This window comes from Pseudomonas sp. StFLB209 (genome assembly GCF_000829415.1).
Lineage (GTDB): Bacteria > Pseudomonadota > Gammaproteobacteria > Pseudomonadales > Pseudomonadaceae > Aquipseudomonas.
The window spans coordinates 4,812,928-4,928,270 of record NZ_AP014637.1; the positions used below are offsets into that span (position 1 = coordinate 4,812,928).

The 115,343-nt window shown below is 62.0% G+C and carries 89 protein-coding genes, 3 pseudogenes and 2 riboswitches (2 of these 94 only partly in view); of the genes and pseudogenes, 46 read left to right on the forward strand and 46 right to left on the reverse strand.

Annotated features, from left to right (window positions below; all coding sequences use genetic code 11):
• The 5 genes from PSCI_RS21700 to PSCI_RS21720 all read left to right on the forward strand — a co-directional run.
• Positions 1–772, forward strand: partial view of a response regulator gene (locus PSCI_RS21700; RefSeq protein ID WP_045490913.1) — the end only. It extends 2,750 nt beyond the left edge of the window; 772 of the gene's 3,522 nt are visible here — the last part of the coding sequence; its start codon lies beyond the left edge, outside the window; its stop codon occupies positions 770–772.
• Between the two features lie 48 nt (positions 773–820).
• Positions 821–1,642, forward strand: coding sequence for a CheR family methyltransferase (locus PSCI_RS21705; protein ID WP_045490914.1), 822 nt, complete (start codon positions 821–823; stop codon positions 1,640–1,642).
• Positions 1,639–2,250, forward strand: coding sequence for a chemotaxis protein CheB (locus tag PSCI_RS21710; protein WP_045490915.1), 612 nt, complete (start codon positions 1,639–1,641; stop codon positions 2,248–2,250). Before PSCI_RS21705 ends, PSCI_RS21710 begins: the two co-directional genes overlap by 4 nt.
• Positions 2,244–3,443: a hybrid sensor histidine kinase/response regulator gene (locus PSCI_RS21715; RefSeq protein WP_045490916.1), complete on the forward strand. Its 1,200-nt coding sequence runs from the start codon at positions 2,244–2,246 to the stop codon at positions 3,441–3,443. The genes PSCI_RS21710 and PSCI_RS21715 overlap by 7 nt, the downstream gene beginning before the upstream one ends.
• A gap of 167 nt (positions 3,444–3,610) precedes the next feature.
• Positions 3,611–3,988, forward strand: a complete 378-nt coding sequence (locus tag PSCI_RS21720) for a response regulator (RefSeq protein ID WP_045490917.1) — start codon at positions 3,611–3,613, stop codon at positions 3,986–3,988.
• A gap of 44 nt (positions 3,989–4,032) precedes the next feature.
• Here the strand turns inward: PSCI_RS21720 and PSCI_RS21725 are convergent, their stop codons facing one another.
• Together PSCI_RS21725 and PSCI_RS21730 are read right to left on the reverse strand one after the other, a co-directional pair.
• Positions 4,033–6,057, reverse strand: coding sequence for a response regulator (locus PSCI_RS21725; RefSeq protein ID WP_045490918.1), 2,025 nt, complete (start codon positions 6,055–6,057; stop codon positions 4,033–4,035).
• The gene (locus tag PSCI_RS21730) at positions 6,054–7,538 is read right to left on the reverse strand and encodes an ATPase domain-containing protein (RefSeq protein ID WP_045490920.1); all 1,485 of its coding nucleotides are present in this window, start codon (positions 7,536–7,538) and stop codon (positions 6,054–6,056) included. The genes PSCI_RS21725 and PSCI_RS21730 overlap by 4 nt, the downstream gene beginning before the upstream one ends.
• A gap of 221 nt (positions 7,539–7,759) precedes the next feature.
• Between PSCI_RS21730 and PSCI_RS21735 the strand changes: the two genes are divergently transcribed.
• Positions 7,760–8,572 carry a crotonase/enoyl-CoA hydratase family protein gene (locus PSCI_RS21735; protein WP_045490922.1) on the forward strand — a complete coding sequence of 271 codons (813 nt, stop codon included), beginning with the start codon at positions 7,760–7,762 and terminating at the stop codon, positions 8,570–8,572.
• Positions 8,573–8,597: 25 nt separating this feature from the next.
• Complete coding sequence (nudC, locus tag PSCI_RS21740; protein ID WP_045490924.1) at positions 8,598–9,428, forward strand: NAD(+) diphosphatase; 831 nt, start codon at positions 8,598–8,600, stop codon at positions 9,426–9,428.
• On the opposite strand, the gene PSCI_RS21745 is transcribed toward nudC, so the two are convergent.
• From PSCI_RS21745 to PSCI_RS21755, 3 genes are all read right to left on the reverse strand, one after another.
• Positions 9,396–10,175: a TSUP family transporter gene (locus tag PSCI_RS21745; protein WP_045490926.1), complete on the reverse strand. Its 780-nt coding sequence runs from the start codon at positions 10,173–10,175 to the stop codon at positions 9,396–9,398. The genes nudC and PSCI_RS21745 overlap by 33 nt on opposite strands.
• A gap of 105 nt (positions 10,176–10,280) precedes the next feature.
• Positions 10,281–11,048: an SDR family oxidoreductase gene (locus tag PSCI_RS21750; protein WP_045490928.1), complete on the reverse strand. Its 768-nt coding sequence runs from the start codon at positions 11,046–11,048 to the stop codon at positions 10,281–10,283.
• Positions 11,049–11,240: 192 nt separating this feature from the next.
• The gene (locus PSCI_RS21755) at positions 11,241–11,558 is read right to left on the reverse strand and encodes an SCP2 sterol-binding domain-containing protein (RefSeq protein ID WP_045490930.1); all 318 of its coding nucleotides are present in this window, start codon (positions 11,556–11,558) and stop codon (positions 11,241–11,243) included.
• 248 nt (positions 11,559–11,806) lie between these two features.
• Here PSCI_RS21755 and sohB point away from each other — a divergent pair, with 248 nt between their 5' ends.
• The gene (gene sohB, locus PSCI_RS21760) at positions 11,807–12,832 is read left to right on the forward strand and encodes a protease SohB (protein ID WP_045490932.1); all 1,026 of its coding nucleotides are present in this window, start codon (positions 11,807–11,809) and stop codon (positions 12,830–12,832) included.
• Between the two features lie 487 nt (positions 12,833–13,319).
• Here the strand turns inward: sohB and PSCI_RS21765 are convergent, their stop codons facing one another.
• On the reverse strand, positions 13,320–13,814 hold the full coding sequence (locus tag PSCI_RS21765; protein ID WP_045490934.1) for a DUF934 domain-containing protein: 495 nt from the start codon (positions 13,812–13,814) through the stop codon (positions 13,320–13,322).
• Positions 13,798–15,456 (reverse strand): nitrite/sulfite reductase, encoded by a 1,659-nt coding sequence (locus tag PSCI_RS21770; protein ID WP_045490936.1) that lies wholly within the window; start codon positions 15,454–15,456, stop codon positions 13,798–13,800. Before PSCI_RS21770 ends, PSCI_RS21765 begins: the two co-directional genes overlap by 17 nt.
• Positions 15,457–16,050: 594 nt before the next feature.
• Here PSCI_RS21770 and PSCI_RS21775 point away from each other — a divergent pair.
• Complete coding sequence (locus PSCI_RS21775; RefSeq protein ID WP_045490939.1) at positions 16,051–17,121, forward strand: ABC transporter substrate-binding protein; 1,071 nt, start codon at positions 16,051–16,053, stop codon at positions 17,119–17,121.
• On the opposite strand, the gene PSCI_RS21780 is transcribed toward PSCI_RS21775, so the two are convergent.
• The gene (locus PSCI_RS21780; protein ID WP_045490941.1) at positions 17,103–17,333 is read right to left on the reverse strand and encodes a DUF2970 domain-containing protein; all 231 of its coding nucleotides are present in this window, start codon (positions 17,331–17,333) and stop codon (positions 17,103–17,105) included. The two genes, PSCI_RS21775 and PSCI_RS21780, sit on opposite strands and share 19 nt — an antisense overlap.
• Positions 17,334–17,642: 309 nt before the next feature.
• Between PSCI_RS21780 and PSCI_RS21785 the strand changes: the two genes are divergently transcribed.
• Positions 17,643–19,589: a putative bifunctional diguanylate cyclase/phosphodiesterase gene (locus tag PSCI_RS21785; protein WP_045490943.1), complete on the forward strand. Its 1,947-nt coding sequence runs from the start codon at positions 17,643–17,645 to the stop codon at positions 19,587–19,589.
• A gap of 114 nt (positions 19,590–19,703) precedes the next feature.
• Here PSCI_RS21785 and metH read toward each other — a convergent pair whose 3' ends face one another.
• The gene (gene metH, locus PSCI_RS21790; protein WP_045490944.1) at positions 19,704–23,423 is read right to left on the reverse strand and encodes a methionine synthase; all 3,720 of its coding nucleotides are present in this window, start codon (positions 23,421–23,423) and stop codon (positions 19,704–19,706) included.
• Between the two features lie 173 nt (positions 23,424–23,596).
• Between metH and PSCI_RS21795 the strand changes: the two genes are divergently transcribed.
• The 3 genes from PSCI_RS21795 (at position 23,597) to nfuA (ending at position 27,796) form a co-directional block, all read left to right on the forward strand.
• On the forward strand, positions 23,597–25,906 hold the full coding sequence (locus tag PSCI_RS21795) for a fatty acid cis/trans isomerase (RefSeq protein WP_045490946.1): 2,310 nt from the start codon (positions 23,597–23,599) through the stop codon (positions 25,904–25,906).
• Positions 25,907–26,094: 188 nt separating this feature from the next.
• On the forward strand, positions 26,095–27,114 hold the full coding sequence (locus tag PSCI_RS21800) for an acyltransferase family protein (RefSeq protein ID WP_045490948.1): 1,020 nt from the start codon (positions 26,095–26,097) through the stop codon (positions 27,112–27,114).
• An 88-nt stretch (positions 27,115–27,202) separates the two neighbouring features.
• The gene (nfuA, locus tag PSCI_RS21805) at positions 27,203–27,796 is read left to right on the forward strand and encodes a Fe-S biogenesis protein NfuA (RefSeq protein ID WP_045490950.1); all 594 of its coding nucleotides are present in this window, start codon (positions 27,203–27,205) and stop codon (positions 27,794–27,796) included.
• A gap of 175 nt (positions 27,797–27,971) precedes the next feature.
• Here nfuA and cobM read toward each other — a convergent pair whose 3' ends face one another.
• The 4 genes from cobM to PSCI_RS21825 all read right to left on the reverse strand — a co-directional run bounded on the left by cobM (position 27,972) and on the right by PSCI_RS21825 (position 30,108).
• Positions 27,972–28,718 carry a precorrin-4 C(11)-methyltransferase gene (cobM, locus tag PSCI_RS21810; RefSeq protein ID WP_045490952.1) on the reverse strand — a complete coding sequence of 249 codons (747 nt, stop codon included), beginning with the start codon at positions 28,716–28,718 and terminating at the stop codon, positions 27,972–27,974.
• Positions 28,719–28,798: 80 nt separating this feature from the next.
• Positions 28,799–29,200 (reverse strand): cobalamin biosynthesis protein, encoded by a 402-nt coding sequence (locus tag PSCI_RS21815; RefSeq protein WP_231906454.1) that lies wholly within the window; start codon positions 29,198–29,200, stop codon positions 28,799–28,801.
• A gap of 7 nt (positions 29,201–29,207) precedes the next feature.
• Complete coding sequence (locus PSCI_RS21820; protein WP_045490956.1) at positions 29,208–29,909, reverse strand: CbtA family protein; 702 nt, start codon at positions 29,907–29,909, stop codon at positions 29,208–29,210.
• A 13-nt stretch (positions 29,910–29,922) separates the two neighbouring features.
• Positions 29,923–30,108 (reverse strand): CbtB domain-containing protein, encoded by a 186-nt coding sequence (locus PSCI_RS21825; RefSeq protein WP_045490958.1) that lies wholly within the window; start codon positions 30,106–30,108, stop codon positions 29,923–29,925.
• 95 nt (positions 30,109–30,203) lie between these two features.
• A riboswitch (cobalamin riboswitch) is annotated at positions 30,204–30,415 on the reverse strand.
• A gap of 56 nt (positions 30,416–30,471) precedes the next feature.
• A riboswitch (cobalamin riboswitch) is annotated at positions 30,472–30,679 on the forward strand.
• An 89-nt stretch (positions 30,680–30,768) separates the two neighbouring features.
• Between PSCI_RS21825 and cobW the strand changes: the two genes are divergently transcribed.
• The 4 genes from cobW to PSCI_RS21845 are packed head-to-tail and all read left to right on the forward strand — an operon-like array spanning position 30,769 to position 37,313.
• Positions 30,769–31,836, forward strand: coding sequence for a cobalamin biosynthesis protein CobW (gene cobW, locus PSCI_RS21830; protein WP_045494723.1), 1,068 nt, complete (start codon positions 30,769–30,771; stop codon positions 31,834–31,836).
• A 3-nt stretch (positions 31,837–31,839) separates the two neighbouring features.
• Positions 31,840–35,604: a cobaltochelatase subunit CobN gene (gene cobN, locus PSCI_RS21835; protein WP_045490961.1), complete on the forward strand. Its 3,765-nt coding sequence runs from the start codon at positions 31,840–31,842 to the stop codon at positions 35,602–35,604.
• A 27-nt stretch (positions 35,605–35,631) separates the two neighbouring features.
• Positions 35,632–36,648: an ATP-binding protein gene (locus tag PSCI_RS21840; RefSeq protein WP_045494726.1), complete on the forward strand. Its 1,017-nt coding sequence runs from the start codon at positions 35,632–35,634 to the stop codon at positions 36,646–36,648.
• Between the two features lie 53 nt (positions 36,649–36,701).
• Positions 36,702–37,313, forward strand: a complete 612-nt coding sequence (locus PSCI_RS21845) for a vWA domain-containing protein (RefSeq protein ID WP_045490964.1) — start codon at positions 36,702–36,704, stop codon at positions 37,311–37,313.
• A gap of 138 nt (positions 37,314–37,451) precedes the next feature.
• Here PSCI_RS21845 and PSCI_RS21850 read toward each other — a convergent pair whose 3' ends face one another.
• The 3 genes from PSCI_RS21850 to PSCI_RS21860 all read right to left on the reverse strand — a co-directional run bounded on the left by PSCI_RS21850 (position 37,452) and on the right by PSCI_RS21860 (position 39,550).
• Positions 37,452–38,630 (reverse strand): AAA family ATPase, encoded by a 1,179-nt coding sequence (locus PSCI_RS21850; protein WP_045490967.1) that lies wholly within the window; start codon positions 38,628–38,630, stop codon positions 37,452–37,454.
• 5 nt (positions 38,631–38,635) lie between these two features.
• Entirely contained in the window at positions 38,636–38,818 is a 183-nt protein-coding gene (locus PSCI_RS21855) for a hypothetical protein (protein WP_045490969.1), read from the reverse strand.
• Positions 38,819–39,283: 465 nt separating this feature from the next.
• Positions 39,284–39,550 (reverse strand): hypothetical protein, encoded by a 267-nt coding sequence (locus PSCI_RS21860; protein ID WP_045490971.1) that lies wholly within the window; start codon positions 39,548–39,550, stop codon positions 39,284–39,286.
• Between the two features lie 391 nt (positions 39,551–39,941).
• On the opposite strand from PSCI_RS21860, the gene PSCI_RS21865 reads away from it, so the two are divergent.
• Complete coding sequence (locus tag PSCI_RS21865; protein ID WP_045490973.1) at positions 39,942–41,267, forward strand: sigma-54 dependent transcriptional regulator; 1,326 nt, start codon at positions 39,942–39,944, stop codon at positions 41,265–41,267.
• Here PSCI_RS21865 and PSCI_RS21870 read toward each other — a convergent pair whose 3' ends face one another.
• Both PSCI_RS21870 and pnuC read right to left on the reverse strand, forming a co-directional pair.
• Complete coding sequence (locus tag PSCI_RS21870) at positions 41,268–41,792, reverse strand: AAA family ATPase (RefSeq protein WP_045490975.1); 525 nt, start codon at positions 41,790–41,792, stop codon at positions 41,268–41,270.
• Positions 41,789–42,352 (reverse strand): nicotinamide riboside transporter PnuC, encoded by a 564-nt coding sequence (gene pnuC / locus PSCI_RS21875; protein WP_045490978.1) that lies wholly within the window; start codon positions 42,350–42,352, stop codon positions 41,789–41,791. Before pnuC ends, PSCI_RS21870 begins: the two co-directional genes overlap by 4 nt.
• Positions 42,353–42,605: 253 nt before the next feature.
• Between pnuC and PSCI_RS21880 the strand changes: the two genes are divergently transcribed.
• The 5 genes from PSCI_RS21880 to PSCI_RS21900 all read left to right on the forward strand — a co-directional run bounded on the left by PSCI_RS21880 (position 42,606) and on the right by PSCI_RS21900 (position 46,489).
• Positions 42,606–43,436 carry an undecaprenyl-diphosphate phosphatase gene (locus tag PSCI_RS21880; protein WP_045490981.1) on the forward strand — a complete coding sequence of 277 codons (831 nt, stop codon included), beginning with the start codon at positions 42,606–42,608 and terminating at the stop codon, positions 43,434–43,436.
• Complete coding sequence (locus PSCI_RS21885) at positions 43,436–43,882, forward strand: DUF1294 domain-containing protein (protein ID WP_045490984.1); 447 nt, start codon at positions 43,436–43,438, stop codon at positions 43,880–43,882. The genes PSCI_RS21880 and PSCI_RS21885 overlap by 1 nt, the downstream gene beginning before the upstream one ends.
• Before the next feature lie 119 nt (positions 43,883–44,001).
• Positions 44,002–44,793: a 3-oxoadipate enol-lactonase gene (gene pcaD, locus PSCI_RS21890; protein WP_045490987.1), complete on the forward strand. Its 792-nt coding sequence runs from the start codon at positions 44,002–44,004 to the stop codon at positions 44,791–44,793.
• Between the two features lie 74 nt (positions 44,794–44,867).
• Positions 44,868–45,812, forward strand: a complete 945-nt coding sequence (locus tag PSCI_RS21895) for a LysR substrate-binding domain-containing protein (protein ID WP_045490990.1) — start codon at positions 44,868–44,870, stop codon at positions 45,810–45,812.
• A 71-nt stretch (positions 45,813–45,883) separates the two neighbouring features.
• Complete coding sequence (locus PSCI_RS21900; RefSeq protein WP_045490993.1) at positions 45,884–46,489, forward strand: FMN-dependent NADH-azoreductase; 606 nt, start codon at positions 45,884–45,886, stop codon at positions 46,487–46,489.
• Between the two features lie 2 nt (positions 46,490–46,491).
• Here PSCI_RS21900 and PSCI_RS21905 read toward each other — a convergent pair whose 3' ends face one another.
• Positions 46,492–47,517: an AraC family transcriptional regulator gene (locus PSCI_RS21905; protein WP_045490996.1), complete on the reverse strand. Its 1,026-nt coding sequence runs from the start codon at positions 47,515–47,517 to the stop codon at positions 46,492–46,494.
• Between the two features lie 292 nt (positions 47,518–47,809).
• On the opposite strand from PSCI_RS21905, the gene PSCI_RS21910 reads away from it, so the two are divergent.
• The 6 genes and pseudogenes from PSCI_RS21910 to PSCI_RS21935 form a co-directional block, all read left to right on the forward strand.
• Positions 47,810–49,051: a dienelactone hydrolase family protein gene (locus tag PSCI_RS21910; RefSeq protein ID WP_045490999.1), complete on the forward strand. Its 1,242-nt coding sequence runs from the start codon at positions 47,810–47,812 to the stop codon at positions 49,049–49,051.
• A gap of 1 nt (position 49,052) precedes the next feature.
• Positions 49,053–49,856, forward strand: coding sequence for an SDR family oxidoreductase (locus tag PSCI_RS21915; protein WP_045491002.1), 804 nt, complete (start codon positions 49,053–49,055; stop codon positions 49,854–49,856).
• 84 nt (positions 49,857–49,940) lie between these two features.
• The gene (locus PSCI_RS21920) at positions 49,941–51,179 is read left to right on the forward strand and encodes a styrene monooxygenase/indole monooxygenase family protein (protein WP_045491005.1); all 1,239 of its coding nucleotides are present in this window, start codon (positions 49,941–49,943) and stop codon (positions 51,177–51,179) included.
• 33 nt (positions 51,180–51,212) lie between these two features.
• Positions 51,213–51,749, forward strand: a complete 537-nt coding sequence (locus tag PSCI_RS21925; protein WP_045491008.1) for a flavin reductase family protein — start codon at positions 51,213–51,215, stop codon at positions 51,747–51,749.
• A gap of 40 nt (positions 51,750–51,789) precedes the next feature.
• Positions 51,790–52,731, forward strand: coding sequence for a SphA family protein (locus PSCI_RS21930; RefSeq protein ID WP_045494727.1), 942 nt, complete (start codon positions 51,790–51,792; stop codon positions 52,729–52,731).
• A 416-nt stretch (positions 52,732–53,147) separates the two neighbouring features.
• A pseudogene (locus PSCI_RS21935) lies at positions 53,148–53,642 on the forward strand (methyl-accepting chemotaxis protein); the annotation flags it as partial.
• A 56-nt stretch (positions 53,643–53,698) separates the two neighbouring features.
• Here the strand turns inward: PSCI_RS21935 and PSCI_RS21940 are convergent.
• Complete coding sequence (locus PSCI_RS21940) at positions 53,699–54,538, reverse strand: AraC family transcriptional regulator (protein WP_045491011.1); 840 nt, start codon at positions 54,536–54,538, stop codon at positions 53,699–53,701.
• Between the two features lie 99 nt (positions 54,539–54,637).
• Between PSCI_RS21940 and PSCI_RS21945 the strand changes: the two genes are divergently transcribed.
• Positions 54,638–55,573, forward strand: a complete 936-nt coding sequence (locus PSCI_RS21945) for a DMT family transporter (RefSeq protein WP_045491014.1) — start codon at positions 54,638–54,640, stop codon at positions 55,571–55,573.
• Between the two features lie 165 nt (positions 55,574–55,738).
• Positions 55,739–56,779, forward strand: coding sequence for an alpha/beta hydrolase family protein (locus PSCI_RS21950; RefSeq protein WP_045491017.1), 1,041 nt, complete (start codon positions 55,739–55,741; stop codon positions 56,777–56,779).
• Positions 56,780–56,842: 63 nt separating this feature from the next.
• On the opposite strand, the gene PSCI_RS21955 is transcribed toward PSCI_RS21950, so the two are convergent.
• The 10 genes from PSCI_RS21955 to glgA form a co-directional block, all read right to left on the reverse strand.
• Entirely contained in the window at positions 56,843–57,502 is a 660-nt protein-coding gene (locus PSCI_RS21955) for a glycosyltransferase (protein ID WP_045491020.1), read from the reverse strand.
• A complete protein-coding gene (locus PSCI_RS21960) occupies positions 57,471–58,097 on the reverse strand; it encodes a class I SAM-dependent DNA methyltransferase (protein ID WP_045491023.1) in 627 nt (208 codons plus the stop codon). Before PSCI_RS21960 ends, PSCI_RS21955 begins: the two co-directional genes overlap by 32 nt.
• A complete protein-coding gene (locus PSCI_RS21965) occupies positions 58,094–58,864 on the reverse strand; it encodes a PIG-L deacetylase family protein (RefSeq protein ID WP_045491026.1) in 771 nt (256 codons plus the stop codon). The genes PSCI_RS21960 and PSCI_RS21965 overlap by 4 nt, the downstream gene beginning before the upstream one ends.
• The gene (locus PSCI_RS21970) at positions 58,861–59,871 is read right to left on the reverse strand and encodes an acyl-CoA dehydrogenase (protein WP_045491028.1); all 1,011 of its coding nucleotides are present in this window, start codon (positions 59,869–59,871) and stop codon (positions 58,861–58,863) included. Before PSCI_RS21970 ends, PSCI_RS21965 begins: the two co-directional genes overlap by 4 nt.
• Positions 59,868–62,039 carry a glycogen debranching protein GlgX gene (glgX, locus tag PSCI_RS21975; RefSeq protein ID WP_045491030.1) on the reverse strand — a complete coding sequence of 724 codons (2,172 nt, stop codon included), beginning with the start codon at positions 62,037–62,039 and terminating at the stop codon, positions 59,868–59,870. The genes PSCI_RS21970 and glgX overlap by 4 nt, the downstream gene beginning before the upstream one ends.
• 155 nt (positions 62,040–62,194) lie before the next feature.
• On the reverse strand, positions 62,195–62,614 hold the full coding sequence (locus PSCI_RS21980; RefSeq protein WP_045491033.1) for a DUF2934 domain-containing protein: 420 nt from the start codon (positions 62,612–62,614) through the stop codon (positions 62,195–62,197).
• Between the two features lie 22 nt (positions 62,615–62,636).
• Positions 62,637–65,414 (reverse strand): malto-oligosyltrehalose synthase, encoded by a 2,778-nt coding sequence (locus tag PSCI_RS21985; RefSeq protein ID WP_045491036.1) that lies wholly within the window; start codon positions 65,412–65,414, stop codon positions 62,637–62,639.
• Entirely contained in the window at positions 65,411–67,489 is a 2,079-nt protein-coding gene (gene malQ, locus PSCI_RS21990; RefSeq protein WP_045491039.1) for a 4-alpha-glucanotransferase, read from the reverse strand. The genes PSCI_RS21985 and malQ overlap by 4 nt, the downstream gene beginning before the upstream one ends.
• Positions 67,479–69,293 carry a malto-oligosyltrehalose trehalohydrolase gene (gene treZ / locus PSCI_RS21995; RefSeq protein WP_045491041.1) on the reverse strand — a complete coding sequence of 605 codons (1,815 nt, stop codon included), beginning with the start codon at positions 69,291–69,293 and terminating at the stop codon, positions 67,479–67,481. The genes malQ and treZ overlap by 11 nt, the downstream gene beginning before the upstream one ends.
• Before the next feature lie 15 nt (positions 69,294–69,308).
• Positions 69,309–70,904 (reverse strand): glycogen synthase GlgA, encoded by a 1,596-nt coding sequence (gene glgA, locus PSCI_RS22000; protein WP_045491048.1) that lies wholly within the window; start codon positions 70,902–70,904, stop codon positions 69,309–69,311.
• A 633-nt stretch (positions 70,905–71,537) separates the two neighbouring features.
• Here glgA and PSCI_RS22005 point away from each other — a divergent pair.
• The gene (locus PSCI_RS22005) at positions 71,538–72,029 is read left to right on the forward strand and encodes a GNAT family N-acetyltransferase (protein WP_045491051.1); all 492 of its coding nucleotides are present in this window, start codon (positions 71,538–71,540) and stop codon (positions 72,027–72,029) included.
• Positions 72,030–72,171: 142 nt separating this feature from the next.
• Here the strand turns inward: PSCI_RS22005 and PSCI_RS29570 are convergent, their stop codons facing one another.
• Positions 72,172–72,342 carry a DUF6026 family protein gene (locus PSCI_RS29570; RefSeq protein WP_144403304.1) on the reverse strand — a complete coding sequence of 57 codons (171 nt, stop codon included), beginning with the start codon at positions 72,340–72,342 and terminating at the stop codon, positions 72,172–72,174.
• A 295-nt stretch (positions 72,343–72,637) separates the two neighbouring features.
• Here PSCI_RS29570 and gnd point away from each other — a divergent pair, with 295 nt between their 5' ends.
• Genes gnd through PSCI_RS22025 form a run of 4 tightly spaced genes read left to right on the forward strand, consistent with a single transcriptional unit; the run spans position 72,638 to position 77,842 of the window.
• Positions 72,638–73,633, forward strand: a complete 996-nt coding sequence (gene gnd / locus PSCI_RS22010) for a phosphogluconate dehydrogenase (NAD(+)-dependent, decarboxylating) (RefSeq protein ID WP_269451217.1) — start codon at positions 72,638–72,640, stop codon at positions 73,631–73,633.
• The gene (gene zwf, locus PSCI_RS22015; protein ID WP_045491057.1) at positions 73,634–75,160 is read left to right on the forward strand and encodes a glucose-6-phosphate dehydrogenase; all 1,527 of its coding nucleotides are present in this window, start codon (positions 73,634–73,636) and stop codon (positions 75,158–75,160) included.
• Positions 75,153–75,974, forward strand: coding sequence for a Cof-type HAD-IIB family hydrolase (locus tag PSCI_RS22020; protein ID WP_045491060.1), 822 nt, complete (start codon positions 75,153–75,155; stop codon positions 75,972–75,974). The genes zwf and PSCI_RS22020 overlap by 8 nt, the downstream gene beginning before the upstream one ends.
• Before the next feature lie 50 nt (positions 75,975–76,024).
• A complete protein-coding gene (locus PSCI_RS22025; protein WP_045491063.1) occupies positions 76,025–77,842 on the forward strand; it encodes a glycoside hydrolase family 15 protein in 1,818 nt (605 codons plus the stop codon).
• Positions 77,843–77,885: 43 nt separating this feature from the next.
• Here PSCI_RS22025 and alkB read toward each other — a convergent pair whose 3' ends face one another.
• The 3 genes from alkB to PSCI_RS22040 all read right to left on the reverse strand — a co-directional run bounded on the left by alkB (position 77,886) and on the right by PSCI_RS22040 (position 79,152).
• Entirely contained in the window at positions 77,886–78,533 is a 648-nt protein-coding gene (gene alkB, locus PSCI_RS22030) for a DNA oxidative demethylase AlkB (RefSeq protein WP_045491066.1), read from the reverse strand.
• A gap of 109 nt (positions 78,534–78,642) precedes the next feature.
• The gene (locus PSCI_RS22035) at positions 78,643–78,822 is read right to left on the reverse strand and encodes a hypothetical protein (protein ID WP_045491068.1); all 180 of its coding nucleotides are present in this window, start codon (positions 78,820–78,822) and stop codon (positions 78,643–78,645) included.
• 24 nt (positions 78,823–78,846) lie between these two features.
• The gene (locus tag PSCI_RS22040) at positions 78,847–79,152 is read right to left on the reverse strand and encodes a DUF1883 domain-containing protein (protein ID WP_045491071.1); all 306 of its coding nucleotides are present in this window, start codon (positions 79,150–79,152) and stop codon (positions 78,847–78,849) included.
• A 168-nt stretch (positions 79,153–79,320) separates the two neighbouring features.
• Here PSCI_RS22040 and PSCI_RS22045 point away from each other — a divergent pair, with 168 nt between their 5' ends.
• Positions 79,321–79,674 carry a hypothetical protein gene (locus PSCI_RS22045; RefSeq protein ID WP_045491073.1) on the forward strand — a complete coding sequence of 118 codons (354 nt, stop codon included), beginning with the start codon at positions 79,321–79,323 and terminating at the stop codon, positions 79,672–79,674.
• A 105-nt stretch (positions 79,675–79,779) separates the two neighbouring features.
• On the opposite strand, the gene PSCI_RS22050 is transcribed toward PSCI_RS22045, so the two are convergent.
• On the reverse strand, positions 79,780–80,061 hold the full coding sequence (locus PSCI_RS22050) for a hypothetical protein (RefSeq protein ID WP_045491076.1): 282 nt from the start codon (positions 80,059–80,061) through the stop codon (positions 79,780–79,782).
• Between the two features lie 245 nt (positions 80,062–80,306).
• On the opposite strand from PSCI_RS22050, the gene PSCI_RS22055 reads away from it, so the two are divergent.
• From PSCI_RS22055 to PSCI_RS29870, 5 genes and pseudogenes are all read left to right on the forward strand, one after another.
• Positions 80,307–81,668, forward strand: coding sequence for a UDP-glucose dehydrogenase family protein (locus PSCI_RS22055; RefSeq protein ID WP_045491079.1), 1,362 nt, complete (start codon positions 80,307–80,309; stop codon positions 81,666–81,668).
• Between the two features lie 44 nt (positions 81,669–81,712).
• The gene (galU, locus tag PSCI_RS22060) at positions 81,713–82,552 is read left to right on the forward strand and encodes a UTP--glucose-1-phosphate uridylyltransferase GalU (protein ID WP_045491081.1); all 840 of its coding nucleotides are present in this window, start codon (positions 81,713–81,715) and stop codon (positions 82,550–82,552) included.
• A gap of 112 nt (positions 82,553–82,664) precedes the next feature.
• Positions 82,665–84,023 carry a glutathione-disulfide reductase gene (gene gorA / locus PSCI_RS22065; protein ID WP_045491083.1) on the forward strand — a complete coding sequence of 453 codons (1,359 nt, stop codon included), beginning with the start codon at positions 82,665–82,667 and terminating at the stop codon, positions 84,021–84,023.
• A gap of 70 nt (positions 84,024–84,093) precedes the next feature.
• Positions 84,094–85,380, forward strand: a pseudogene (locus PSCI_RS22070) (ATP-binding protein); the annotation flags it as partial.
• A gap of 81 nt (positions 85,381–85,461) precedes the next feature.
• Positions 85,462–85,809: pseudogene (locus PSCI_RS29870) on the forward strand (response regulator); the annotation flags it as partial.
• 117 nt (positions 85,810–85,926) lie between these two features.
• Here PSCI_RS29870 and PSCI_RS22075 read toward each other — a convergent pair.
• Complete coding sequence (locus tag PSCI_RS22075; RefSeq protein WP_045491085.1) at positions 85,927–86,922, reverse strand: DNA-binding protein; 996 nt, start codon at positions 86,920–86,922, stop codon at positions 85,927–85,929.
• Positions 86,923–87,090: 168 nt separating this feature from the next.
• Between PSCI_RS22075 and PSCI_RS22080 the strand changes: the two genes are divergently transcribed.
• The 3 genes from PSCI_RS22080 to ahpF all read left to right on the forward strand — a co-directional run bounded on the left by PSCI_RS22080 (position 87,091) and on the right by ahpF (position 90,469).
• A complete protein-coding gene (locus PSCI_RS22080) occupies positions 87,091–88,050 on the forward strand; it encodes a site-specific integrase (protein WP_045491087.1) in 960 nt (319 codons plus the stop codon).
• A 114-nt stretch (positions 88,051–88,164) separates the two neighbouring features.
• On the forward strand, positions 88,165–88,728 hold the full coding sequence (ahpC, locus tag PSCI_RS22085; RefSeq protein WP_045491089.1) for an alkyl hydroperoxide reductase subunit C: 564 nt from the start codon (positions 88,165–88,167) through the stop codon (positions 88,726–88,728).
• A 178-nt stretch (positions 88,729–88,906) separates the two neighbouring features.
• The gene (gene ahpF / locus PSCI_RS22090; protein WP_045491090.1) at positions 88,907–90,469 is read left to right on the forward strand and encodes an alkyl hydroperoxide reductase subunit F; all 1,563 of its coding nucleotides are present in this window, start codon (positions 88,907–88,909) and stop codon (positions 90,467–90,469) included.
• A 78-nt stretch (positions 90,470–90,547) separates the two neighbouring features.
• Here ahpF and gloA read toward each other — a convergent pair whose 3' ends face one another.
• Positions 90,548–91,069 carry a lactoylglutathione lyase gene (gene gloA / locus PSCI_RS22095; RefSeq protein ID WP_045491092.1) on the reverse strand — a complete coding sequence of 174 codons (522 nt, stop codon included), beginning with the start codon at positions 91,067–91,069 and terminating at the stop codon, positions 90,548–90,550.
• 135 nt (positions 91,070–91,204) lie between these two features.
• Here gloA and PSCI_RS22100 point away from each other — a divergent pair, with 135 nt between their 5' ends.
• Positions 91,205–91,753 carry a DUF4946 domain-containing protein gene (locus PSCI_RS22100; RefSeq protein WP_045491094.1) on the forward strand — a complete coding sequence of 183 codons (549 nt, stop codon included), beginning with the start codon at positions 91,205–91,207 and terminating at the stop codon, positions 91,751–91,753.
• Between the two features lie 588 nt (positions 91,754–92,341).
• On the opposite strand, the gene PSCI_RS22105 is transcribed toward PSCI_RS22100, so the two are convergent.
• The 9 genes from PSCI_RS22105 to tauB form a co-directional block, all read right to left on the reverse strand.
• Positions 92,342–92,707, reverse strand: coding sequence for a histone-like nucleoid-structuring protein, MvaT/MvaU family (locus tag PSCI_RS22105; protein ID WP_045491097.1), 366 nt, complete (start codon positions 92,705–92,707; stop codon positions 92,342–92,344).
• Positions 92,708–93,042: 335 nt separating this feature from the next.
• Positions 93,043–94,125, reverse strand: a complete 1,083-nt coding sequence (locus tag PSCI_RS22110) for a tetratricopeptide repeat protein (protein WP_045491100.1) — start codon at positions 94,123–94,125, stop codon at positions 93,043–93,045.
• Positions 94,126–94,198: 73 nt separating this feature from the next.
• A complete protein-coding gene (locus PSCI_RS22115) occupies positions 94,199–95,401 on the reverse strand; it encodes an HlyD family type I secretion periplasmic adaptor subunit (RefSeq protein WP_084710067.1) in 1,203 nt (400 codons plus the stop codon).
• Positions 95,398–97,590, reverse strand: a complete 2,193-nt coding sequence (locus PSCI_RS22120) for a type I secretion system permease/ATPase (RefSeq protein WP_045491103.1) — start codon at positions 97,588–97,590, stop codon at positions 95,398–95,400. The genes PSCI_RS22115 and PSCI_RS22120 overlap by 4 nt, the downstream gene beginning before the upstream one ends.
• Positions 97,587–98,966, reverse strand: a complete 1,380-nt coding sequence (locus PSCI_RS22125) for a TolC family outer membrane protein (RefSeq protein WP_442965478.1) — start codon at positions 98,964–98,966, stop codon at positions 97,587–97,589. The genes PSCI_RS22120 and PSCI_RS22125 overlap by 4 nt, the downstream gene beginning before the upstream one ends.
• Before the next feature lie 95 nt (positions 98,967–99,061).
• Positions 99,062–112,573, reverse strand: coding sequence for a BapA/Bap/LapF family large adhesin (locus PSCI_RS22130; protein ID WP_045491106.1), 13,512 nt, complete (start codon positions 112,571–112,573; stop codon positions 99,062–99,064).
• A 552-nt stretch (positions 112,574–113,125) separates the two neighbouring features.
• Positions 113,126–113,959: a taurine dioxygenase gene (tauD, locus tag PSCI_RS22135; RefSeq protein ID WP_045491109.1), complete on the reverse strand. Its 834-nt coding sequence runs from the start codon at positions 113,957–113,959 to the stop codon at positions 113,126–113,128.
• 14 nt (positions 113,960–113,973) lie between these two features.
• A complete protein-coding gene (gene tauC, locus PSCI_RS22140; RefSeq protein ID WP_045491112.1) occupies positions 113,974–114,822 on the reverse strand; it encodes a taurine ABC transporter permease TauC in 849 nt (282 codons plus the stop codon).
• Positions 114,819–115,343 carry the 3' portion of a taurine ABC transporter ATP-binding subunit gene (tauB, locus tag PSCI_RS22145; RefSeq protein ID WP_045491114.1) on the reverse strand. The gene runs 270 nt beyond the window's last position, so only the last 525 of its 795 coding nucleotides appear in the window; its start codon lies off the right edge, out of view; its stop codon occupies positions 114,819–114,821. Before tauB ends, tauC begins: the two co-directional genes overlap by 4 nt.

Genomic DNA, 115,343 nt, shown 5'->3' on the forward strand with positions numbered 1-115,343 from the left:
CATTGCCCGGCTGATCGGTGACGACGACGTGGAGATCACCGCGGTGGGCTTTGCCCAGGAGGCGCTGGACCTGCTGCGCGAGCACGTCTACGACTGCATGATCATCGACCTGAAGCTGCCGGACATGCTCGGCAACGAACTGCTCAAGCGCATGGCCGGCGAAGGCATTCGGTCGTTCCCGCCGGTGATTGTCTACACCGGGCGCAATATGACCCGTGATGAAGAAGCCGAGCTGATGAAGTATTCGCGCTCAATCATCATCAAGGGCGCACGCTCGCCGGAGCGGCTGCTCGATGAAGTGACGTTGTTTCTGCACAAGGTCGAGTCGCAGTTGTCCAACGAACGGCAGAAGATGCTGCTGACCGCCCGCAGCCGCGACAAGGTGTTCGAGGCGCGGCGCATCCTGGTGGTCGATGACGACGTGCGCAATATCTTCGCCCTGACCAGCGCCCTGGAGCACAAAGGCGCGGTGGTGGAAGTGGCGCGCAATGGCCTGGAAGCCATCGACCGCCTTAACGAGGTCCCGGATATCGACCTGGTGCTGATGGATGTGATGATGCCCGAGATGGACGGCTTCGAAGCCACTGCGCAGATTCGCAAGGATCCGCGCTGGCGCAAACTGCCGGTCATTGCAGTCACCGCCAAGGCAATGAAGGACGATCAGGAGCGTTGCTTGCAGGCCGGGGCCAATGATTATCTGGCCAAACCTATCGATCTGGACCGGCTGTTTTCGCTGATCAGGGTATGGCTGCCGAAAATGGAACGTATTTGAGTGCGTGCGGCCAAAGCAGCACGCTGATTTACCTGCTCAGGTTTGTACATGTCCTATGACAAAAACGTCGATATCGAGCTGCGCTTGTTGATTGAGGCGATTTACCTCAAATACAGCTACGATTTTCGCGAGTATTCCGGTGCTTCGATCAAACGCAGGGTGCAACATGCCCTGCGTCAGTTCGAGTGCGGCACCATCTCGGCCTTGCAAGAGCGTGTGCTGCACGACCCGGCCGCGTTCATGCAACTGCTGCAATGGCTGACCATCCCGGTCAGTGAGATGTTTCGTGACCCGTCACACTTTCTGGCGATCCGTCAGGAAGTGGTGCCGCTGCTGCGCACTTACCCATCGCTGAAAATCTGGATTGCCGGTTGCAGCACGGGTGAGGAGGTGTACTCCATGGCCATTTTGCTGCGTGAAGAAGGCCTGTTGGAGCGCACCATTATTTACGCCACCGATATCAATCCCTATTCGCTGGACAAGGCCAAGCAAGGCATCTTCTCGCTGGACAGCGTACGCGGCTGGGCGCAGAACTACCGACTGGCCGGCGGTCAGGGCGAGCTGTCGGACTACTACACCTCGGCCTACGATTACGCGATCTTCGACAAGAGCCTGCGCGAGAACGTCACCTTCGCTGACCATAGCCTGGCGACCGACAGCGTATTTTCCGAAACGCACCTGATCTCTTGTCGCAATGTGCTGATTTATTTCAACAAGAAGCTCCAGGATCGGGCTTTCGGGCTGTTCCATGAATCGCTGTGTCATCGCGGTTTCCTGTCGCTGGGCAGTAAGGAAACACTGGACTTCTCGGCCTACAGCGACGTGTTCGAGACGCTGATCAAGCCGGAACGGATCTACCGCAAGTCATGAAAACCCACTTCGATGAGCACGCTGCTGGCGGGCTGCCGGTTGTGCAGGCGGTGGTGATTGGTGCGTCAGCGGGTGGGGTCGAGGCCTTGCTCACACTGACCCAAGGCATCGCGGCCGGCTTTCGCCTGCCGATTCTGGTGGTGCTGCATTTGCCGGAACAACGCAATAGTCAGCTGGCTCAGGTATTCCAGAGCCGGTTGCCGATTGCGGTCCGTGAGGCGCGGGACAAGGAAGCTATCGTTGCCGGCACTCTGTATTTCGCGCCGGCGGGCTATCACCTGTCGGTGGAGGATGATCTGAGTCTATCGTTGAGTCAGGAAGACAAAGTGTTTCACTCGCGCCCCAGTATCGACATCCTGTTCGAGTCGGCAGCCGACGCCTATGGCCCAGGGCTTGCCGGTGTGTTGCTGACCGGTGCCAATGATGATGGTGCCCGTGGCCTGGCGCGGATCAAGACGTTTGGCGGCCTGACCGTGATCCAGAACCCGCAGACCGCTGTAGCGCGGGCCATGCCTGAAGCCGGGCTGCGTTTGCAGACCCCCGATTACCTGTTGCCCTTGTCCGAGATCAGGGCCTTGCTGACCCAATTGGAACGAATTGCATGCTGAGTCAGATCCAGGCAAAACTGCTGATCGTCGACGACCTGCCGGAGAACTTGCTGGCCCTCGAAGCGTTGATCCGCCGTGAAGACCGCATCGTTTATAAGGCGCTGTCGGCCGATGCCGCGTTGTCGCTGCTGTTGCAGCATGAGTTTGCGCTGGCGATTCTGGATGTACAGATGCCCGGCATGAACGGTTTCGAGCTGGCCGAGATGATGCGCGGCACAGAAAAGACCAAGAGTATTCCCATCGTGTTCGTCACCGCTGCCGGTCGCGAGATGAACTATGCGTTCAAGGGCTATGAAAGTGGTGCGGTGGACTTCCTGCACAAACCGCTGGACATCCATGCGGTCAAGAGCAAGGTTAATGTGTTCGTCGAGCTGTACCGCCAGCGCAAGGCCATGAAGCAACAAGTCGAGGCGCTCGAACAGGCCCGCCAGGAACAGCAGGTGCTGCTGGAGCAACTGCAGAGCGCCCAGGCCGAGCTGCAGCGCGCCGTGAGCATGCGCGACGATTTCATGTCGATTGTCTCTCACGAAGTGCGTACGCCGCTCAACGGGCTGATTCTGGAAACCCAGTTGCGCAAACTGCATCTGGCCAAGAACAACGAAGCGGCGTTCAGCATGGACAAGCTGCGCGGCATGGTCGAGCGTGACGAGCGGCAGATTCAGAGCCTGATCCGGCTGATCGAAGACATGCTCGATGTCTCGCGGATCCGCACCGGCAAATTGTCGATCCGCACCAGCGCGTTTGATCTCGGTGAACTGGTCGGTAACTTGCTGGAAAGTTTTGCCGCGCAAGTGGCGGCAGCCGGCTGCAGCCTGCAGTTGACCACCTGTGAGGCGGTCATCGGCGTGTGGGACGAGTTTCGTATTGAACAAGTGCTGGCCAACCTGCTGACCAATGCGTTGCGTTATGGCGCCGGCAAGCCGATTGTCGTCAGGGTCTACGTCGACAGCCGCCGCAACCAGGCGCGGGTCGATGTGACGGACCAGGGCATTGGTATTTCCGCCGAGAATCAGGCGCGGATCTTCCAGCAATTCGAACGCGTCAACGCCGGCCATGCAGTCGCCGGGCTGGGGCTTGGACTATTTATCTCCGAACAGATCGTCATGGCCCATGGCGGTGAGCTACTGGTGGAGAGCGAGGAGGGCAAGGGCTCGACGTTCAGCCTCTGCCTGCCGTTGCAGCCGGTCGTTTAACAGGCGGTTATATGCCTTGGTGGTGCGCAGGGTCATAGCCCTGCCGCAGGCGTAACAGGCTGGGGGCCGGTTTTTGCACGGCAATCGTAAATTGTCAGGCAATCTGCGCAACCTCCGCCGTGCACCGTGGTCGTATTGGCAGCTATTTGAAGATTGAAGGCCGTTCCATGAGCGTTGATGCGCAAGACGTTGTACTGATCGTCGAAGACGAACCCCTGATCATGATGCTGCTGGCCGATTATCTGTCCGGCGAGGGCTATCGTGTGTTACAGGCCGAGAATGGCGAGCAGGCGTTCGAGATTCTCGCTACCCGGCCACACCTTGACCTGATGATCACTGACTACCGCCTGCCGGGCGGTATTTCCGGGGTGATGATTGCTGAGCCAGCGGTCAAGCTGCGCCCGGATCTGAAGGTCATTTTCATTAGTGGCTACCCGGCGGAAATCGCCGAGTCCGGCAGCCCGATTGCTACCCGGGCGCCGATTCTGGCCAAGCCGTTCACGATGGAAACCCTGCATACGCAGATCGAGAAGCTGCTGGCCTGAGCCGGCCAGCAGAGACCGGCGACGGTCTCGGGCTGGCGTGGGGGTCAGACCTCGATCATCTCGCGCACTTTGGCGGTCAGGTGGTCGAAGGCGAAGGGCTTACTGATCATCTGCATATCACTGCCAAGAAACTCGCCTCTGACTGCCGCATGTTCGGCATAACCGGTAATAAACAGCACCTTCAGGCCAGGGCGTAGCTGGCGGGCAACTTCCGCCAGTTGGCGGCCGTTCATGCCTGGCAAGCCGACATCACTGATCAACAGATCAATACGCGTCTCTGACTCCAGCAGCGGCAGTGCCGAAGGTGCGTCTGCGGCCTCGACGAAGGCATAGCCCAATTCGCTGAGTACCTCGCTGACCAGCCGCCGTACGGCCGGGTCGTCCTCGACAATCAGCACGGTTTCTCCGGCCCTGGCATAGCTGGCGGCGCTTTGGAATGTCAGTTGATCGTCCTCTTGCTGGCCTCTGTAGCGCGGCAGGAACAGTTTCACCGTGGTGCCACGGCCAACTTCGCTGTCGATGGCAACATGGCCGCGTGATTGCTTGCAGAAGCCATAGATCATCGACAAGCCCAGGCCGGTGCCTTGGCCGATGGGCTTGGTGGTGAAAAACGGGTCGAAGGCGCGGTTGACGATGTGCTCGGGCATGCCACTGCCGCTGTCACTGACGCTGAGTAATACATAGTCACCGGGCAACAGGTTTTCATGGGCATCGGTGAAGCGCCGCTCCAGGCGTTGGTTGCGCGTTTCAATGCGCAACCGGCCGCCGTTCGGCATGGCATCGCGGGCATTGAGCACCAGATTGAGCAGTGCACTTTCCAGCTGATTCGGGTCGGCCTCGGCGGTCCATAACCGGGGTTCAAACTGCATATCGAGCTGAATGCTTTCGCTGACGCTGCGCTGGATCAATTCATCCATGGCCTTGATCAGATGATTCATCTCAACCGGTTTGGCGTCCAGCGACTGGCGCCTTGAGAATGCCAGTAAGCGGTGGGTGAGGGCGGCGGCGCGATTGGCCGACGTCACCCCCAGATCGATCAGGCCGCCGAGATCATCGGTGCGCCCGCGAGCAATACGCCGACGCAGCAGTTCCAGGCTGCCGATGATGCCGGTGAGCATGTTATTGAAGTCATGGGCGATGCCGCCGGTAAGCTGGCCGACCGCTTCCATTTTCTGCGACTGGCGCAAGGCTTCTTCATTCTGGCGAAGCTGGACGGTGCGTTCTTCGATCTGTTGTTCAAGGGTCTCGTTAAGGCGCCGCAGTTGTACTTCGGCCTGCTTGCGTTCGCTGATATCGGAGGTGACGCCGACCAGCGCGGTGATCTGGCCGTTCTCGCCGCGGATCGCCCGGGCCCGCACATCCACCCAATTCAGCGAGCCGTCTGGCCACAGGTTGCGATACTCGATAATGAAATCGGCGCCGGTATCGAGACTGCGCTGCAAGGCTGATTGCATGCGTGGCTGGTCTTCGGCATAGACCGCATCGAGCCAGTCGTCATAGCTGAACAGGGTATGCTCGTGACGACCGTAATGCGCCAGGGTGATCGCCGAGCAACTGAGTTGCAGAAATTCGGTCTCCAGTTGCCAGGACCCCAGACGGCCTGCGGTCAAGGCGTTCTGCAAGCGCTTTTCGCTTTCCAGCAGATCATCCATACGCCCCCTGGCCTCGTATTGGCGGCGGCGCCCGCGTACGGCGGTGGTCACCAGGCTGACCAGGGTCATGGGGTGAAAGGGCCGTTCGAGGAAGCTGACGTTGCCCAGTTGCGTACCCAGCCGGGTCGAGGGGTTTTGCTCCGGGCCGCCATGGCGGGTCAGCAAGACCACCGGCAGGTCCGACCAGGGCGGTTGTCTGGCCAGCAGCTCAAGCAACGGGTTGAGGTCGGCGCCGCGCAGCGCCTCGTCGGCAATGATCGCCAGCCCCGCACCAAGGCTCAGCTCAGTGGCCAGTTCATTAAGATCTTGCACGGCTTTGGCGCGTAAACCCGCCTCGCTGAGGATGTTGATCGCTATCTGGCTGTCGCGCCCGTTAGGGGCCAGGATGATCGCACGTTCGGAAAAGGCCGGGATCACGTCTGGTCATCCTGCAACAGCGGATGGTTGTCGCCAAAGTAGCTGGGTACCCCGCGTAATACGCCTTGAAACGCATGCAGGGGAGTGCCGATGCGCAGGCCGGCCTGGCCGATCTTGTATTCACGGATCGTTGACTCATGGGTGCCGGTACGTTTTTTGATAATGGAAATCGCCCGGCGTACTTCGCCCATGGCTTCGAAGTAACGCAGCAGGATGACCGTATCGGCCAGATAGGTGATATCAACGGGGGTGCGCATATCGCCGACCAGGCCATGCTGGGCAATGGTCATGAACGTCGAAGCGCCCTGGCGATTGAGGTAGAGCAACAGCTCGTGCATGTGCAGCACCAGCGCGTTCTCTTCCGGCATCGCGGCCTGATAGCCATTGAGGCTGTCGATGATGACCGTCTTGATCTGCTGCTGGTCAACGCAGCGGCGTACCCGATGGGAGAATTCACCGGGCGACAGCTCTGCAGCATCCACCTGTTCGACCCAAAGCCGGTTTTGATCCTGAAACGCCTGCAGGTCGATGCCCATGGCGCGCATGCGTTCGTACAACAAACCCAGCTCTTCATCGAAAACGAACAGGCCGACGCGCTCGCCACGGGCCATGGCCTGCACGGCGAATACCAGCGCGGTCAGCGACTTGCCGGTGCCGGCCGGCCCCAGAATCAGGGTGCTGGATCCGCTGTCGATGCCGCCACCGAGCAAGTCGTCAAGTTCCTGAATGCCGCTGGTGTACTGCTGGCGCTGATAATTGCTGCGGTGTTCGGCCGCCACCAGGCGTGGAAACACCTGGATGCCGCCCTGGGCAATGGTGAAGTCATGAAAGCCGCCACGGTATTTCTGGCCGCGGTATTTGATCACTTTGAGTCGGCGCCGCTCGGCACCGTAGGCCGGGGTCAGTTCCTGCAGGCGAATCACGCCATGGGCAACACTGTGCACGGTCTTGTCCAGAGCATCAGTGGTCAGGTCGTCAAGCAGCAGCACCGTGGTATCGAAACGGGCAAAATAATGCTTCATGGCCAGTACCTGGCGCCGGTAGCGCAGCGAGCTCTGGGCCAGCAGGCGGATTTCAGAGAGGCTGTCGATCACCACCCGCGACGGCTTTATCCGCTCGACGGCTGCAAATACCTGAGCCACGGTTTCACCCAGCTCCAGGTCCGAGGAATACAACAGGCTTTGATGTTGCTCGGCACTGAGCAGGCTTTCTGGCGGGGTCAGCTCGAAGACTGCGATCGATCCGTCCAGCTCCCAGCCATGGGAGCGGGCGCTGTCGCGCAGCTCACCCTCGGTTTCAGAGAGCGTGATGTACAGTGAGGTCTCGCCAGCCTGCGCACCGGCCAGCAGAAACTGCAACGCCACGGTGGTCTTGCCGGTGCCGGGTTCGCCTTCGAGCAGAAACACATGCCCGCGGGAAAGTCCGCCGCTGAGGATGTTGTCCAGACCATCAATGCCGGTTGCTGCCTTGGATGTACTCAATGAATGCCCTCTCGATACTCGGCGCGATCAGCCACTACCTGGCCAGTTTAGCTGCGTAGTCTCTGGACACCGGGCGCGGGTACGGGTTCCGGGCAGTCGCCAGGTTGTTTTGGGTGAGGCGCTTGAAGCGGTCCGGCAAATGGCACAAGCGTCGCCTTACGACGGTCATGGCTGCCTTGTTATAGTCCGGCGACGTTGCCTAGCCCGCCAGAGGTTCATTCATGTCTGACTATCAAGCTTTCAATGTCCAGCTCGTTGATAAGGTCGCTCATCTGCAGATCAATCGGCCAGACAAGCTCAATGCGATGAATGCGGCGTTCTGGCGCGAGATCGTCGAGATCTTCCACTGGGTCGATGAACACGATGAGATCCGCGCCGTGGTGATCAGTGGCGCCGGCAAGCACTTTTCTTCCGGGATCGATCTGGCGCTGTTGGGCGCAGTGGCGGGCGAGCTGGGCGCTGACGCCGGGCGTAACGCGCGGCTGCTGCGGCGCAAGATCGAGCAGTTGCAGGCGTCTTTCACGGCTGTGGCCGAATGCCGCAAACCGGTACTGGCGGCTATTCAGGGCTATTGCCTGGGCGGTGCCATCGACCTGATCGCTGCCTGTGACATGCGTTACGCCGCCCAGGACGCGCAATTTGCCATCCGCGAGATCGACATGGGCATGGCCGCCGACGTCGGCACCTTGCAGCGTTTGCCGCGCATCATCGGCGATGGCCTGTTGCGCGAGCTGGCTTACACCGGGCGCACCGTCGATGCTACCGAGGCCGAGCGTATTGGCCTGGTGAACCGGGTTTTTACCGACCCAGCGCAATTGCTTGAAGAAGTCATGGCCCTGGCCCGGCAGATTGCGCAAAAATCGCCGCTGGCCATTGAGGGCACCAAGCGCATGATCGATTACATGCGCGATCACCGGATCAATGATGGCCTGGAACACGTTGCCATCTGGAACGCGTCCATGCTGCAATCGCCCGATCTCAAGCTGGCCATGCTGGCACAGATGAACAAGCAAAAGCCGGTGTTCGACGATTGAACCCGGCCTGGAAAGGAGTGTGTTGATGACCCGCCGTTGGACCACCGCCGTGCTCGACCCGCAATTGCCTGACGGACGTGCCGTGGTATGCAGCCCGCAGGGCTTTTTACTGAGTGAAGAGGGCGTGCTGTTTTCCAGGCAATGGCTGGCCGGCCTGCAATTGCCGCTGCTCAGTGAGCATGGCATCGGCCATTTCGATGGTGAGCCGGTGTATGTCTGGGTGCTGCAGCGCGCCGTAGAGCTCGAAGGGCTGGCCTGGCAAGGTCTGCGCCAGTTCATGCTGGAGGGCGATCTTGCGGTCTACCAGAAGCTGGGTTACGCCGCGCAGATCGCTACCTGGGCTCGCGAGCACCGCTTCTGCGGCGCCTGTGGCAAGCCCACCGTGCAGGTGCCAGGCGAGCGCGCGATGTACTGCGCCGATGATGAGCTGCGCTTCTATCCGCGTATTGCGCCGAGCATGATCGTGCTGATCACCCGCGGCGATGAAGTGCTGCTGGCGCGCTCGCCGCGTTTCGTCAGCGGCGTGTACAGCACCCTGGCCGGGTTTGCCGAGCCGGGCGAGTCTGCAGAAGACTGCGTGCGCCGTGAGGTGATGGAGGAGGTGCAGCTCAAGGTGCGTGACATTCAGTACGTGGGCAGCCAGTGCTGGCCGTTTCCGCACTCGATGATGCTTGGCTTTCATGCCGAGTACGAGAGCGGCGAGATTGTCCCGCAGCCCGACGAGATCGAAGATGCCCGCTGGTTCAGCATCTTTGATCTGCCGCCGCTACCGGCCAGCCGCTCGATTGCCCGCCACCTGATCGAGCTGTACCTGGCGCGCCGCTCAGGCGCCGCCGAACCAGTGCTGCCAGGCTAGCCGCACGGTCAGCGCCAGGACCATGATGATGAACACCGGGCGGATGAATTTGGCACCGCCCTTGATTGCCGTGCCGGCGCCGAAGTAAGCGCCGGCCATGACCGCCAGGCCCATCAGCACACCAAGAATCACATCCACCTGACCCGAGACGGCAAACACGGTCAGGGCCATGGCGTTGCTGACGAAGTTCATGCTGCGCGCCACGCCACTGGCCTTGACCAGGTCGATGGGGTATGCCATCAGCGTACTGACCGTCCAGAACGCACCGGTGCCGGGGCCGGCCACGCCATCGTAAAAGCCCAGGCCCAGCCCTTGCGGGATCTGGCGCAGTTGTTTGATCGGCGCGTTGCTGTCGGTCGGCGCCTTGGGCGTACCGCCGAACAGCAGGTACAGGCCACAGCCGAAGACGATCAGCGGCAGCATCTGGTTGATCCACTCGGCAGGCAGGTAATGGGCGATTACCGCACCCAGCAGTGCGCCGATGGCGGTGCTGATCAACGCCAGCTTCCATTGCGAGGGATCGAACAGCTTGCGCCGGAAATAGGTGAAGCTGGCGGTGGCCGAGCCGAAGGTGGCACACAGCTTATTGGTGCCAAGCACCATATGCGGCGGCAGGCCGGCGGTCATTAACGCAGGCGTGGTAAGCAATCCGCCGCCGCCGGCAATGGCATCGATGAAACCGGCCACAAAAGCCACGACGGCGAGCACGGCAAGCGTGAGGGGGTCAACACTGAGTTCAAAAGGCATGGCAAGGACTTGTCGGCAGAGGGGCGCAATGGCTGCCCTGAAGGGCCGACATTCTACCTCTCATAACCGGCCGCTGTCAGATTGACGTCAGTTATTGCACCCCGATCAGGACAGAAACCCACCATCGACATTCAGTATCGCGCCAGTGGTATAGCTTGACCCGGCGCTGGCCAGATACAGCACCGCACCGGCCATTTCATCAGGCGCGGCCACACGCTTGAGCGGGATATGACCCAGCGCCTGGTCGAGAATCGCCGGGTTGCTGACCAATGCCGAGGCGAAGCGGGTGTCAGTCAGGCCTGGTAGCAGGGCATTGCAGCGGATGCCAAACGCCGCACACTCCTTGGCGAACACCTTGGTCATATTGATCACCGCCGCCTTGGTGATCGAATAGATACCCTGGAACTCACCGGGCGAAACACCATTGATTGAGGCCACGTTGATAATGCTGCCGCCGCCGTGCTCGCGCATCAGCTTGCCGGCCTGCACCGACATGAAGAAATAGCCGCGAATGTTGACGTCGACGGTTTTCTGAAAGGCAGCAGGGTCAGTGTCCAGTACATGGCAGAACTGCGGGTTGGTGGCGGCGTTGTTGACCAGGATGTCCAGCCGCCCGAAGCGTTCGCGAATCATGGCGAACAGTTGCTCGATCTGCTCCGGTTCGCCAATGTGGCAGGCCAGCGCAGTAGCCATGCCGCCGTCGGCGATGATGCTCGCGGCTACCTGCTGACAGCCTTCCAGGCGCCGGCTGCTGACAATGACATGAGCGCCCTGGCTGGCCAGCAGCCGGGCGATCGCCTCACCGATACCCCGGCTGGCCCCGGAGACCAGAGCAATCTTGCCGTCGAGATCGAACAGGGTGGTTCTGGCCATGGTTACTCCCGGATTTCAGCGATTGTGTGGATGCGCGTAATAGTGCGTAGGAGCGACTTTAGTCGCGAACCACCATTTGCGCATCCTTCGCGGCTGAAGCCGCTCCTACGGGCGAACTGCTCTTCATGCCCGTTAAGCAGGCATAAAAAAACCGAAGCACGCAGGCTTCGGTTTTTTGTTTTCCCTGCCAAATTACTGCGGGAACAGCTCGCTGAGCTTCATCGACAGCATCATGTCGCCTTCAATGCGCAGCTTGCCGCCCATGAACGCCTGCATGCCGTCGGTCTCGCCGCTGACGATGCCTTTGAGGGTTTCGCTGTCCATGATCAGGGTGACGTTGGCGTCAGGGTTTTCGCCTTCCTGCAATTGGCAGGTGCTGTCCTTGATGATCAGGGCAAAGTGTTTGTCTTCGTCGGTGACGTTGAAACCGAAGATCAGATCCAGGCCTTTGGCGGCGTCAGGATTGAACTTGGCGTGCATTTTCTGGACTGCATCGGCTACTGAGGTCATGTGTCGATCCTTATTGGAAGTGGGCTGCGCTCGTGCGAGCGGCTGCCATCGGTATCGTCCCGCAATGTGCAGGTGCAGGCGAGGTTAGGGGCATGGCACGGGCCTGTCAACCTGAAATCATACAGCTGTTTGAATTAGCTGTTTCAATGTTTGCACACGTTTGTCGGCTGGTGGTTGATCGGCCTGCTCGGTATGCTTGTTCATCGCGTGCCCGCTATAGAGAGCGCGCCAGCAATCAAGGAGTCGCCGTGGATTTTTTTGCCGATTACGCCAGCTTTCTGGCCAAGACCGTCACGTTGGTGGTTGCCATTGTGGTGGTACTGGTTGCCATCGCTTCGCTGCGCAGTAAAGGGCGTGGCAAGACGGCCGGGCAGTTGCAGGTCACCCGGCTCAATGATTTTTACAAGGGGCTGCGTGAGCGTCTGGAGCATTCGCTGCTCGACAAGGCCCGGCTCAAGGCATTGCGCAAAGAGCAGAGCAAAGCGCTGAAGAAGGAAAAGAAGCAGCCCGAGGCCAGGTCGCGGGTCTATGTGCTGGACTTCAATGGCGATATCAAGGCCTCGGCCACCGAGAGCCTGCGTCATGAAATCACCGCACTGCTGAGCCTGGCCACTGACCAGGATGAAGTTGTCCTGCGTCTGGAGAGCGGCGGCGGTCTGGTGCACAGCTACGGTCTGGCATCTTCGCAACTGGCGCGGGTGCGTCAGGCCGGCATCCCGCTGACCATCTGCATCGACAAGGTCGCGGCCAGCGGCGGCTACATGATGGCCTGCATCGGCACCCGGATCATCAGCGCGCCGTTCGCGATCCTCGGCTCCATCGGTGTGGTGGCGCAACTGCCCAACGTCAACCGCCTGCTGAAAAAACACGACATCGACTTCGAGGTGCTGACCGCCGGTGAATACAAGCGCACCCTGACCGTGTTTGGCGAAAACACCGAAAAGGGCCGGGAGAAGTTCCAGCAGGACCTGGAAATCACCCACGAACTGTTCAAGGGCTTTGTCGCCAGCTACCGCCCGCAACTGGACATCGATGAAGTGGCCACCGGCGAGGTCTGGCTGGGGATGGCGGCGCTGGATAAGCAACTGGTCGACGAACTCAAGACCAGCGACGAGTACCTGGCCGATAAGGCCAAGGATGCCGAGGTCTTCCACCTGCATTACGCCCAGCGCAAGAGCCTGCAAGAGCGGGTCGGCATGGCGGCGGCGGTTTCGCTGGATGGCATTGCGCTGCGCTGGTGGGAGCGGTTGAGCCAGCAGCGGTTTTGGTCCTGACTTATAGGTGGATTGTGTTGTTGTTGGTGTACATCCTCCACATTGATGTTGGTCTTTAGTCAGCTTTCCACTTTTACAGCGGGTCACTTTTGGTTTCTTTGAGCACAGATGGCACAGACGACGCCAATCGCGACTTGGGCGCTGGCCGAGTGGAGGTGTCGATTTGGTGGGAAAACCGGCAGGGAAGCCGGTTTTAGGCACGCTGGGCAGGGATGCCCATCGTGCCGACCGCCAAATCGGCACCGGAGCGAGGGAACCCGAAGGGCCAAGCCAGGAGCAGGCGGTTTTGCCTACTTTTTCCAAGAAAAAAGTAGGTCGCCCGGCAGGGCGAAACCTGCCGCCCAGACGCTGCGAAAAGGGATTTTCCATCGCTCGAAATGGCAAGAGTGCTTCGCCAGCAGAGCTGCCTCCCACAACAGCAAAACATCCAACAAAAAAGCCCGGCCCCTTCAACAGGGGCCGGGCTTTTGCAGTACAGCAACAGCGATCAGCGACGACGGAACAGCGGCAGCGGTTCGTCGGTGGCGGCCTGATAAGTCACCGAGAAGTCCTTCAGACTCTCCAGCGCCTCATAGGGGTCTTTGTCCGGGCGAATGGCAAAGGCATCGAAGCCGCAGCGGCGCAGGTAGAACAACTGGTCACGCAGCACATCGCCGATGGCGCGCAGTTCACCCTTGAAACCATAGCGATCGCGCAACAGTCGGGCATTGGAATAGCTGCGTCCGTCGGTAAAGGCCGGGAAATTCAGGGCGATGACCTGGAAGTGCTGCACGTCATCACCGATTTCCTCGGCTTCTTCATCGCTGTCCAGCCACACGCCCAGGCCGCCGTCGCGGGCTTTGAGGGCATGGCCGTGCTCACGCCACAGCACCAGCGGTACGATCAGATCGTCGCAGTTCGACAGGCTGTCAAAGGTCGTGTCCTTGGGCAGCAGGTGCCAGGTTTCATCGACGACTTCGTTGTTCTTAATGATTCGCTGCATAGACGCGCTCCTTGAAAGGGTCGATGCCAATACGGTTGTAAGTGTCGATAAAGCGCTCGTCTTCGGTACGTTTTTCGATGTACACGTTGATCAGCTTCTCGATCACGTCAGGCATGACTTCCTGGGCGAAAGACGGGCCAAGGATCTTGCCCAGGCTGGCGTCACGGCTGGCGCTGCCGCCGAGCGACACCTGGTAGAACTCTTCGCCTTTTTTGTCCACGCCCAGGATGCCGATATGACCCACGTGGTGGTGACCACAGGCGTTCATGCAGCCGGAGATGTTCAGGTCCAGTTCGCCGATGTCGAACAGGTAGTCCAGATTGTCGAAACGGCTCTGGATCGATTCGGCGATCGGGATCGACTTGGCGTTGGCCAACGAGCAGAAATCACCGCCCGGGCAGCAGATCATGTCGGTGAGCAAGCCGATGTTCGGCGTTGCGAAGCCGTTTTCGCGCAGCACGTTCCACAGCTCGAACAGTCGCGATTGTTCAACGTCAGCGAGAATGATGTTCTGCTCGTGGGAGGTGCGCAGGAAACCGAAGCTGTACTGGTCGGCCAGGTCGGCGATGGTGTCGAGCTGCTTGTCGGTGACATCACCTGGTGCTACGCCGGTAGGCTTGAGCGACAGCGTAACAGCCACATAGCCGGGTTTCTTGTGCGCGAGGGTGTTGCGAATACGCCAGCGAGCGAAGCCCGGATGCTCGGCTTCCAGTGCGGCCAGTTCCGCATCCTGGTTGCTCAGCGTTTTGTAGGCCGGGTCGACGAAATGTTTGGCAACGCGCTGCAGTTCGGCTTCGGTCAGGGTGGTCTGGCCGCCACGCAGGTGGGCCATTTCGGCCTCGACCTTCTCGGCGAACACTTCAGGCGTCAATGCCTTGACCAGGATCTTGATCCGCGCCTTGTACTTGTTGTCACGACGGCCATAGCGGTTGTAGACCCGCAGGATGGCGTCCAGGTAACTCAACAGGTCCTGCCACGGCAGGAACTCGTTGATGAACGCGCCGATCACCGGGGTACGGCCCAGGCCGCCACCCACCAGTACCCGGAAGCCCAGCTCACCGGCTTCGTTGCGCACCGGCTCCAGGCCGATGTCGTGCATCTCGATCACCGCACGGTCGCTGGCCGCGCCGTTGATGGCAATTTTGAATTTGCGCGGCAGGTAGGCGAACTCAGGGTGGAAGGTGGTCCACTGGCGCACGATCTCACACCAGGGGCGCGGGTCGATGACTTCATCGGCCGCCACACCGGCGAACTGGTCGGTGGTCACGTTGCGCAGGCAGTTGCCGCTGGTCTGGATGGCGTGCATCTGCACGGTGGCCAGCTCTTCGAGAATATCCGGGATGTCTTCCAGTGCCGGCCAGTTGTACTGGACGTTCTGGCGGGTACTGATGTGGGCGTAGCCCTTGTCGTAGTCACGGGCGATCTTGGCCAGCATGCGCGCCTGGCGCGAGTTCAGCTGACCATAAGGAACCGCCACGCGCAGCATCGGCGCGAAACGCTGGACATACAGGCCGTTCTGCAGCCGCAGTGGCCGAAACTCTTCTTCGCTCAGCTCACCGGCCAGGTAGCGGCGGGTCTGGTCACGGAACTGCTTGACGCGGTCCTCGACGATTCGCTGATCGTACTCATCGTATACGTACATATAGGTCCTGCTCTCAGGCTTCAATAATGCTGCGCGGTGGCCGGTCACGTCCCATTCGGGTGGGGCTGCTCCGGGTCCGGCACCATCTGGACAATTCTGCTTCTGCGCGCACGGTCGCGCACTCCATGCGGAGCGGTGGCGAAGATACCAGCTTGCTGATATCGGTAAAAGTGATGTTTATATATATGCAAATCGCTAAAAGCGATATGCATCACGCCATCGGTCATGCCCGCACTTGAAGTATGGTTAAAGGACGTCTTAACTGCACCTATCTCTTATTTTTCCATCTGCATTCCTCCACAAGACCGATAAAAGGCGATGCGATGAGCAACCCACACAAAGCTGGAAAATCCGACAGTTCAGTCGATGCCTGGGCGATCTTCTTTCTTATATTGCTGGTAGCGGGGGCGGGAGTCTTCTGGGTCAGTGGTCAGTAGCGCGCCGGCTCTGCTACCGCCGCTCTCAGCTTTTGCCGTGCCCCGCCGATAAACAGGGTTCAACCCCCCGTGGAGCGGACGGCCACCCTTGGTAAAGGATTTATCGGCGGTCAAGGTTTCAACAGCGAGAGCGGGCTGGCTGGCCCGCTCACTGGTGATGCTGTGCGCGCTGGGCTGTGGCTCTGGCTGGGCGGCGTCAGTGGTATTTCTAAGCCCGGGCCCTGCGTCTGATGGTTACTGGAACAGCTACGCGCGAGTCATGCAGGCCGCTGCGGATGCAACCGGTATGGCATTGCGCGTGGAGTTCTCCGACCGCGACACACGCACCCAGGTCGATCTGGCGCGGCAGACCCTCAAAGGCGATCAGCGCCCCGATTATCTGGTGTTTTCCAACGAATTGAACGTGGCCCCGGAAATCCTGCGTCTGGCCGAAGGCAGCGGGGTGAAGTTGTTGCTGGTCAACAACACCCTGAGCCTCGATCAGCGGCGGATTCTCGGTGATTTGTCGCAACGTTACCCGGACCTGCTCGGCAGCCTGCTCGGCAACGACGAGCAAGGCGGGTATCTGACGGCCAAGCGTCTGATCAAGCAACTTGGCCCGCTGGCGCCAGGGCAGAGTGTCGACATGCTGGCCTTCTCCGGCACCAACGCCACCCCGGTGTCGCTGTTGCGGGAAAAAGGCATGCGTCGGGCAGTGGCTGAACACCCTGAAGTGAACCTGCGTCAGGTGGTGCTGGGTGTCTGGCGCCGCGACCGGGCGCTGGAGCAGGCGCGCACGCTGTTCAAACGCTATCCGGACACCCGGCTGGTGTGGGCCGCCAACGAGCAAATGGCCTATGGCGCCATGGACGCTCTGGCAGAAATCGGCGGCGTCGCCGGTCGAGACGTGTTGTTCAGTGCGATCAACGGCACTCCCGAATCATTGCAGGCGTTGCTCGATGGTCGCCTGTCGGCAGTGGCCAGTGGGCACTTCACCCTGGGAGGCTGGGCACTGGTGTTGCTCAGTGACTATGACCGCCAGCGGGTGGGCGGGCCAATGCCACTGGGTGAGCGTGAGATCGATGTACTGCAACTGGTGGAACCAGGCGAAACCGTGCGCCTGCTGGAGGCGGCCAGAGGCGACAGTTACCGGGTCGACCCGCAGGTGTTTACCAGGCCTGCCACGCCCGGCGATTCGCCATTCGCCTTGCGGCATATGCTGCCTGCCAGTCAGGCCCCGACGAAATAAAGCACCAGCCGCGCAATCAACAACAACCCCAAGACAAACACCAGCGTGAAGCCGGCACCGAGCACGATAAAGTGCCAGGGCTTGTCGTGGGCGAAGTCGCGCTCGCGGTTGCGGTTGCTTTGCACGCCGAAGGCCGCGGCCAGAACGCTGTGCAGCATCTGCCAGAAGCCGGGCGGGTCGGGTTCTTCAGGTGGCGGAGTCTGGAGGTGCATAGAGAGGTACATGGGATTGCCCTGCGCAGGCATGTGTCAGGCAGGGTAGTCGCGCAGAGGAGGTATTGCCGGGGCAGGCGACGTACAACCGCTGCCGGATGCCCGACGGTAACAAACCGTACCACTTCGATACCTGCGATGCGGGCAGGAAGGGAACGAAATCAAAGTGCCACTAGTCTTAAGGGTTGCAGAAACCACAGGATCGGCCGATACGATCCCATGAGGGCAGAGTTCAGTCCTGCTCGATCCAGGCTGGAAAGGATCATCCGCTCGGTTATTTATCTGGCTGTATTTTCAGAGCGTCGCCTGATGAAAAAAACACTGCTGGGCGTGCGAGCGTTGATGTCCGTACCCAAGGACAACCCTGGTCTGGTCAAGGCGCAGTACATCGCGCTGTCTCGCCAGTTGCCCATGATGTATTTCATCCTGCTGATCAACACCCTGATGCTGGCCGGCACTCACTTTGCGGTCGCGCCGCGCTGGTTGGTGGTGTATTGCCCGTCGATCATGACCTTGTTCGGCGTGGTTCGTGCGGCGCAATGGATATGCACGCGCAAGCGCACCTGCAGCCCGGCGCAGATGCTGACGGCGCTCAAGCGCACCAATATGCTCGCGCCGTTTGTCGCCGTGGCGTTTACCGCCTGGTCGCTGGCGCTGTTTCCCTATGGCGACAGCTATACCCAGGCGCATGTCGCCTTTTATATGGCGATCACCGTCATCGGCTGCATTTTTTGCATGATGCACCTGCTGCCAGCCGCGCTGGCCACCACAGCAGTGGTCAACACAGCGTTCGTGGTGTTCTTCGCGTCCACCAATATCATTACCTTCGTTGCCACTGCGATTGACGTCCTGCTGGTGTCGATCGCCATGCTGGTCATTCTCAAGGCGCAGTACGCCGACTTCACCCGGCTGGTGAACATGCAGGCGCATACGGCAAAACTCAGCGAGGAAAACCTTCACTTGGCCAATCAGGACAGCCTGACCGGGCTGGCCAACCGGCGGCAGTTCTTTTCCCGCCTCGATACGCTGCTGTCCCGCGCTCGCGAGCAGGAGATTCGCCTGGCCGTGGGGCTGATCGACCTGGATGGCTTCAAGCCGGTCAATGATCTATATGGCCATAGCATCGGTGACAAGCTGCTCTATCAGGTTGGCCAGCGCCTGACCGGGCTGCTTGATGAAGAGGTGCACCTGGCCCGGCTGGGCGGTGACGAGTTCGGTCTGATCTTCACTCAGTCCATGAGCGACGATCAGTTACTTGGGGTTGGCGAGAACATTTGCGCCAGCATGCGCGAGCCGTTTCTGCTGGTCGACATTCCGATTCAGATCAGTGCTTCACTGGGCATTGCGACGTTCCCGGATCACGCAACCTGCGCCACGCAAGTGTATGAGTACGCCGACTACGCCCTGTATCAGAGCAAGCGCCACCGCCCCGGCACGGTCTGCCTGTTCAGCGCAGCCCATCGCCAGCAGCTCAATCGCGAAGGGCTGACCGAGCAGGCCCTGCGCAGGGCCGATCTGGAGGGTGAGTTTTACGTGGTGTTCCAGCCCATCGTGGACATTCGCCGTGAGCAAACCGTCGCGTTCGAGGCCCTGGCACGCTGGGAAAGCCCGGAGTTGGGTAACGTGCCGCCCGGCGATTTCATCCCGATTGCCGAGCGCGTCGGCATGGTCAATCGCCTCACGCTGCCGTTGCTCAGCAAGGCGCTGGAGGCGGCCGCGAGATGGCCTGCGGGCATGCGCCTGTCATTTAACCTGTCCGCCCACGACTGTGGTTCCGAGGACGCCGCCCAGCAGATCGTCGAGCTGATCAGCAACAGCGGCTTCGACCCGGCCTGTCTCGATCTGGAAATCACCGAAACCGCGGTCATCCAGGACCTGGCGCAGACCCAGCGAGCGATCAGCCGGTTTCGTGAACTGGGTTGCGGTATTTCTCTCGACGACTTCGGCACCGGTTATTCCAGCCTGAGCCAGATCCACGCGCTGTCGCTGACCAAACTGAAGGTGGACCGCACCTTCGTCACCAACATCCACCTCGACCCGGCCAGCTTCAAGATCGTCAAGTCGCTGATTGCCCTGTGCCAGGACATGCAGCTCGAATGCATCGTCGAAGGCGTGGAAACCGCCGCAGAACTCGATGCCCTGAAAAACCTTGGCTGCGCCTGGGCCCAAGGCTACCTGTTCTCCAGACCCATGCGCGCCAGCGACATCGGCGCCTGGCTTGACGGCGAGCAACTGGCCACGGTCCAGGCGGTTTGATCCGCCGCCCCGGCGCCACGCTGTCGTGCAACAAACCCGCAACCCCCGTAGGACCGGCTTTAGCCGGGAAGCCTTCGCGGCTAAAGCGGATCGCCGCCCGGCCACTCCTACGGGTTATTCGTCATAGCCAAGGTTCGGTGCCAGCCACCGCTCGGTGACTTCCAGCGACTGCTGCTTGCGGGCGGTGTAGCTTTCGACCTGATCCTTGTCGACCTTGCCCACGGCAAAATATTGCGCATCCGGATGGGCGAAGTACCAGCCGCTGACCGCCGCGGCCGGGAACATGGCGTAGTGTTCGGTGAGGAACACCCCGCTTTTGCCAGCCGTGTGGATCGGCGTGCCGGCCGGCAACGGGTCGAGCAGGTTGAACAGGCTGCTCTTCTCGGTGTGGTCCGGGCAGGCCGGGTAGCCGGGGGCAGGGCGGATACCGCGGTACTGCTCGCGGATCAGCGCTTCGTTATCGAGTTGCTCGTCGGCGGCATAGCCCCAGTACTCTTTACGCACCCGCTCGTGCAGCCACTCGGCGCAGGCCTCGGCCAGTCGGTCGGCCAGGGCCTTGACCATGATCGCGTTGTAGTCGTCGCCATTGTCCTGATAGGCCTTGGCCACTTCTTCGGCACCGATGCCGGCGGTGGTGATGAACCCGCCCATGTAATCGGTCACGCCGCTGCTTTTCGGTGCCACGTAGTCAGCCAGCGAGAGGTTCGGTTTGTCATCGGGCTTGATGGTTTGCTGGCGCAGGTGATGCAGGGTCGCCAGAGTCCGGCCATCGTCAGCGTAGACTTCCAGGTCGTCATCGTTGATCTGGTTGGCCGGCCAGAAGCCGAACACCGCGCGCGCGCTGATCAGCTGTTCGTCGATCAGTTTACGCAGCAGTTGCTGCGCATCGTCGAACAGAACGGTGGCCGCTTCGCCGACCACTTCGTCGGTGAGGATGCGCGGGTACTTGCCGGCCAGGTCCCAGGAAATGAAGAACGGCGTCCAGTCGATGTACTCGGCCAGCACATTGAGGTCGATGTTTTCCAGCACCCGGGTGCCGGTGAACGTCGGCACTGCCGGGGTGTAGCCGGCCCAGTCAAACTTCGGCTTCTTGGCCACGGCGGCGGCGTAGGGCAGGCGCTCGGTGCGGCTGCTGCGCGCTGCGGTGCGCTCACGCACCTGGACATATTCTTCGCGGGTTTTCTCGACAAAGTCCGGCTTCAGCTCTTTGGACAGCAACTGGGTGGCCACGCCGACGGCGCGCGAGGCGTCGGTGACGTAGATCACCGCGTCGTTACTGTAACGCGGCTCGATCTTCACCGCGGTGTGCGCCTTGGAGGTGGTGGCGCCGCCGATCAGCAGCGGCAGGTGGAAGTCCTGGCGCTGCATTTCACGGGCGACGTGGACCATCTCGTCCAGCGACGGGGTGATCAGCCCGGACAGGCCGATGATGTCGCACTTCTGCTCTTTGGCGACCTGCAGGATCTTCTCGGCCGGCACCATCACCCCAAGGTCGACGATGTCGTAGCCGTTACAGCCCAGCACCACGCCGACAATATTCTTGCCGATGTCATGCACGTCACCCTTGACCGTGGCCATCAGGATTTTGCCCTTGGCTTCGGGCTTGTCGCCTTTCTCGGCTTCGATAAATGGAATCAGGTGGGCCACGGCCTGTTTCATTACCCGGGCGGATTTCACCACTTGGGGCAGGAACATCTTGCCTGAGCCGAACAGGTCACCGACGGTGTTCATGCCGGCCATCAACGGGCCTTCGATCACCTCGATCGGCCGATTGAACGACAGCCGCGACTCTTCGGTGTCTTCCACGATAAACGCGGTGATGCCTTTGACCAGGGCGTGCTCCAGGCGCTGGTTGACCGGCCAGCCGCGCCACTCTTCGGTTTCAGCTTCTTTGGTGCTGCCGTCGCCACGGTAGTCATCGGCGATGGCCAGTAGCGCGTCGGTGCCTTCCGGGGTGCGGTTGAGCACCACGTCTTCGACCTTCTCACGCAACGCCGCCGGGATCTCGTCATAGATCTCCAGCTGGCCGGCGTTGACGATGCCCATGGTCAGGCCGTTCTGGATGGCATGATACAAAAACACCGAGTGGATGGCTTCGCGCACCGGGTTATTGCCGCGGAACGAGAACGACACGTTGGAGACCCCGCCGCTCGACAGAGCGAATGGCAGATGGTCGCGGATGTAGGCGCAGGCTTCGATGAAGTCAACGGCGTAGTTGTTGTGTTCTTCGATGCCGGTGGCCACGGCAAAGATGTTCGGGTCGAAAATGATGTCTTCCGGCGGGAAGCCCACTTCATTGACCAGAATGTCGTAGCTGCGCTGGCAGATCTCGCGCTTGCGTGCGGCGGTATCGGCCTGGCCGACTTCGTCGAAGGCCATCACCACCACGGCAGCGCCGTAGCGCTTGCACAGCCGGGCGTGATGCTTGAATGCCTCGACGCCTTCTTTCATCGAAATCGAGTTGACGATGCCCTTGCCCTGAATGCATTTGAGGCCGGCCTCGATGACTTCCCATTTCGAGGAGTCGATCATGATCGGCACTCGCGAGATATCCGGCTCACCAGCGATCAGGTTGAGGAACCGGACCATGGCCGCCTGGGAGTCGAGCATCCCTTCGTCCATGTTGATGTCGATCACCTGGGCACCGGCTTCGACCTGTTGCAGGGCCACTTCCAGTGCTTCGGTGTAGTTCTCTTCACGGATCAGCCGGGCGAACTTGGCCGAGCCGGTGATGTTGGTCCGCTCACCGACGTTGACGAACAACGACTGGCGATCGATGGTGAACGGCTCAAGGCCCGAAAGGCGGCAGGCTTTGGGAATCTCGGGGATCACGCGCGGCGCATGCTTGGCCACGGCCTCGGCGATCGCCTTGATGTGCGCAGGCGTACTGCCACAGCAACCGCCGATGATGTTCAAAAAGCCGCTGGCGGCGAACTCTTCGACCACTTCGGCCATCTGTGCCGGGGTTTCGTCGTATTCACCGAACGCGTTTGGCAAGCCGGCGTTAGGGTGCGCCGAGACGTGGGTGTCGGCTTTGTTCGACAGCTCTTCGAGGTACGGACGCAGGTCCTTGGCGCCCAGCGCGCAGTTCAGGCCGACACTGATCGGGTTGGCATGGCGCACCGAGTTCCAGAATGCTTCAGTGGTCTGGCCTGACAGGGTGCGGCCCGAGGCGTCGGTGATGGTGCCGGAAATCATGATCGGCAGTTCAACGCCGTCTTCTTCGAACACCTGCTGCACGGCGAAGATCGCCGCCTTGGCGTTGAGGGTGTCGAAGATGGTCTCGATCAGAATCAGGTCGGCGCCGCCTTCGATCAGGCCACGGGTGGCCTCGGTGTAGTTATCGACCAGTTCGTCGAAGGTGACGTTGCGATAGCCGGGGTCGTTGACGTCCGGTGAAATCGAGCAGGTGCGGCTGGTCGGGCCGAGGACGCCGGCGACGAAGCGCGGGCGGTCCGGGGTTTCGAGGGTTTTCGCATCGGCCACCTGGCGGGCGATACGTGCGCCTTCTACGTTGATCTCGTAGACCAGCGCTTCCATGCCGTAGTCGGCCTGGGACACTTTGGTGGCGTTGAAGGTGTTGGTTTCAAGGATGTCGGCACCGGCATCCAGATAAGCCTTCTCGATGGCACCAATCACGTCCGGGCGGGTCAGAAGCAGCAGGTCGTTGTTACCCTTGACGTCGCTGGGCCAGTCGGCAAAGCGCGCGCCGCGATAATCCTGCTCTTCGAGCCGGTAGCTCTGGATCATGGTGCCCATGCCGCCATCGAGGATCAGGATCCTCTGTTGCAGAGCATTCAGGAGAGCTTGATGGCGGGCGCTGCGATCAGACATTGAGGGCTACCTAGCAAAGGCCACAGATGAAAAGGCCGTATAAAGAAAGGCCGAAATAATACCAAAGCACGACCGTTTTAGCGTTGCTCGGGCATTTACATGAAAATTGCTCATCTTGGCGACCTTGAACCGTTATAGACTGATGGCCATTGGCCTTGGGGAATCAACCGGATATGCCGTACCGTCTGCTGGCAGGACTTGCCTTGTTGCTGTCATGCTGCACGCTCCAGGCGCGTGATTTGCCTGCACCTGCTGCCTCACCTGTTTCCTACACCCGTGATATCCAGCCGATCCTCACCGACAAGTGTGTGGCCTGCCACGCCTGCAACGATGCGCCGTGCCAGCTTAATCTGGGCAGCGGCGAGGGCGTGTTGCGCGGGGCCAATAAAGTGCCGGTGTATCAGGGCGAGCGCTCTCGGGCGGTTGACCCGACCCGGCTGTTTTACGATGCCAATGGCACGGCGGCCTGGCAGCGCAAGGGCTTTTATTCGGTGCTTGAGCCACACGGCGGGCAAGCGGCGTTGATGACCCGGATGCTGGAGTTGGGTCAACAAAAGCCGTTGCCGCTCAACAGCAAGATTCCGGATGACATCGTGTTGGGCCTGAACCGCGAAAACCTTTGCCCGTCGCCGGAGGAGTTCAACGGCTACGCTGGCGCGCACCCGACCCAGGGCATGCCCCTGGCGGTGACCGGCCTGACCGCCACTGAGCACCAGACCCTGCAACGCTGGCTGGCGGCCGGCGCGCCGATAGACCAGCAGCCGCTGCAGGCCAATGCCGTGGAAGCGGCGCAGATCAAAGAGTGGGAAGCGCTGCTCAACCGCCCCGGTGCCAGCCAGGCGCTGGTCGGCCGCTGGCTGTATGAGCATCTGTTTCTGGCGCACATTTACTTCGACAATGGCGACCCCGGACATTTCTTTCAGTGGGTGCGCTCGCGCACCCCAAGCGGCAAACCGGTGGACATCATCGCTACCCGGCGGCCCAACGACGATCCTGGTCGCACCGAGTTCTACTACCGTCTGGTGCCGGTGCAGGGTGTGATCGTCCACAAGACCCACATCACCTACGCGCTGAGTGCGCAGAAGCTCAAGCGTGTGCAGGAACTGTTCTATAACAACGACTGGCACGCCAGCGCTGTGCCGGGTTACGGCCCAGGGCATCGGGCCAATCCGTTCCTGACCTTCGAGGCAATTCCGGCCAGGGCGCGCTATCAGTTCATGCTCGATAACGCCCAATACTTTGTGAACAGCTTCATTCGCGGGCCAGTATGCCGGGGGCAGATCGCCACCGATGTGATCCGCGACCACTTCTGGGTGCTGTTCCAGGAGCCGGCCAGCGACCTGTACGTCGACGATGCCCGTTATCAGGGGCAAGCTACACCGCTGCTGGCCATGCCGGGGCAGAACGATGACGTCGGCAGTGTTCTGAGCCTGTGGCTGTCCTACAAGGATCGGCGTAACGACTATGAAAACCTGCGGCGCGATCACTACGCCGATGCGCCGCCGGCCGATTGGTCGACGCTGTGGAAGGGCAACGACAATGCCTTGTTGACGGTGTTTCGCCACTTCGACAGTGCCACGGTAAGCAAGGGCCTGATTGGCGATGTACCGAAATCCACCTGGCTGTTCGACTATCCGCTGCTGGAGCGCACCTATTACCAGTTGGTGGTCAACTTCGATGTGTACGGCAATATCGCCCATCAGGCCCAGACCCGGCTGTATTTCGATCTGATCCGCAACGGCGCGGAAATCAACTTCCTGCGCCTGATGCCGGCCAACCGGCGTGAAGCGTTGCTCAGCGACCTGTATCAGGATTCGGGCAAGATCAAGATGTGGCTCGATTACCAGCGCATCGATGACGACACGCCGAGCCGTCTGCAACTCGATGAAAAGCACACGGTGCGCGACTTTGCCCGGCAATTGATCCAGCGCATGGGGCCGCTGAATGCGGCTGCGGACCCGATCAACCGTTGCCCGGCTTCCGGTGCCTGTGTGCGTGCCGGGCTGGCACCGCAACTGGCCCATGCCGAGCAGGTGCTGAGCCGGCTGGCGGCAAAACCTGCGGGGCAACTGAAGGTCATCGAGTGGATGCCCGAGGCCACCATGCTGCGGGTGGCCGACAGCAGCGGCCAGCGCGAGGTGTACAGCGTACTGCGTAACCGCGCCCACAGTAATGTGGCGTTCCTGCTGGGGGAATCGTATCGCTATCAACCCAGGCTCGACACCCTGACGGTCTACCCCGGGGTACTGAGCAGCTACCCGAACTTCATGTTCAACGTGCCGGCCGGCGAGGTTGAGGCCTTTGTCGAGGCGATGCGCCAGGTCAGCGATCAGCCAGGCTTCGAGAGGCTGGTCGAGCGTTGGGGTGTCAGGCGTACCCACCCGCAGTTCTGGAGCCTGTTCCATGACCTGAGCCGCTACATTCAGGAGCATGACCCGCGAGAGTTCGGGGTGCTGGATATGAATCGTTACGAGAACCTCTGAGGTCCGGTTCTGATCGCTGGTTTTCAGCTGCAGGCCACGCCAGACATGGCCTGCAGCCATTATCGATTGACCGGCGGTACGGGTTTTTCAAGACCTTTTGTGATTTGCGGCTGTCAGTAAACCTGCGTGTCCCGCCAACCCGGTGCGGACGATTCAGTGAGAGCACAGCGCACACACGAGGTTCAGGAATGCTGATTTCGGTTCAGGCCCTGCGGGCAGTCGCGGCATGGGTAGTGGTATGTCATCACTTCATGCAGATCTTTTTTGATTTCAAGGCCAGCGGGCCGATCGGCGAGTTTTTCGTCGCCAAGGGCGCGGTAGGCGTCGATATCTTTTTTGTCATCAGCGGCTTGGTCATCTACCTGTCGACCCACGAGCGGGACATGCCTGCCTCGCGCTTCATTGCCTTGCGCCTGTTACGTATCGTGCCGGCCTATTGGTTGTACACCCTGGCCATGGGCCTGTTATTGCTGTTCGCTGCGCCGTGGCTGCCGCATCAGGTGATCGGCTGGCAGAACTTTCTGCTGTCGCTGTTTTTCATTCCTTCGGAAAACCCCGGCGGCTACGGCCTGTATCCGACCCTCAATGTCGGCTGGACGCTGAATTACGAGATGCTGTTCTACCTGTTGTTCTCGATGGTGTTCCTGTTCGAGCGTCGCCATCGGCCGCTGATCATTGCCAGTGCGTTGTTCGTGGTGACCGAGGTGCTGGCGCGCAGTGGCCTGATCAGCCGCTTCTACGGCAATGACATCGTTTATGAATTTCTGCTGGGTATCGGTATTGGCATGGCCTATCAGCGTGGCTGGATTCGCCAGGCGGTGTGGCTGCCGCTGGCCGGTGTGGCGCTGGGGCTGTTGCTGATCCAGAACCTCGACAATAGCCAGCGCCTGCTGCATTGGGGGCTGCCGAGTGCCTTGATCGTACTGTGTTGCGTATCGCTCGAACCACTGTTTCGCGGCAGCAAGCTGCTCAAGAGCCTGGGCGACTGTTCTTATTCGGTCTACTTGCTGCACGTGTTGGTGCTGTATGGCGGGCTGCTGTTGGCCCAGCGTTACAGTCTCAACCCGTACGTGGTGTTTGCCTGCTGCGTGCCGGTGATTGCGGTGGGGGCCTGGCTGAGCTACGAGTGGGTCGAGAAGGGCCTGTATCAGCGCATGCGCGCCAGGCTGGACGCACGGCGCAGCGGGCGCGAGGCGCAGGCGGTCTGATGAATCGGTGCTTTCCTGACAACAGCACTAGGTTTTGTGCGCCGCCCTCGATTGGCGTAAACTCCCGGCAAGTCTGCGAGGAATGTTCATGACCGCCATAACCATAACTGATGCTGCCCACGACTACCTGGCTGATCTGCTGGAAAAGCAGAATACCCCCGGTATAGGCATCCGTGTTTTCATCACCCAGCCCGGTACTCAATATGCCGAGACCTGCATCGCCTACTGCAAGCCCGGCGAAGAGAAGCCAGAAGACAAGGCTCTGGGCCTCAAGCGTTTCACCGCCTGGATTGACGGCTTCAGCGAAGCCTTTCTGGACGACGCGGTGGTCGATTACGCCACCGACCGCATGGGCGGCCAGCTGACCATCAAGGCACCCAACGCCAAGGTGCCGATGGTCAATGCCGACAGCCCGATCAACGAGCGCATCAACTACTACCTGCAAACCGAGATCAACCCGGGGCTCGCCAGCCACGGCGGCCAGGTCAGCCTGATCGACGTGGTGGAAGAGGGCGAGCAGAACATTGCCGTGCTGCAATTCGGCGGTGGCTGCCAGGGCTGTGGCCAGGCGGACGTAACCCTCAAGGAAGGTATCGAGCGCACCTTGCTCGAGCGCATTCCCGAGCTGCACGGCGTGCGCGACGTGACCGACCACACCCAGAAAGAAAACGCCTACTACTGATTGTTGTCTGGTGTTTCCCATGCTCGTAGGAGCGGCTTCAGCCGCGAAGCATTAAGCATGTTTTCGCTGCTAAAGCAGCTCCTACGTCAGCCTCAATACAGTTCACTTAAGCACTGAATGCCCCCGGCGGCTCCCACCGGTCCAAATAAACAGTATTGACGTTACTTCCGTGCCCTCAAGGCCGGTACAGATGCGCATGCCCGGCCCGATACAGCGCCGATTCGGCAAAGCTGTCCGCCGCCAGCACCCGCCCCACAACGATCAATGCGGTGCGCCGAAAGCCTTTGGCCTGCACCTGTGCCTCGATATCGGCCAGCGTGCCGCGCACCCAGTCCTGGTCCGGCCAGCTGGCGCGGTGCACCACTGCAATCGGGCAGTCGACGCCATAATGCGGTAATAGCTCTTCAACAATCCGCCCGATATTCTTGATCCCCAGGTGGATCGCCATGGTCGTGCCGTGGCGTGCCAGGTCGGCCAGTGCTTCGCCGGCCGGCATCGGTGAGGTGTCGGCGTAGCGGGTCAGGATCACGCTTTGGGCGATGTCCGGCAGCGTCAGTTCGGTTTCCAGCAACGCCGCGCAGGCGGCGGTGGCGGTGACGCCGGGGATGATTTCGAATGGAATCTGCAGTTCGCGCAGGCAACGAATCTGCTCGCCGATCGCGCCATACAGGCTCGGGTCGCCGGAGTGCACGCGGGCCACATCCTGGCTCTGTGCATGAGCAGATTTCATCAAGGCAATGATCTGTTCGAGGTGTAATTCGGCGCTGTTGACCACTTGGCTGGCGCCATGCCCCTCCAGGACCGCCACCGGCACCAGTGAGCCGGCATAAATAATGACCGGGCAGCTACGAATCAAACGCTGGCCTTTGACGGTAATCAGCTCCGGATCGCCGGGGCCGGCGCCGATGAAATAGACAGTCAATCGTTACTCCAGAACAAGACGGCGAGTACTTTGTGGGAGCGAGCTCTGCTCGCAAAAGGGCCCTCACAGGCTATAGAAATTCAAGGGTGCTGGTCAAAGGCGCTAATCGCCAAGGCAAATGTCGCCTGGCGAGTCTTGCGGTACTCGATCAACAGCCGCGCAGGGGCATTGCCCAGCTGGCTGGCAAGGGCCAGCGCCGCGCTTTCAGCCACCCCATAACAGCCGGTATGGGTCAAAGTCAGCGCCGAGCGATGAGTCAACTGCGGCTCGAACGCCTGCAATTGCGCAGCGCTGAAAAATACCAGTGGCAACTGCAACTGCCCGGCCAATTGCAATAAGCCTGGGGTCTGGCGGCGTTTGTCGATTGAAGCCAGGCCGCTGACGGCGTCCAGGGTCAGGCCGTGTTGCGCCAGGCTGGCTTCAATCAACGCCAGCAGCGCCTCGGCCGGGCAGTCCTGATGACAGCCCAGCCCGATCGCCATGCAACTGTCAGGACTGGCGGGCATGGCTGCGGCGGAACAGCCAGGCACTGACGGTGCCCAGGGCAACCCAGAACACTACGTTGGTCACCAGCGAGGCGATGATGAACTGCGCTTCCAGCGCCTCGGGTGCCAGGCTCGAATGCTCGGCCGGCTGCGGCGCACCGAACAGATGCGGGGCGATCAGCCAGGCAGCGCCCAGCAGTTTCAGCCATAGGCTTTGGCCAAACACCATCAGTGCCAGACCTGCGGCCGTGGCGGCAGCGGTGGAGATCCACCAGGTCTGGCGCTGGCCCAGTTCGGCCGCCGCGGTGCCCGGCAATTCAGGCGGCAGGCCGAGGGTCGGGGCCAGGACGAATACGGCAAAGCCGGCCAGTCCCCAGAACGCGCCCTGCGCCGTGCTGTTCGGCGCGCGCAGGGTATACAGGCCTGCCAGCATCAGGGCAAACCCGACCGCCACCACCAGATTACCGCCGGTGGTCGACAGCAGCCGCTGCCAGCCGTCTTCAGGCTCCCAGGCTTCGGCGTCGTGTTCGTGGCTATGGGCCGCCACTGGTTCGCCCGCATGGCTGTGCTCTTGGGCGGCTGGGGCTTGCTCGAAGGTTTCTGCCTCAAGAATCAGCGGCGTGACCCACAGGCTTTGCACCAGGGTCAGCAGCAGGGCGGCGAGCAGGCCGCTGAAACCTGCGGTGTGCAGGATGCGCTTGAACATGACGGGCTCTCGATCAATGGCACGGGAAGGCGGCGCTGTGGCGCGTATCGTGGGCGGCGTTGTGCACCGCATCGATATGCGAGAAACCGGCGAAATACACCAGGCTGCAACCGATGACGACAGCGCCGATGGCGGCCGTCAGGCGCTGGCTGAGAGTGGCGGGGGTGGTGACCGACTGGCTGCTGCTGATGCTCGACATGACACTGGCCTCTTGTTGTGAAACGGGCAGGCATGCGCACCAACCCCACCATGAAAATGGCAGGCATCGACGGCGCCCGCCCACCGCGGGGTTGTCCAATAAAGTGATTGCGGGCCGGTCTCCGGGCTTGCGAGGGACACACAGGGTGTCTGACAAAGATCGCCTTCCCGCGCGTACGCACAGTGGATAGACCTTTCGCTCGCTTACCGTTGCGGGGGCAGCACCGGACTTTGTCTGGTCAATGGACCTGAGCAGCACCGGTTTCCCGTTTCACCCCGTGAGGGGCACCCGTAACAAGGTGTGTAGCAGAGCATGGGCGGTCAGTAACGTCAATCTCGGCGTTGACCTGTCGGTGCCCACTGCGTAGCCTTGCGGCCTTGAGGTTCCTTACGCGAGTGAGGCTAAGACGGGAATGCGGTCCCAGATCTGGAAAGTCCGCAGCTGCCCCCGCAACTGTAAGCGGTCATGTTCGCTGCCGTGCCACTGCTCAACGAGCGGGAAGGCGCAGTGAATGCCTTGAAGTTCAAGGCTCCCCGCAAGCCAGGAGACCTGCCTCTAAGCATTCTCACTACAACCGGGCGGGGTGATCCGGTGGCGATCTCCAGCGAGCCATGCGCCGCTGTCGTCCTGCTTGCCCGCCGTATTGCCAAAGGGCATCCGATGAAAACACTGGCCAAGCTTCCCGTCACCATCGTTACCGGCTTTCTCGGCTCGGGTAAAACCACCTTGCTGCGGCATATGCTCGACAACGCCGAAGGGCGCCGTATCGCGGTTATCGTCAACGAATTTGGCGAGTTGGGCATCGACGGTGAAATCCTCAAGCAGTGCACCATCGGTTGTACCGAAGAAGAAGCCAGCGGTCGGGTTTACGAACTGGCCAATGGCTGCCTGTGCTGCACCGTGCAGGAAGAGTTCTTCCCGGTGATGCGCGAACTGGTCGAGCGGCGTGGCGACCTGGACCATATCCTGATCGAAACCAGCGGCCTGGCGCTGCCCAAGCCGTTGGTACAAGCTTTCCAGTGGCCGGAAATCCGCAACGCCTGCACCGTTGACGCGGTGATCACCGTGGTCGACAGCCCGGCGGTCAAGGCCGGCACTTTTGCCGCCTACCCCGATCAGGTCGATGCGCAGCGCAAGCTCGACCCTAACCTGGACCATGAGTCGCCGCTGCACGAGCTGTTTGCCGACCAACTGGCCAGCGCTGATCTGGTCATCCTCAACAAGGCCGACATGATCGACGCTGACGGTCTGGCCGCCGTGCGCGCCGAAGTGGCTGAAGAACTGCCGCCGGCGGTCAAGGTCATCGAAGCCAGCAACGGCCGCCTGCCGCTCAACGTTCTGCTGGGGGTTGGCGCCGAGTCTGAACTGCACATTGACGGGCGCAAGACTCACCATGATTCTCACCATGATGGTGAGGAGGATGACGATCACGATCACGACGCTTTCGATTCGATCTCCATCAAGCTGCCGCAAGCCGAAGAGGCTGTGTTGCTCAGTGCCCTTAATCAACTGGTGGTCGAATACGGCATCCTGCGCGTCAAGGGCTTCGCGGCCATCCCTGGCAAACCGATGCGCTTGCTGATTCAGGGCGTGGGTACGCGCTTTGACAAACACTTCGACCGCGCCTGGCGAGCCGATGAAGAGCGCGCCACGCAACTGGTGCTGATTGGTCAGGAACTGGACGCCGCTCAGCTTGAAGCGCGTCTGAACGCGGCACTGGCCGGCTGACCCATGCACCTGCTGCGAACCCAGCCCGGCGGCTTTGTACCCGACGACAGCATTGCCGATCTCGGCCAGACCCCCGCCGAGCTGGTGATTCTCTGCAGCGGTGACTCCAGCCTCGCGCTGCTGGCCGAAGCCGCCCGGCAACTGCCGGATGACTACCCAAGCCTGCGCCTGGCCAACCCGATGCAGGTCCAGAACCATGCGTCGGTCGATCTGTATGTCGAAGACGTGCTGCAGCATGCGCGGTTGATCCTGATCTCGCTGCACGGCGGCATTGGCTACTGGCGCTACGGCGTCGAGCGGCTGATGGAGCTGGCCGGGCGCGGCGTGCAGGTGATCCTGGTGCCCGGTGATGATCGCCCGGACCCTGAGCTTGCCGATCTTTCCACTGTGCCGGCCGCCGAGCGTGACCGACTCTGGCAGTACCTGCGTCAAGGCGGGCTGGATAACGCGCTGAACCTGTTCCATTGCGTGGCCAGCCACTGGTTGCAGCGCCGTTACCCTTGGCAGGAACCGCAGGCCTTGCCGCGCACCGCGATTTATCATCCGCAGCACGGCACCACCGAGCTTGCCGGTTGGCAAGCCGACTGGGACAGCGACGCGCCGGTGGCGGCGCTGCTGTTCTACCGCTCGCACTTGCAGGCAGCCAATACCGGTTTTATCGACCTGTTTTGCGCCCGTTTAAAGGCCCAGGGCCTGAATCCGCTGCCGATTGCCGTCGCCAGCCTGAAGGAGCCTGGCTGCCTGAGCGTGGTCGAAGACTGGCTGGACCAAGTCGATGCCGCGCTGATTCTGAATACCACCGGCTTTGCCCAGTCCAGCCCGGAAGCGCCGCATCTGCGCCCGTTTCGCCGCAATATCCCGGTGATCCAGGCCATTTGCGCACAAGACAACGAGCCGGCCTGGCAGGCCAGCGAGCTGGGCCTGGGGTCCCGCGACCTGGCCATGCACATCGCCTTGCCGGAACTGGACGGGCGCATCATCAGCCGACCTATCAGTTTCAAGGACCTGGCCTGGCGCAGTGAGCGCAGCCAGTCTGATGTGGTCTGCTACCGCGCCCAGCCAGAGCGCATGGACTTTGTCGCTGCCCTGGCGCACAACTGGGCGCAACTGGCCCGGCTGGCCAATGCCGACAAGCGTGTTGCACTGATTCTGGCCAACTACCCGACCCGCGATGGGCGTATCGGCAACGGTGTCGGTCTGGATACCCCGGCGGCGGCGCTGAATATTTTGCGCGCCATGCAGCAGCAGGGCTATCCGGTGCAGGACCTGCCCGCCAGCGGTACCGAACTGATCCAGCAGTTGCTCGGTGGCGTGACCAACGACCTGGAAACCCTGGACCTGCGCCCCTGCCAGCAAAGCATGGCGCTGGACGAGTACCTGCAGGCCTTTGCGCAACTGTCGAGCGCCAATCAGGCGGCCGTGACTGAGCGCTGGGGCGCGCCGCAGGCTGACCCGATGTTTCGCAGCGGACGGATGATGATCGCCGGCATCCGCCTGGGCCTGACCTTCGTCGGTATTCAGCCGGCGCGGGGTTATCAGGTCGATCCGAGCGCCGTTTACCACGACCCCGACCTGACACCGCCGCATGGTTATCTGGCGTTCTACTTCTGGCTGCGCAAGGCCTATGGCATGCATGCGGTCATTCATGTCGGCAAACACGGCAACCTGGAATGGCTGCCGGGTAAAGGCGTAGGGCTGTCGGCCGAGTGTTGGCCTGATGCGATTCTTGGCCCTACGCCCAATATCTATCCGTTCATCGTCAATGATCCGGGCGAGGGCGCCCAGGCCAAGCGGCGTACCCAGGCGGTGATCATCGATCACCTGATGCCGCCATTGACCCGCGCCGAGACCTACGGGCCGTTGCGCGACCTTGAGCTGCTGGCTGACGAATACTACGAAGCGCAACTGCTCGACCCGCGCCGTGCCCGCGAGCTGCAAAAGCAGATTCTGCAACGGGTGCGCGACACCCGGCTGGATCAGGAATTGGGGCTGGAGGCGTCGAGCAACGCCGAAGAGGATGCCGCGCTGTGGTTGCCGCGGCTGGACACTTATCTGTGTGACTTGAAGGAGTCGCAGATCCGCGACGGCCTGCATGTGTTTGGCGAGTCGCCCAGTGGCCGCCTGCGGACTGACACTTTACTGGCTTTGCTGCGCATCCCGCGGGGTGACGGTCGCGGCGCACGCTCGAGCCTGTTGCGCGCCTTGGCCAAGGCCTTCGGCCTGGGCTTTGACCCGCTCGACTGTGCGTTGGCCGAACCGTGCGAGCATCCGCGCCCGGCCGCCTTGCTGACGCTCAGTGATGATCCATGGCGCACCTTGGGTGACAGTCGCGAGCGGCTCGAATTGTACGCCGCCGGCCTGATCGAGCGGGTCACCGCCGGCCAGGCGCTGCTTGATGTGCCGCAGCACGAAGACCTGCAGTTGATTCTGGAGCACCTGCGCGAGCTGGTGGCGCCGCGCCTGGATGCTTGCGGGCCGGCCGAGATGCAAGGGCTGCTCGACGCCCTGGCCGGGCGTTTCGTGCCGGCCGGCCCTAGCGGTGCGCCGAGCCGCGGGCGGCTGGACGTACTGCCGACCGGGCGCAATTTCTTCAGTGTCGACGTGCGCAATCTGCCGACCCCGACCGCCTGGCGCATCGGCTTTCAGTCCGCCAGCCTGTTGCTGGAGCGGCATCTGCAAGACCATGGCGACTACCTGCGCCAACTGGGCCTGTCGGTATGGGGCACGGCGACCATGCGCACCGGTGGCGACGACATCGCCCAGGCCATGGCCCTGATGGGCGTACGTCCGGTGTGGGCGACCGGCAGCCAGCGGGTCGATGACTTCGAAATCCTGCCGCTGAGCTTGCTTGATCGGCCGCGGGTGGATGTGACCCTGCGGGTATCGGGGTTCTTTCGCGATGCGTTCGCCAGCCTGATCAAGCTGTTCGATGCTGCCGTGCAGGCGGTGGCGGCGCTGGATGAGCCAGACGACATGAACCCGCTCGCTGCCCGGGTGCGCCAGGAGCGTCTTGAGTTGCAAGCCAGCGGTATGGATGCCGAGCAGGCTGCACGTCAGGCCGGCTGGCGGATTTTCGGCGCCAAGCCTGGCGCTTATGGGGCAGGCGTGCAGGGTGCTATTGACGCTCGCCTGTGGCAGAGCCGTGACGACCTGGCCGAGGTATACCTGAACTGGGGCGGTTACGCCTACGGCGCCAGTGATGACGGCACGCCGGCACGCCAGGATTTTGCCCGACGCCTGTCGCAGGTCGAGGCGGTGCTGCAAAATCAGGACAATCGCGAGCATGACTTGCTCGATTCCAATGACTATTACCAGTTCCAGGGCGGCATGCTCGCCGCTGCCGACACCCTGCGCGGCGCCAAGACTGCCAGCTACCACGGCGATCATAGCCAGCCCGACTTGCCGAAGATCCGTACCCTCAAAGAGGAGCTGAACCGGGTGATCCGTTCTCGGGCGGCTAACCCGAAGTGGATCGACGGCGTGAAGCGCCATGGTTATAAAGGCGCCTTCGAGATGGCTGCGACCCTGGATTTCCTGTTCGGTTTCGATGCCACCACTGAACTGATCGACGACCACCAGTACGAGTTGCTGGCCGACGCTTATCTGCTGGACGGCGCAACCCGTGAGTTCATTCAGCAACACAACCCTGACGCGCTGCGCGACATGACCGAGCGCATGCTCGAAGCCCAGCAGCGCGGCCTGTGGCAGGCGCCGGGCGACTATCGTGAAGCGCTGGAAACCTTGCTGCTGGATATTGAAGAGAATTGAATCGTGCTTAATACCACCCCTATTGATCTGGCCGATGTCGCCCCACACTTCCCGCTGGCGGCGGTGGTTGGGGCCGATCAGCTAAAGCTGGCGTTGTGTCTGACCGCCATCGACCCGAAAATCGGTGGAGTACTCATCGAAGGCCCACGGGGCATGGCCAAATCGACCCTGGCCCGTGGCCTGGCTGACCTGCTGGCAGGCGGTGCGTTTGTCACGCTGCCGCTGGGCGCCAGTGAAGAGCGTCTGGTCGGCACCCTCGACCTGGACGCGGCGCTGGGCCAGGGCAGGGCGCAGTTCTCTGCCGGTGTATTGGCCAAGGCCGATGGCGGGGTGCTGTATGTCGATGAGGTCAACCTGCTGGCCGATCACCTGGTGGATTTGCTGCTCGACGTCGCGGCCAGTGGCACTAACCTGGTGGAGCGTGACGGCATTTCCCATCGCCACGCAGCGCGCTTCATCCTGATCGGTACGATGAACCCGGAGGAGGGCGAGTTGCGTCCGCAACTGCTCGACCGCTTTGGCCTTAACGTAGCCCTCAGTGGCCAGACGCCACCGACCGAGCGTGGGCAGATCATCCGCCGCCGTTTGCAGTTCGACAGCGACCCGCAGGCTTTCTGCGCTCAATGGCAAGGCGAGCAACAGGCGCTGCAACAACGCTGTGCAACGGCCCGTGAGCGGCTCAACCGCATTGAGCTGGACGAACAGAGCCTGAACCAGATTAACCAACGGTGTTTTGCCGCCGGGGTCGATGGCTTGCGGGCCGACCTGGTCTGGCTGCGCGCTGCCCGCGCTCACGCCGCCTGGCGCGGCGGCGAGGCGATTAGCGAGGAAGATATCGACGCAGTGGCCGAGTTCGCCTTGCGTCATCGTCGTCGTAATACCACCCCTATCGAAGATTCTGCTACCGAGTCCAGATTGCATTCCAACCCCGGTAATCAGCCAGAACAGCAGGATTCAGGCCAGGGCAGTTGGGGTGAATTACCGGCGCAGAATGTGCCCACCGCGCAGCGCCGGCAAGTGCCGAGCTGGCCAAAAAAGCCCTAGGCATTCGTCCCCGCCAGGCCAAGGGGGCGGATGCCAGCCCCAGGCGCGGCACACTGGCCGGTGGCCGACTTGGCGCCGCACGGGCAGGGCAGCATGGGCCAATTGCCTGGCTGCCGACGTTGCTCCGTGGCCGGCCCAAAGCCGCCCGCGACCTGATCCGCCAGCCGCGTAGCCAGCGCCCGCAAGAACTGCTGCTGGTGGTGGTCGACGCCTCCGCCTCGACCCGGCGCAATCAGGGGCTGAGCCTGGCCAAAGGCGTCTTGGCACAGACCTTCGACGATGCCTACCGCCGCCGGGCTCGCCTGGCATTGCTTACCGCCAGCGGCAGTCAGCCACGCTGGCAGCATCAAGGGCTCAAGGCTTCACGCGCTTTGCAACCCTGGCTCGACAGCCTGGGCGCGGGCGGCGGTACCCCGCTGGCTGAAGCGCTACACCAAGCGGCGCAGTGGCTGAGCCAACGGCGCAAGTGTCATCCTGCAGAGCAGCAACGGTTGTTGGTGCTGACCGATGGACGTCTCGCGCAGTTGCCAGCCTTGCCGGTGTTCGATTGCCCGGGGTTGCTGGTGGATATCGAGACCGGGCCGATCCGGCTGGGGCGGGCAAGGGCGCTGGCGGATGGGTTGAGGGTCGAGTACCGGCACGTAGAGGATCTGCGATATGCCTGATACCGCGTCTTCGTATATCAGATAGTGCACATGTGGGAGCGACTTTGGTCGCGAAGGGGTCATGACATTCACAGCAAATGTCCTGGTTTTACTGGCCTTTGCGTCGGAGTGCCGCCACACCAAGGTCCATCCCCGCGTTCACGCCGGCCACTGCCACGCCGGCCCATCCAGCAAACCATGCTGCCCTTGCACTCGGGTCTGGCCCAGCTCCTTTTCCAGCACCAGACTGACACAATCCGGCGATTGCTCCAGCGCGGCGACCAGGCGGCTGGAGTGCGACACCACCCAGACCTGACTGCGCGTCGCCGCTTGAGCGATCAGCCGGGCCAATGCTGGAAGCAAGTCCGGATGCAGGCTGCTTTCCGGTTCGTTGAGCACCATTAGCGCGGGCGGGCGCGGGGTGAGCAGGGCGGCGACCAGCAGCAGATAACGCAGGGTGCCGTCGGAAAGCTCACTGACCAGCAGCGGACGCAGCATGCCCGGTTGTTGCAACGCGAGGATGAACAGACCATCGCGCACCTGGATTTGCATGGTGGAGCCGGGAAACACATCGTCGATGGCGGCATCCAGCGCTTGCGGATCGCCAATCTCACGAATGGTCTGCAGCGCTGCGGCCAGATCGCGGCCACTGTGGTGCAACACCGGGGTGCGGGTGCCCACCTGTGGCTGGCGTGCCGGCGCCGCGTTGTCGGTGCGGAAATGATCGTAGAAACGCCAGTCGCGCAGCTGATTGCGCAGGGCTTCGATCTCCGGGCAGTCCAGGCTGCCACCGGTATCGAACAGGCTGTAAAACTCTGGCAGGCGGTTGCTCAAGCTGCGCCATTCGCGGTTGTCACGCATCCGCACGTTCGGGCCTTTGCGCTCCACCAGTACGGCGGCCGGGCGATACACGGGACCTGCCCAGATCACCTCGCGCTTGATCTGTGGGTCGCGGCTGAACAGTGACGGGCTGAGACGGCCTTCGCCGGAATTGGACTCCGGCAGACCCAGGCTTAGCGCGTAACTGAAGTCCTCACCGGCAAACCCCAGGCGCATGCGTTGTGGCGTACGGCGGTGCAGGCCTTGCACCGGAGCCTCACCGCGTAACACGGCCTTGGAAAACGTCTCCGGTCCCGCCCAGAAACATGAATCCAGCCCACCCTCGCGAGCAATACCTTGCACCACCCCGTCCTGGGCGGTCTCTGCCAGCAGGCGCAGGGCGCGATACAGGTTGGACTTGCCGCTGCCGTTGGCTCCGGTGACCACCGTCAATTTGCCCAGCGAGAGTTGCAGGCTGTGCAGGGAGCGATAGTTTTCGATGGCGAGGGTATGTAACAAGGGCGTCAGACCGGCGAGTTGGTGTTGTGTGCTGCGCGGATAGCGTTAGCCTTATCGATGATTTGCTGCTGCTCAGCCGCGGCACGACGCTGCACCTCGGCATAAAACGCTTCGCGCTCGGCATGAGAGGTGTATTTGTAAAACTGTGCCAGTCGGGCAAGTGGTTTTTCAGTCGGCTTCTGCATCATCGCCGTGCTCTGACGGTGAGGACCTTCATAAGGTGCTTCTCACTGTAGGGCTCAGGGATAAGCAGGTCAATCAAGCCGCCAATGCGCGATCCAACAGGTTTTGAGTGTTGGCAGTGGATTGTCTTGCAAAAGCTGGCTGTTGCTGGATGGGATTAGATCCGAGGATACGCAATGATTGCAGCGCACCTTTGATGGTGCGCTGGCAGATAAGGCGTCTTGGGTGATGCGATTCAAGTTCGCCCTGTTTTGCGTTGTTGCACGCAGGCAGTCCTGATCAAAAATCGTAACGCAGACTCACCGTCGCGCTGCGGGGTTCGCCCCAGGTATAAGTGCTGTCGATGATGGGGGGGTACTTTTTGTCCAGCAATGTGCTGTTTGATGGCGCGTAAACGTGGCACTAAAAGTGGCGTTTGATCATTGCCAAACGCCACTTTTAAAGTAACCGAGTCGTCAGTTACTTGAACTTCAGGCTGGCATGGTCCAAGGCTGAAGTGCGTGGCCATCGCGGCTTAGTTCTTCACGAGCCTGTTGCAAGGCATTGGCCAGTTGCACGGGATCGGAGTAGGTGCCGCGTGGAAGTTGTTGGCGTCCGATACGTGCGCTGAAGCGGTCGAGCACGGTCAGGCTGATTTCGCCGCTGCCATCTTGCGGGCCCCAGGCCACGCATTTGAAGGGATGGAAGGCTTTGCCAGCAATCAACAGTGCATCATTAAAGCGCAGTGGGGCGTTCATGGTCTATTCCTCAAAAGAGCCCAATCAGTCCAATGCAGTCTCGTCGGTGGGCTCACCAATCGGCTGCTTATTGATGTTGATGTCTGTCGAACATCACAAGTCACACATCTCGCGATTTATTTTCAGATTTTTTACGTGAGTAGCGTCATGTAGTAATCCTACGCAATTTTATCGCTTGTGCTGGCGCAACTAAGACTGTGGCTATCGCGCAAGGTTCCCCGCCGCATAAGTGTATAAGCGCACAAACAGTCGCTGGTTATGAGGCTTAGATCCAAACGGTACAAGGCACTGTCAAATTTTTGCTAATGTAACAATCCAAAGCTTCAACATCCTGTTTACAAAGCGAATTTTGATAAATCTCAGCGACGCCGTGCGCCAAGGAATACACCCCATGAATGAACCGGCCCCTACGCGACGTCTGTTGATCGTAGATCCCTGTGACGATTGTCATCAGCTGATTCCCGTGCTGCACGCGGCGGGCTGGGCGGTTGACAGCAGTTCACTGGAGTCTGCGCTGAACCTGGGTTGTGATGTCGGCCTGATCCGCCTGATGCCTTATCACTTTGAACATCCTGAAGCCGTGCGGGAGCTGATTACCCGCAGCAATACCGAATGGATCGCGGTGCTGACCGCCGAAGATCTGCGCCGCGAGAAGGTCGGTGATTTTGTCTGTGAATGGTTTTTCGACTTCCACACCTTGCCGTTCGACATTACCCGGATGCAGGTTACCTTGGGGCGGGCATACGGGATGGCCCGCTTGCGTGCGCAGGGCGCGGCGCAGGTTCAGGTTTCTGACCAGGAAATGCTTGGCGAAAGCCGGCCGATTCGCGAATTGCGGCGGCTGCTCGGCAAGCTGGCACCGACCGACTCTCCGGTGCTGGTGCGCGGTGAGCGCGGGACCGGCAAGGAGCTGGTGGCGCGAACCCTGCACAACCAGTCACAACGCCGTAACCAGCCGTTTGTGGCCGTGCATTGCGGGGCGATTGCCGAGCATCTGGTGCATGCCGAACTGTTCGGCCACGAGAAGGGCGCCTTCAACGGCGCTCAAGAGCGCAAGATCGGCAAGATCGAGTCGGCCAATGGCGGCACGCTGTTTCTGGATGAAATTGGCGACCTGCCGCTTGAGGCGCAGGGGCAGTTGCTGCGTTTTCTTCAGGACCGGCAGATCGAGCGGATAGGTGCCAGCGAACCGGTCGCGGTGGATGTCCGAGTGATTGCCGCTACCCATGTCGACCTGGAAGCCGCGATTCGCAAGAAGCGCTTTCGCGAAGATCTCTACTACCGGCTCAATGTGCTGCAGGTCGGCACCGCGCCGTTGCGCGAGCGGCATGGCGATCTGGCGATGCTGGCCAACTACTTTGCGCACTTCTACAGCCAGGAAACCGGGCGTCGGGCGCGTAACTTCAGTCAGGACGCATTGATCGCGATGGGCAAGCATGACTGGCCGGGCAATGTTCGTGAGCTGGCCAACCGGGTGCGACGGGGTCTGGTGCTGGCCGAAGGGCGGCAGGTAGAGGCCAGTGACCTGGGGCTGCTGGGCGAGGAAGAGATCTCCAGCACCATGGGCACCCTTGATGATTACAAGTCACGGGCCGAGCGTCAGGCGCTGTGCGATGTGCTGACCCGCCACAGTGACAATCTCAGCGTGGCGGCCAAGGTGTTGGGCATTTCGCGACCGACCTTCTACCGGTTGCTGCACAAGCACCAGATTCGCTGATCAGCGTCCCAGCAGTTCGCTGACGGCCTGCATGACCCGCTCATGGCGCAGTTGCCAGTCACCTTCAATCACTTGATAACGCTGGTCGTTGGCGTGCAGCCACTGGCGGCTGGCCTCGAAGAATGCCAGGCGCTCGTTCAGGTCGGGCTGGCAGCGCTGACCATCGTCACACCAGGGCACATCCTTGGGGCTGAGCAGCAGGTGCAGATCGTACTGGCGGGCCAGCAGTTGAGCTTCCAGCCAGGCCGGGCAGTCATTGAAGATCGTGCGGCTCCAGAGCATGTTGCTCAGCAGGTGGGTGTCGAGAATCAACAGCGCCGGGGCACTGGCGCGGGCGGCATCCTCCCAGGCCAGCTGGCCTTGCGCGATGGGCGTGATGTCGGCATAAACCGTGTCACGGCCTTCGCGGTCGATGAAGTGGCGCACGTACTCGCCCACCTGTACACCGCCGAAACGCGCGTGAATTTCACCGGCCAGCCAGCTTTTGCCGCTGGACTCGGGGCCTGCCAATACCAGAACCTTCATCGCGCCGGCACCATCGCAGTGCGCCACTCACGCCAGCCCTGGATGGCCAGCAAGGTAAACAGTGCGTACAGCGCTGCGGTCAGGTACAGCGCTTTATAAAGGAACAAACCAACGAAAATGACATCAAGGACGATCCACAATGGCCAGCATTGCAGGCGCTTCTGGGCCATCCACACTTGTGCCACCAGGCTGAAGCCAGTGAGCGCAGCGTCCAGCCACGGCTGGGCAGCGTCGGTAAAGTGGGCCATGCCGGCGCCGAGTGCGGCGCTGATCAACGCCCCGATTGCCAAGCCCGTCCACACGGCGCCATTACCCAGCGCAGTGACTGCACGCACCGGCAGCCCCTCGCCATGCCGGGTCCATTGCCAGAACCCATACACCTGAAGCACGGCGTACACCAGTTGCAAAAGCATGTCCGAGTACAGCTTCACATCGAAAAAGATCCAGCTGTAGATAAGCACCATCACCAGGCCGATCGGCCAGCACAGCGGGTTTTGCCGTACGGTCAGCCAGACCGCAAGCGCGCCCAGTGCGGCAGCGAACAGTTCAATCCCGGACATGCAGGCTCCTTGCAGAAGGCGGGTAAATGGAAACGGGCGGCGATTGTAAGCCGTTGTCAGACTTTGAGGGAGCCTGCCGAACCCAAATGTGTGGTAACAGTCGTACAGCCAGCCGACAGGCGAACTGATTCAGCCTCTGCTAGGATTTGCCCGCTTTGCGCGCAGCGGTCCATGGCAGTACGGCTTTCGCGCATCGCTTACCAACCACAAGACTGACCGGCGTGCCGCACGGCGACGCCGCTATGGGGGAATGATGGATGTATGGGCCGCCGTCCAGGCGTTGATTCTGGGCATTGTGGAAGGTTTGACGGAATTTTTGCCGATCTCAAGTACCGGTCACCAGATCATTGTGGCTGACCTGATCGGCTTCGGTGGTGAACGGGCCATGGCGTTCAACATCATCATCCAGCTCGGTGCGATTCTGGCGGTGGTCTGGGAGTTTCGCAGCAAGATCTTCGAGGTGGTTCTCGGCCTGCCGCGTCAGCGCCAGGCGCAGCGCTTCACCGGCAACCTGCTGATTGCTTTCATGCCAGCGGTGGTGCTGGGCGTGCTGTTTGCCGACCTGATCCATCACTACCTGTTCAACCCGATTACCGTGGCCGTGGCGCTGGTGCTTGGCGGGATCGTCATGCTCTGGGCCGAACGCCGTGAGCATGTGATCAAGGTCGAGCAGGTCGATGACATGAAATGGACCGACGCACTGAAGATCGGCTGTGCCCAGTGCCTGGCGATGATTCCGGGCACCTCGCGGTCCGGCTCGACCATCATCGGCGGCCTGCTGTTTGGCCTATCGCGCAAGGCGGCCACCGAGTTCTCATTCTTCCTGGCCATGCCGACCATGGTCGGTGCAGCGGTGTATTCAGGCTACAAGTACCGTGACCTGTTCCAGCCGGCTGATTTTCCGGTGTTCGCCATCGGTTTCGTGGTGTCGTTCATCTTCGCCATGATCGCCGTGCGCGGTCTGTTGAAGTTCATCGCCACTCACAGCTACGCGCTGTTCGCCTGGTACCGGATCGCCTTTGGTCTGCTGATCCTGGCCACCTGGCTGTTCGGCTGGGTCGACTGGTCCACGGCGCAAGGCTGATGAGCCGCACACGCAGCCCGGCGCCTGCGCGTCAGCAACCACGCCGACAGCCCCACCAGCCAGTGCGTGCGCTACGCATCAAACTGCTGGTGGGGCTGGGGTTGTGTGCGCTGCCGGTGGCAGGCATCGCCGGCAGGTGGCCGCAAAGTGCCATGCTGGTCTGCGCGGCGCTGTACCTGCTGATGAGCCTGCTTGCCTTGCTGCTGTATCGGCACGACAAGCGTCAGGCCGGGCAGGGCGGTCAGCGCGTTGCCGAAAATACCTTGCACCTCATTGAACTGCTCGGTGGCTGGCCCGGTGCGTTGCTGGCCCAGCAGCTGTATCGACACAAGACCCGCAAACTGTCCTTCCAGATCGTATTCTGGCTGATCGTGATCGCGCACCAGATCTTCTGGGTTGACTGGGTATTGCTGGAGCGGCAGCTGTCGGCGTTTTTGCTGGTCTGAAGCCGATTGAACTGCCAGGCGTCGAAGCTGTTCGATAGTCGCACGAATAATCGCCCCGTGGATTGTCTCAGCCCGGTGCCCTCGCTAGTGTGCAGCTTTTGACTGATCTGGAGCCGCGAATGTCTGCCGTGCAACTTGCCGATGGCGAACTCAACTACCTGCTCGAAGGCCCGGCCAATGCCCCGGTGCTGGTGCTGTCCAATTCACTGGGCACTGACCTGCACATGTGGGACAACCAGATCGCGGCGTTCACCGAGCACTTTCGCGTGTTGCGCTACGACACTCGTGGGCACGGCCGTTCGCTGGTCACCGAAGGCCCGTACAGCATCGAGCAGAACGGCCGTGACGTACTGGCCTTGCTTGACGCGCTGGATATCCGCCAGGTGTATTTCTGTGGCCTGTCGATGGGCGGCCTGATCGGCCAATGGCTGGCGATCAACGCCCCGCAGCGCCTGCACCGGGTGGTGCTGTGCAACACCGCAGCGAAGATCGGCAGTGCCGAGATCTGGGATCCGCGTATCGAGACAGTGTTGCGCAACGGACCTGCGGCCATGGTTGCGCTACGTGATGCCTCGATTGCCCGCTGGTTCACCGCGCAATTTGCCAGCCGTGAGCCGGGCAAGGTCGAACCGGTGGTCGGCATGCTGGCCCAGACCTCGCCGCAGGGTTACGCCGCCAACTGCGCGGCGGTACGCGACGCCGATTACCGTGAGCAGATCGCCTCGATCAGGTTGCCGGTGCTGGTGGTCTGTGGAACTCAGGATGCAGTGACCACCCCTGAACATGGCCGCTTCATGAGCGAGCGCATCGTCGGTGCGCAGCAGGTCGACCTGCATGCCGCGCACCTGTCCAGCGTCGAAGCCGGTGCGGCATTCAGTGAGCCGGTGCTGGCGTTCCTCACCGCGCAGTGAACGCGCGCGCCAGGCCTGCCTGTCCGGGCAGGCCGCTGGCATAATGGCCGCTTCGACCTGTTCAAGGTGCTGCGGTGTTCGATCTCAACGATCTCTACTATTTCGTCCAGGTGGTCGACTGCCAGGGCTTTGCCGCTGCCAGCCGCAAGCTGGGCATTCCCAAATCCAGGCTTAGCCGGCGCATTGCCGGGCTGGAAGAGCGCCTGGGTGTACGTCTGATCCAGCGCTCCACGCGCAAGTTCGCGGTCACCGAGAGTGGCCGCAGTTATCACGCCCATTGCCTGGCGATGCTGGTCGAAGCCGAGGCGGCCGAAGAGTCGATCATGCGCTCGCGCGCCGAGCCACAGGGGCGGGTAAACATCAGTTGCCCGCCAATGCTGGCAACCATCGGGGTCAATCAGGCGATTGCGCGCTTTATGGCCGAGCATCCCAAAGTCGAGGTCCATGTCGAAAGCACTAACCGGCGCGTCGATCTGCTCGCTGAGCAGGTGGATATCGCGCTGCGCGTGCGCTTCCCGCCATTGGAGGACGACGGGCTGGTGGTCAAGACCCTCGGCCACAGCGGCCAGGCGCTGGTCGCTCATCCGGATCTGGCCGCCCTGCTGGCGGCCGATGCGGGCATTGAGGCGTTGTCCGGGTTACCCAGTGTCAGTCAGGGCGCAGCCAGCCATGAGTATTGCTGGCGGCTGCAGACCGGACCAGGCCGGTACCGCGAGGTGCGGCATAGCCCGCGGCTGGTCAGCTCGGACCTGAATATCCTGCGCGATGCGGCTTTGCAGGGGGTGGGCATCGCCCAGTTGCCGCAAGTCATGATCGAACAAGACATTGAGCAAGGGCGCTTGGTGGAGTTGTTTGCCGATCATCCACCTGCCTGCGGCGTCGTGCATGCCGTATTCGCTTCCCGACGCGGCTTGCTGCCAGCCGTTCGGGGGCTGCTGGATGCCTTTGCCCAAGTGTTTGCCGATATCCAGGTTGATTGTTCCGGCAGTAGAACGAAGCGTCGCATTTACCCCGACTAATCAATTATTGTTACTGCCGCTAGGATGCTGCCCACGTATCGCCATCAGGCGAATTTCATTTCGGAGGCATCATGACTATTCTGCACATCGATTCGAGCATCCTCGGCGAGCACTCGGCTTCTCGCCAGCTCAGCCTGCGTGTCGCCCAGGCAATTCAGGCCGCTGAGCCTGACAGCCAGCTGGTGTACCGCGATCTGGCCCGTGATGAACTGGGGCATTTCTCCGCTGCCAGCCTGGCCGCCGCCGGCACCCCTGAGCAAAGCCGTAGCGCGGCGCAGCAACAAGAGGCCGCGCACAATCAGGCGATTCTCGACGAGTTCCTCGGCGCCGACGTGCTGGTGGTCGGTGCGCCGATGTACAACTTCACCATCCCCAGCCAGCTCAAGGCCTGGTTCGACCGCATCATGGTGGCGGGCAAGACCTTTCGTTACAGCGAGAGCGGGCCTGAAGGTCTGTGCACCGGCAAAAAGGTGATCGTGGTTTCTACCGCCGGCGGTCTGCATGTCGGCCAACCCACCGGCGTCGGCCATGAAGAACTGCTCAAGGCGCTGTTTGGCTTCATTGGCATTACAGAGGTGAAGTTCGTCCGTGCCCATGGCCTGGCTTACGGTGACGAACCGCGCGCCCAGGCGTTGCACGCGGCGCAGCAAGACATTGAAGAGACGCTGCTGGCCTGATGTCACTGGGCGCGAAAACGCAGGGTCGCTGACGGCAACTCACCGTAGCGCTTGCGGTACTCCTGCGAGAAGCGTCCCAGATGGGCGAAGCCCCATTTCATCGCAATATCGGTCACTGATGCCTCATGGTTGGCGCACAGTTCACTGTGCACCCGCTCCATGCGCACATCGCGCAGGTACGCCATGGGGCTGGTGCCGGTGAACTCGCGAAAACCGGCGAACAGGCTGCGCACACTGACCTGCGCCTGTTCGGCCAGTTGCTCGATGCTCAACGGCTCGTGGGCATGGGCGCGGATGAACTCCTCGGTGCGCTTGACGAACCAGGGCGACACCCGGCGCCGGTCGCCCGGCGTCTCCAGGCTGCGCAGGTTGTTTGGCTGACCATAGATCAGGGCATTGAGCAGGGTCGACTCGAACTGCTTGAGCACCAGTGGCTGGTGGATCGGGTGGGCGTCACAACTGAGCGCCTCGATCAGGGTCGCGAGCAATTGCAGAAAGTAACTGCCCCCGGGTGTGTCCAGGCAAATTTGCGGGGCAAACTGCAGCGGGCGATCGAGGTGGTGGCCCAGGTGCTGGCGGCAATGGCGTTCCAGGTCGCTGCGCTCCAGGCGCAAGGTCAATTGCGGTGAGTCCGCTGCCCAGCGCATCTGCACCGGGCTGTCTGGCGATATCAGCGAAGCACAGGCGGGCGATGAGGTGAAGGTCTGGCCTTCACAGTGAATCTCGGCGCTGCCACGCATCGGCATCTGCAGTAAAAAGAAGCTCTCCAGCCGACCGGGGTCGATGATGACCTGCGCGCCGTATTCCAGGCGGCTAAGCGACAGGCTACCGCGCCGCAGGTGGTGCATCGAGGCGCTGATTGCCTGTGACGCCCTGGCCGAGCGCAATTCATGGGCCTTGAAAACGGTGCTGACGTTATTGCGGATGCTGTCGGCATCATTAAGCAGAAACAGCCTGTTCGCCGGGGTGAACAGCCGGGTGTCTGCAAAACGATCGCTGCCGGTCGCCAATCGGGTCTCGGAGTTCATGGGGTACCTCTCGCACGCACGGTTTGCGAGCAGAGTGTGCAACCCTGTTACCGGGCTTTTGCACTATCCGGATACTGCATGCAGCCAGCGGACAGCGGTGCACTTCTGCTGTTTCTTATGACCACTTGAAGCGGCCTTTACACCAGAATTAGCAATAGCTGCGCCAGTTTTGCCGGGGTTCGTGCATTTTCAGTTTTCTGCACGCAGCGGACAGCCCTGCGCTGGGTGGATAGTTAGCCGCAGCCGCCCGCCGCAAGAATGTTTCCAACTTCCCCATGTTGGAGACATGCACATGAAAGGTCGCTATATCGAGATCAGCGCATCAGGCGGCGAAAGGTTCAGTGGTTACCTGGCGCCTGCGGTGGGCGGTAAAGGTCCGGGTGTGGTGCTGTGCCAGGAGATTTTCGGCGTCAACCTGGCCATGCGTGAAGTGGCCGATCAGTTGGCCGAAGAGGGCTATACGGTGCTGGTGCCGGACCTGTACTGGCGGCAGGTGCCGGGCATCGAGCTGGGTTACACCGACAAAGACTTCGCCATTGCCTACTCGCTGTACCAGGGCTTTGCTGAAAACCTTGGTGTTGACGATATCGCCAGCAGCCTGGCGGCCCTGGTGCAGTTGCCGGAGTGCACGCCGGGCGCCCAAGCGGTGGTCGGTTACTGCCTGGGCGGCAAGCTGGCCTATCTGGCCGCCTGCCGCTTGCCGCAAGTGGCCTGCGCAGTGGGTTACTACGGGGTCGGCATCGAAAATGCCCTGGCTGAACTCGAAGGCTTGCAAGGCCGGCGGCTGGTGCTGCATCTGGCCGGCAATGATCAGTTTTGCCCGCCAGCGGCGCAGGCACAGATCCAGGCTGCGGCTGCCCAGACAACCGGCCTGACCTGCCACCTGTACCCCGGCGTCGACCATGCGTTTGCCCGGCCTGCCGGTCATCACTTCGACAAGGGCGCAGCGCAGATCGCCCACGAGCGTACCGTGGCGGCGCTGCGCCTGAGCATCGGCCCGGATTACGACCTGTCGGCGCTGTGGGAAGAGCACATTCGCCATGAGTTCGATACCCGCGACGTGCCCGCGACCATGGCCACCATGGTTGCCGAACCCTATGTCAACCATATTCCAACCATGACCGGCGGGGTCGGTTACGCCCAGCTCAGCCGCTTCTACCAGCACCATTTTGTGCACGGCAACCCCGCCGACATGGCCCTGACGCCGATCTCGCGCACCGTCGGCCAGACCCAGATCGTCGATGAGTTCATCATGACCTTCACCCACGACAGCGTCATCGACTGGATGCTGCCCGGCGTGCCGCCCACCGGGCGCAAGGTCGAGATCCCGATGCTGGGTGTGGTGCGGTTTCGCGGGCCGAAACTGTGCCATGAGCACATCTATTGGGACCAGGCCAGCGTGCTGGTCCAGATTGGCCTGCTGGACCCCGCCGGGTTGCCGGTGGCCGGACGCGAGACCGCCGACAAATTGCGCGACGAGCGCCTGCCGTCCAACACCCTGATGCCCAATTGGGCCGCCAGTGTGGAGGCCTGAGATGAGCGAGTTCATTCGTAACGACGCCCTCAACGGCAAGCTGGCACTGGTCAGTGGCGGCGCAACCCTGATCGGCATGGCCGTGGCCCGCGCACTGATCGACGCCGGTGCCAGAGTGGTACTGCTGGACATCGATGCCGGCGCCGGTGAGCGAGCGGCCGAGCTGTTGGGCGAGGGCGGCGCATTTGTGGCCCTGGACATCACCGATGATGCTGCGCTGGCCCGTGCCACCGCAGATATCCGTGAACGCTTTGGCACGGTGGACCTGCTGATCAATCTGGCCTGCACCTATCTGGACGACGGCTTTGCTTCGCCGCGTCAGGACTGGTTGCGCGCCCTGGACGTCAATCTGGTTTCGGCCGTGGCGCTGGCGCAGGCACTGCACCCGGACCTCAAGGCGCGCCGCGGTGCCATCGTCAACTTCAGCTCGATCTCGGCCAGTTGCGCGCAGACCGGGCGCTGGATCTACCCGGTGTCCAAGGCCGCGATGCGCCAGCTGACCCGCAGCATGGCCATGGATTTTGCCGCGGATGGTATCCGGGTCAACTCGGTGTCGCCGGGCTGGACCTGGTCGCGAGTCATCGCCGAGGTCAGTGGTGGCGAGCGCAGCAAGGCCGACCGTGTCGCGGCCGACTACCACCTGCTGGGCCGGCTCGGCGAGCCGCAGGAGGTCGCCAGTGTCGTGGCGTTCCTGTGTTCGCCTGCGGCCAGCTTCGTCACCGGTGCCGATTACGCCGTCGATGGTGGTTACTCGGTGATGGGCCCGGAACAGAGCCGCCCGGCCATCGCGCGCCTGGCTATGTAGGAGCGGCTTCAGCCGCGAACAGCAGCCGCAAACAGCAACAGCGGCGCCCGTCAGCGCCGTCCCAATAAGCCGTGGAGAATAACAATGCGTCGAATCGCTATCGTCGGAGCCGGCCAGGCCGGGCTGCAACTTGCCTTGGGTCTGTTGGCCAAGGGATATCAGGTAACCCTGGCCACCAATCGCACGGCTGAGCAAATCCAGGCCGGCAAAGTGATGTCCAGCCAGTGCATGTTCAACACCGCGCTGCAGACCGAGCGCGACCTGGGTATCAACTTTTGGGAAGAGCAATGCCCTGCGGTAGAAGGCATTGGCCTCAACGTGCTCAACCCCGAGGTGCCGGGCCAGTCGTTGTTCAGCTGGAGTGCGCGGCTGGAGCGCTACGCGCAATCGGTGGACCAGCGTCTGAAGATGCCGGTGTGGATGGACACGTTCGTCAAGCGTGGCGGCGAGTTGCTGATCGAAGACGTCGGCATCACTGAGCTGGAGCGCCTGTCGGCCAGCCACGACCTGGTACTGCTGGCGGCGGGCAAGGGTGAGGTGGTCAACCTGTTCGCCAAGGACCCGCAGCGCACCGCATTCAGCACCCCGCAGCGGGCGCTGGCACTGACCTACGTGCAAGGCATGACCCCGGTGTCGCCGTACTCGCGGGTGGCGTTCAACCTTATTCCGGGGGTCGGTGAATACTTTGTGTTCCCGGCCCTGACCGTCAATGGCCCCTGCGAAATCATGGTGTTCGAGGGCATTCCCGGCGGCCCGCTGGATTGCTGGCAGGGCATCAACGACCCCGACCAGCATCTGCAAAAGAGCCTGGAGCTGGTACGCCGTTACCTGCCGTGGGAAGCCGAACGCTGCGCCAACTTACGCCTGACCGACGACAACGGCTTTCTCGCCGGACGCTTCACGCCGATGGTGCGCCGCCCGGTGCTGACCTTGCCGTCCGGTCGCCAGGTGTTCGGCATGGCCGATGCGCTGGTGGTCAACGACCCGATTACCGGCCAGGGCTCCAACAATGCCGCCAAGTGCAGCAAGGTGTATCTGGACGCAATTCTTGCCCAGGGTAGCCAGCCGTTCAGCGGCCAGTGGATGGAGCAGACCTTCGAGCAGTACTGGAGCTACGCCCGCCACGTCGTGGAGTGGACCAACAGCATGCTGCAACCGCCAGCGCCGCACCTGCTGCAACTGCTCGGCGCGGCCAGCGCGGTGCAGCCGCTGGCCAGCGCCATCACCAACGGTTTTGACGACCCACGCCGGTTCGCGCCCTGGTGGTTCGACGCCAGCCAGTGCCAGCATTTTATCCAGAGCATGAGCCAGCAGGCCGCTTGATCAATACAACGATAACAACGCAGAGCATCGACCATGAATGCAGCCACCACCACCCCTGCTGAACTCACTGAAGTGCAGGGCCGCGATGTGCGCGAATTGCGCAACCTGCTGGGCCAGTTCGCCACCGGCGTGACCGTGATCACCACCCGCACTGCCGACGGGCGCAACGTCGGCATGACCGCCAATTCGTTTTCCTCGGTGTCGCTGGACCCGCCGCTGGTGCTCTGGAGCCTGGCGCGTTCGGCCTTGAGCATGAATGACTTTCTGGGCGCCAGCCACTTCGCCATCAACATCCTCGGTGCCGACCAGCACGAGATATCCGGCCAGTTCGCCAGGCCCGCCACTGATAAGTTCGCCGGCGTGCCCTATGCCCTGGGCAAGGCCGACATGCCGGTACTCGACGACGTGGTCGCGGTGCTGGTGTGCCGTAACGTCACCCAATATGAAGGCGGCGATCATCTGATTTTCATTGGTGAAATCGAGCAATACCGATACAGCGGCGCAGAACCGCTGGTCTTTCATGCTGGCAGGTATCGGGTCGCCTCAGTGCATCCGGCGCTGGGTCAGTGAAGCACTGCCTCCATTTTCAGCTGTAACGGGGACGCCAATGATGAGCAGAACAACCCTTTCGACCTGTGTAATGGCTGTCGGCCTGGCCAGCGCTCCGCTGGCCGGTGCCTACGACTTGCCGGCCCTCAACCTGGGCCTGACCAGCTTCATGGACGGCGGCCTGCCGGCCGGCGGTGGCTGGTACTTGCAGCAGTACTTCCAGAACTATTCGGCCAACCACCTGCGCGACCAGAACGGCAAGGACCTGGGCCTGCCCAAGCATGCCGTGGACTACCAGCTGTGGCTGACCCAACTGAGTTACCTGTCTGATCTGCGCCTGGGCAACGGCAATCTGGGCCTTAACCTGGTGCTGCCAGTGATTACCCGGATGAAGGTCGACGACGGCCTGGACAATCTGGCGCTCAAGGGCCAGAGCGGGGTAGGTGACCTGCTGGTCGGGCCGTTCATTCAGTTCGATCCGATCATGGGCGACAACGGTCCGCGCTTCGTGCACCGCATCGAACTGCAGGTCAACCTGCCCACCGGCGAGTATGACCGCGACCACGACATCAACCCCGGCAACAATGCCTGGTCGTTCAACCCCTACTGGGCCGCCACTTATTGGTTCACCCCCAAGTGGACCGCCTCGTTGCGGGCGCACTACCTGTACAACGGCAAGAACAGCGACCCGCTGCGTTCGCTGGGGGATATCGACGATGTCCAGGCCGGCCAGGCGCTGCACGCCAACTTCACTACCGAGTATGCGGTCACCGAGCACCTGCGCCTGGGCATCAACGGCTATTGGCTCAAGCAGATCAGCGACAGTCGTTTCGACGGCCACGACGTCTCCGGTCGGCGGGAGAAAGTCTGGGCCATCGGGCCGGGTGTGATGTACAGCTTTTCGCCCCATGACCATTTGTTCGCCAACGCCTATTTCGAGCAGGACGTGGAAAACCGCCCCGAGGGCAGCCGTCTGCAAGTGCGTTACGTGCACCACTTCTGACCGATCGGTCGTTATATCGTTCCCTTGGTTTGCCCGCCTTCGTGGCGGGCTTTTTTGTTCAGGCGAAGTACTGTGAGGAGCACCGTGATGAAGACCGAACCCGCAGCAACGGCGCTGATCTGCCGCGTTGATCTTGCCGGCAATATCGTCCAGTGCAGCGATGACAGCGCAGCGAGTCGGACCAGTCGGTGGTGGCCCTGACCGAGATGGCCGCGACTATTCAGGAGGTGTCACGCAACCTGCATGACAGTGCCGCCGCGACCTCTGCGGCGGCAACGCTCTCTGCCCAGGGCCAGCAATTGTCCGCTCAGAGCCTCCAGTCGATGCAACACTTGGTCACCTCAGTGGCGGATAGCAGCGCGGCCGCCGGGCAGATGGCCGCGGCCACCGAGGCCATTGGGGCGATGACCGGGATCATCAGTTCGATCGCCGCGCAGACTAACCTGCTGGCGCTCAATGCTGCCATTGAGGCGGCAAGGGCTGGTGACGCCGGGCGCGGTTTCAGTGTGGTCGCCGATGAGGTCCGGCAACTGGCCAGTCGCACCCAGCGGGCCACTGAAGATATCCAGCCGCTGCTGCACAGCTTTCGGCAGAGCACCGAACTCAGCGTCCGTCTGGCCCATGAGGGGCAACGGCTGGCCGTGCAGAGCACCGCTGCGGTGGGTTCGGTGAGCGACAGCTTCAGCGGTGTCAACCACGCGCTGGAGCAGATCGCGGCGATGAGCGCGCAGATCGCCAGTGCCATGGAACAGCAGGGCCAGGTGGCCGATGCCCTCAACCAACAGGTGATGAACGTGGCCCAACTGTCGCGCCACAGCGCCGCCAAGGTCGTGGACGGTCAGCGGATCAGCCAACAGATCGGCCAACAGCTGCTGGCCCTGCGCAGCCTGGCCGAGCGCTTCGATCGCTGACCGGCTACTGAGCCAAGCAGCAGGCGCGAGGGCCGGATTGGTGTCGTTGCGCCTGCCTAGCGAAACTTGCCCGGCGTCAGGCCGACAACCTTGCGAAAGGCCCGATTCATGTGGCTCTGGTCGCAGAAGCCGCAGGCCGCTGAGGCCTGCGCCAGACTCAGGCCGGCCCGTAGCAGCGTCTGGACCCGGCCCACGCGCTTCTGGATCTGGTAACTGTGCGGCGATACGCCGGTGTGTTTTTTGAATACCCGAATCAGGTAAAGCGGATCGAGCCCGACCAGCGCAGCCAGATCCGCCAGGCTGATGTCCTGGGCAAAGTCGGCGTCAAGCTTGTGCCGGACCTGGCTGACCGCCCAAGGCTCGGCAGCGTTGGCGGCTGCTCGAACAGGCTGGACGCCGTTGCGTTCGAACAGCTGGCTGAGCAGGTCGAGCAGGGCCGTTTCGCGCTCCAGCGGGTTGTCTGACTGCTCCAGCAGGCGGTGCTGCTGGACGAAATGCCGGGCCAGTGCGGGCGCGTGTTGCATGGCGCTGGTGAACAGGTGAATGGCTTGGCCGGATCCGGCGTCATTCAACAGGTGCCGACTGACCCAGGCGGGGTCCAGATACAGCATCCGGTAGGCCCAGCCGCTATCGTGGCCCGGCAGCCCATCATGAATTTCGCCGGGGCTCAGGGTTACCACGCTACCGGGCCCGCCCAGTGCATAAGCGCCCCGGTAAAACAGCTTTTCCGCACCGCTGCTGATCACCCCGAATGCGTAATAGTCGTGTGAGTGCCGGCCAAAGGCCTGGCGGCTGAAACGGGCCGACAGCAATTCGCAGCCACCCTCGGGGAGGCGTTGGAAATGCATGAAATCCTTAGCGGCGCTCGGTTGCGCCTGAGCGCAGAGGTCATCCATCAACAGTCCAGTTTTGTCCAATACGCCTCAAGGCCAGCGCGATACGCTGGCCCGGCATTGATACGGACTTTTCGGCTTTTGATCAACATGAGGTTTCACATGTCCAGCACCCGCAACCGGGCCATTATCGAACTTACCCTTGGCGGGCTGATGCTCAGCCTCTCGGCCCTGGCCGTCGCATTCGCCAATATCGGCGCCGGCGGGGCGGGCTTCTACCGCATGCTGATTGCCTCGGTACTGTTTTACATCCTGCTCAAATGGCGGCGCATGCCGGCCCGCCTGGCCAACCCCAGAGCGCGTCTGTATACCGCGCTGGCCGGGGTCTTTCTGGCCATCGACCTGGCCCTGTGGCACGAAAGTATCTACATCGTCGGCCCAGGCATTGGCTCGATCCTGACCAACTGTCAGGTATTTTTCATGACCCTGTTGGGGTTCTTGCTGTTGCGTGAAAAACCGTCGGGGTTGTTTGTGCTGTCGATGCTGCTGGCCTTCACTGGACTGTACCTGTTGTTGCTGCCGGAAATGGCCAGCGCTGCCGGTGTCAAAGGCGTGGTGTACGGCGTGCTCTCGGGCCTTGCCTATGCCGTATGCGTGTATTTCCTGAAAATCAGCCGGGAGCTGGCCGACGGCGGCGGTGATTCAATCGCGCAGGTGCTCAATTTCAGTCTCTGGGCGGCCCTGGTGCTGTTGGCCTATGCGCTGGTCAACGGTGAAAGCCTGGCAATCGTCGATACCCAGACTCTGGTGATGCTGATCATCTATGGCGTGCTGGTGCAGTTCATCGGTTGGCTGCTGGTCAACCGCTCGATCGGTGCGCTGAGCCTGGGGCTGGCCGGGTTGATCCTGCTGCTGGAACCGGTGATCACCTACTTCATCGACATTACCCTGCTGGGCAAGGCAAGCACGCTGTTGCAGATCAGCGGCGCGCTGCTGACGGTGCTGGCGGTGTACATCGGCTCACTCAAGGCCCCGCAAACCAAACCAGCAGTGCCGGGCGATAACCACCGTGTTGCACCTTCAGGACCTGCGTTGTGACCGCATCGCGCTGAGCGGACGCTGCTGGTCGCGGCCAGGTCGCTGGCGATCAAGCCGATCTGGCCCGTCTTGTGCACTATCTTCGCTATTGAGTGTCTTAATGACACGTTTTGCCGTCTATATCGGCGGTGAGGGCGGGTACGTGCCACGAGGGGGGAGTTCACCATGCTGCGTCTGTGTGCAGTAATGCTGCTGTGTCTGCTCGATGGCCTCGTTGCGGTGCAGATCAGGGCTGACAGCGACTGGAGTGTGGGCTTTCACGTGCTGACCATCGCTGACCCGCTCGACGAGCAGGCGATGCAGGCCATCGCGTTTTACCCCTCCAGTGCGGACGATCAGGTCAGCCCGGTGCGTGGCTACCAACTTCAGGCCAGCAAGGATGCGCCGGTCGCCATGGGGCGGTTTCCGCTGCTGATGCTGTCGCATGGCAATACCGGCACGCCACTGGCGATGCATGACCTGGCCACAGCGCTGGCGCGCCAGGGCTTTGTGGTGGTCGCGGTGGTGCACCCTGGCGACAACGACCGCGACCATAGCCGCCTGGGCAGCCTGAGCAATCTGTACGGTCGCCCGTTGCAGATTTCTGCGGCGATTACCGCCACCCTCGACGACCCGTTGCTGTCGCCTTATCTGAGCGCCGAGCAGGTTGGGGTGATTGGCTATTCTGCCGGTGGTGAAACCGCGCTGATTCTGGCCGGTGCCCGCCCGGACCCGCAGCGCTTGCGCACCTATTGCCTCGAACGCCCCGATGATCAGGATGCCTGCCGCACCCAGGGCTGGCTGGTGGCCGATCGTGACGACCTGCAAGCCGAGGCCGATCCGCGGGTCGGTGCGTTGATGCTGATGGCGCCGTTGAGCCTGATGTTCGGCCGCCAGACCCTCAGCGACGTCCATGTGCCGGTGTTGATGTATGCCGGCGAAGAGGACCGCCTGTTGCCGCTGGACAAGAACGCTGAAGCGCTGGCGCGCAAGCTGCCCAATGCGCCGGATTACAAGCGCCTGGCCGGTGCCGGGCATTTCGTGTTCATGGCGCCGTGCACCGATGAGCAACGCGCGACCACGCCGGTGCTGTGCAACGACCCCGACGGGGTCGATCGCGAGGGTATCCATCGCACCCTGAGTGCCGAGGCCGGGAAGTTCTTCAGCGCTGTACTGGGCGCGGCAAACAGTGAGAGCTCCGGAATGCAGACCGCACGGCACCAATAATCATCAAATGCCCGCAGGAGCAGCTTTAGCTGCGAATTCGCCGCTTCGCAGCTGAAGCTGCTCCTACGCGGATGTTTCCAATGACCGCAGATAGTCGCCGAACCCGCCTTGGGCACGGGGGTCGAGGCGGGCGCTGGTGGTCACTCTGGGGCGGCAGCTCCAGGCGATCCGGGCGCCGCTGAGCTCCAGTTCGCGGACCAGATGCACATCTTCATGGCAGGCCAGCGCGGGAAAGCCACCGGCCCGCTGATAGGCCTGCGCGCTGACTCCCAGATTGGCGCCGTGTACATGACGGTGACCTTCACGGTGCTGATAGCGGCGGTGGTACTCGATCCTGGCGGCTTCACAATAGCCTTCAGACCACTGACCCAGCGTCACCGTGCCGCAGACCGCATCGGCCTGTAACGCCAGTTGCTGGTAAAGCCAGTCCTCGGCGACATTGCTGTCGCCGTCGGTGCAGGCCAGCCAGCGCGAGCCCAGGCCAATCAGTTGCCGCGCACCGGCAGCGCGGGCCTGGCCGACATTACGGGCTTGCAATTCAAGGATCATCACCCCGCGGTCACGGGCGATCTGTGCCGAGCCATCGGTGCAGCTGTCGAGTACCACAATGATGCTCACCGGCTCATGTTCAAGCCCCGGATGGCGAGCCGCTTGCTGGATCGTTGCCAGGCACTGGTCCAGATGCTGCTCTTCATTGTGGACGGGAATCAGCACGCCGATCATGGTCAAACTCCTGTTGGGCAATTGAATCCTGCCGGCGAGCGAACACTTCCAGCACAAAATCCGTTTCGCGGTGCAGGCAAACGCGCTGCAACGGCAGTTGCTCAGCTACCAGGCGGTGGACTTGCTCAGCATCCAGCGGGCAGCCATCGATAACCGGGCGCCAGTGGCAGGCGAGCAAGTGGCCGTTGTCACTGAGCGAGTCGTCCATGCGCTTTATGCAGGCGCGCAAGTCGGCTTCATCAAGGTAGTAACCCACCTCGCTGAACACGATCAGATCGAATTTTTCTGATGGCCAGTCTTGCGGCAGGCGACCGTGCATGACAGTCGCATGCGGGCTGTCCTGCAGGCGCTGACGAGCCAGGGTTACCGCACGGGCCGACGTGTCGCAGGCCAGCAAGCGGTCACAGCGGGTCGCGAGCAGGGCGCTCAACTCGCCATTGGCGCAGCCGGGCTCGAAGATCGACCGGTAGTGCTGGTGCGGCAATGCGGCGAGAGTCAGGGCGCGCTTGCGTTGTTCGTACCAGCGTTGGCGAAATGCCCAAGGGTCGTCATTGTCTTCAAACAGGTGCTCAAAGTAGTCGTCGGTCACGCTCATATGAACACCAGTTCGAAAGGTTGCAGCAGCCGCTGCAAGGCCCAGTCCGGCAGGATGGGCGCAAGTCCCACGGTCGGATCGCCCTGCAGTTGACTGACGAACGCGCCGACAGCATCGCGTTTGCGTTGCAGAGTGGCCGGGTCGAGTAATACCTTGCGGGCCCGCTCCCAGGGCAGGCGCTGATCGTCCGGTTCAGCCCAGTGCCAGGCCCAGATCGGCACTTCAACCAAGCGGGCGCCACTTTGCAGGCAGGCGGCTGCGCAGGCGCGACCCACTGCCTCATGGTCGCCATGACCGTCGCCCCGCCAGGTGCTGAACACCACATCGGTGGTTTGCAACCGATCGGTCAAAAACCTCGTCAGGTCGGCTTCTTGCTCGGCCACAGCGGTGTCGCTGATGCCCAGCCGCTGCCAATCCAGATCGGCGGGCAAGTCCAGACGAGCCAGGGCCTGGACGCTTTCCTGAGGGCGTTCAATGGCCAGGCGCTGGGCCGACCAGTTGGAGGAGCCGGGATGGCTGGCGGTGCCGTCGGTAACCGAGACCAGCAAAAGGTCACGCTGCAATTGATGCAACTGGCTCAACAGCCCGCCGCAGCCCAGCACCTCGTCATCCGGGTGGGGCGCGACGATCACGGCGCGATGGGCGAAGGGCACCAGCAGGTCGGTACTGATCGCCGCCACGGCGGCCAGCTTCTCCGAGGCTTGCCAGGCGTGCAGCGCAGTGCCACGGCCCTGGGCGTCATCGCTGACCACAAATCCGTCGTTCATAACCGCCACCCGTGGTGCGCTCTGGTCTGTACAACCTGTTCACCCAGTGTTGCCAGATCACGTTCAGCATGGCTTTGGCGGATGAATACCGGCAAATCGGCGGCCATCCGGGCAAACCCGGCGTCCTTGCAGTAAGGGCCGGCACCCAGCGCCCGGCCCACATGCTGGATCACGGTCTCGACCGTGTTTTCCACACTGGCCCGGCTACGGCGGGCCAGCAGTTCGTAATTATTGACCGTTCGGTCGTCAAGCTGTTTGGCGGCGTCTTGCAGAACTAGGCTGGCACTGGACAATGCGGCATCTACCGCGCCCAGATGTGCCAACCCGTGGGGCTCGGGGCGCTTGCTCAACTGCGCTGGCAGCGACAACGCCAGCGCACTGGCCGCGCCATACCAACACGCGGCGATGCCAATCGCACCCTGCCAGAAGCCGGGGCGTTGCAGGTAATCACCCGGCCCGCCAACCGCCCAGCCGCTGGCCTGGTCGAAGCGCACCTCGACACTTGCTGTTGCCGCCATGCCGACCGCATGCCAGCCATCGTCAGTGACCTGCACGCCAGTTTGCGCCAGCGGCACGGCCACCAGTTGCTGGCAACCTTGTTCATCCCAGGCGGTCACCAGTGCATGGCTGAGCACCGCAGCGCCGCTGCACCAGGCTTTCAGGCCGTCGACCCGCAACCCGGCGCCGGCAGCGCTGACCCGCAAGCGGGCCTGCGGTGGTTCGGCCGCCCACATGCCCCAGGTGCTGCCGTTAGGCACCGCAGGGGCATCCAGCTCCTGGATAATTGCCAGCGCGTCGGTATGCCCTTCATACAGCTTGCACAGACCCAGGCTATGGCCCGCCACCTCGGCCAGTGCCTGCCAGCGAGCCAGCGTCTGGCCGCTGGCAGGCAAGGGCAGTTGATCCAGCCCTTGGCTGACCATCGCTCGCAGGCACTCGCCCAGCCCGGCACTGCCGGTCCGGGCGAGCTCATGCCGGCTGAGCAAACGCTCCAGCGCGTCGATCATTCCTGATCTTCACGCTGCAGGCCGAACAGCAACAGCGACCGCGCGGCGACGCCATACTGCGTACCGAACTCCAGACGTTGTTTGCGCGGTGCATCGTCCTGGCGGGTATCGATCAGGCAGGTGTAGTGGGTGCCTTGCGGGACCTCGGGCAGGGTAAAGTCCACATCTTCGTGATGGGCGTTGACCACCAGCAGCAGGGTGTCGTCGGCGCCAGGGCGGCGGATACCGGTCTCTTGGGCACGACCGTCCATGAGCATGCCCAGGCAGCGACCATGGCGGTCATGCCACTGCTCGATGCTCATCTCACTGCCATCCGGTGCCAGCCAGGTAACGTCCTTGACCCCGATCTCCTCGTTGTAATCACCAACCAGGAACCGGCTACGACGCAGGATCGGATAGCTCTGGCGCAATTTGATCAGGCGCTTGACGAACTTGAGCAAGGCCTCGCCATCACTGTCGAGGTTCCAGTTTACCCAGCCGATTTCGCTGTCCTGGCAATAGGCATTGTTGTTGCCGTGCTGGGTACGGGCGAACTCGTCACCGGCGACCATCATCGGCGTGCCCTGGGCCAGCAGCAGGGTGGCAAAGAAGTTGCGCATCTGGCGCAGACGCAGGGTGTTGATGTCCTGATCGTCAGTCGGGCCTTCCACGCCATGGTTCCAGGACAGGTTGTTGTTGCTGCCGTCCTGATTGTTTTCGTCGTTGGCTTCGTTGTGTTTGTCGTTGTACGACACCAGGTCGTGCAAAGTGAAACCATCGTGGGCAGTGATAAAGTTTACCGACGCCTGTGGCCGCCGACCGCGCTGGTTGAACATGTTGCCCGATGCGGTCAGGCGTGCGGCGAAGTCTGCCAACTGGCCTTCATCGCCTTTCCAGAAGGCCCGTACCGTGTCGCGGAACTTGTCGTTCCATTCCATCCAGCCCGGCGGGAAACCACCGACCTGATAGCCGCCCGGCCCGCAGTCCCAAGGCTCGGCGATCAGTTTGACCTGGCGCAGCACCGGGTCCTGGCGGCAGGCGACCAGGAAGCTGTGACGCTCGTCGAAACCGTCGTGGTAACGGCCCAGAATGGTTGCCAGATCGAAGCGGAAGCCGTCGACATGCATGTCCGACGCCCAATAGCGCAGCGAGTCGGTGACCATTTGCAGCACGCAAGGGTGGCTGAGATCCAGGGTGTTACCGGTGCCGGAGTCGTTGATGTAGAAGCGCTTGTCGTCCGGCATCAGACGGTAGTACGAAGCGTTGTCGATGCCGCGCATCGACAGGGTCGGGCCAAGTTCGTTGCCTTCGGCGGTGTGGTTGTAGACCACGTCAAGAATCACTTCCAGGCCGGCTTTGTGATAGTGGGCGACCATTTCCTTGAACTCGGCAATCTTGCCGTGGGCCAGGTAGCGCGGGTCCGGGGCGAAAAAGGCGATGCTGTTGTAGCCCCAGTAGTTGGTCATGCCTTTTTGCAGCAGGTGCTGGTCGTTGACGAACGCATGGATGGGCAGCAACTCCACGGAGGTCACGCCCAGCTTGCGCACGTGATCAATGACCTCCGGGACCTTGAGGCCCAGGAAGGTGCCCTTGAGGTCGTCCGGGACCGCCGGGTGCAGTTTGGTGTAGCCGCGCACGTGGGTCTCATAGAGGATGGTCTTGTCCCACGGGGTGCTGACCCGCTGGTCGCGGCCCCAGGTGTAGGCCGGGTCGATGACCTTGCTCTTGGGCACGAACGGCGCGCTGTCGCGCTCGTCGAAGCTCAGGTCGCCATCGGGATGGCCGATGGTGTAGCCAAACAGTGATTCAGACCATTTCAGTTCGCCGACCAATTGCTTGGCGTAGGGGTCGATCAGCAGCTTGTTGTGGTTGAAACGATGACCGTTGCCTGGGTCATAAGGACCGTAGACCCGATAGCCATAGACCAGCCCGGGGTGCGCGTCGGGCAGGTAGCCGTGGTAGATCTCGTCGGTGTACTCGGGCAGTTCGATGCGTTCGAGTTCGACCTCGCCGCTGGAGTCGAACAGGCACAGCTCGACCTTGGTGGCGTTGGCCGAGAACAGGGCAAAGTTGACCCCCAGGCCGTCCCAGTTGGCGCCCAGAGGGAAGGGCAGGCCTTCGCGGATGCGTGGGCCCAGTGGTTTGTACTCGCTGCTGTCAGGGGCGGATTTATTCGACGACGTGCTCATGGTTGTTTCCTGAAAACGTTGATTTGCGGGCGATCAGTGCCGCTACCGCAACCAGAAGCTGCGATACGCGTGAAAATGTCGGGGTTATCGGGTGTAGCCGAGGCTGCGCAGGCGTCGAGCAACCGTGGTGGTGCTCGACGCTGCGCGCCATGGGCTTATGAAGCGGCCGGCTTGCGCGGCTTTTTCACGGCGGCGGGCTTGCTGGCAGGCTCGCTTTGCGGCGTCGCCGTAGTAGCGGCGGGTGCTGGCTTGGGTGCTGGTTTGGCTGCGGGCTTGGCAGCAGCGGGTTTGCCAGCCTTGGGCGCAGGTTTAGCAGCCGGCTTGCTCGCTGGCGCTGCTTTGCCCGACGCTTTGCCGGCCGGCTTGGCATCTGCCTTGGCATCCAGAGCACCGTCGATTTTGGGCAACCTCGGTTTGCTGGCACTGCGTGCAGCGGTTTTGTCAGGCGCCAGGGCTTCGGCTTCGGCCAGCTTGCGCGCCATTTCCCAATGGCGCTGGTCATTGCCGTTGGGCCGGCCCTCGGACTCCCATATCTGGTAGGCAAACTCGCGGATTCTTTTTTCGTCGGCACTCATTCTTCGACACTCCCGGCTTTTACTAATTTTGAACAAACAAATTTACGGAAAATTCCTTGAGCGCTGTACTGACTGGCAGTTGCTTGCCATCCAGTGTCAGGCTTTCGCCAAACAGGCCTTGCCAGGTCTGACCGGGCTCGGCAAACGGCAGGGTGATCCGCGTGTCGCTCCAATCACCGGCTTGTATGAATGGAGTTGGTGCGGTCCCCAATAGTTCAGAGAAGATGCGCGGCACGACGACAATCGCACGCACCCCGTCCAGTTCGCGAACAAAAGCCACCACCCGATCCGCCTGCTGGCCACTGACCGGCAAGGCTTGATAAGTCCCTCTGGCAAACAGTGCCGGGTGCTGGCGGCGAACCTCCAGCACCCTGGCGATCAGTGCCTGTTTGAGGCGACCGTCACGCCAGTTGAGCAGCAAATCGCTGATGCCAGGCTGCTGCGTCAATGCCCGGCTTCGTGCAGCGTAGTCCACCGGACGACGGTTGTCGGGGTCGACCAGGCTGAAGTCCCAGAACTCGGCGCCTTGATACAAATCAGGCACACCTGGAACGCTCAGGCGCAGCAGCACTTGGGCAAGGCTGTTCAGCGCGCCGGCGGGGGCGATGCGCAGGGCAGTGGCACCCAGCGACTGGCGCAGCGGCTGCGCCTCGTCAGCCAGTAGCAGGCGTTCGAGGAAGCTCCGGCAGGCACTCTCATACGCCTGGTTGGGCGCGGCCCAGCTGCTTTGCAGTTTGGCTTCGCGCAGGGCTTTTTCCTGCCAGCGTATCAGCCGTTCGAGGTACTGAGCGGTTGCCTCTTCGCCTTCCAGATCCAGCGGCCAACTGCCGAGCAGCGCTTGATAGAGCATCAACTCGTCGCCGCCACTGATAACGCTCTCGCCGTCCTTGAGCGGCTGCGCCAGTTGCCGCCAGCGCTCGACCTGTTCGGCGTACCAGCCGGAACACTCGCTCAAGACCGCCAGACGGGTCCGGCTGTCTTCACCGCGCTTATGGTCGTGGGTGGCGGTGGCCAGCAGGTTGTCAGGGAAGAATTGGTGACGTTGCTGGCAGGCCTGGTGGAAGTCTTGCGCCGGCGCGCTGAAATGGCCCGGATGAAAGCCCACATCATTGCGCGACAGCAGCACTGCCGAGCGATAGAACGAGGTGTCCTCGACAGACTTGGCGGCCACCGGTGAGGTCAGCTGCTGAAAGCGTACACAGGCATTGCGGTACAGCTTGCGCAGCTTGCCACGCGGTAGTGAGCGCCACGCGGTGCCGCCCAGCCAGCGTTGCAGCCAGTCAAGCACCGGCCAGTCACCTTCGTTCAGGCTGCTGCGTGCGCCTTGCATCGCTTGCTCGAAGAAGCGCTCGTCTTCAGCACTGCGCCCGCAAACGCTGATGTAGGTGCGGTACACCGGAAAGTGGCAGATGAGCGCCAGCAGCGCGCGGCGGATCGCGCCCAGGGTCAGGTCACGGCTCATCAGGTCGCTGCGGGCCAGTTGCAGCAGCCCTTGGGCGAGATTTTCAAAGTCGCCGGCCAGGCTGCCGTGCAGCACCAGGTCACGGGCCTGGCGCTCTTCGTCGGCAAATACCGCGCTACGTTCGCTGATCCGGCTCCAGAGCTCGGCCAGCGGCTGCGCGCCGGCAGGATCATGTTGCAGCAGTGACACCTGGTTCATGAACTCATAGCCGGTGGTGCCGTCGACGCTCCAGTCATGGCGCAGTTGCTCATCGGCCCCCAGGATCTTCTCGACAAAGATCGGCAGGTGCTCAAGTGGCGCATGGGCGGGCCGCTGCGCCAACAAGCCCTGTACCCGGCGGTGCAGCTTGCGGCAGTAGCCGCGTGGGTCGGCCAGGCCGTCGACGTGGTCGATACGCAGGCCGTCTACCAGCCCCTCGGCAATCAACTGGAAAATCTTGCCATGGGTGGCTTCGAACACCGCCGGGCGCTCAACACGCAGGCCGCCCAGTTCATTGATGTCGAAGAAGCGCCGCCAGTTGATGTCGTCACCGGCGGTGCGCCAACTGGCCAACCGGTAGTGCTGGTCTTCAAGCAGCGCGTGCAAACGCGCAAAACCATCAGGCTGAGTCGAGTCGAAGGCTTTCAGCGCCTTGTGGATGGTTTTGAGCAGGGACTGATCAGCCACCAGCTCAACCAGTTGCGTACGCAGTTGCCGGGCACGCTCGTAAGCCTGAGGGTACTGCGCAAGTTTGGCGAAGCGCTCGCTGAGTTCTTCCAGGCGCGGATCCTGGGCATGCTGCAAAATCGCGTCATAGCTGGTCGGGCAGATCGGGAAGTGGTGCTGGTAATGCTCGATATAGAAGCGCCCATCAGTTTCATCGAAACGCAGTGGAATTTCCCCACCTTGCAGCGCTGGGCCGTAGTCATTGCCCAGAAATGGCAGCAACAGCTGGCCCTTGAGCAGCGGGTCTGGCGAATGCCACTGGATATCGAAAAAAATCGCGTACGGGCTGCCGCGCCCCCATTCCAGCAGGTCCAGCCACCAGGGATTGTCGGCGCCGCCGACAGCCATGTGGTTGGAAACGATGTCGAGGATCAGGCCCATCTGGTGTTCACGTAACGTGGCAACCAGTCGCCGCAAGGCCGGTTCACCGCCCAGCTCGGGGTTGATGACAGTCGGGTCGACCACATCGTAACCGTGCATCGAGCCTGCCCGGGCCTTGAGCAGCGGTGATGCGTAGATATGGCTGATGCCCAGGCGGGCGAAATAGGGCACCAGGGCAATCGCGTCATCAAGGGTGAAATCTTTGTGGAACTGCAAGCGTTGGGTAGCACGCAAGGGAATCGGGTGGTTCATCGGTCACGCTCCGCAGCTTGCTGACGCGCCTGGGATAACAGTTCAAGGCGGCGTGCAGCGTCTTGCTGGTCCAGCAATTGATTACTGAGCGGCTCCAGCCGACGTCGCCAGTTGGGGTGGCTGTCGATGGTGCCAGGCAGGTTGGCCTGTTCGAGCACGCCCAGCGCATCTTCCACAGGAAGCAATACCAGTGGTGCGCGGGTATGGCCCAGGTAACGGATACTGGCGTCGATAATCAGGCCGCTGTCGTCAGTGTCTGGCGCAAAATTGTGATTGTTCTGGCTCAAGGCTTGGCGCAGACCGTCGTATTCGCGGCCACGCTCCTCGCGCCAGTGATGTTCTGCCTGCTCATCGACATGGCCCACGCGGCTGTGCCATTCGATATCCAGCTCGTTGATCCAGCCGGCCAGGGTCGGCAGGTCATGAGTGCTGGTGGTGGCCAGCGCGTCTGGCGACCAATCGAGAATTGGCTTGAATTGGCCGTTGTGCTGTTCGAACAACAGCACCCGCATGCCCAGAATGGCCCGCGCTGACAGCTTGTCGGACAGCCCCTCAGGGACAGTACCCAAGTCTTCACCGAGCACGATTGCCTGGTGCCGTACCGACTCCAGGCACAGCAGGCGCAGCAGGTCGTCTAGCGGGAAGTTGAGGTACGCACCTTCTTTGGGCGAGGCGCCGAGCGGGATGACCCACAGGCGTTGCAAGCCCATCACGTGGTCGATGCGCAGGCCGCCTGCGTGGGCAAAGTTGGCACGCAGCATTTCGATAAAGGCCCGAAAACCGTTGCGCTTGAGGCCCTCCGGCGAGAAGGCAGAAATGCCCCAGCTCTGGCCGGCACGGTTGAGAATGTCGGGTGGTGCGCCCACGGTCAGCGCCGACAGCAGTTCATCCTGACGGCTCCAGGCCTGGCTGCCCGCGCCATCGGCGCCGACCGCCAGGTCGGCAATCAGGCCGATGCGCATGCCTGCGCTTTTGGCCGCGACCTGGGCACGCTCCAGACCCCTTGCCACCAGCCACTGGGTGAACGCATGAAAGCTGATGTCATGGGCGTGGGCCGCGGCAAACAAGGCCACTGCCTGGCTGCGCGGCTGCTTGAAATCTTCTGGCCACTCGTGCCAGTTGGCGCTGATGCCCAGTTGCGCGGATGCTTCGCGGATCGCCTCGAAGCGGCAGTGATTCTCCAGCGCTTCACCGCCGGCATGGCGAAAACTGTTGAAGTCTTCCTGCAGCGGATGATCACCGGCACTGAAGCCTTCAAAGAGCTTGCGCAGCACCTGCCACTTGGCCTTCGCCGCCGCTGGCCAGTCGATCAGCGTGAGTTGCTCAAGCTGCTCCAGGGTTTCACGCTGGCCGCTGTCTTCAATGGCCTGGCGCCAGGCGCGCTCGCCCAACAGCAAGGCGGGAGAGGCATACAGGCTGTTGAAAAACAGCCGGCTGGACGGCGAGTAGGGGCTATAACGCTGCGGGTCATCGGCAAACATGGCGTGCAGCGGGCTGATCGCCAGCGCATCGGCGCCACGTTCGCCGGCGGTGCGGGCCAGGCCTTCCAGCGCCTGGGTGTCACCAAAACCGCCATCACCCTCGCGGCGCAGGCTGTACACCTGAGTGGTCAGGCCCCAAGCGCGCGGCACCTCATTCTGGCAGGCCATGGCCATGCTGTAGCAGGTCAACGGCGCAACCGCGATCGTCAGCTGTTGGCCGACGATATCGAGCTGCTGATAGCCCACCGGGGTAATGGCCGGCAGGTTGGCATCCGCGTCCAGGCAGGACTGGATCGAGGTGCCATCTTCCAGATGCAGGGTAAAAGGGGTCTCGGGCTCGAACCAGGCCGAGAGGTCCAGCGGCCTGTCGACATCAACCGTCAATAACGGCGGTGCCTGACGACCATGGTGTTCGGTCTGCACCCGCAGCAGGCTGGCATCAATGGCCTCGCGGCTATGCGCCGGGTAACCAAGGGCGTCGAGTACCTTGCGCAACACCTCGGGGCTGACGGTCTGTGGCCTGGCATTGGCGTCGACCCAATGCACCGACAGGCCGACTTCGGTTGCCAATTTTTCCAGTTGCTCATTGCTCATCCTGAATCTCCGCAACGTCATGGGCTGACAGGCTGACAATGGCTGTCCAGGGTTCGAGGCTGCCGTTATGCCAAGGTTCGATCGACGTTGGGGTGCTGGCGAAAATCAGCTCGGCAGGGCTGGCCGGTGGCAGCTCGACCGGCTGTTCAGCAAGGTTCAGGTCGATGCGCAGGATCTGACCGTCTGCCATTTTCCAGCGTGCACTGACCACCCCGTCGGCCAGCACTTCAGCGCCCAAAGCAAAGGCACCGGGCAGGCGTGGCACGATCTCGCGGTGGCGGGTTTCCAGCAGTTGTTGATAGAAAGCCAGCCATTGGCGGTGTTCCAGCCCTTGCTCGGTGTCCAGCTCCAGGGCCGCCAGAGCCGGTCTGGAGGCCTCGAAGGTCTGCGCGTCGTTCGGGTCCGGAATCCGTTCGCGCTGATGCGGGTCGGCAAACGCGGCAAAGTCAGCAAACTCGTTGCGTCGGCCTTCACGCACCGCATCGGCCAGCTCGCCATGATGGCTGGTGAAAAACAGGAACGGCTCGCGCGCGGCCCACTCATCCCCCATGAACAGCAGCGGAATCATCGGCGACAGCAACAACAGCACGGTGGCGGCGCGCAGCGCCGGGGCAGGGGCCAGGCGTGGCAGGCGCTCACCCAGGGCGCGGTTGCCGATCTGATCGTGGTTCTGCAAGAACAGCACGAAGGCGCTGGGCGGCAGGTGCGCGCTGGCTTCGCCGCGCGCGGCACCGTGCCGGTTGGTCTGGCCCTGATAGACAAAGCCCTCACTGAGCAGGCGTGCCAGTTTGTGGGTCGGCTGTTCGGCGAAATCCTGATAGTAGGCATCGGTCTCGCCGGTCAGCAGCACATGCAGGGTGTTGTGCCCGTCGTCGTTCCATTGTGCATCAAAGCCCTGTTCAAGCAGGCTGGCCTGATTGAACTCGTTTTCCAGATTCAGCCAGACATGCCGGCCCGGTTCGATACCGGCGCGCACCTGGCGAGCGAAGTCTTGAAGAAAGTCCGGGTCGTTGATGGCATGCACTGCATCCATGCGCAGGCCGTCGAAGCGGTACTCGTTAAGCCACATCAGTGCATTGTCGATGAAAAAGCTGCGCACCTCAGGACGACGAAAATCGATGGCCGCGCCCCACGGTGTGTGCACGTCCTCGCGGAAGAATGCTTTGGCGTATTGCCCCAGGTAATTACCGTCCGGGCCAAAGTGGTTGTACACCACGTCAAGGATGACCATCAGGCCGTAGCCGTGGGCGGCATCGATCAGCCGTTTGAGCTGTTCGGGCGTGCCGTAGGAGGCCTGCGGGGCATACGGCAGCACGCCGTCGTAGCCCCAGTTGCGATCACCGGGGAACTGCGCCAGCGGCATCAGTTCAATGGCGGTCACTCCCAGCTCTACCAGGCGTGGCAGGTGTTTTTCGACGCCGGCATAGCCACCGAGTGCACCCACGTGCAGTTCATAGATGACCGCCTCGTGCCACGGGCGGCCTTGCCAGCCGGCGTGTTGCCAATGATAGGCAGCCGGGTCGACGACCCGGCTGGAGGTGTGCACGTCACCGTTCTGGGCGCGCGATGCCGGGTCGGGCACCTGCAGTTGATTGTCGATCAGGTAGTGGTAACCGGTGCCGGCAGGACAGGCCGTCTCCAGTACGAACCAGCCATCGCCCTGCGCCGGCATTGCCAGCGCCTGAGCGTTGTCCAGCAGCAGGGAAACGTTTTGTGCATCCGGTGCCCAGAGGGCGAATCGTGTGTGTTGCCGGTCCTGCATAACGGCGCCGTGGCGCCAGGCAGGTTCTGTACGCAAAGGCATCCGCGACCTCATTTCTCAGTAGTGCAGGGCAACGCCCAGATTTTTCTTCAACAGGTCCTGATAAAGCTCAGCGTAGGGTTCGACCGCCTGCTGCCAGTTGAACGGTGCGGCCATGGCGCGGCAGCGCATCGCGTTGAGCAGGGTGGTGTTTTCAAAGACTTTGAAGGCCCGGGTCAGGGCTTCGGTGTAGCTCTCGACCGTGGATTCGTTGAACAGAAAGCCCGTCACACCGTCTTCGATGGTGTCAGCCAGGCCGCCGGTGTTACGCGCCACCGGCAGCGAACCGAAGCGCTGCGCGTACATCTGGCTCAGGCCGCAAGGTTCGTACCGCGACGGCATCAGCAAGAAATCGCTACCGGCAAACATGCGCCGTGCATCGGTCTCGTTAAAGCCCACCCGGACACTGACCCGGCCGGGGAAGCGTGCCGCCAGATCACGCATGGCCTGTTCTTCTTCCGGCTCGCCACGACCGATGATTGCGATCTGCCCGCCGTTGGCGACGATGTGTTCGGCCACACCAATGGTCAGGTCCAGACCCTTCTGGTAAACCAGCCGGGAGACCACGGCAAACAGCGGGCCTTTGGAGGGTTCCAGCTCAAACAGCTCGCGCACGTAGTCGGCGTTGATTTCCTTGCGCAGCCATTCATTGGGTGCGAAGTGGCAGATCAAGTGTTTATCGGTGGCGGCATCCCAGCTCGAATCGATCCCGTTCGGGATGCCGCTGAGCTTGCCCTGTTCAGCCTTGCTCTGCAGGAAACCTTCCAGCCCGCAACCGAAGTCGGCCGTGGTGATCTCCTTGGCATAGGTGGCGCTGACCGTGGTGATGTGGCTGGCATAAGCCATACCGGCCTTGATGAACGACAGCTTGCCGTAGAACTCCATGCCTTCGGGGGTCAGTGCCTGTTCGGGCAAACCCAGCTCACGTGCCGTGGTCGGGCTGACCGTGCCCTGGTAGGCCAGGTTATGGATGGTGAAAATGCTCGGTGTGGTCTGTCCGCGCCAGCGCATATAGGCCGGCGCCAGGCCTGCCGGCCAGTCGTGGGCATGCACCAGTTCGGGGCACCATTGGGTCTTGACTGAACCGGCGGCGAAGTCGGCGGCTGCCAGGCCCAGGCGGGCAAAGCGGATGTGGTTATCGGACCAGTCGCGGCCGTTGACATCGCCGTAGGGCGTGCCCTCGCGCTCGTACAGTTCGGGACAGATCAACACATAGATGACCAGACCGTCTTTCATGTCCATGCGCCCGACCTTGCACGGCGGCAGTGCCGCATAGCCGCCCAGTTCACTGATGATGTGGATCGGGTTGCCGCTATTGATCACTTGCGGGTAGCCGGGAATCAGCACACGGACATCGTGCAGGTGACGCATGGCCCTCGGCAGTGCCGCTGAAACATCGCCCAGGCCGCCGGTCTTGACCAGATCAGCCAGTTCCGAGGTCACAAACAGCACCTTGCGGCGGTTGACCTGGGAAATGGTGTGCTGAGGCAATGCTGGTGTGGTCGGCAAATGCAATAAAGGCATTTGCGACCGGCTCAGAACCGGATGATTCAGCTCGCTGGCCGGCTGACCAAAACTCTCTCCCTGCTGGGTTTTTACAGCGGCGCTTATCATCGTGTTCTCCCAATTAATACAGTGTCGGTGCAGTTCTGAAGTTGCTCCGGACCATGTCCTGCGGCCGGACGCACAAGTTCACGCAAGATCAGTACCCATTTACTGTCTGACGCAGCTTCAAGGACAGGGTGATGACGCCGTTTATGAGGTCATTGCTCAGCATAGGCGGGTCTTATCAGATGACCCGGCCGTTTTTCAGAAGTTTCGACTTTTTTACCGGGAAATGTCTGGACCGAGGCTGCGGCGCATTCAGATTGACGACATCTTTGGCATTGAGAGGGGAAAAACTGATTGGCCAGACGCCCGGATGCTGAGAAACAGGGGCTTGTTACCGGTCGTCGGATAGTTGCTGGCGCACCGCGCGCTGCCTGCTAACAGGGCGTTTTCGGACCCTGTTTGCACCGTCAGGCACCCGAATGCCAAATGAGGGAGCGCTGTTTAATTCACTTTGGTGCAGTTGAACAGGCGGGCTGTTGAAGTCCTGTTGCTGGAGGCACATCTGGCGCGGAAATCGGCCTGCGAGAACATTGTCTGAAAATTCCTGCATACCGATTGAACGACTTTCATCTGCGAAGCGGTAGAATCCCCGGCTACGTCTGTCAGACGCGAACGATTGTTTTAACGAGGATGCCAATGCAAACCCCAGAGGTCCTGGTCCTGCAAGCAAGCTATACCAATCCGGTTCATGCCGAAGCGCTCGGCACGCTGCTTAATCACTACGCCGAAGATGTCATGGGCGGTGGTGAATCCTTGTCTCTCGACACCCGTCAGCAACTGGCCAGTGAACTGGCCAAGCGTCCCCATGCCTTCAGTGTGTTGGCGTTCATTGCCGGTGAGCCGGTAGGGCTGGTCAATTGCTTCGAGGGTTTCTCCACCTTCGTCTGCCGCCCGCTGGTGAACATTCATGATGTGGTGGTGCTGTCTTCCCATCGTGGCCTGGGCATCAGCCAGAAAATGCTTGCCAAGGTCGAGGAGATTGCCCGGCAGCGTGGCTGCTGCAAGCTGACGCTCGAAGTGCTGGAAGGCAATGAGGTGGCGAAGGCCGCTTACCAGAAGCAGGGTTTTGACGGGTATCAGCTCGATCCGCAGATGGGTCGTGCGATGTTCTGGCAAAAGGTGCTGTAACGGATGTTTTTCGGGTTGCCAGGCTGTCTGCAAACCCGGAGACTTGCGCGCCTTGCTGGCAAGGCTGGGTGAGGCAGAGGCGGGCAGTGCTTCAGTGGCAGATCAACGCAGGGGATCTGCCACCGCGACAGCGGGTCAGCGATCAGGCGATCTGCTTGCCCTGGCCGCCAAACTGGGCCTGCTCCAGCAAACGGGTCATTTGCGCCAGCTTGTGCTGCAATTGGGCGCGTTCTTCTTTCAGGGCGCGAAGCTCGTCGCGACGGATAGTGACGTACAGGGTTTGTGGTGCAAGTGTTTGAAGTACAGTGCCCATTGCTCACCTCGCAAATGGCGGATTCAACGTCAGAAAGGCTTGTGGCAATGACTGTCGAACTCCCTGATCCGCCCTTGCCTGACACCTTTGTCGGCCGGGATTCTGATTTCTTTTGCGTGTGATTGGAACTTTTTTATTTTTGATTGTCGCGTGACTTTTACCGCTATTGGCACCAACCCCAATGACTACGCCGCTAAGCCCGGCTTTTTGATTGGCGGGAACCGATACATCAGCCTGTAACACTAAGTTGCATGCCTCGAAGCTTCGTATAACGTGAAGCATTCTTACTTTGAATTTGTATCAGGAGCAGCACCTCATGCAACTCGGGATCGTGGGTTTGGGCCGCATGGGCGGCAATATCGCCAGACGTTTGATGAAAAATGGCCACAGCACCGTGGTCTACGACCGTGACGAGGCCTCGCGCGCGACCCTGGCCGCCGAAGGCGCCAGCGCAGCGGCCGACCTGGCCGGCCTGGTGGCGGGCTTGCAGGCACCGCGTGCGGTCTGGGTCATGCTGCCAGCCGGTGACGCTACGGAGCAGACCATTGAAGCCCTGAGCCAGTTGCTCGAACCCGATGATGTGATCATTGATGGCGGCAACACCTTCTACAAAGACGACATTCGTCGCGCCGCCAGCCTGGCCCTCAAGGACCTGCACTACGTGGACGTCGGTACCTCCGGCGGCGTATGGGGGCTGGAGCGTGGTTACTGCATGATGATCGGCGGCGAGAAAACCATCGTCGACCGGCTCGACCCGCTGTTCGCCACCCTGGCACCGGGTATTGGCGATATCCCGCGCACCCGCGACCGCAAGGCTGAGGACCATCGCGCTGAGCAAGGCTATATCCATGCCGGGCCGGCCGGTTCCGGGCACTTTGTGAAGATGATTCACAACGGTATCGAATACGGGATGATGCAGGCCTTTGCCGAAGGCTTCGATATCCTCAAGCAGAAGAACTCCGAGCAACTGCCTGAAGAGCAGCGGTTTGACCTTAACGTGGCTGACATCGCCGAAGTCTGGCGGCGCGGCAGCGTGGTTTCGTCCTGGCTGCTGGACCTGACGGCCGACGCATTGGCCAGTGATCCGAACCTGGACGCCTACTCAGGCTCGGTCGCTGACAGCGGTGAAGGGCGCTGGACCATTGAGGCCGCCATTGAGCAGGCGGTACCGGCCCCGGTACTGACCAGCGCCTTGTTCGCGCGCTTCCGTTCGCGTCAGCAAGCCACTTATGGCGACAAGATGCTGTCTGCCATGCGTTTTGGTTTTGGTGGTCACAAGGAGGTCAAGTAAATGGGTTTGACGCAGCGTTCCGAGGCCGAGAAGACTCCGCAAGTCGCACCGCCAACCACGCTGTTTCTGTTTGGTGCCCATGGTGACCTGGTCAAGCGCCTGCTGATGCCGGCGCTGTATAACCTGACCCGTGACGGGCTGGTGGATGACAACCTGCACATCGTCGGCGTTGACCACAACGCCGCGACCGATCAGCAGTACACCGCCAAGCTCGAAGCCTTCATCCGTGAAGAAGGCGCGAAGAAAAATGCCGAGGGCGGCGAGGTCCTTGACCCGCAACTGTGGGGGCGGCTTGCCGGGCGCATCAGTTACATTCAGGGTGACTTCCTGGACGACGCCACCTACCGCGATATCGCCAGCAAGATCGAGAGTACCGGGACCGGCAACGCGGCGTTCTACCTGGCGACGGCGCCACGCTTTTTCAGCGAGGTGGCGCAGCGCCTTGGCGCAGCCGGGCTGCTTGACGAGCGTGAAGGCGCGTTTCGCCGGGTGGTGATCGAAAAGCCCTTTGGCTCGGATCTGGCCAGCGCCGTGGCGCTGAACGAGTGCCTGCTCAAGGTCATGGGCGAAAAGCAGATCTACCGCATCGACCATTACCTGGGCAAGGAAACCGTCCAGAACATCCTGGTCAGTCGGTTTTCCAACGGCCTGTTCGAATCATTCTGGAACAACCATTACATCGACCACGTGCAGATCACCGCCGCTGAAACGGTCGGGGTCGGCACCCGGGCCGGCTTCTACGAGAACACCGGTGCACTGCGTGACATGGTGCCCAATCACCTGTTCCAGCTGCTGGCGATGGTGGCCATGGAGCCGCCGGCCGCGTTCGGCGCCGATGCGGTGCGTGGTGAAAAGGCCAAAGTGGTCGGCGCTATCCGGCCCTGGAGCGAGATGGAGGCATTGGCCAACTCGGTGCGCGGTCAGTACACCGCCAACAAGAGCGCTGACCTGGTCGGTTACCGCGAAGAAGAGCGTATCGAGCCGGACAGCAACACCGAAACCTATGTTGCCCTCAAGGTGATGATCGACAACTGGCGCTGGGTGGGCGTGCCGTTTTACCTGCGTACCGGCAAGCGTTTGAGCACCCGCAGCACCGAGATCGCGATCTGCTTCAAGCCGGCGCCTTACGCGCAGTTCCGCGACACCGACGTCGACCGCCTGCGGCCCAATTTCCTGCGGATTCAGATCCAGCCCAACGAGGGCATGTGGTTTGACCTGTTCGCCAAGCGTCCCGGGCCAACCCTGGACATGGAAGACATCGCGTTGGGCTTTGCCTACAAGGATTTCTTCGAAATGCACCCGTCCACTGGCTACGAGACGCTGATCTACGACTGCCTGACCGGTGACCAGACCCTGTTCCAGCGTGCTGACAACATTGAAAACGGCTGGCGTGCGGTGCAGCCGTTCCTTGATGCCTGGAACAAGCACCCTGAAGTGCAACCTTACATTGCCGGAGGCAGCGGGCCTGAAGCGGCGGATGAGCTGCTGCGCAACGATGGTCGTGAATGGCGGCAGATCGATGGCTGAAGACCTTCAGCCAGCGATCCGCCTGCTGCTCAGTGACCTGGATGGCACCTTGTTGCAGCCTGACCACCGCCCGAGTGCCGCGACCATCGCGGCGATCGGACGTCTGCGCCAGGCTGAGATTGCTTTCAGTGTGGCCAGCAGCCGTCCGCCACGGGCCATGCGCGAGATCGTCGAGATGCTCGGCATCGACGTGCCTTATGCCGGCTTCAATGGCGGCACCCTGATCGGTACGGACGGTCGCGTGCTTGCCGCGCATCATATCGACCCTGATGCGGTACGCACTTGCTTGCAGGTATTTGCCGGGGCCTGCGTGGATGTCTGGGTGTTTGCTGACGACCAATGGCTGCTGCGCGACCTCAACGGCAGCTATGTCGGGCACGAGCGCAGCGCATTGGGCTATGACCCGGTGCCGGTCGACAGCTTCGAGCCCTTCCTGCCCCGCATCGACAAAATGGTCGCTTCAAGCGCTGATTTCGAGCTGCTCAAGGCCCTTGAACACCAGCTTGGCGAATTGTTGCAAGGCCAGGCGTTGGCCGCGCGGTCACAGGACTACTACCTCGATATCACGGCCATACAGGCCAACAAGGGTCAGGCCTTGCAGAGCCTGGCTGCGCACATTGGGGTGAACATCGAGCAAACCGCAGCGATTGGCGATGGTCATAACGATGTGGCCATGTTTCGTGTGGCCGGTTTGTCGATTGCGATGGGCCAGGCGCAAGAGGATGTCCGTATTCAGGCTGACCGGGTCACCGGCAGTAATACAGAAGAGGGCGTGGTGCAGGCGATTGATCGCTATCTGCTGCCAGGCCGCTGACAGGAGTGCTCCGGCTGTGGAGCCTCCGGTCAGCAAGACGGGGGAAAACCATGGCTGCGCTGATCGAAGACTACGCCTTGTTGGGCAACTGCAAGACGGCGGCATTGGTGTCGCGGGATGGTTCACTGGACTGGTTGTGTTTTCCGCGTTTCGACGCCGGTGCCTGTTTCGCCGCGTTGCTGGGGGACAGCGACAACGGTTGCTGGAAAATTGCGCCGGTTGAAGCAGTGTCAGGCGTCGAGCGGCGTTACCAGGACGGTACTTTGATTCTGGAGACCGAGTTCCGCACCGCCAGCGGCCGCGCCAAACTGGTCGACTTCATGCCTATGGACACCACCGGTCATGTGGTGCGCAGTGTGGTGGGGCTCGAAGGAACGCTGGAGTTTGTCATGGACCTGGCGATCCGCTTCGACTATGGCAGTACCGTGCCGTGGGTTGAAAAGCGTGAGCCGCATACGCTGACCGCGGTTGCCGGCCCGGAAATGCTGGTGCTGCGCAGCCCGGTCGATCTGCACCCCAGGGATCATCACACCGGCAGCCGGTTTGCCGTCACTGAGGGAGAGGTCCTGACCTTTTGCCTGGGCTGGCAGCCCTCCAACGAAAGCCTGTATCCGGCGCTTGATACCCAGCAGGCTCTGGAGGCCACCACACGCTTCTGGCGTGATTTTTCCGGGCACTGTCCTGACGTTGGTCCATGGAGTGAACAGGTCAAGCGCTCGCTGATCACTCTTAAAGCCATGACTTACGCACCTACCGGCGGCATCGTTGCGGCGGTGACCACCTCGCTGCCCGAAGAACTGGGCGGTGAACGTAACTGGGACTACCGCTACTGCTGGTTGCGTGATGCGACCATGACCCTGCTGGCCTTTATCAACCTCGGTTACCTTGAAGAAGCCACCGCCTGGCGCGACTGGCTATTGCGCTCGATTGCCGGTAACCCGGAGCAGATCCAGATCATGTACGGCCTGGGCGGTGAGCGGCGTCTTCAGGAGTATGAGTTGCCCTGGCTGGCAGGTTATGAAGGTTCGCGGCCGGTGCGGGTCGGAAACGGTGCGGCCACTCAAATGCAGCTCGACGTCTACGGCGAGGTGGCCGACGCCATGAGCCAGGCTACGGCCAGCGGCATGGCGCAACACCCGCGTGGTATCGGTATTTCCAGGCTGGTGATGCCGTACCTGGAAAAGATCTGGCGCCAGCCTGATGCCGGCATTTGGGAAATCCGTTGCGAGCCACGCCACTTCACCCATTCCAAAGTCATGGCCTGGGTGGCGTTCGACCGTAACGCCCGGCAATTGACCAGCACAGCAACCAGCGAACGCGACCGCCGGCTGGCGACCCGCTGCCGGGAAGTCGCTGATCAAATCCATGCCGATGTCTGCAGCAAAGGCTTTGATAAGCAACTCAACAGCTTTGTGCAGTCATACGGTGCCAAAGAGGTCGACGCCAGCTTGTTGCAGATCGCCCTGACCGGCTTTTTGCCTGCTGACGACCCGCGCGTTATAGGCACCGTGCGCGAGATCGAAAACAAGCTGCTGCAAGACGGCTTGCTGTTGCGCTACGACAGTGAACGGGCGGCCGATGGAGTCAAGGGCGGCGAGGGCACCTTCCTGGTCTGCTCGTTCTGGCTGGCCGATGTGTATGTGTTGCAAGGCCGGGTTGATGAGGCCAGGGCATTGTTCGAGCGGCTGTGCGGGTTGTGCAATGACGTCGGCCTGCTGGCTGAGCAATACGACGTCAAAGACCGGCGCATGCTGGGTAATTTCCCGCAGGCGTTCAGCCATATCGGCATCATCAACACCGCCTTGAATTTGCACCGTGCTGCCAGCCGTTGCCCGATCAAGGCGCGTAGCTGTGCGCAGGTGGTGTAGCTGTAAAGCTGGCTCCCACCGGTCCAACTGAACAGTCTTGGTGTCAGCCCGCCTTGCGAAATGTCAGGTTTATCCGCTGCGCGCCCAGCAGCGGATGTTCGCCTTCGGCAACCGGCAGGATGCCATGAAAGCGCAGGCGGTCTGCACCGCCCCAGACCAGCACGTCGCCATGAAAGAGCGGCACGCGCAGGGGCTTGTCACTGCGCTTCAGGCCACCGAACTGGAACACTGCGGGTAACCCCAGCGAGACCGAAACCACCGGCCAGCGGTGATCGCGCTCATCTTTGTCCTGGTGCAGCGACATTTTCGCGCCGGGCACATAGCGATTGATCAGGCAGGCATCCGGCTCGAAGCTGGCAAAGCCTGCCTGTGCGGCGGCTTCACGAGCCAGAATGCGCCAGGCGTCGGGCATCGTCGGCCAGGCTTGACCGGTCAACGGGTCGACAGTGGTGTAGCGATAGCCATGCTGATCGGTGATCCAGCCCAGCGCGCCGCAGCAGGTCATCGCCGCTGACATCCGGTAGCCGCCAGGGGTGGACATGTGCCGGAGGGGGGCGGCAGCCTGAAGTTGCTTCAGCAGTGCCAGGCAGCTCTGCGCTTCAGGCAAAGCGAAGCCGCGCAACACCACGGCGGACGGGCCGATGGTTTCGCGGCCCTTGGGTGTGTCGTCGGCAAACAGATCGAAATTCATCGCAGGATCCTGGCGCCAGCGCCGGGCGGCATAGCCGCTGATCTTTGCAGGTTCGCGGCCGGTCTGGCATCCGCCAGACTGATCTGGTGCACGCTGGCTTTGATGCCGGTCAGAGCGCCTTGCTGACCTTGACGTCGCTGATTACGTCGCCGCTCTGGTCGTGCATTTTTTCCAGTGCCGCACGGGCTTCGTCCACGCAGGCAGACTGTAGATAGGCGAATTCAAAGCGGCGCTCACCATTGAGTTTGTAGCTGATGGCGAACTTGATGGTCGGGGCAGGGCTGGTCACGGTGACTCCTGGGCGGATCTGGGTTCAGCGCAGCTGTGAAGGCGAGCGGCGCACAATCTTGATCGAGTGGCTAAAGGTCGGCTTGTGGCCCGGGTCTTTGTCGGGTTTGCGCCCGACGGTGTCGATGGTGATGTTCCAGAAGCCGCTGCTCGGTACGGTAATCTTGGCCGGGAACCGGTCGAAGGCGCCGCCATGATAGGTGTGCCGACCGCCGTTCTTGAAGCTGCGAAAGTTCGCATCGTTCATCAGGCGGATGTTGCAGGTACGCGAACATTCAATGACGACCAGATCGTCTTCATTGAGGTGTTCACGCTGGTGTACGAACTTCATGGGTGTCTCCGGAACAGGCGGTATCGCAAAAGCGAGACGATAACACGACCCGGCAAAGGTTTTGAGCAGTGGCGCACAGTTATTTGCCTATGATGGCAAAAAGTTTTCGCGCTCGGGATCTTATTCGCTCCGTGCTGGTCATAGCGGCTTTATTTTGGAGAAAAAAGCATGAAACTGGCCGTGGTAATCCTGGCCCTGGCGACATTGGCCGGGTGCGCAACAGTCGAGGATATCGAGCATTCACCCGCGACCCTGAGCGTTATTTCCGGCAAAAAGCCTGACCAATACGCCGATTGCTTTATCGACAAGCTGGGTGACAGCCGTCAGCCGCCGATGAAAGAAGCCCGTAACGACGGTGTGCGCCTGATCGTTGCACAAAAGCTCAGCGATGCGCCGGCGGCGATTGTCGACATTGACGAACGTTCCAGCGGCAGCTCGATCAAGGTTCATGAACACCTCAACAACCTGCCGATCCGTGGCGGTGCCGTGCAAAAGGCCGCTGAGGCGTGCATCTCCGGTTAAGGCAATACTTGTATCTCTATGGGAGCGAGCTCTGCTCGCGAAGAGGCCAATAAAAACGCTACATCTGCTGCGGATGTACCGCCCTCTTCGCGACCAAGGTCGCTCCTACTTGCAGACCACCAGCACGCTGCGGTGCTTGAAGTTACCCACGTCCATGCCCAAGGTCTTTTCTTCAGCGTCAAGCTGTGGAGTGCCGTCGGTGCCGACGATTTCGTAACCGGTGCCAGCGCAAGAGTCCTCGGCTTTTTCATAGCACTTGGCCCACGACATCGCTTCGCCGGAACAGTCGATGCTCAGCCCCTGTTGGCCGTTTTTCATGTAGGTCGGGGAGGCAGTGGCGCACGCGGTAAGGCCCAGTACAGCGATAAGGGGCAGCAGTCTGATCATGATGGTCGCTTCGGCTATTGGCTCTGGAAGGAGTGGTTTCAGTTGCGGCGCCTTGCCTCGAATGCGCAGTGCTTGAGGTCTGGGGCGCGCTAAAAACCGGATAATGCACTTGGACTGAGGTGCGGTGCCATCGTTCCGCCATAAATTACCGGGTTGTCGGCGGTCACAGGGCTGTCTTGTGCCCGTCACGATGCTGCAACCGGCTGACGGTGCAATTGTCGCAAATCTTGTCAGGAGACACGACTATGCGACTCTGCATCATCGGTGCCGGCTATGTCGGGCTGGTCAGCGCAGCCTGTTTTGCCGAAATGGGCAACCATGTGATCTGCGTCGAGCATCAGCCGGCTCGTTTGGCGGCCTTGCAGCGTGGAGAGTGCCCGATTCACGAGCCAGGCCTGCAAGTGATGCTCAAAGAGCACGCTGGCGGCGGTCAGTTGAGTTTCACTGGCAGTCTCGTCGAGGGCGTGCGCCAGGCAGACATCGTGTTCATTGCCGTCGGTACGCCCAGCCAGGAAGATGGTTCGGCCGATCTGCGCCATGTGCTGGCAGTGGCCGATCAGTTGGGGCAGTGCCTTGCTCGTCCATGCCTGGTGGTCAACAAGTCCACGGTGCCGGTGGGCACCTGTGAAAAAATTGCCCAGCGTATCAATCAGCGCTTGGTCCGGCGCGGCCTGAAGCTGCGCATCCCGGTGGCGAGCAACCCGGAGTTTCTCAAGGAGGGGGCGGCCATCGACGACTTCATGAGACCGGACAGAGTGATCGTTGGTGCAGCCGAGATGCAGTCGGCCGAGTTGTTGCAGCGGCTGTACAGCCCGTTCTTGCGCAACCGCGAGCGTGTCCTGGTGATGGGCTTGCGCGCCGCAGAGTTCAGCAAGTACGCGGCCAACGCCTTCTTGGCCACCAAGATTTCGTTCATCAACGAAATGGCCGGGCTGTGCGCCGCGCTGGACGTGGATATCGAGCAGGTTCGACGCGCGATTGGCAGCGATCAGCGGATCGGTACGCATTTTATTTATGCCGGTTGCGGCTACGGTGGCTCCTGTTTCCCCAAGGATGTGCGGGCGTTGATCAAGACCGCCGAGCAGCAAGGCTTCGAGGCGCAGATTCTCAAAGCCGTGCAGGCGCGCAATGCGACCCAGAAAACCCTGTTGTTCAGCGCCTTGCGTCAGCATTTCGGTGGCTATCTGCAAGGCCGGGTGGTCGGCGTCTGGGGGCTGGCCTTCAAACCGGGCACCGACGATATTCGCGAGGCCCCCAGCCTGGTGTTGATCGACGCGCTGTTGGCTGCCGGTGTCCAGGTCCAGGCCACTGATCCTGCCGCGATGGTTGCGGTGGCCGAGCGTTATGTCGATGCAATCGGCCGCGGTCAGCTACGCTTGTGCGAGTCGCTTTACGGCTGTGCGCAGGGCGCCGATGCGGTGGTGCTGGTCACCGAATGGAAGCAGTTTCGCCAGCCCGATTTCCTGCGAATTCGCGCATCGATGCGCATGCCGGTATTGTTCGATGGTCGCAATATCTACGACAGCGCGGAACTATCTGCCCAAGGATTCCTCTACCATGGCATCGGAAGGCCAGTGGTGGGGCATTGTAAGGTGACCGCCGCCTGATTAGACTGCGCCGACAATGCCCCAGCCCTTAACTAAGGACTTATATGATCAAGAAATGCTTGTTCCCTGCAGCCGGTTACGGCACTCGCTTTTTGCCAGCGACCAAAGCCATGCCCAAAGAGATGCTGCCAGTGGTCAACAAGCCACTGATTCAATACGGTGTGGAAGAAGCACTTGAAGCGGGCTTGAACCAGATCTCCATCGTCACCGGTCGCGGCAAGCGCGCGCTGGAAGATCACTTCGACATCAGCTACGAGCTGGAGCACCAGATCAAAGGCACCGACAAGGAAAAATACCTGGTCGGCATCCGCCGCCTGATCGACGAGTGCAGCTTCTCGTACACCCGTCAGACTGAAATGAAAGGCCTGGGCCACGCAATCCTCAGCGGTCGCCCGTTGATCGGCAACGAGCCGTTCGCCGTGGTGCTGGCCGACGACCTGTGCGTCAACCTCGAAGGCGACGGCGTGCTGCAACAGATGGTCAAGCTGTTCAAACTGTATCGCTGCTCGATCGTTGCCATTCAGGAAGTCGATCCGCAGGAAACCAACAAGTACGGTGTGATTGCCGGTGAGGAAATCAAGCCGGGTCTGTTCCGTGTCAACGACATGGTCGAGAAGCCGAAGCCTGAAGACGCACCGTCGAACCTGGCCATCATCGGTCGTTACATCCTGACGCCGGACATTTTCGAGCTGATCGAACAGACCGAGCCAGGCAAAGGCGGCGAGATCCAGATCACTGACGCATTGATGAAGCAGGCTGCCCAAGGCAACGTGCTGGCTTACAAGTTCAAAGGCCAGCGTTTCGACTGCGGCGGCGCCGAGGGTTACATCGACGCGACCAACTTCTGCTTCGAAAACTTCTACAAGACCGGCAAAGCGTTCTGACTTCACCTGCCTGTCCACCCAAAGCCATCCCGGTGTTCGCACCGGGGTGGCTTTTTCATTTCTGCGGGGTTCGCATAGCCGTTATGCTGAGCACCTATTCATGGAGGCAGTAATGGCTTACGACTTCGATCTTTTTGTCATCGGCGCCGGTTCCGGTGGTGTACGGGCAGCGCGCTTTGCTGCGGGTTTCGGGGCGCGGGTTGCGGTTGTGGAAAGCCGTTATCTGGGCGGTACGTGTGTCAACGTGGGCTGTGTGCCGAAAAAACTGCTCGTGTACGGTGCGCACTTTGCCGATGACTTCGACAATGCCAAAGGCTTTGGCTGGAATGTAGGGCAGCCCGAGTTCAACTGGGCCACCCTGATCGGCAACAAAGACAAGGAGATCCAGCGTCTTAACGGTATTTACCGCAAACTGCTGGTCGACAGTGGCGTGACCCTGCTCGAAGGGCATGGGCGGATCACCGGCCCGCATACTGTGCAGGTCGATGGCACGTCATACACCGCCGAACGCATCCTGATCGCCACCGGTGGCTGGCCACAAGTGCCCGATGTACCGGGGCGTGAGCATGCGATCACCTCTAACGAGGCTTTCCATCTGGCCGAGTTGCCCAAACGCATCATCGTGGTGGGCGGCGGCTACATTGCGGTCGAGTTCGCTTCGATCTTCAACGGCCTGGGTGCGCAGACCACCCTGGCGTACCGTGGCGAGCTGTTCCTGCGCGGTTTTGACGGCGGGGTGCGCAAGCACTTGCATGAAGAATTGCTCAAGCATGGCATGGATGTGCGTTTCAATTGCGATATCTCAAGGATCGACAAGCAGCCAGACGGTAGTCTGAAGGTCAGTCTCAAGGATGGCGGCACGCTGGACACCGATTGCGTGTTCTATGCCACTGGCCGGCGACCGATGCTCGACAATTTGGGGCTGGAGACTGTCGACGTCAAACTCGACAAGCAGGGCTATATCCAGGTCGATGAGCATTATCAGAGCAGCGAGCCGTCGATTCTTGCGTTGGGCGATGTCATTGGTGGTGTTCAACTGACGCCTGTGGCGCTGGCAGAAGGCATGGCGGTGGCCCGTCGTCTGTTCAAGCCCGAGCAGTTTCGCCCGGTAGACTACAATCACATCCCGACAGCCGTTTTCAGTCTGCCGAACATTGGCACCGTGGGCCTTACCGAAGAGCAAGCCATTGAAGAGGGCTACTCGGTACAGGTGTTCGAAAGCCGTTTCAGGCCAATGAAACTGACCCTGACCGATGATCAGGAGCGGACTTTCATGAAGCTGATCGTCGACAGCGCCAGTGACCGGGTGCTCGGTTGCCATATGGTCGGCCCGGATGCCGGTGAGATCGTGCAAAGCCTGGCGGTCGCGCTCAAGGCCGGTGCGACCAAGCAGGTGTTCGACGATACCCTGGGCGTGCATCCGACGGCGGCGGAGGAGTTCGTCACCATGCGCAGTCCGGTGGCGCGCTAACGGTTGTTACCATGCCCGGTTTTCAGGATGAGAACCGTGCAAAATCCGCATTCAAGGATGGAGTCCTGTGTTGAGCAAGCAGACCCCGACGCCGGTCATGCCACTGAGTTGCATGCCGCCCGACAATAACGCCCTGCGGCAGATCGATGCGCTGCGTGAAAGCGAGCGACAGTTTCGCACGCTGGCCGACAACATGAGTCAGCTGGCCTGGACGGCTGACCCCGAGGGCTGTATCCGCTGGTACAACGAGCGCTGGTATGACTATACCGGCGCGTCGCTGGAGTCGATGCAGGCGTTGGGTTGGCGAGCGGTGCATCATCAGGATCATTATCAGCGGGTCACTGCGCGACTCAAACATTGCTTCTCCACGGGCTCGGTCTGGGAAGACACCTTTCCGCTGCGCAGCAAGGACGGCACATTCAATTGGTTTTTGTGTCGGGCATTGCCGATTCGTGATGATCAGGGCCATATCACCCACTGGCTTGGTACTCACACCGACATCACCGCACAGGTCAATGCCGAAGAGGCGTTGCGCGAACTCAATGACAGTCTGGAGTTGCGGGTGGCCGAGCGTACCCGCGAGCTGGCCGAAGCCAATCAGCGCCTGCAGGTGGAGATCGCCGAGCGCGCCCAGGCCGAAGAAGCACTGCGCCACGCGCAGAAGATGGACGCCATTGGCCAATTGACCGGAGGCATTGCCCACGACTTCAACAACATGCTGACCGGTGTGCTCGGGGCGCTGGACCTTACGCGGCGGCGGATTGCCGCCGGGCGTGTGGCTGAGGTTGACAAGTACATTGATGCAGCCACGACCGCGGCCAATCGCGCTGCGGCCCTGACTCAGCGCTTATTGACGTTTGCCCGGCGTCAGTCGTTGAGCAACAGCATCATGCCCGTCAATCCGATGGTGCTGTCCATGGAGGAGCTGTTGCGTCGCACGATTGGCGAGAGCATTCAGTTGCAGATCGAGCTTGAAGAGCATGACAGGGTCATTTGTACGGATGAGCACCAGTTGGAAAATGCGTTACTCAATCTGGTGATCAATGCGCGGGACGCCATGCCTGAAGGGGGGCGTTTGCGGGTGCGCAGCCAGGTCACGACCATCGACACCCTGCATCAGGACCTGGCGCCAGGCGAGTATGTGCAGTTGAGCGTCGAGGACAGTGGTTGCGGTATTCCTGCCCATGTCATTGAAAAGGTCTTCGACCCATTTTTCACCACCAAACCAGTAGGTCAGGGTACGGGTTTGGGATTGTCGATGGTCTACGGCTTCATGAAGCAGACCGGCGGCCATGTGCGGGTCGACAGTCGTGAGGGCGAGGGCACCTGCATCCGGCTGTATCTGCCTTGTGTGGCTCAGGTCAGCCAGCGGGTGGCCGATGTCAGTGATGCCCGGCAGGCGCCTCGCGCTGTTGCGGGTGAGTGCGTGCTGGTGGTCGAGGATGAAAGTGCGGTGCGGATGCTGGTGGTCGATGCGTTGCGCGATCTTGGTTACTCAACCCTGGAGTCCGGCGATGCTGCAGGCGCTATCAAACGTCTGCAGGGCTCGGCTCGTATCGACTTGCTGATTACCGATGTCGGCCTGCCGGGCCTCAATGGTCGTCAGCTGGCCGGGATTGCCCGTCAGTTCCGGCCGGCGCTCAACGTGCTGTTCATGACGGGCTATGCCGGCAGTCCTCAGATCGACGAGGTGTCACAGGCCGTCGAAAAAGACGTGCTGACCAAGCCGTTCAATGTCGATGAGCTGGCGGCGCGGGTGCGCTGGATGCTTGAAAGGGCGGCTTGAATACTGTTGTTGTGTAGGGCTGATACAGATCAGTCAGGTCGGTTAGGTGAGAGCTGGCTTGCTGACTCCCACCTGTCTAAATGAGCAGTATTGGCTTTAGTCGTGAAGGCTTCGCGACTAAAGCCGCTCCTGCGGGGTGGGCGAGTCGTGTTCGGCAATTTGCGCCTGCAGGGTTTCCAGGGCGGCTTCCTTTCTGCTCAGCAGTAATTCGAGCATGCGGTTTTGTTGCGTGGCTTCGCTCAGGCTGTGCTTGAGTGCAGCGCTTTGCTGCTGGGCGGTTTGCAGGCGTACTTCCAGTTGGGCGCTGCGATTGATGGCTTTGTGTTGTTCGGCGCCGGCTTTTTCAGCCTGCTTGGTGGTTTTGTCCAGTTGCGTCTGGCAAGCATGCAGTTCTCGGGCGGTGCCGCGTTGCTCAGCCAGCAAGCGCTCGTTATCGCGGTTGAGCAGGGTGATCGATTCCTGGTGCAAGGCCAGGGTTTGCCGCGACTGCCGCAGCTCCATTTGCAACTGTTGGAGTTGCCCCTCGTAGCGCTGCTGGTCCTGGTCGCGCTGTTCTTTCACCGAGTTGCGGTAGTGCTCCAGGGCGTCGCGGGCGTGGCGATGCTTTTCTTCCAGCGATTCGAGATGCCGGTCGCGATCTTCCAGGCGTGATTGCAGGTCTTGGTTGGCCTGATTCAGCCGAGTGTTCTCGGTTTTGGCCTGCTGCAGAGCGTCTCTGGTTTGCTCCAGCGCCTGGGTTTCTTTGCTCAACACTTCTTTTTGCAAATCAAAACGGGTTTGCCATTGCTCCAGTTGTTGCTGCACGCCTGCGAGTTCTGCGCGCATAGCCTGGCATTGCTGATTTGCGTGTTGTTCGGCTTCATCAATGCGCTCCTGAGCCTGGCCTTGCAGTCGCTCAGCCAACACCGCGACCAGTTCGGCCAGCTCTTCATTAAGGCTTGGGGCAGGGCTGTCGTGCCCCTCCAGCTCTTTGAGATAGCGATGAATGGTGGTTTTAGAGCCGGTATTGCCCATTTCAACGCGTACTGCGTCGATGCTCGGGTTGTCGCCGCGCGCCAGCAGCGCCTGTCTGGCTTTGTGCACCAGGGCCTTATTGATTCCGCCGCGCGCCATGGCTGCTCCTACGATTTCGTACTGTGGTATGTATCCTGTAATTACATACTAAATAGTACGATCTTCATAGGGTAAATATCATCTTATTTAACACGGGATATTGGCGTATTATCCCGTGTCAGTCGTTGTCAGGCGGCTTTTTACGGTTCAGTACGGTATGAAACCCTCATGAGCGAGATTGATCGTTACATCGCTGCCGCCACGCGCGACAACACACGGCGCAGCTACCGGGCGGCCATCGAACATTTCGAAGTGACGTTTGGCGGTTTTCTGCCGGCCACCAGCGACAGCGTGGCGCGCTACCTGGCCAATTACGCTGGCGTGCTGTCGATCAATACCCTGAAGCTGCGCCTTTCGGCATTAGCGCAGTGGCACACCAGCCAGGGCTTCGTCGATCCGACCAAGGCGCCGGTGGTGCGTCAGGTGCTCAAGGGCATTCGCGCTGTGCACCCGGCCCAGGAAAAGCAGGCCGAGCCTTTGCAGCTGGGAGACTTGCAACAGGTGGTCGACAGCCTCGACCAGCAGGCGCGTCAGGCCGCCCAGGTGCAGGATCATGGGCAGGTGATGCGTTGTCGGCGTGACGCGGCGTTGATCCTGCTGGGTTTCTGGCGCGGCTTTCGCAGTGACGAGCTGTGCCGCCTGCAGATTGAGCATGTCAAGGCCGTGAGCGGAGTCGGGATTACCCTGTACCTGCCGCGCAGCAAAAGTGATCGGGATTTCACCGGGCGCAGTTTCCAGACGCCGGCGCTGCTGCGTTTGTGCCCAGTGCAGGCGTACCTTGACTGGATAGACTGCGCCGCACTGGAGCACGGGCCGGTGTTTCGCAGTATTGACCGCTGGGGCAATCTGGGCGAGGAGGGGTTGCACGCCAACAGCATCATCACCTTGCTACGCCAGGCGTTCGAGCGCGCCGCAATCAAGGCGGATGCCTACAGCAGTCATTCGCTGCGGCGCGGCTTCGCCACCTGGGCGCAGCACAATGGCTGGGATCTGAAGTCGCTGATGAGTTATGTCGGCTGGAAGGACATGAAGTCAGCCATGCGCTACATTGAAACCTCACCGTTCGGCAAGGCAGCAGTGCCTGTCACCGAATTGAAGATTTCTTCTATTAATAATGATCCGCCATAGTCAAAAGCAATCAGCAGCATCGACTTTACCAATGAGCCTGGTGCGCCGATTGTGGGTAAGCTTCTTTCCATCGAATCCAAACTCATTCGATTCACTCACCATGGAGATTCATCGATGCCTATCATCAACAGCCAAGTCAAACCGTTCAAAGCGACTGCCTACAAAGAAGGCAAATTCGTTGACGTCTCGGACGCCGACCTGAAAGGCAAGTGGTCTGTGGTGTTCTTCTACCCAGCCGACTTCACCTTCGTCTGCCCGACCGAACTGGAAGACCTGGCTGACAACTACGCAGAATTCCAGAAGCTGGGCGTAGAAATCTACAGCGTTTCGACCGACACCCATTTCGCCCACGCTGCCTGGCACAACACCTCGCCAGCCATCGGCAAGATCAAATACACCATGATCGGCGACCCAACCCTGACCATCTCGCGCAACTTCGACGTGCTGATCGAAGAAGCCGGTCTGGCTGACCGTGGCACTTTCGTAATCAACCCGGAAGGCCAGATCAAGATCGTTGAGCTCAACGACGGCGGCGTAGGCCGTGACGCCTCCGAGCTGCTGCGCAAGATCAAGGCCGCTCAGTACGTTGCTGCTCACCCAGGCGAAGTCTGCCCAGCCAAATGGCAGGAAGGCGAGGCCACTCTGGCTCCGTCCCTGGACCTGGTCGGCAAGATCTGATCCGCATGCCGCAAACGATCGGGGCGCCGCACGCGTAAGTCTGTAAACCGCATCGCCCCATCAAACGCCCGGGCGGTCATCGCCTGGGCGTTTTTATTTCAAGGTTTTGTACGAAAGGTGGCCCAGGTTGCCGACTTTTCATACAAATCCTGTTACCTGAAAAAAGGAAAGCCAAACCATGTTGGACGCCAATCTTAAAGCCCAGTTGAAATCCTATCTGGAGCGGGCCACTCGCCCCATCGAGATCCAGGCCTCCCTCGACGACGGCGCCAAGTCTCAGGAAATGCTCGCGCTGCTGCAAGATGTAGTCAGCGTCGGCAAAGACATTACCCTGGCCACTGACGGTAACGATGCGCGCAGGCCGTCGTTCACCCTCAATAGCCCAGGCCAGGACATCAGCTTGCGGTTTGCCGGTATCCCGATGGGGCACGAATTCACCTCGCTGGTTCTGGCGCTGCTGCAAGCAGGCGGCTACCCGCCCAAAGTCAGTGATGAGGTCATCGAACAAGTGCGCGCCCTGCAAGGCGAGTTCAGTTTCGAAACCTATTTTTCCCAGTCCTGCCAGAACTGCCCGGACGTGGTCCAGGCACTGAACCTGATGGCCGTGCTCAACCCGAACATCAAGCACGTCGCCATCGACGGCGCACTGTTCCAGGATGAAGTCACCGAGCGCAAAGTCATGTCGGTGCCAAGCATTTACCTCAACGGTGAGTTGTTTGGTCAGGGCCGTATGGGCCTGGAAGAGATTCTCGCCAAAATCGACACCGGTGCCGGTGCGCGCCAGGCCGAGAAGCTCAACGCCAAACAAGCCTTCGACGTGCTGGTGATTGGTGGTGGCCCGGCTGGCTCCGCCGCAGCGGTCTACTCGGCACGTAAAGGCATTCGTACCGGCGTTGCCGCCGAGCGTTTCGGCGGTCAGGTGCTCGACACCATGGCGATCGAAAACTTTATCTCGGTCCAGCACACCGAAGGCCCGAAGCTGGCGGTTGCCCTCGAAGAGCACGTCAAGCAGTACGAAGTCGACATCATGAACCTGCAACGCGCTGACCAGCTGATTCCAGGCAAGGACGGCGCGCTGCACGAGGTGAAGTTTGCCAGTGGTGCGAGCCTCAAAGCCAAGACCCTGATCCTGGCGACCGGTGCGCGCTGGCGGGAAATGAACGTCCCCGGCGAGAAGGAGTATCGCAACAAGGGCGTGGCGTACTGCCCGCACTGTGACGGTCCACTGTTCAAGGGTAAGCGTGTGGCAGTGATCGGTGGGGGCAACTCCGGTGTGGAAGCGGCCATCGACCTGGCCGGTATCGTCTCCCACGTAACGCTGTTGGAGTTTGACGGCCAGCTGCGAGCTGACGCGGTGCTGCAACGCAAGCTCAATAGTTTGCCCAACGTCACCGTGCTGACCAGTGCACAGACCACTGAAGTGACCGGCGACGGCGAGAAGGTCAATGGCCTGCGCTACAAGGACCGGGTCAGCGGCGAAGAGCGTGCGGTGGAACTGGAAGGGATCTTTGTACAGATCGGTCTGCTGCCTAACAGCGAGTGGCTCAAAGGCGTGATCGAGCTGTCGCCGCGCGGCGAGATCGTGGTCGATGCCCGCGGTGAAACCTCGGTGCCGGGTATTTTTGCGGCCGGTGACGTCACTGTCACGCCGTACAAGCAGATCATCATCGCCCTGGGCGAAGGTGCCAAAGCGTCGCTGAGTGCTTTCGATCACCTGATCCGCACCAGCGCGCCAGCCTGATTCGCAGTACCAACAAAAAGCCCCGGCTGCTCACGCAGTCGGGGCTTTTTTGCGGGCTTGAGCCGCGAATCTGCGCGCTTACAGCGGTGTTGGCTGGATGATCTCTACCCAGTAGCCATCCGGGTCCTTGACGAACGCCAGGTGGTTCATGCGGCCGTCTTGCAGGCGCTTCTGGAACGGTACATTCAGTTGCTCAAAACGGGCGCAGGCAGCGACCACGTCAGGCACCGACACACAGATATGGCCGAAGCCGCGCGGGTCAGTGTTGCCGTTGTGGTAAGAGAACCCGGCGTCGTTCTCGGTGCCGTGGTTGTGGGTCAGTTCCAGCACGCCAGGGATGGACTTCATCCACTGATGGCGAGCAGCGTCGTCTTGCGGAATCTGCGCCTTGTCGACCAGGGCCAGGAAATACAGGCTGAACTCGGCTTCAGGAAAATCACGCTTGTCGACCAGATGAAAGCCCAGGACGCGGGTGTAGAAATCCAGCGAGGCGGTGATGTCCTTGACGCGCAGCATGGTGTGGTTGAACACAAAACCCTGGGTGGCGGCGTCAGGTTCGGCAGTCACGCCCGGGAAAGTGTTGAGTTCGTGCAGGCTCATGAAAGTCTCCGGCTTGAATGGGCAAAGACGGTCAATGATACGGGGCAGGGCGGTCGATGCAACCCGGCATTTGCCTATTGTTGCCAGAAAGCCGCAGACTCATGTTCTGGATCTTTATTCTCTGCTGCGGTGCTCATGCCGATGATTCGCTATCCCTTGCTCCCTGTTGCCGCTTTGCTGCTGACCGCCGCTACCGCACAGGCCGACGACACCATGATCCTCTGGCCCCCCGGCTGGGAGGTGCAGTCATTGCCGACGGTTGAAGGCGCATCAGGGCAGCCTTCGGTGCAACTGCGCCAGCGCGCCATCAAGAACGATGCCGCAGGCGAGCCAAGCATGGTGGTGGAGTTGACCCGCTCCCAACTGGTTGCCGGTCATGAAGTCAATGTGCAAGGTGTGCTGATGGCGATGCGCAAAGCCGTGCAGGTCAATTTCGCGCGCAGCGGCCTGCAAAGCGCATGTACTCATGTGCGAGAAGTCAGTCTGGGTGGTGTGCCGGGCATGGAGAGCACCTGCACGGTGACCCAGAACGGCGTGCATGTCATGACCCAGACCCTGGTGGCGGCGGCCAATGCCCGGCAGGCCTGGTCGCTTTCGTATGCGGGCTCGGCAGAAGGCTATGCAGCCAACAGGCAGCAGGTGCAGCAGATTCGTGACGGGCTGAAGCTCGACACGGCGCCCTGAGCTTTCCTGTGGGCAAAATAAAGCCCGCGTGTGCGGGCATGGGGTGCTAGTCCTTTAGCTGTGTGTAGCTTGAAACATCCTGCGTGAAAAAAATGTGAAGCCCAGCGGCTTTTTTTCGTCGTGCTTTCGGGTCGTGCGGGCACTGCCGGTGAGCAAAATTCGGAAACAGCCTACAGGCGACGACTAATTATCTGACTGTAATTTTCAGAATAATAAGCTGGGACTTGCTGAAGTATGGGGTCATGTATCCCGATAGTGGCAATGTGATTTTATTGGCGTCAGTATTCTTACGCTGTCAGATCTGTGACGGGTTCGACATTCTTGCCGGATGTAGTTGTATATCGACGAACGGAGTTGCAGGCCAACCGGCACCTCTAAGAACTCCTTGCATTGCCATCGTCGGGTTGAAACAGACTGGAAGCCAGCCGGGTCAAAATGGTCAGTTACAAGCTGTAAATCCAAGCGCGATTGCGAACGTTTTTCGCCTTGTGCGGACGGCCTCGTTTAGCTGTTTACAGGTTGCTGACTATACTTTCGGGCGGCAATAAAAAAGCCCTGCAGAGCAGGGCTTTTGTGAACTGTCACGTCTCAGGCACGAACCCAGGATTCGACGGTGTCTGCACCGTACTGTTCTTTCCAGGCTTTCAGGCCACGGTGATTGCCACCTTTGGTCTCGATCAGTTCGCCGGTGTGTGGGTTCTGGTAAACCTTGATCACACGGGCGCGACGGCGCTTTGGACCCGCAGGAGCGGCAACCAGGGTGGTTGCGCTGTTAGGGTCGAGGATGGCGATGACATCACGCAGGCTCTTGCCATAGCTAGCCATCAGCTCTTTGAGCTTCTGCTCGAATTCGATCTCTTTCTGGAGGCCAGCGTCTTTCTTCAAGGCTTCCAGCTGGGCCAGTTGTTCTTGAAGGGCCTTTTCTGCGGCGCGAAACTCAGCAAGTCTGGACAAAAAACATACTCCGACAGTGTATTGGCTGTTACCAGCCGAACAAAGCGACAAGACAAAAAACTTTGACCGATTCGCTCATTCCGTTTTCTGCTCGATGATGCGATGGGGAATTAACCGTTTCAGCCATCACTACCTGATCAGCGAGCAGTTTTAAATCGGTAGCGGATTAATAATGCCCGTTTTTTTTCAGTTAGAAAACCATCTTGTGCAATTGTTTAATGCGCGCTGCACTTGGCGAGCGTCAGCCGAGTGTTATTGGTGTATGGATTTTTAAAGTTGCGAGTAACGCGCCGAGGTATCCGCCGACGCCATCTTACAGTAGCGGATGGCGAGTATCAGAGCCCTTGTTGCAGGGCCGGATCGTCCGGATTCTGTTGTTCAAGTTGCGCCAGCAAGACCTGAACATTCTGTAGTTGGCCACTTTCGCGGGCGTACTGAATCAACAGCACTCTGGCCCGCCGGTTGGCCGGTTGGTTCTGCAGAATCTGCTGCAGTTGCTTCTGTGCTGCCTCCAGTTGTTCCAGCGTGTGCAGCATCACAGCCAGGTCGTACCGATAGTCATTGTTATCCGCCGCCAGTTCCGCCGCACGGGCCAGGCTAAGCAGGGCGAACTCGGCCTGCCCGTGATCGCGCAACCAGATGCCCAGAGCATGCTGCAGCAGGGCGGAGTCGGGGTGTTTTTCGAGCAACTGCCGCATGAGTTGTCGGGCCTGGTCTGCCTGCTGGTTATCATCAAGCTGCTCTATGCGCGCCAGGGCTGCCAGCAAGTTGTCCGGCGCCAGCTGCACGGCGTCTTCCAGCGCACTGAGCGCCAAGGCGTTATCGCCGGTCTGGCGATAGAGCCTGCCCAGTTGCATGCGGTTCTGGACAGTGGGAGGCTGTTGCGCCAGGTCGTGCTGAAAGGCTTCGGCGCTGTGTTGCAGGGCGGCGAAATACAGTCCCAGTTCATCCGGTGACAAACGGGTCAGGGCCAAGGTCGCGTTGAGGCGCAATGCCGGTTCATCGGCACTGAGCAAGGGGCCGAGCACCACGGCCAGATGATGACCGGGCAGCAGCCGTACCGCACTTTCAACCGCCGCCAGGCTGACCGCCAGCGACTCATGGTCAAGTTGAGCCTTGAGCAGTTTCAGCGCTTGCGGGCTAGGGTAATTGGGCAGTTCGGCCAGCAACGCAATGCGCCGCTCGTCGGCAAGGTCGTCACGGGCCAACTGTTGATACAGCAGACGCGCGGCACCCGGCTTGCCGTCGCGGGCCAGTTCCAGTGTTTGCGAGTAGCTCTGGCTGGGACGTACCGGTGCGGCGGGGCGGCTGGTTTCGCTGCGCCAGGTCCATAAAGCCAGGACCAGAACGCCGACCAGCGAACCGATGATCAGGGCCTGGCGCCCGCGGCGGGTGGGCTGAGGTGAGTCGTTGGGCATTACGGTATCCAGTGCTTGACGCCATGCAGCTTCGAAGAGACTGAGGCGTCTGTCAAATCCGCCATCATCGTTGTCAGCGCTCGCGCAACGCCTCCCGGGCCCGGTTCAATGGTTTGAGCAGGTAGTCCAGTACGGTTTTCTCACCGGTACGGATATCCACGCTGGCCACCATGCCCGGCACAATGGCAAAGGCTTTGCCGGCCTTGTTGTACAGGGCGTCGGCATCGGTGCGGATGTACACGCGGTAGTAGAACACCTCCGGTTTTACCTCGTCCTGAATGGTGTCCGGTGAGATGGTTACGACCTGGCCGTCGAGGCTGCCATAGACCGAATAGTCGTAGGCGGTGATTTTGACCTTGGCGGCCTGCTCGGGATGAATGAAGGCGATGTCTCGAGGCGAGATGCGGGTTTCGATCAGCAACTGCTCATCCATTGGCACGATCTGCATCAATTGCCCATTGGGCGGGATCACGCCGCCGATGGTGGTGACTTCGATGTCTTTGACGATGCCGCGCACCGGGGAGCGTAGCGTCAGCCGTGACAGTGAGTCGGCACGGCCGCGCACCACTTCGGCCAGCGAGTCGGCTTCGGCGCTGGCCTTGGCCAGTTCCTGACGGGCCTGGACCATGTACTCTGAGCGCGCTTCGGTGGCCTTGAGCTCCAGTTCGGCGCGTTGCCGGTTGAGGCGGATGACCTCGACACGGCTGGACGCGCCGGCACGGGCCAGATTCTCGGTGATGGTCAGTTCGCTGCGAACCAGCCTGAGCGAGCGCTCAATACCAGTGAGCGTGTCTTGAAGACCTTTTTTACGGGTTTCGTACAGCGCGGTTTCAGCGCGCACCAGCTCCGGCGACTGATCAAGGGCTGCGTCGAACTGCAAGGGTTGGCCGCTGACCTCTGCTTGCAGGCGGCTGACGCTGGCCAGCGCGGCGCGGTACTTGGCCTCGCTTTCGCCGACGTTGGACTGGGTCTTGATCGGGTCGAGCCGGGCGAGCACGTCGCCACGTTCGACCCGCGAGCCTTCGCTGACATTCATCTGGGTGATGATTCCGCCTTCGAGCGATTGGATCACCTGTTCCCGCGAGCTGGGCACCACCTTGCCGGTGCCGTTGGAGACTTCGACCACCTCGAAACACGCAGCCCACAGCAGAAAGCAGCCAACCATCAAGGCGCAGATCCAGACCACTCGCGAGGCCCGTACCACCTCTGTCTCGTCGGCACCGTCCAGGTAGGAAGCCGGTGCAGAGGGCATACCAATGGCGACATTCTGACTCATGACGGTGCTCCATCGGCGGGCAGCGCACCGGGCGGCGTAGCGGCCGCCGGCTGGCGTAGCTGGGCGAGGGCGATCTCACGGGGGGCATCAATCACTATCCGGCCGTTGTCCAGCACGATAATGCGCTGCATGCGTTGCAGCACACTGAGGCGATGGGTGGCCATCACCAGAGTGCGGCCTTCGCACCAGCGCAGCAGCTCCTCGAGCAGGCGTTTTTCGGTGACGTCATCCAGCGCTGCGGTGGGCTCGTCAAGCAACAGGACCTGCGGTTGACGCAGCAGCAGGCGCGCCAGCAACAGGCTTTGCCGCTGGCCGCCGGACAACCCCAGACCGCCTTCGAGAATCAGATGGTCCAAGCCTTTTGGCAGGCGCCGGACGAATTCCAGTGCACCACTGATCGACAGTGCCGCGAGCAGTTCCTGATCGCTGGCGCGCCCGGCCCCCAGCACCATGTTGTCGCGCAAGGTGCCGTGAAACAGCCGCGCGTGTTGCTGCAACAGCCCGACATCGCGGCGCAGGTCGGCCGGGTCGATATGGCTCAAGGCAACACCATCCAGGCTCAGTTCGCCGGTAGCCAGGTCCATGCTGCCGGCCAGTGCCTGGAGCAGGGTCGACTTGCCTGCGCCGTTGCGGCCCAGAATCGCAATGTGCTCACCGGGTTGAATGCGCAGCTCGCTGAGGGTCAGCACCGGCGACGCCTCAGCGCTGTAGCGGAAACTGGCGTCCCTGAAATGAAAGTCGCCACGGATGGCCGGCAGATGCACGCGCTTGCTGCCCTCGGGGTGATCGACCGGTTGCTGCATCAGGGTATTGAGGCCTTTGAGGGCCACTTTGGCCTGTTGCCAGCGAGTCAGCACATGATTGAGCTGGGCCATCGGCGCCATCATCCGTGAGGCCAGCATGGAGGCCGCGACCAGCGTACCGGTGGTCAGGTCGCCAGCAATGACCATGGGCGCGCCGAACACGATGACCACGGCAAACACGGCGGTCTGGACGGTCTGGGTCCAGGTCACCAGGCCGTTGGTCAGCGTGCGCAGACGCAGGCTGGTGTCGGCAGTGCTGGCATTGTAGCGGTTCCATTGTTCCTGGAAGCGCAGTTCGGCCTGCAGCGCCTTGATGTCATCCAGGCCCTGAATGCTTTCGACCAGCATCGCATTGCGCAGTGCTGATTCACGCATGTTGGCATTGGCCAGCACCGCCAGTTTGCGCTGGTACAACAGCCCCGGCAGGAGCATGACCACCAGCGCGACCAGCGGGATGGCCACCAGCGGCCCGCCGATCAACCAGAACACCAGCAGGAACAGCAAGAAAAACGGCAGGTCGGCCAGCGCTGTCGCGGTGCTTGAGGTCACCAGATCGCGGACCTGTTCCAGCTCGCGCAGTTGCGAGATGAACGAACCGGTGGACTTGGGACGTACCGAGCTGCGCAGGCGCAAGGCATGGCCGTAGACCAGATCGGAAACCCGCAGGTCGGCGCGTTTGCCCAGCAGGTCGGTGATGCGCAGACGCATGATGCGCAGGGTGAAGTCAAACAGCACCGCCAACAGCACGCCGCCGAACAGCACGTAGAGGGTCGGCAGCGACTCGGCGGGGATGACCCGGTCGTAGACCTGCATGGAGAACAGCACCCCGGCCATTGCCAGCAGGTTGGCAACCAGTGACGCGAGCATGACATGGCTGTAGGGCCGCAGGTCGCGCAGCACGATGCGCCGGAACCAGTGTTCGTCATAGGGCTGCACATAGTCGTCAGTGCGCACGTCTGATAATGGCCGCGCCGGGCGCAGAATCACGGTGCGGCGCAGGCGTTTATCCAGTTCGGCCAACGGCAAGCGATGTTGCAGCCCCTGGTCACCGGACAGGGCGACACCGAGTTGTTCGCCATTGACGCTTTGCACCACGCCGATCTGGCCGTCCTCCAGCTCAACCACCAAAGGGGTCCGCCAGTGGTTCAGCTCAGCCACCGAACAGCCGCCGAACTTGATGGTCAGCCCGGCCTGGCGGGCCATCTGCCGCACCACGTCTTCGACGTCGCGGTCCGGACGATCGCCGGCCAGCCGGATGGTTTGTTCGGACACTTCCAGGTGGTAGTGCCGGGCCACCAGTAAAATGGCCTGCATCCATTGGCTGTAGTCCGGTGGCGGCGCGCTCTGGTCAGCCTGCGGCGGGGTAACGGTTACGGCGTCGTTCATGGCAGCACCCTCACGCCCTGCAGTGCACGGTCTTCGAGGCCGAAGGCGTGACGCAGCTGGCCGCTGTTGTACAGGCAGTCGATTTGCAGGCGCTGCAGGTCGGCACGGGTGCCGGCCAGCTCGAAGCGCGACTGATGGATTTCCTGCTCGGCATTGAGCAGGTCGAGCAGTGGCCGGGTACCCAGGTCCAGATACTGGCGGCCGTACAGTTCACGCGCTTCACTGATGCTGCCCTGACGCCGCTCCAGCGAGCGTTGGCGCAGGTTGAGGCTGGTGGTCTGCACCCGCGCCTCGGCCAGCGCCTGGGTCGCTTGCAGGCGCGCCGTGTCTTCGGCGGCGTCGGCTGCACTCAGCGCGTGGCCGGCAGCCCGGCTGCGGGCGCTGATCGCGCCGCCCTGATAGATCGGCACCTCGACATTCAGGTAAATCCCGGCCTGGGTGCGGTCCATGGCCGGATTGGTGTCTCGGTAACCGCTGTCCAGATAGTGATTGACGGTGGGTTGCAGTGATAGGGTCGGGTAGGCCTCGGCCCTTGAGCGGGCCAGCTCTGCCTGCGCCTCGCTGCGCTGGGCCAGCGCCATCAGCACTGCTGGCAAGGCGTCGGTCGCGGTGTCGGAGCGCTCGCAGGCGCCGCCAGAGGAGGGCGTAACGTCATCGCTCACATCAGTGCCCTGGCTACGCCCCGTCAAATGGCTGAGCGCCGCCTGCCAGCGTGCGTATTGCGCCTTGTAGTCCTGCAGCGTGGCCATTGCACCTTCGGCGCGCGACTGGGCCTGGACCAGGTCAGAGCGAGTACTGGCGCCCAGGTCGCTGCGCTGGCGGGCCAGTTCGACAATGCTGCCCACACCGCTGATTTGCTGACGGGCAATGTCTATCAGGTTGCGGTAGCGCTGCACCTCGATCCAGGCATTGGCGGTGTCGCGACCGATACGGTCGATCACCAGCAGGATTTCGGCCTGGCTGCGGGCGACCCTGGCCTGGGCGGCCTGCACGCTGTTATCGACCTTGCCGAAGTCGTAAAGCATTTGCTTGACCGAAAGGCTCAAGGCGCGGCTGGCATTGTCGCGACCATAGCCGGTCTCGAAGCCACCACGAATGCCAGCGCTGACTTGCGGATAGTAGCCAGCCTCGGCGACGTTGACGCCTTCACCTTGCTGATACAGCGTCGACACCGCCTGAGCGATGTCCGGGTGCCAGGCCACCGCCTGACGCACGGCCTCATCGAGGCTCAGGCGAGCGGCACTGGCCGAAGACAGCCCTGCGTGAGGGCTGCGAGGCTGGCGCGGCGGTTGCTGTTGCAACTGACTGGGGCTGAGCTGGCCAAGACCGGCGGCGCCTGGCGCTTGATCAGCACTGACCGCCGTGGGGAGCAACACCGCCGCTGCTGCCGCCAGGACGACAGCGACGGAGCGGGTGACGCAGACATCAACTTGTTTCACAGGTATCCCTTACCGTTATTGCTATCCAGACGTCAAACCACCTGTATGCCGTTCTGCACCCAAAGATGATGGGTCGGGTCCTCCTGAGGGGTGTATTGATTGAATTCAAGACCATCAGCGAGCAGTCTGCCATCCATAACCCAGTCGCCGCTCATGTGCACGCTGTCCTGCTCGCCACCTTTGATCTGCAGTGTGCTGGTGTCGCTGACTGCCACCAGGTCGGCCAGATCAAGGGTCAGGTGCACACTGCTGCGGTCGGCGCCATTCAGGTCGATGATGTCGATGTTGCTCAAGCGGCCCTGGACATTGCCCAGATCGATGGAGGCATCGCCGCCGGCCCAGAGCAACGTGTCAGTGCCGCTGCCGCCGTCCACCGCGGCGAAGTTCAGGTCGCTGATGACCAAGGTGTCGTCACCCGCACCGCCATGCAGGCTGACTGCACCGCCTTGCGAGCCATCGAGGGTGTCGTGTCCGTCTGTGCCGGTCTGCACCTGCGCCGTAGCCGCCAGCGCCAGGGCGTTGCTGGCCTGGTCACTGTCGTCGCTGGCCAGTGCCATCCGCGCACCGGCGGCCTGATTGAGGTTGATGGTCAGGGTCGCCGTATCACTGCTGCCGTTGGGGTGGGTCAGCTTGTAGGTGAACTGGTCGGCATTGCCGATGGCGCTGGAGGTCAGGCCGGACTTGAGCGTATAGGTGTAGCTGCCATCGGGCCGTACCAACAGATTGCCGTAAGTGCCGGTCAGGGTTGTGCCATTGTAGCCCGGCTGCACAAAGCTATTGGCCGCCGTCATTACACTGAGCACGGTGAGCGCCGAGCCGAGTACGTCGGCACCGCCACCGGCGGTGTCGGTCAGCAGGTTGCCGACCACCGGTGTGGAGCCAGTCACCACCTGCTGGTTGGTGGCCGTTGCGCTGTTGACCAGGCTCACGGTTACGGTGTTGAGCAGGCCGACGCCGGTGATGCGCAGGTTGACCCGGTAACTGCCAGGCGTCTGGTCGTCCAGGGTCAGGCCGTACTGACCACCGCCCAGATTGAGCACGCTGCTGCCCGATACGGTCTTGACCAGTGCGTACTGGTTGGTGCTGGTGTTGAGTTTGTAGACCTCCAGCGTGGTGTTGCCCAGCAGCGCCAGCAAGTTGGTTGAGCTCAGCAGCACGGTCAGGTCGCTGACTGTGTTGTTCGCGACACTGAAAGTGTAGGCGCCGTTGATGCCTCCCAGCAGGGTCGAGGCAGAGCCCAGCGTGGTGGTTTCGGTGGTGACCAGGTTACCCAGGCTCAGGCTGCTGCTGGCGACATCATTGGTGGCGTCGAGCAGCAATGCCGGGGCCGCCAGGTTGGTACTGCTCCAGACCTCGGTGGCCTGCGGGCTGTCGATACGTACATACAGCACCGCCGGATCACTCAGCCCGTTAGGGTGCACCAGTTGATAGTTGAACACATCGACCTTGCCGACACTGCTGGCGGTGCCGTTGGCACGGTAGCTGTAGTTACCCTGGGCATCGATGGTCAGGTTGCCGTACAAGCCCTGCACCACAGTACCGGTGCCGGCATTCACATAACCGGCGCCGCCGTTCTGGATACGCACCACCGCGCCGTTGTCGGGACCGGTGGTGTCGACACTGCCGTCCGGGCCGGGGTCGGTCACCACGTTGCCGGTCACGGCAGCGCCTGCCGTGCCGGTGAACTGGGTCAGGCTGTTGATATCCAGTTGCAGGTTGCTGTTGATGGTGGTCAACACCGTGAGGCTGTTGCTTTGTAAAGTCAGGCGGTACTCGCCGGCCGACAGGCTGGGGCCTTGCAACCGCACCCCGCTGCTGGCCAGTACATCGAGGTTGATCAACGCGCCGCTGCCGGCCGTGCCGAGGGTCACCCAGGCACCACTGGCATCCTTGACTTGCAAGGTGAAGACCGCACGGGTACCCAGCGACAGCAGGCCGCCGTCGATCAGGGTCAGGGTCGGGGCTGCGGTGGTACCGCTGGCCACGTTGAAGTTGAACGTGTGGCTAAAGCCAAGGCCCAGTACCGACGGAAAACTGTCCGTGGCATTGGTGCGGGTCGCCACGGCGGCCAGATTGACGGTGGCGGTGGCCAGGTTGTCGTTGGCAATCACTGGCCGGTCCACGTCGATATCCGCAGCGGTGAGGGTCACGCTTGGCGACAGGTTGCCAGCCCGGTCGGTGACGCTGATGCTCAGCACCTCGCCGTTGATCTGCGCCGCATTGAGCGGCACGCTGAAGTTGCCATTGCTTTGCACGGTGGCCGTACCCAGGGTCACACCGGCGGCACTTTTCACCGTGATTGTGGCACCGGCCTCGGCGCTGCCGCTGAGGGTCAGGCCGTTAGTGGCAAGTGTCAGGCCGGTGGCCGCGCCAGGCGGGGTGAGGTCCGGGGCGGTCACCGGCAGGGCCGAAGACACGTTGCCCGCCAGGTCAAGCTGGGTAACCTGCAAGAGCTGGCTGTTGATTTGCGGCGGATTGAGCACCACCGACCAGGCGCCATTGACGCCCACCACTGCGCTACCTACCTGAGTGCCTGCCGGGTCACGTACCACGATGCGGTCACCGATGATCCCGGTGCCGGTCATCAGGGTGCCGCTGGCGTTGATCACCGCCGTCGCCGGGGCGATGGGGGCGGTAAGATCGGGGGCAGTGACGGTCGCGACGTCGGAAGTGTTGTTGCGGCCATCAGTGAGGCGCACGCTCAGCAGCTCGCCGTCGATCTGCGCCGGAGCGATCGACACGCTGAACTGGCCGTTGTTGCCTACCACGCCGCTGCCCACAATCTGATTGGCGGCATTGCGCACCGTGACGGCGGCACCCACCTCGCCGAAGCCGCTCAGGCTGGCGCCGCCGGCCGCCACGCTCAGGCCGCTGGCAATGGCCGGGGCGGTGATGTCGGGCGCGTTGACCGTGGCGACCCCTGAAGCATTACCGGCCGGGTCAGTCTGGCTGACCCGCAGCGCCTCGAAATTCAGCTGGGCACTGGACAACTGCACGGTAAAACTGCCGTTGGCAGCGACCAGTGCGTTGCCCAGCGCCACGCCGGTCGGGCTGCTGACATAGACCCTGGCACCGGCCTCACCGAGACCGGTCAGCACCAGGCCTGCGGTATTGACGGCCAGGTTGGTGGGGGCCAGCGGCGCAGTGCTGTCCGGCGCCGCGACACTGGCGGGTAACGAGACATTGAGGGCTGTGTCGCGCAAGGTGACGGTGAGGGCCTGGCCATTGAGCTGAGCGCTGCTCAAAGTAACGTTGAAGGTGCCATTGCTGGTGACCACGGCGGTGCCCAGCTCAGTGCCGGCCGCGTTGCTGACACGCACCTGGGCACCCGCTTCACCGGTGCCACTGACGATTGTGCCGCCCGCATTGACCTGCAGGTTGCCGGCTGCCAGCGGTGCAGTAATGTCGCGGGCGCTTAGCGCCACAGCCTCGGAGGCGTTCCCGGAAGCATCGGTCTGCACTGCACTGAGCGTCTGACCATTGAGTTGCGGGCTGCTCAGGGTAATGCTGAATACACCGCCGGCTGACACCACGCCACTGCCCAGTTCCACGCCTGTGCTGTTGGTGATCGAAACCCTGGCACCGGCTTCACCCGTGCCGGTGACCAGCACGCCCTCACTATTGAGCAGCAGATTGGCCAGTGGCGCGGGAGCGGTACTGTCGTCAGCGGTCAGGTAGACCGCAATTGAAGGGCTGGCCGGTGGCAGGCTGGCGCTCACCGAGAGCACTTCACCATTGGTCTGGGCGCTGCCCAGTGCCACGCTGAAGGTGCCGTCGGACAATACCTGGGCGGTGCCCACCGAGTCACCGTTCAGCGCCCTGACGGTAATGGTCGCGTTGACCGGCCCTTGGCCGCTCAGCCTTGTACCGTCGGCTGAAAGGTCCAGATTGGTGGGCGCTTCGGTGGGCGGTTGGGCCGGCACGTCAATGCTGGCCACCGGCGAGTCGTTACCCGCCGCATCGGTCTGGATCAGGTCCAGATCATCACCGGCACTGACCGGTCCGCTCAGAAGCACGCTGAATGTGCCATTGGCGGCGACCAGCGCTGAACCCAAGGGGCTGCCGCCCAGGCTGACCTGCACGGTCGCGCCGGGTTCACCGACGCCAGACAGCACGGTGAGCGCGCTGTTGAAGGTCAGGGTGGCAGGGTCGATGGGCGCTGGCGGGGTGCTGTCCAGCCCGGCGATGGTCAGGGCCGGCGAGGCATTGCCGGCCGCATCACTGGCCACCACGCTCAAGGGCGCGCCGCTGGTCTGGTCGGCATTGAGCGTGACGCTGTAGTCGCCCCCTGTTGCCGTTTGCGCGGTCCCCAGCAGCGTGCCGTCGGCAGCCCGCACAGTGATAGTGCTGCCAGGTTCGGCCGTGCCGGTCAGAAGGCGCGGGTCGACCATCGGGTTGGCAGTTGGCTGTGCTGGCGCGATCAGGTCCGGCGCTGTCAGGACTGACGGATCAGACGCAATATTGGACTGATCGGTCTGCACCACGCTCAGCACTTCGCCGTTCAACTGCGCATCGCTGAGCGGCACAGAGAAACTGCCATCGGCGTTGACGGTGGTGCTACCTAATAAAACACCGCCAACCCGGACCTGAACCTCCGCCCCGGCCTGACCTTTGCCGGTCAACATCAGACCGTTGGTACTGAGAACCAGATCGCTGACCGGCGCCGCAGGCGTTACATCATCAGCTTCAAAAGGCACATCGGCCGAGACCACGCCGGCCGGGCTGGTCTGGCGCACGGTCAGGATTTCACCGTTGAGCTGTGCGGTATCCAGGGTCACGCTAAAGCTGCCATCCGGATCCACAGTGGCCGAGCCGAGCAGGCTGGCGCTGGCGCTGAAGACCTGCACGGTGGCGCCGGCCAGGCCGGTGCCGGTCAATACCAGGCCGTCGGTATCCAGCAGCAGATTGGCGGGCACTGCGGGCACACTCAGATCCGGCGCAACCAGTGTCTGGGCTGACGACTGATTACCGGCGGCGTCGCTCTGAACCACGCTGAAGGTCTGGCCTTCGAGCTCCAGCGCACTCAAGTCAACCGTGAAACGACCATCCGCCTGCACCTGGGCAGTGCCTACCGGCGTGCCGTCGACTCTGACCTGCACGCTGGCACCGACCTCGCCGGAGCCGGTCAGCAAGCCGCTGAGCGGGTCGAGTTGCAGATTGGTAACCGCTGACGGCGCAACCCGATCGACAGTGGCCAGGTCCACCGCTGGCGACATATTGGCCGCTGGGTCGATGAGCATCACCGTCAGGCTGCTGCCATCGGATGAGCCCGCCGCCAGGCTGACGCTGAAGCTGCCATCAGGGTTGACCGTGGCGCTGCCGGCCAGGGTGCCGTCGGCACGGTTGACGCGCACCTCGGTATTGGCCTCCCCGCGACCGGTCAGCAGGTCACCGCTGGCATTGATTTGCAGATTGGTCGGTGCTGCCGGCGGGGTCAGGTCCGGGGCAGTGACCGGGCGGGCCGGGCCGACATTGCCGGCGGCATCGGTCTGGCGGACGCTGAGCACTTCAAGGTTGATCTGGGCACTGCTCAGGTTGACGCTGAAGCTGCCATCGGCCAGCACTTGTGCGCTGCCCAGCGGCGTGCCGCCAGCGCTGCTGACCGTAACTGTGGCACCCGGTTCGCCGTTGCCGGTGACCAGGGTGCCGAGGCTGTTGATCTGCAGCGTGGCGAGGGCTGCCGGTGGGGTGGCATCGGGGGCCGTGAGGGTGCCTGCGGGGGAGACATTACCGGCCAGGTCGGTCTGGGTCAGGGTCAGCTGTTGCGAGTCGATCTGCGGCGCGCTCAGGGTCAGGCTGAAGCTGCCGGTCGGCCCAATCTCAACCGAGCCCAGCGGATTGCCCTGGCTGTCGAATACCCTGACCGTGGCGTTGGCTTCGCCGCGCCCGGTAATGGTCAGGCCATTGCCGGCAATCGCCAGCTCGGTCAGCGGCAGCGGGGCGGTGGTGTCAGTGGCGGGCAGCGATGAGGGCAGCGATACATTGCCAGCCGCATCGCGCAAGCTGACCGCCAGCAATTGGCCGTCGAGCTGGGCACTGGACAGCAGCACCTGGAAGCTGCCGTCGGCCATGACCACATCGCTGCCCAGCACGGTTCCGGCGGCATTGGTCACCGTGACCGTGCTGCCGGCTTCGCCTTTACCGGACAAAACCGTGCCGGTGTCGTTGATCGCAAGGTCAGTTGCCGCCAGCGGTGCCACCCGGTCTGGAGCGGTCAAGGTCACCGCGAGCGACGGGTTGCCGGCCGCGTCGGTCTGGATCAGGCTCAATGGCTGGCCGGCGGTCTGCGCCGTGCCGAGTTGAGTGCTGAAGGTGCCGTCGGGGTTGACCAGTGCACTGCCCAGCAGGGTGCCATCCGCCGCGCGGACCTGCACCGTGGCACCGGCTTCGCCGCGCCCGGTCAGGGTCAGGCCATCGGCGGCCAGGCGGTAATCGGTGAGTGCAGCCGGCGCGGTGACGTCATCAGCGGTCAGGACCGCAGCGGCGGAGTTCAAGCCATTGCTCTGGGCGCTGACACTCAAGGTCTGGCCATTGAGCTGGGCACTGCTCAAGGTCACGCTAAAGCTGCCGTCGCCGTTGACCACCGCGGTACCCAATACATTCCCCCCCGGCCCGCGTACGGTCACCGTAGAGCCCACACTGCCGGTGCCGGCCAGGCTCAGGCCATCTGTGCCGAGCAGCAGATTGGCCGGTACATCCGGCGCCAGGTTGCCAGGGGCGGTGACGCTGGCCGTTGGCGACAGGTTGCCTGCGGCATCGGCCTGCGCCACGCTGAGTACATTACCGGCAGTGGCGGCCGGGCTCAGGCCTACGCTGAATGTGCTGTCAGCATTGACCGTGGTACTACCCAGCAAGGTGCCGCTGGCGTTGCGTACTTCTACGCGGGCGCCGACTTCACCGATACCGCTCAGGCTGGTGCCGTCACTGCTGACACTCAAGGCCGTGACCTGCGCCGGTGGGGTACGGTCGCTGGCGGTCAGCAGCGTGGCAGTCGAAACGTTACCGGCCCCGTCGCGGGCAGTGACGCTCAGTGCCTGGCCGTCGAGTTGCGGAGTCTCCAGATTGAGCAGGAAGCTGCCATCGGCGGCGGCCACGCCGCTGCCGACCACTTGACCGGCGGCATTGCTTACCGTCACGGTGCTGCCGGCCTCGGCATTGCCGCTCAGTTGAATGCCGCTGACATTCAGTGCCAGAGCCGTGGGCGCCAGCGGGGCTGTGAGGTCCGGTGCGGTAATGTCCACCGACGGACCCTCGTTGCCGGGCGGGTCCTCCTGATTGACCGTGAGGGTCTGCGCGTTGATCTGCGCGGTATCGAGGCTCACGCTGAACGCGCCGTTAGCGGCCACCAGTGCACTGCCCAGCACGCTGCCGTCCGCTGCCCGCACATACACGGTGGCGCCGGGTTCACCGTTGCCGGTGACGGTCTGGCCGTCGCGGTTGATCACCACGTTGCTCAGCGGGTCCGGCGCACTGATATCACCGGCGGCGACCGTCACTGCCGGTGAGGTATTACCCGCCGCATCGACCTGTACCACCGCCAGGGCCTGACCATTATTGGGCGCTGGATTGAGAATCACGCTGAACAGGCCGTTGTCGGCCACCAGGCCGCTGCCCAGTAGCGTGCCATCCGGGCCGCGCACCTGGACCGTGGCGCCGGCCTCGCCCTGGCCGGTCAGTTGCGAACCGTCCGGGCTGAGCCCGGTGGCGCTGACCGGGGCGGGCGGGGTGCGGTCCAGGGTCGCCAGATTGACCGCCGGTGAGGCGTTATTGGCGCTGTCGAGCAATTGCACCTGCAAGGGCGCACCGCTGAGTTGCGCCTGAGGCAGACTGACCTGGAAGGTGCCTGCCGGTAACACGGTGCTGAATGCCAGCAGCGCACCTTGCGCATCGAGAACCTGGACGATGCTGCCCGGTTCTCCTTTGCCGCTGACCACGGTGCCTGCGGCGTTTATCACCACCTCAAGCGGTGCGGCAGGCGGCAGCAGGTCTGGCGCGTTGACGGTCGCGGCTTGCGAGGTGTTGCCGGCTGCATCGGTCGCGGTCACCGACAGACGTTGGTCGTCACGCTGTGGAGTATCGAGGGCGACGCTGAACAGCCCGGCACTGTTGACCGTGGCAAAGCCGATTTCCACCCCGTTACTGTCCTTGACCGAGATCCTTGCACCGGCTTCAGCGCGCCCGCTGACTGCGCTGCCATCGCCACTGACCAGCACCTGAACGGGCGTGCCGGGCGCTGTGGTGTCAGCGGCAGTCAAGGTGCCGGGCACCGACTCTGCGCCGCCGCTGTCGACGGCGACCACATGCAGGGTCTGGCCGTTGTTCTGCACAGGATTCAGTTGCACGCTGAAGCTGCCGTCGGCACCGACGACTGCCGAGCTGCCCAGGTTCTGCCCGGCGTCATTGCTGACCCTTACCGTGCTGCCCGGTGTGGCCAGGCCACTGACCTCACTGCCATCGGCCGACAGCACCAGGCTGGCAGGGGGCGCGATGGTGCTGGGGTCGGGGCCGGCAAGAGCAGCACTCGCGGAGACCTCGCTGCCTTTGGCGGCGACCAATGCCAGGGTGTCGCTGCTCAGCGCCGCAGTATTCAACTGGACGACGAATACGCCGTCAGCGCCTGCCACCGCGCTACCCAGCTCGGTTCCATTGCGGCTGACCGTGACCGTGCTGCCGGTTTCTGCGATCCCGGACACCAGCAGACCGTCAGGGCTGATCAGCAGATTGGTCGGGGCGGGCAGAGGCAAGGTATCGGGCACGTTATAAGCCAGTGGCGGCGAGCTGCGACCATCGTTGCCAATCACCACCAGTTCGAGAAGCTCGCCATTGAGCAGCGGCGCGCCCAGGTTGGCGCTGAAGGTGCCATCGGGGTTTACCTGCGCTGAATCGAGCAAGCTGCCGTCGGCTGACCTGACTTCAACGCTGGCACCGCCTGGCGCGTTACCGGTAAGCACCTGCCCGGTGGCATCGACGGCCAGCCCGGTGGGTTGCCCCAGCGCGCTGAGGTCCGGGGCGCGGGTATCCAGGGCATCGGCGGCATTGCCGCTGGCATCGGTCTGCACCACGCTGAGCAATTGCCCATTGACCTGCGCCGGGCTGAGATTGACGGTGAAGCTGCCATCGGTAGCCACCACGGCAGTGCCGAGCACGCTGTTGTCGGCCGCCGTGACCCTGACGGTGCTGCCGGCTTCACCGGTCCCGGTGAGGCGGGTGCCGGTGCTGTTGACCTGCAGATTGTCCACCGGGTCCGGAGCGGTGCTGTCCGGTGCGGTCAGCAAGGCCGGCGCCGAGGTCAGGTTCGGGCCGACCTGTACCACCTGCAAACGCTCGCCATTGAGCTGCGGGCTGTCCAGCTCGAAGCTGAAGCGGCCATCGGGCGCGACGATGCCCTGGCCAACCTGCAGCCCCGCGGCATCGCGCACGCTGATCTGCGCCCCGGCAGTGCCATTACCGCTCAGGGCCAGGCCATCGTCGCCCAGGCTGACATCCGTGGGCGCCGGCAGTGGCTGGATATCGGGCGCGGTAATGTTGAAGGCTGGCGAAGGATTACCGGCGGCATCGGTCTGTACCACGGTCAAGGCCTGGCCGTTGACCTGTGCCGTGTTCAGGTTGAACTCAAAGCGGCCGTTGGCGGCGACCTCACCGCTGCCCACCACGGCATTCTGCGCATTGCGCACGGTCACGGTGGCACCGGGCTCGCCATTGCCGCTTAACTGGCTGCCGTTGGCCGAGAGCACTACGTTGGTCAATGCGTCCGGCGGGGTATTGTCCTGCGCGCCAGTGGTCAACGGTGGCGAGACATTGCCGGCCGGGTCGGCCTGCACCACTGCCAGGGTCTGACTGGCATCAGGCACTGGCGCCAGCGTCACGCTGAAACTGCCGTCCGGGTTGACCGGCGCGCTACCCAGCACTACGGCATTGGCACCGCGCACGGTGACGGTCGCACCCGGTTCACCGTTGCCGGTAACCGTGGCGCGATCGCTACTCAATTGCAGATCGGTGACTGCCGCGGGTGGCTGGGTATCAGGCGCTTCAAGGGTAACCGGTTGGGAGGTTTGCCCGGCGTTGCTGGCCACCACACTCAGTTCCTGGCCATTTTTCTGCGCCGCACTCAGGGTGACGGTGAAGCGTCCGTCGGCCGCCACCAGCGCCGTGCCCAGCACCGTGCCATCTGGCCCGTTTACGGTAACGGTCGAGCCTGCCTGGCCATTGCCGCTGAGCACCAAACCGGTGCTGTCCAGGCTCAGCCCGGACGGTTGCAGGTTGCCCAGATTGCTCGGTGCGGTGACCGCCAGCGCAGTGGAGTCATTGCCCGCCGCATCGGTCAGGGTCACTTGCAGGATTTGCCCTTGGGTCTGGGCGCTGGACAGCGCTACGGAAAATGTTCCGGTCGCTCCTACCTGGGCGGTGCCGAGGGTCAGGCCCTGGGCGTCGCTGACGGTCACTGCCGCGCCGGGCTCGCCCGTGCCGCTGAGCAGCAGCCCGTTAGGGTTGATTGCGACAGCGCCCGGTTGGTCCGGCGCGGTGCTGTCGATGGCCGTCAGCGGCGCAGGAATCGACTCGCTGCCGTTCGCGCCAATGACCACCACGCTCAGAGCCTGGCCATTGGTTTGCGGGGTGTTCAGCGGCACGGTGTAAGTGCCGTCGTTGGCCACCGCCGAGCTGCCGAGCAGATTGCCCTGGGCATCACGCACCTCAATGGTGGTGCCGGCCACCCCGGAGCCGCTGACCTGGGTGCCCTGCAGATTGATCTGCGGGTTTTGCACAGCCACCGGGCCGGAGTCGTCAGGGGCCGTGACGGGCGCGGCCACGGAGGATTGGCCGGATGCCTCGGTCTGAATCACCGCGAGCTCTGTGCCTTGGGTTACTGGCGGGCTCAGGGTGATTACGAAGGTGCCATTGGCGGCAACCACTCCACCTGCCAGTGGCGCGCCATTGAGCGTGACGCTGACGTTGGCACCCGCCTGACCGCGACCGGACAGCCGGGCGCCGTCGGGGCTGATCACGAGGTCGGTGACCTGATCGGGCACCGAGGTGTCTGGTGCAAGGATCACCTCATTGGCGGTGCTGTTACCGGCCGCATCGACGGCAACCACGTCCAGCGCCTGGCCATCGGTCTGGCCTGGATCGAGGGCGACCGTAAAGGCGCCGTCGCTGGCAATGACCGCCGACCCCAATGTGCGTCCGGCGCTGCGCACGAACACTCGCAGGCCTGCGCTGCCGCGCCCGGTTACCGTCAGGCCGTCGCTGGCAACTTCCACATTGCTCAGCCCCTCGGGCTGTGGTGTTGCGACGGGCGCGCTGACGGGCGTGTTGAGCGATACATTGCCTGCCGAGTCGGTCAGGCTCACATTCAGGGTTTCGCCCGCGTCAGGGGCTGGACTCAACCTCAGGTTGAACTGCCCATCAAGGCCAACGACCCCTCTGCCGATCAGGTTGCCCTGGGCATCGAGCACTTCGACCCGGGCGCCCACTTCGCCACGACCGCTCAACTGGACGCCATCGCTGCTGATGACCAGGTTGCTGGCGGCGGCAGGTGGGGTGTTATCGGTCGGGCTGGGCACGATCAGCGGGTCGCTGGCGCTGGTGTTGCCGGCCCGGTCGCTGACGCTGATGCCCAGCGTTTCACCTGTTGCCACAGGTGTGCTGAATTCGATGGTGAATGTCCCGTCAGGGCTGACCACGGCGCTGCCCAATTCAGTGCCGTTTGAACTGCGCACCGTCACGCGGCTGCCCGGCTCGGCACGGCCGCTGAGCTGACTGCCGTCGGCACTGAACGCCAGGCTTGCCGGGGCGTCTGGCGCGGTAACATCACTGGCACTCAGGCTGGCTGCCGATGAGGTGCGGCCTTGGGCATCGGTTTGCGTCACTGCCAGGCTTTCACCATTGAGCTGGGCACTGCTCAGGGCGACGCTGAACGTTCCGTCGGGGTTGGCCACGGCACTGCCCAGTACGGCGCCATTGGCGCCCCGCACGGTGATCCGCGCACCCGCCAGGGCGCTGCCGCTCAGGGTCTGGCCATCGGCACTCAGGCTCAGGTTGCCCGGTGCGCCAGGCTGGGTTGGATCCACCGGATTGGCTGGAACCGGCAGCGAAGTGTTGCCAGCGGCATCCGTCTGGCTGACTGACAGACTGGCGCCCGGCAACTGGGCACTGCTGAGCGGCACACTGAAGGTTCCATCGGCGGCGACCAGTGCAGTACCCAGTAACGTACCGTTGGCGGCGCGCACGCTGACCGTGGCACCCGCTTCACCGCGCCCGCTGAGGGTCAGACCGTCGGCAGACAATTGCAGGCTGCCCGGCGCGGCAGGCGCCGTGACGTCGGCGGCAGTCAGTGCCGCCAGGCTTGAAGCTTGTCCGTCGCTGGCCACCTGGCCGACCGATAGCGTCTCACCATTGAGTTGGGCGCTGCTGAGCGTCACGCTGAAATTGCCATCAGTGCCCACCAGGGCGCTACCCAGTACCGCGCCAGCAGCGTCCCGGACCGTTACCGTGGCACCCGCCTGGCCGGTTCCGCTGAGGGTCAGGCCGTTTGCGCTGAGGCTTAGATTGGCCGGGGCGGCGAGGGCGTCAGGATTGCTCACTTCGAATGCTGTTTGAGCCGACACATTGCCGGCGGCGTCCACTTGCTCGGCAAGCAGGCGGGTGCCAGGCAATTGCGCACTGCTCAAGGCCACGCTGAACGTACCGTCATCGGCCACCACGGCCGAGCCCAATACGCTGCCGTCTGCAGCGCGAATGATTACGCTGGCACCGACTTCACCTGTACCGCTCAGGGTCAGGCCATCGCTGCTCAACAGCAGATCACCCGGTGCGTCAGGTGCAGTGGTATCCGGGGCACTGACCGGTGCCTGTCCCGATGAGTTGCCCGCCGGGTCAACCTGATCCACCAGCAGCGGTTCGCCATTGGTCTGCGGCGGGTCGAGCTCCACGCTGAAATTGCCGTCTGCACCGACCTGGCCGGAACCCAGCAGATTACCGTTGGCGTCCCAGACACTGACCGTCGCGCCGGACATGCCGGTTCCGCTCAGGGTAGCGCCGTCATCGGAGAGGCTTAGATTGTCGGGCGAGGCGGGTGGGGCGGTGCTGCCATCCGATCCACCGCCGTCCCCACTGCCACTGCTGCCAGCCGCCGCAGCCGCGCCACCGGCACCCAGCACGCCAAGGCCGGCAATCGCAAAGGTCTGGGTGGCACCGCTGACCACCCCGGCGCTGGCGACCAGGGTGTCAATGGATGAGAGTTCGGTGAAGCTGAAGCCATTGAAGTTCTGCGCACTGTAGTTGGCTTGCCAGAGGCCGCCGTCTTCACCCTGGAACACGATGTCGCTGCCCACACCTTCGGCAGTGGTCGCAAAGAAGTTGCCGATGGTGATCTGTTCGCCGGATTTAAGCGTGAGGACCAGATCCTGGCCATTGCGCGCCACCGATGCCACCTGGCCAGGGGCAACGGGCATCTGCACGACGCCGGGTCTGGGAAGCTGCAGGTTGCCCCACTGCTGAGCGGACAGAGTGGATGAGGCTTTATCGGCGACTACGATATTGTCCATGACAGATCCTGCCTTCCTTTGACTGCACAACTACGGCCTCGGCGGGTCAGTGCCGCAGGCCCGGCATGTAGAACGAATGTGTGTGGCTTTTACAGGTGGCCCAAGGTGGCCGTTCTCCTTGTGATTTAGTTGGGTATAGCAAAGAAATGGATCCCGTTCGGATGACGAGCGGTCGCTGGAGGGTAGCCAGGGCAGGTGTAAAAGCTGACGAAAGTGTCAAAGTGCCGGGAAAACCGTAGCAAGCTGGCGATCTGACCGCTGGTCGGTTTTAGTTGGGCGAAGTGATGGTGTGGACAGGTGAAACGATTCAAAGCGAGGCTTCTGGATTGTGCCCTGCAGAGCGTTTGCAGGGCACCTTGGCGGTCAGGCCACTGGCATTAGCTTAAGTGCTTTATGGCCACGGTAGGAGCGACCTTGGTCGCGAAGAGGTCGGTAAAGTCAAAGCATTTGCTGCGAATGTGCCACCGTCTTCGTTGTGGTCCGGCACCCCGGAAAGCCAGCTCCCACCGGTCTAATTAACCAGTGTTGGTATTAGCCTGGTAGGGGAGTCCTTCAGAATGGCGCATCCCCCAAAATCGTGGCGCGATGCATGATGCGGCGTTGTGGGCGGTAGTCGTCGATGGCGAAGTGCTGGGTGATCCGGTTGTCCCAGAACGCTACGTCGTCCTTCTGCCATTGCCAGCGCACGGTGTATTGCGGCTGGGTGGCGTGGCTGAACAGCAACCTGAGGATGGCGTCGCCTTCAAGCTCAGGCAGCTCGTTGATCCGCGTGGTGAACCCCTCATTGACGAACAGCCCCTTGCGGCCGGTGACCGGGTGGGTACGCACCACCGGATGGCTGCTGGGCGGGTTGCGCCGCTTGGCTTCTTCGAAGCGCGACCGCTCCTCATCGGTCACGGCAAAGCGCGATTCAGGGAATGATTTGCTCAGGTCGTGGGTGGCGGTCAGGCCGTCGAGCAAGCGCTTGAGTGGCTCAGACAGCCCGTCATACGCCGCGCTGCTGCTGGCCCAAAGTGTGTCGCCACCGTAGGGCGGCACCTGTTTGGCACTGAGCACGGCACCGAGCGCCGGCGTTTTGAGAAAGCTGACGTCCGAATGCCAGAGCGCATTGTCACGCAGGTCGTTGCGCTCGGTGTCGAGGATCAGCACTTCAGGTTGCTCAGGCACATTGGGGTAGATCGGGTGGATATGCAGGTCACCGAAGTACGCGGCCAGCCGCGCCTGGGAAGCCGGCTGCAGCGGCTGATTACGGAAAAACAGCACCTGATGGTCAAGCAATGCCTGATGCAGCTGCTGGTGATGGTCGGCGCTCAATGGCAAGCTCAGGTCGACACCGGTGACACGGGCGCCCAGGGCCGGGCTGATGGGGGTGATTTGCAGGCTCATGCAGGTTCTCTCGTTCAATGGCCGCGCCCATGCCAGGGCACCAGCTTGCGTTGCAGGGCACGCAGGCCCAGCTCCATGGCGAAGGCGATCAGGGCGATCACCAGAATGCCCAGCACGACCACTTCCGTGACCAGAAACTGCGCGGCCGACTGGACCATGAAGCCCAGCCCGTTGGTGGCGGCAATCAGCTCGGCGGCCACCAGTGTCGACCAGCCAACCCCCAGACCGATCCGGATGCCGATCAGAATGTCTGGCAAGGCGGCCGGGAGGATCACATGGCGGATCAACTGCCGGCGGGTGGCGCCCAATGACTGCGCGGCACGCACTTTGGTCTGGTCGACGTTGCGCACGCCGGTGGCCGTGGCAATGGCAATCGGCGCGAAGATCGCGAGATAGATCAACAGCACTTTGGAGAACTCGCCGATACCGAACCAGATCACGATCAGCGGCAGGTAAGCCAGTGGCGGAATAGGCCGGTAGAACTCGATCAACGGATCGAGAATGCCCTGTGCTACGCGGTTATGGCCGATGGCGATGCCCACCGGGATGGCAAACACCACCGCTGCCACCAGCGCCAGGCCGATACGCTGCAGGCTGGCGCCCAAATGCTGCCAAAGGGTCGACTCCATGTATCCCTCGGTGGCCAGCAACCAGGCTTTTTGCAGCACGGCAGCAGGAGAGGGTAAAAACAGCGGCTCGATCAACTGTGCGGCAGTGACCGCCCACCACAGCGCCAACAGTGCGCTGAAGGTCAACGCCGAAATGGTCCGGATGCCCAGTCTTGCGCTTGCGCGGGGTGGATTGTCTGCCGACTGGGTGGAGGCTCGGGCCAGACTTTGCTGGCTGATCTGCGCGCCACTCATACGAGCTCCTTGCGCGCGCTGGCGCTGCGTTGTGAAAACACCCGCTCAAGCACGTGCTCGCGGGTGGCAATGAAGGCAGGGTCGGACTTGATCGCCCGGGCCGGCTCGCCAGCGGCGTAGCGCTGGCCAAAGTCGAGTTTCAGGTGCTCATCGATTCGGCCAGGCGAGGGCGCCAGCAGAATCAGGTCGGTCGCCAGGAATACCGCTTCTTCAATGTCGTGGGTGATCAGCAGCACCGGCTTGTGGGTGCGCTGCCAGATGGTCAGCAGCAGTTCCTGAACCTGTTCGCGGGTGAACGCGTCGAGGGCACCGAATGGCTCGTCCATCAGCAACACCCGTGGATCAGCCGCCAGTGCGCGGGCCAGCCCAACGCGCTGGCGTTGACCGCCGGACAGCTCCCAGATCTGCCGCGTTTCGAAACCAGCCAGGTCCACCAGTGCCAGCATCTGCCGGGCGGTCTGCTCGCGCTGGGCGCGTTCCACGCCGGCCAGTTGCAGGCCAAAGCCGACATTGGCCAGCAC

Bases quoted from the DNA above. Each gene is read 5' to 3' on its own strand.
- PSCI_RS21705 (WP_045490914.1), top strand. From the start codon at position 821: ATGTCCTATGACAAAAACGTCGATATCGAGCTGCGCTTGTTGATTGAG.
- PSCI_RS21710 (WP_045490915.1), top strand. From the start codon at position 1,639: ATGAAAACCCACTTCGATGAGCACGCTGCTGGCGGGCTGCCGGTTGTG.
- PSCI_RS21715 (WP_045490916.1), top strand. From the start codon at position 2,244: ATGCTGAGTCAGATCCAGGCAAAACTGCTGATCGTCGACGACCTGCCG.
- PSCI_RS21720 (WP_045490917.1), top strand. From the start codon at position 3,611: ATGAGCGTTGATGCGCAAGACGTTGTACTGATCGTCGAAGACGAACCC.
- PSCI_RS21735 (WP_045490922.1), top strand. From the start codon at position 7,760: ATGTCTGACTATCAAGCTTTCAATGTCCAGCTCGTTGATAAGGTCGCT.
- nudC (WP_045490924.1), top strand. From the start codon at position 8,598: ATGACCCGCCGTTGGACCACCGCCGTGCTCGACCCGCAATTGCCTGAC.
- PSCI_RS21745 (WP_045490926.1), bottom strand. From the start codon at position 10,175: ATGCCTTTTGAACTCAGTGTTGACCCCCTCACGCTTGCCGTGCTCGCC.
- PSCI_RS21750 (WP_045490928.1), bottom strand. From the start codon at position 11,048: ATGGCCAGAACCACCCTGTTCGATCTCGACGGCAAGATTGCTCTGGTC.
- PSCI_RS21755 (WP_045490930.1), bottom strand. From the start codon at position 11,558: ATGACCTCAGTAGCCGATGCAGTCCAGAAAATGCACGCCAAGTTCAAT.
- PSCI_RS21765 (WP_045490934.1), bottom strand. From the start codon at position 13,814: ATGCAGCGAATCATTAAGAACAACGAAGTCGTCGATGAAACCTGGCAC.
- PSCI_RS21770 (WP_045490936.1), bottom strand. From the start codon at position 15,456: ATGTACGTATACGATGAGTACGATCAGCGAATCGTCGAGGACCGCGTC.
- PSCI_RS21775 (WP_045490939.1), top strand. From the start codon at position 16,051: ATGCTGTGCGCGCTGGGCTGTGGCTCTGGCTGGGCGGCGTCAGTGGTA.
- PSCI_RS21780 (WP_045490941.1), bottom strand. From the start codon at position 17,333: ATGCACCTCCAGACTCCGCCACCTGAAGAACCCGACCCGCCCGGCTTC.
- PSCI_RS21785 (WP_045490943.1), top strand. From the start codon at position 17,643: ATGAAAAAAACACTGCTGGGCGTGCGAGCGTTGATGTCCGTACCCAAG.
- metH (WP_045490944.1), bottom strand. From the start codon at position 23,423: ATGTCTGATCGCAGCGCCCGCCATCAAGCTCTCCTGAATGCTCTGCAA.
- PSCI_RS21795 (WP_045490946.1), top strand. From the start codon at position 23,597: ATGCCGTACCGTCTGCTGGCAGGACTTGCCTTGTTGCTGTCATGCTGC.
- PSCI_RS21800 (WP_045490948.1), top strand. From the start codon at position 26,095: ATGCTGATTTCGGTTCAGGCCCTGCGGGCAGTCGCGGCATGGGTAGTG.
- nfuA (WP_045490950.1), top strand. From the start codon at position 27,203: ATGACCGCCATAACCATAACTGATGCTGCCCACGACTACCTGGCTGAT.
- PSCI_RS21815 (WP_231906454.1), bottom strand. From the start codon at position 29,200: ATGGCGATCGGGCTGGGCTGTCATCAGGACTGCCCGGCCGAGGCGCTG.
- PSCI_RS21820 (WP_045490956.1), bottom strand. From the start codon at position 29,909: ATGTTCAAGCGCATCCTGCACACCGCAGGTTTCAGCGGCCTGCTCGCC.
- PSCI_RS21825 (WP_045490958.1), bottom strand. From the start codon at position 30,108: ATGTCGAGCATCAGCAGCAGCCAGTCGGTCACCACCCCCGCCACTCTC.
- cobW (WP_045494723.1), top strand. From the start codon at position 30,769: ATGAAAACACTGGCCAAGCTTCCCGTCACCATCGTTACCGGCTTTCTC.
- cobN (WP_045490961.1), top strand. From the start codon at position 31,840: ATGCACCTGCTGCGAACCCAGCCCGGCGGCTTTGTACCCGACGACAGC.
- PSCI_RS21855 (WP_045490969.1), bottom strand. From the start codon at position 38,818: ATGATGCAGAAGCCGACTGAAAAACCACTTGCCCGACTGGCACAGTTT.
- PSCI_RS21860 (WP_045490971.1), bottom strand. From the start codon at position 39,550: ATGAACGCCCCACTGCGCTTTAATGATGCACTGTTGATTGCTGGCAAA.
- PSCI_RS21865 (WP_045490973.1), top strand. From the start codon at position 39,942: ATGAATGAACCGGCCCCTACGCGACGTCTGTTGATCGTAGATCCCTGT.
- PSCI_RS21870 (WP_045490975.1), bottom strand. From the start codon at position 41,792: ATGAAGGTTCTGGTATTGGCAGGCCCCGAGTCCAGCGGCAAAAGCTGG.
- pnuC (WP_045490978.1), bottom strand. From the start codon at position 42,352: ATGTCCGGGATTGAACTGTTCGCTGCCGCACTGGGCGCGCTTGCGGTC.
- PSCI_RS21880 (WP_045490981.1), top strand. From the start codon at position 42,606: ATGGATGTATGGGCCGCCGTCCAGGCGTTGATTCTGGGCATTGTGGAA.
- PSCI_RS21885 (WP_045490984.1), top strand. From the start codon at position 43,436: ATGAGCCGCACACGCAGCCCGGCGCCTGCGCGTCAGCAACCACGCCGA.
- pcaD (WP_045490987.1), top strand. From the start codon at position 44,002: ATGTCTGCCGTGCAACTTGCCGATGGCGAACTCAACTACCTGCTCGAA.
- PSCI_RS21900 (WP_045490993.1), top strand. From the start codon at position 45,884: ATGACTATTCTGCACATCGATTCGAGCATCCTCGGCGAGCACTCGGCT.
- PSCI_RS21905 (WP_045490996.1), bottom strand. From the start codon at position 47,517: ATGAACTCCGAGACCCGATTGGCGACCGGCAGCGATCGTTTTGCAGAC.
- PSCI_RS21910 (WP_045490999.1), top strand. From the start codon at position 47,810: ATGAAAGGTCGCTATATCGAGATCAGCGCATCAGGCGGCGAAAGGTTC.
- PSCI_RS21915 (WP_045491002.1), top strand. From the start codon at position 49,053: ATGAGCGAGTTCATTCGTAACGACGCCCTCAACGGCAAGCTGGCACTG.
- PSCI_RS21920 (WP_045491005.1), top strand. From the start codon at position 49,941: ATGCGTCGAATCGCTATCGTCGGAGCCGGCCAGGCCGGGCTGCAACTT.
- PSCI_RS21925 (WP_045491008.1), top strand. From the start codon at position 51,213: ATGAATGCAGCCACCACCACCCCTGCTGAACTCACTGAAGTGCAGGGC.
- PSCI_RS21930 (WP_045494727.1), top strand. From the start codon at position 51,790: ATGAGCAGAACAACCCTTTCGACCTGTGTAATGGCTGTCGGCCTGGCC.
- PSCI_RS21940 (WP_045491011.1), bottom strand. From the start codon at position 54,538: ATGGATGACCTCTGCGCTCAGGCGCAACCGAGCGCCGCTAAGGATTTC.
- PSCI_RS21945 (WP_045491014.1), top strand. From the start codon at position 54,638: ATGTCCAGCACCCGCAACCGGGCCATTATCGAACTTACCCTTGGCGGG.
- PSCI_RS21950 (WP_045491017.1), top strand. From the start codon at position 55,739: ATGCTGCGTCTGTGTGCAGTAATGCTGCTGTGTCTGCTCGATGGCCTC.
- PSCI_RS21955 (WP_045491020.1), bottom strand. From the start codon at position 57,502: ATGATCGGCGTGCTGATTCCCGTCCACAATGAAGAGCAGCATCTGGAC.
- PSCI_RS21960 (WP_045491023.1), bottom strand. From the start codon at position 58,097: ATGAGCGTGACCGACGACTACTTTGAGCACCTGTTTGAAGACAATGAC.
- PSCI_RS21965 (WP_045491026.1), bottom strand. From the start codon at position 58,864: ATGAACGACGGATTTGTGGTCAGCGATGACGCCCAGGGCCGTGGCACT.
- PSCI_RS21970 (WP_045491028.1), bottom strand. From the start codon at position 59,871: ATGATCGACGCGCTGGAGCGTTTGCTCAGCCGGCATGAGCTCGCCCGG.
- glgX (WP_045491030.1), bottom strand. From the start codon at position 62,039: ATGAGCACGTCGTCGAATAAATCCGCCCCTGACAGCAGCGAGTACAAA.
- PSCI_RS21980 (WP_045491033.1), bottom strand. From the start codon at position 62,614: ATGAGTGCCGACGAAAAAAGAATCCGCGAGTTTGCCTACCAGATATGG.
- PSCI_RS21985 (WP_045491036.1), bottom strand. From the start codon at position 65,414: ATGAACCACCCGATTCCCTTGCGTGCTACCCAACGCTTGCAGTTCCAC.
- malQ (WP_045491039.1), bottom strand. From the start codon at position 67,489: ATGAGCAATGAGCAACTGGAAAAATTGGCAACCGAAGTCGGCCTGTCG.
- treZ (WP_045491041.1), bottom strand. From the start codon at position 69,293: ATGCCTTTGCGTACAGAACCTGCCTGGCGCCACGGCGCCGTTATGCAG.
- glgA (WP_045491048.1), bottom strand. From the start codon at position 70,904: ATGATAAGCGCCGCTGTAAAAACCCAGCAGGGAGAGAGTTTTGGTCAG.
- PSCI_RS22005 (WP_045491051.1), top strand. From the start codon at position 71,538: ATGCAAACCCCAGAGGTCCTGGTCCTGCAAGCAAGCTATACCAATCCG.
- PSCI_RS29570 (WP_144403304.1), bottom strand. From the start codon at position 72,342: ATGGGCACTGTACTTCAAACACTTGCACCACAAACCCTGTACGTCACT.
- zwf (WP_045491057.1), top strand. From the start codon at position 73,634: ATGGGTTTGACGCAGCGTTCCGAGGCCGAGAAGACTCCGCAAGTCGCA.
- PSCI_RS22020 (WP_045491060.1), top strand. From the start codon at position 75,153: ATGGCTGAAGACCTTCAGCCAGCGATCCGCCTGCTGCTCAGTGACCTG.
- PSCI_RS22025 (WP_045491063.1), top strand. From the start codon at position 76,025: ATGGCTGCGCTGATCGAAGACTACGCCTTGTTGGGCAACTGCAAGACG.
- alkB (WP_045491066.1), bottom strand. From the start codon at position 78,533: ATGAATTTCGATCTGTTTGCCGACGACACACCCAAGGGCCGCGAAACC.
- PSCI_RS22040 (WP_045491071.1), bottom strand. From the start codon at position 79,152: ATGAAGTTCGTACACCAGCGTGAACACCTCAATGAAGACGATCTGGTC.
- PSCI_RS22045 (WP_045491073.1), top strand. From the start codon at position 79,321: ATGAAACTGGCCGTGGTAATCCTGGCCCTGGCGACATTGGCCGGGTGC.
- PSCI_RS22050 (WP_045491076.1), bottom strand. From the start codon at position 80,061: ATGATCAGACTGCTGCCCCTTATCGCTGTACTGGGCCTTACCGCGTGC.
- PSCI_RS22055 (WP_045491079.1), top strand. From the start codon at position 80,307: ATGCGACTCTGCATCATCGGTGCCGGCTATGTCGGGCTGGTCAGCGCA.
- galU (WP_045491081.1), top strand. From the start codon at position 81,713: ATGATCAAGAAATGCTTGTTCCCTGCAGCCGGTTACGGCACTCGCTTT.
- gorA (WP_045491083.1), top strand. From the start codon at position 82,665: ATGGCTTACGACTTCGATCTTTTTGTCATCGGCGCCGGTTCCGGTGGT.
- PSCI_RS22075 (WP_045491085.1), bottom strand. From the start codon at position 86,922: ATGGCGCGCGGCGGAATCAATAAGGCCCTGGTGCACAAAGCCAGACAG.
- PSCI_RS22080 (WP_045491087.1), top strand. From the start codon at position 87,091: ATGAGCGAGATTGATCGTTACATCGCTGCCGCCACGCGCGACAACACA.
- ahpC (WP_045491089.1), top strand. From the start codon at position 88,165: ATGCCTATCATCAACAGCCAAGTCAAACCGTTCAAAGCGACTGCCTAC.
- ahpF (WP_045491090.1), top strand. From the start codon at position 88,907: ATGTTGGACGCCAATCTTAAAGCCCAGTTGAAATCCTATCTGGAGCGG.
- gloA (WP_045491092.1), bottom strand. From the start codon at position 91,069: ATGAGCCTGCACGAACTCAACACTTTCCCGGGCGTGACTGCCGAACCT.
- PSCI_RS22100 (WP_045491094.1), top strand. From the start codon at position 91,205: ATGCCGATGATTCGCTATCCCTTGCTCCCTGTTGCCGCTTTGCTGCTG.
- PSCI_RS22110 (WP_045491100.1), bottom strand. From the start codon at position 94,125: ATGCCCAACGACTCACCTCAGCCCACCCGCCGCGGGCGCCAGGCCCTG.
- PSCI_RS22115 (WP_084710067.1), bottom strand. From the start codon at position 95,401: ATGAGTCAGAATGTCGCCATTGGTATGCCCTCTGCACCGGCTTCCTAC.
- PSCI_RS22120 (WP_045491103.1), bottom strand. From the start codon at position 97,590: ATGAACGACGCCGTAACCGTTACCCCGCCGCAGGCTGACCAGAGCGCG.
- PSCI_RS22130 (WP_045491106.1), bottom strand. From the start codon at position 112,573: ATGGACAATATCGTAGTCGCCGATAAAGCCTCATCCACTCTGTCCGCT.
- tauD (WP_045491109.1), bottom strand. From the start codon at position 113,959: ATGAGCCTGCAAATCACCCCCATCAGCCCGGCCCTGGGCGCCCGTGTC.
- tauC (WP_045491112.1), bottom strand. From the start codon at position 114,822: ATGAGTGGCGCGCAGATCAGCCAGCAAAGTCTGGCCCGAGCCTCCACC.